Consider the following 115,343-nt stretch of genomic DNA (forward strand, 5'->3'; position numbering starts at 1 on the left):
ACGACGGTTTGCAGGTCTTTGCGCAGCAGGGTGGGGTCTAGCATGATTCTCTGGAAGACGGGGTTGCGGGGCCGGGCCGCCGTGCGGGGCCCTAGCGTTTGCCGGACTTGGCCTGGGCGTCCAAATCGCGCAGGAAGGCCAGCTTCTGCTGGATTTTAGCTTCCAGGCCGCGATCGGTCGGCTGATAGAAGGTGGGATTCAGGCCATCGGGGAAATAATGCTCGCCCGCCGAGTAGCCGTGCGGCTCGTCGTGGGAATAACGATAGGCGTGGCCATGCCCCAGTTGCTTCATCAGCTTGGTCGGGGCATTGCGCAGGTGCATGGGTACCGGCGCGCTGCCGTTTTCGGCAGCGTAGCGGCGCGCCGCGTTGTAGGCGTTGTAGACGGCGTTGGACTTGGCCGCGCAGGCCAGGTACACGACCGCCTGCGCCAAGGCCAGCTCGCCTTCGGGCGAACCCAGACGCTCGTAGATGTCGGCGCCGTTCAGCGCCAGCTCGGTGGCGCGCGGGTCGGCCAGGCCGACGTCCTCGATGGCCATGCGCACGATGCGGCGCGACAGGTAACGCGGGTCCGCGCCGCCGTCGATCATGCGGGCGAACCAGTAAAGCGCGGCGTCCGGGTCGGAACCCCGCACCGACTTGTGCAGGGCGCTGATCTGGTCGTAGAAGGCGTCGCCGCCCTTGTCGAAGCGCCGCAGGTTCTGCGACAGCGAGGTTTCCAGCCATTCGGCGTCGACCACGTCGCGGTGCGCCGTGCGAGCGGATTCGGCCACTACTTCCACCGCGTTGATCAGGCGACGCGCATCGCCGTCGGCCCAGCCGGCCAGTTGCTCCCGCGCGCTGTCGTCGAAGCGCATGGCTTCCGCCTCGGGTACGCCGGCATTCAGTTCGACCAGCGCGCGATCGATCAGCTGCATCAGCTCTTCCGCGGTCAGCGATTGCAGCACATAGACCCGGGCGCGCGACAGCAGGGCGGAATTGACCTCGAAGGAAGGGTTTTCCGTGGTCGCGCCAATGAAGGTGAACAGGCCGCTTTCGACGTAGGGCAGGAAGGCATCCTGCTGCGCCTTGTTGAAGCGATGCACCTCGTCGACGAACAGGATGGTACGGCGGCCCTGGCCCTGCGCGACCTGGGCGGACGTCACGGCCTCGCGGATGTCCTTGACGCCCCCCAGCACCGCCGAAATGGCGATGAAATGCGCGTCGAAGCCATCGGCCATCAGGCGCGCCAGGGTCGTCTTGCCCACCCCGGGCGGTCCCCAGAAGATCATCGAATGCGGGCGGCCGGACTGAAAAGCCACGCGCAGCGGCTTGCCCTCGCCCAGCAGGTGCGACTGGCCGACGACATCGTCCAGGGTGCGCGGGCGCAGGCGTTCGGCTAGCGGGATATGGGCCCGCTGCGCCGGGTCGGCGGCGAACAGGTCGTTGCTCATGGGATGGAAAGAGACCGAATCGAGAAGGTATTACACCAGATATGGAGGCGCCGACGCCTTTAGCCAAGTCGCGGACGGTCCTGCGACCGGTCCGCGCCTGGATAAAGCGTTGCGGCGATGCCTCCGGCCAGGCGGCATTGCGCGAGTTCCGGCACCCGCCTCAAAGGATCCTCAGAACCCGATTTCCCGGTGCAGCACCGCCATTGCGCTGCGCAGATAGCGCCAGCTTGGCACGGCCCATTTGCCGAATACCACGACCGTGCCCCGCCAGGCATGCTGGGTCGCGGTCGCGTCCGTGGAGAGCACTTTCATGCTCACGCGATAGATGGGGCGTTCCGGATAGAACTGGCCGTTCTTTTCCCGCGCCACCACGCTGCCGCCGAACAGGTTGGACAGCTCCGGCTCGGGCAAGGTCCGGCTAGTATCGCGATCGATGCCAGTGATCTCGATGCGGGCGACGGGCCCCTCGGGCGTGTCGGAGTAGAACTTCCCGGTATCGCCGACGGCAATCAGGTTCAGCTCATCCTCGTCCAGGTAGGCGATCGCCATCTGCCCCTGATTGGAAACCAGGCGGGCCAGCGGTTCCTGCCTGGCCATCCACACCCCTGGCCGGGCCTCCGGATTCACATCGGTAAGGACGCCCGCGAAAGGCGCCACCGGCACGTAGCGCGCGGCGTCCGCGTCCACCGCCGCGACTTCGGCTTCGGCCGCCCCCAGCTGTTCCCGCGATACCTGCAGTTGGCTGCGTTGCTGCTTGTCGAAGGACGCGGCGGAGGTTTGCCAGCGCAGGCTTTCGATACGGGCCAGGGCGCTTTGCCTGCGCGCGTCGAGATCGGGAGAAGACAGCCGCAGCAGAACCTCGCCAGGCTCCACGCGCTGTCCATCCGCCACCGGCATGGCCTGGACCCGCGCATGGGTGGGCGCATAGAGCACCAGTTGATCCGAGGGGCGCAGCAACGCGCTGACGGCGACACGGCTGGGCCAGGGCATGCACAGCAAGAGCGCGAGCCCCAGCGCGGCCATGGCGCTGTGGCGGGCCCGGCGGCGCGCCCGGATCGCCGGCCAGCGCCTGCGCCAGGCTTGCAGTTCGCGCAACAGCGGCAACAGCAGGAACCAGCCGATTTCCACGGCGAAAAGCAGGATGCCAACCGCCTTGATGAAGAAGGCATACACCAGGGCCGCGATACCCAGGAAAATCACCAGCCGATAGATCCAGGTCGCGTAGGCGAAGAGGATCAGGCCGGCCCGGCGGTGGCGGGGGAAATACTCCGGTGGCGGCTCGCCAAGGGCGAACAACCGTTCGCGCAGATCCCAGCGCGCCAGCGCGAACGCACGGGCATGCAGATTGGGCATTTCCAGCCAGTCCGATAGCAGGAAGTAGCCGTCGAAGCGCATGAACGGGCTTATGTTGATGGCGATGGTCGCAATCCAGGTGGTGGTGCAGAGCAGGAATGCCAGCGATTTGGCGGTGCCCTCAGGCAGCACTGCCCAGGCCCAGGTGGCCCAGGCGGCGACGATCAGTTCCGTCGCCACGCCGGCGCCCACCACGGCCAGCCGCTGGCGCCGTCGCGTCAGCCGCCAGACATCGTTGGTGTCGGTGTAAGCCACCGGCCACATGACGAGAAAAGCCACCCCCATGGCAGGGACCTTGCAGCCCAGTCGCTTGGCGGTCACCGCGTGGCCCAGTTCGTGCAGCGTTTTGACCGCTGCCAGCGTGACGGCGTAGCTGGCCAGCCCGGACCAGGAGATGGTATCTACGAGCGTGGCGGTGAAACGGTCCCACTGGCGATACACCTCGACCCATCCCCAGCCCAAGGCCGCCAGCGTGAGGCAAAGAAATGCGCGCGAATAGAAAAAGGACAGGCGCGGCGCCCATCGGGCCAGCCAGGCATCCGGCTTGAAGAGCGGTATGCGAAAGAACAGATAGTTATGCAGTAGCCAGGTCCCAAATCCGCCTCGACGCCGGCGCAACTGCCGCGCGTAGTCCGCGGCGGCGCCGGGTTGGGGCCTGAGCAACTCATTGTCGCGCAGGAAGGCGACGACGTCGGCGACGTCGTCGTGCCCAGCCTGCAAGGTGGTTTCGCGGCTGACGGCCGCCGCGAGCGCGGAAGGCTCGCCCAAGTGCCAGCGGCTCAGGATCTCGAATGTGGGCCAATCGATCTGGAAGAACCTGTTCCGCACCGGATCGTGCAGCGTATGGCTGGGCTGGCCGTCGGCCAGCACCGGACCCGGCATCAACGCGAGTTCCTCGCGCAGCAGGGGCAGGAGGTTCTTCATGGGGGCCGCCTCATAACCCGACGTGCTGCCGGATGGTGGCCAATGGGCGGCGCAACATCCAATAGACCAGCGGCACCCGGTCGCCGACCAGCTTGGCGGTGCCCTTCAGCCCCACTCGCTGGCCGGCGGCACCGTCGATGCGGGCCCGCACGCGGTAGGCGTAGCTACCGTCGGGACGAGGCACGGCGTCATGGGCGACGTAGCGCAAGCGCGCCGACACCGAGTCCAAGGGCGCGGAAGCAAGATAAAGCTCGACCATGGCCTCACTCTTCAGCGGGATCGCATCGCCGATGGGCAGCCACGCCTCGACTTCCACGTCGTCCGGCGCGGCGATGCGCATGATACGTTCGCCCGTCTGCACAGGCTTGCCTATCCATTCGCTGGGATCGTCGAAGAGCGCGATGCCGTCGCGCGGCGCGGTCACACGGGACCGCTCGAACTGACCGCGCGCGTAGTCGGCCTCGGCCTGCTTTTCTTCGATCTTGCCGCTCAGGATGGCCAACTGCGCCTTGGATTTGGAATCGGACAAGGCTTGCTGGGCGTATTGCCGGTATTCAGCCTGCGCCGCGGCCAGCGCCTGCCTGGCGACTTCCAGTCGTGTGGCGATGGGTGCTTCATCGAAGTTGAACAGCGCCTGGCCAGCCTTCACGAATTGATTGGGCTGGACCTGGAATTGTGCGACCACCCCGTCCACGGGAGCGCGGATAACCGCAGGATCCGCCGGCACCAGCTCACCCGGCGCGAGCACGGACAAGCGCACCGGACAGCACAGTATCGCCAGCAACAGCGCGGCAACCCAGGTACATCGCTGTCGCCACCAAGGTTTGCCGGGCTCGCGCTCGACCACGGCTTTGGCGGTAACCCTGGCGCGCTGCCAGGACCACCCCGCGGCGGCGCCCTGCCCGCGCCAGGCGTGATGCCAGGCGCTGACCCACTCCACCATCAAGGCAATGGCCTCGTCGGACCATGGAACGTCGGCCGCGAGAAACAAGCCGCCGCCCCCACCTTCGCGGGGGCGCCCACCGAAGGGCAGCCACAAGCCGTACGACGGCAGCCACTCCGTCCATTCGTCGGCCAGGGCGTCCGGCAAATCGGCGGCCGTGACCGGCATCGCGGACGCGGACCGGTCATGCAGGACGCGGCAAACCTTCGCCAGCCATTGTGCGTACGGGGCATTGGCTTCGGGCTCCACGACGCCGGACAGCGATTCCAGGCCCTTATCGGCCAGCCACAGCGCGCCTTGCCGGTACGGCGCCAGGGCATGGGAATCATTGACGATCATGAAGGCGAGCTCGATCGCGCTGTCCGCCGCGCGAGCGCGGCGGCACAAATCGAGCAGCACCAGCAGGGGATGTGCGACCGAAGGCGCCTGCGCCGCGACGGTCACGGCCCTTGCCTCCGAGAGGACGCGATCGACGTGGCTAGGGTCATGCGCCAGGCCCCTGCAGGGATCTGGCCAGCGCCGCCAGGCGATCGACGACGCCCGTGCCGCCGCGCTGCTGCGCCGCCTGATGCAGTTGATCGCTCAAGCCCGCGCGGCCCTCGTGGCCGGACAGCATGGACGCCTGCCGCGCGCCAACCCGGATATGGAACACCGTCTGCGCTTCGTTTCCCGCCGCATCGCGCGCGATCACGCGGACGGCGATTTCACCCGACATACCACTCGGTGCGTCGACGACGAACTTGCCAGCGCGGCTATCGAAACGCACCCAGGCCGGCAAGGGCTTGCCGTCCCGCAGTTGGGCGACGAGCTGGATCGCCGCATTGGGATCGGTATGGGCAAAGGCATCGGGCGGAATGCTGACTTCGACGCGGCTGGCTGGCGCCACGATCAGGTCGCCCATGCCGCGGTTCAACATCAGGCCCTGGTTTTCCGCCGAGGACGGCATTACGACCACCTGGAAACTGCTGCCGTGGGTAAGGGCTGACCTGTCCGGACGGCCCAGGTCTCTCAGGCCGTCGCTCGGGTAGGCGATACCCGTGCCCGCAAGCGACGGCATGACCGCGCTCAAATCGCCGGCCAGCCCCTCGGCCAGCAGGGACGATTGCAGGCGCGGCGGCAGGAACTCGATTGCGGGCTCCTGCAGCGTGATGACACCCGACAACGGCCGATCCGCCGCGCGATCGCGGTCGAATGGCAAGGGCGCCGTGACGGAAAATATAGGCGGTAGCGGCCGCGGCAGCGGCGGCGGGAGCGCCTGTTCCGGTGTGGCGGGCGGTGTGGCGGGCGGTGGGGAGTCCGGTGGCTGAGGCGGCTGGGGTGGCTGAGGCGACGCTGCCAGGCTCAGTACGCCGCTCGCGCTGCTGGCATTGCCCGCGACGTCGGTCACCGTGGCCGTCACGCCGTAGCTGGCGCCAGCCTCCAGCGTAATGCTGCCACTGGCCGGCGTGGCCGACGCCAGATCCAGGCTCCAGCGTCCGCCGACCGGCACGACGCGATATACGGCGTCGCCTACGCGCACCGTCAGCGATTCCCCGGCACCCAAGGCGGCATCGCCGACCAGGACCGGCGCCCCGCCGGCGCCCTGCACCGAAACCACAGTGGGCGTGGCAGGCGGCGTAGCGTCGACCTCGTACGCCTGTCCGTGGACCGGCCCGGTATTGCCGGCGGCATCGACGACCCGTAATTGCAGCGTTCCGCTGGCCGCCAACGTGACGCCATCCCAGGCCAGCGTCGTACCGGTTATCTTGCCGGTGATGTCGATCCAGGTCGCGCCGCCATCCAGGGACCCGTAGGCACGATCGCCGCTGTCCAGCGGGTGGCTCAGCGTGGCCCTGATGGTCTGGCCGGCCACGGCGGTGATGAAATCGCCTTGGGATGCGCCGGTATCGGCGGACAGCGCCAGGTCGGCGAACGCAGCCGACGGCGCCGTCGTATCGATCACGATGGCCTTGTTCGCGCCCAGGGAGCCTGCGCCGCCTGGCGCAGCCAGGTCCAGGCTCGCGTCCTGCATTCCGGCCGACTGCCGTATCGCGCCGCCGTTCAACAACAGCGCTCCGATGGCGGCATAGTCCAGATCGGCGGTATCCTGCCCCGCGCCGATGATGTAGGTAAAGACGAGCGTGGTGCTGCCCGAACCGCTGGTGTAGCGGGCGGTTCCGCCGTTGTTCAACGACAGCGTGGGCGTGCCGCCTGCCGTATCCACCGTGACTGCCCTACTGAAGGTTACCGTGACGGCCACCGTATCGCCCGCCTTGTACAGGCCATCGGGCGTCGTGGCCGCGACATCGGTAACGACTGTCCGCGTGCCATCCACATTGATCGCCGCCGTGCTGCCGACGTTGTTCAGCGTGAGCGTGGCATCGTTGCCGGCGAGGTCCGCGAGCGCACCGCCGTTGGCGTTCAGTCCGCCTATCGTGACGCCGTCGGCATCGTGGTCGGCATTCGTCACCGTATAGCGGAAGACCAGGTCGCTGGTGCCCGATCCAGATTGGTAAGTCGCATACACGGTGGTAGTGCCGATGGCCAGCGCGATACGCGGCGTGCCGCCCGTCGTATCCACCGTCACCGCTTCGGAGAAGTGAACCGTGAAATCGAGATTCTGGCCAGCGTAGTAGGTGCCGTTCGCCGGCACGGTGACCGTGCCGACCTCGGGCGCCGAGGTATCGAGCACGTAGGCGTGTGCAAAGACCGCGCCGCTATTGCCCGCGGCGTCCACGACGCGAACCTGCAGCGTACCGCTCGCGGCCAATGCGCCCAAGCAAGACCAGGTGTTAGCGCCTGCGGTGGCCGCGGCGACGATCCAGCTGTTGCCGCCGTCCAGCGACACCTCCACGCTTTCGCCGCTGCCCAGATTGGCGCTCAGCGTGCCGGAGATGGCTTGCACGGCGGTATTGGTGATGAAGTCGCCGGCGATACCGGAGTCCACCGAGAAGGCGGCCGTCGCGACCGTCGTGGTGGGCGCAGTGGTATCGATGGTCACGAGCAAGCCGGAGGAGGCGCCGCTGACGTTGCCGGCGGCGTCGGTGGCCTTGGCGGTGATCGTGTGCGAGCCGTCGGTCAAGGGCACGGAGGTGATCGACCACACGCCGCCGGCCACCGCCACCGAACCCAGCACGCTGCCGTCTCCGTCGTACAGCGTCACCGTCGACCCGTTCTCTCCCGTACCTGTGAAAACAGGCGTGTCGTTGCTGGTGATGTTGTCCGAATGGGACGTACCGCTATCGCTGCCACTCGTCATGACGGGCTGCGAAGGGACATCCGGGGCCAGCGTATCGAAGCTGAGCGCGGGCAAAAGCGCTCCCGCGCCGCTGTTACCGGCGACGTCGATATAGCTGGACGCGGTCACGCTGATGCTGGCGCTGCCCGCGTCCACGTTAGGCGTAGGGGTGAAGGTCGCCGTGCGCGTCGTTCCGGACCCGGAGAGCGGTCCCAGCGTGCCGCCGCTGACCACGATATCAGCCGACGTAAAGGTGGTGCCCGGGTCTTCGCTGAAGGTGAAGGTGATGGTCGCGGTCTCGCCCATCTTCAACGTCGCCACGTCGCTCGAAATGGTCAGCGCGGGCGCGGTGGTGTCGATGGTAACGTCCAGGCCTGCCGAGGCGGCGCTGACGTTGCCGGCGGGATCCGTGGCCTTGGCCGTCAGGGTGTGCGCGCCCGCGCTCAGCGCCAAGCTGGTAATCGACCAGTTGCCGGCCGTCGCGACGACCGATCCGAGCACGGTCGTGCCGTCGGTGTCGTAGAGCGTCACGGTGGAACCGGTCTCCGCCGTGCCGGTGAACGTAGGCGTCGTGTCCGAAGTGATGTTGTCCGAGTTTGACGTGCCGGCATCCGTGGCGCTGGTCATGTTCGGCGCCGAAGGGGCGGCCGGCGCGGTGTGATCCAGCGCATAGGTTTCGCCGGCGTTGTACCCCCCTTGGATAGCGATCCCGCCAGCATTCTCGATGCCGGTGCTCGCGCCGTTCAGATCCAGGCGCAGCATGCCGTCGCCGCCGAGCATATCCACTACGACGGTATAGGTGGAACCGCCACCGGAGACGGACGCGATCCGGCCCGAGGCGGTGCCGGTCGGGGTAAGCGTGAAGTCGCTCGCATCGACGCCCGTCACGGCTTCGCTGAATGTCACCGTATAGCTGACCGACGTGGCGGACGCGCCGACCTGCACGGACGCGCCGCCCGCACGCCCAATGGCGCTGACCGTTGGGATATCCGACACCGTGAACGTAAAGGCGCGGTAGCTGACATTGCCGGCGGTATCGGAGGCGGCGACGTAGATGTGGTACGAACCCATGCTGAGCGAAGCGCCACCGACCCGCAGCGCGTTGCCGACGATGGCGAAACTGCCGTTGTTCGCATCGTTGGTACCGTTACCCGCCGCCAGGCTGTAGCTGACCGCCAGCCCATCGGTGGACGACAATGTCGCGATCGACGATCCGGCGCTCGCGCTCACGCTCGTCACGGTCGTTGTGCTCAGGTCCAATCCGGTCGGCGCGGTGGTGTCGACGGTGAACGTCAGTCCCGGTGAGGCGCTCGCGGCATTGCCGGCGAGATCCGTCACCACGGCGGTGACGACATGGCTGCCCTCGGCCAGCGCGGGGGCCGTGAAGGACCATGTGCCACCGGCCGCCGTCGTGCTGCCGAGCAGCGTCGCGCCGTCATACAGCTCGACGGTGGTGCCGCTTTCCGCTGTCCCGGTGAATGTAGGCGTCGTATCCGACGTGATGTTGTCGGTGGCGGACGCTCCTGAATCGGTGCCGGCCGTCATATCGGGCGTCGAAGACGGCGCGGGGGCTGTCGTATCCAGCACGTAGGCTTGGGCGTAGACCGTACCGTCGTTGCCCGCCGCATCCGTGACCTTGAGCAGCAGCGTGTTGCTGCCGCTCAGTACCGCGCCGGTCCAGGTCAGCGAAGTGCCGGACACATGGGAGGTGAGATTGACCCAGCTCTGCCCGTTATCGAGCGATCCGTAAACGACATCGCCCGGATTCGGGGCGCTACTCAATGTCGCCGTGATGGTCTGGGAAGCGACGTTGGTGACGAAGTCGGTGGCGCTGTCGCCCGTATCGGCGGACAGGGAAGCATTGGACACCGCGCTGGTCGGCTTGACGTTGTCCACCGTGGCATTGCTGGTGTCCGACGTCGTGGTGGTATTGCCCGCGTTGTCGGTGACCTTGACGGAGACATTGCGATTGGCGACGCCGTCCAGCGCGCCGGCAACGATGGTATACGTGGCAGTCCAGACGCCGCCGGAGTTGGTGGCCGCCACCGCGGCGCCGCCGCCGAACTGGCTGAAATCGAACGTGACGCCGCTGAGGGTATCGACGTTGTTATCGCCTGCCGCCGTGTTGTTCCAGGTCGCCGTGACCGTGTCGCCGATGCGATAGGCGCCGCCGATCCCGGTGCCGCCGGTGATGCCGACGTTGCCGTCGGTCACGGTGGGTGCAACGTTGTCGATGGTGAGATTGCTCGTATCGGCCGCGGTTGTGATGTTGCCCGCGTTGTCCGTGACGGTGACCGTAACGTTGCGCGCGACGGCGTCAACCGCGCCGCTGGCGATGGTGTAGCTGGCGCTCCATATACCGCCTGTGTTGACGCCGACCACCGATGCGCCGCCGCCGAACTGGCTGAAATCGAATCTGACGCTGCCAAGGCTGTCGGAGTTGCTGTCGCCACCGGCGGTGTTGTCCCAAATGGCCGTGATGGTGTCGCCGATGCGATAAGTCCCACCGGGGCCGCTGCCGGCGCTGGTGATGCCGATCCGCGCATCGGTCACTATCGGGGCGACGATGTCCACGGACAAGTTGGTGGTATCGCCGGTGAAAGCAGTACCGGCATCGTTGAACGCGCTGACCCGGACATTGCGGTTGGTGGCGTCCACGGAGCCGGCCACGAGCGTATAGCTGGCCGTCCAGATCCCGCCGGAATTGGTGGCCGCGACAGTGGAGGGTCCGCCGAATTGCGAGAAGTCCATCGTCACGCCGTTCAACTCGGCATTGTTGTCGCCGGTCGCGGTGTTATCCCAGACCGCGGTGACGGTGTCGCCGATCCGATAGGCGCCGCCCACTCCGGAACCGGTCGAAGTGATGGAGATATTCGCGTCGGTGGCCACCGGAAAAGCCGGTATGGCCTTGACGTTCAAGATATCGAAATTCTGGAACAGGCCGAAATCGCTCGAGCTCAATACCACTTGGGTAACGTGGTTCAGCGGCGAGCTGAAGCTCGACAGCGTCTGCCAGGCGTTGACCAGCGAATTGATCGTAAAGTTGGCCGTGGAGCCGTTGGCGTACCGGACTTGCATCGCCAGGCTGCCCGACGCGACGCCGACCTGGAAAGACCCGACATCGAACTCATAACCGGCCTGGATCGAGATGGTCAGCTTGATATCGTTACCGCCGCCCGTACCTTCGTAGGCATACAAGCCGTCGCTGCCGTAGGAGAGATCATCTATTCCCATGCCACCAAAGCCGGTGCCGCCCGTGAAGCTGACCGTTGCGCCGCCCAGCTGTTTCTGTATCAACATGGAACTATAGTCGGCGTCGGAATCGGTGAAGGTAACGACCGTCAGCAGGCCATGGTAGTCGGCGATTTGCAGGGCGCGCGCGTCGATCTGCCCGGTATGCGCCTCCAGCGACCAGTCGCCGCCCCTGTCCGCCGCTCCCGTCGCGTCCGTCGACGCCGCCACATCGGCGCCGGTAAGCCGCGCCATATCGTCGATCAGGCGCTGCCCATCGCTGCCGGACGCGATATCGCAGCCGTAGAGCAGCAGGTCGCCGCCGGCATTGAGCGCGCGGCCGATCTCGGCGAGTTCGGCCTGCACCGTGGACGAGGACAGCGAGGCATCGGTCAGCACATCGGTACCCAGGTTCAGCTTGCCTTCCGACCCGTGCGACAGGATATGGATGGCGTCGTAGCCGCCATGACTCCGCGCCCAGCCGGCGATCTGTGCCAACCCCTCCTTGTTGCCGTCGAATTCGACGATGGCCACGCCCGCGCGTACGCCGGCCTCCAGCGTCCGGTAATCGGCGACCGATGTGTCGACGAAGACGACCTCCTTCCTGCCATTGTTGCGGCTGGCGTCGGCCTCGCGCACCTGGTGCGCGGCGGCCGCGGCCTCGGCCGCCTGCGCCGCGGCATGGGCATCCGGTTTCGCCTGCGTGTCATGCGCGGCCGTCGCCGCCGCCGCCCCATCGAACATGAAGCGGGGCTCCAGCGACAGCACCCGGGAGGCCCGACGCAGGTTCTGCCGCGGGGCGGCGCCAGCCTGCGACGCACGCGACTGGTGGATCAGGCGAAAGGGCAGGAAAAGGTCATTCATGATGGGTCAGGATCCGCTGGGAGGTGCCATCAGCACCTTGCCGCTCATGCCGGCCATGAGCTCGCTGAAACCGCCGTCGATGACCGCGGTCAGTTTGATGGATTGGCTTACCGGGTCCACCCGGGCGCCGATGCGCTGCACCTTGGCCGGATAGGTCTTGCCTGTTTCGTCGATCGCCACCTCAAAGCGCTGGTCGGGCTTGAGCCAGACCAACCATTTGCTCGGCACGATGAAGTCCAGTTCGAGCGCGGAATCGTCGAGTATTTCCAGCATGGGCTGGCCGGGCTGCACGTACTGCTGGGGCCGCACCCGCTGTTCCGCGACACGGCCGTCGAAGGGCGCGACGATGCGGCACTTGTCCAGCACGATGTCCGCCAACGAGACCTCGGCGCGCGCCTTGCCGGCTTCCGCCTCCGAAATCTCCAGCTCGACCTTGCCCACCGAATTGAGTTGCGCAAGGCGCTTGTTCGCGGCGTACGTATGTTCGGCGGCCGCCAGCGCCGCCCGGGCCTTGCGGGACTGCGCCTGCTGCAAGGCGCAGTCCAGCGACACCAGCGTCTGGCCCGCCTTGAAACGGCCGCCTTCCGGCACGTCGATACGGTTGATCTTGGCGCCTATTTCGGCGGAGACAGTGGTGTAGCGGCGTGGCACCAGCTCCGCGCGGATGTCTTGCCTTTCTATTGCCGTGGACGGCGCCGCGGGCGGCATTGTCTGGGCCGCCGCGCTGCCCGCCCCCAGCAGAAAGGCGGTCAGCAGCACCGCCCGCGAGTGGCGCGCGCGGCGGCGGAAATTCGTTCGGCGCATGCCATGTCTCCGTCAGTGCGCGGCGGCGGAAGCCGTCCAGGTGCCCGCCGCGGACACCTGTTTCGTCAGCGCCTCCAGCGACAGATCACCGACGCTGCCGATCGTGGGCTCCATGCCCAGTGTCGATTGCAGCCTGCCGCTGGCGCTCTGCAACTGCGACAAGGACTGATAGCGGCGCAACAGGCTGACGATGGCGACGGTGTCGTTGGAAACCTGTTCCAGCTTGCTTTGCGCCTGTGCGGCGGCGCGGTTCTTCACATACTCCGCGATCTGTGCATCCGCCCGCCAGATCTCATCGGCGCGCGTGTACTGCTGCAGCGCCGACTCGTACTGCAGGCGCGACAGGTAAACCTTGGCCAGCACCGCCATCTGCGTGGCGATGCGCCGTTGGTCGGCCAGCTTCACGCCCGCATCCGCCAGCTTCTTTTGCGAGGGCGCGGATAGCAGATTGAAAACATTCCAGGACAATTGCAGACCGGTCTCGTTCCAGGTCTTGTTGATCAGATAGCTGTCGGTATCGTGCCGCACGCCGTAGTTGAAGGAAAGGTTCGGGAACAGCTTCAACAGGGTGCGCCAGGTTTCCTCGGCTGCGATGCGGCTGGCGTAGTGCTGCTCGCGAATGTCGGCATTCTGGCTCAGGGCCAGTTCCTCCATGCGCTTGACCGGCATGTCGCGCAGAGCGCTATCGATAGGCTCGCGCGGCTCCAGCACGCGGAAGTCCTGATCGAATGGTGCGTTGATAAGCTGCGCAAGCTCGATATGGCCGGCGTCCAGCTCCATCTGGATGCTTTCCAGCAGATTGAGGTTTTCCAGCAACTGGCGTTGATAGCGCAATGCATCGATCGGCGATCTCAGGCGTTCGGCCTCGGCTTTTTGCGCATCCTGCAGCGCCTGTTCGGCGACGGCGATGGCCTGCCCCACCCGGTCGTGCAGCATCTGCGCGCTGACCGTGCGCCAAAAGGCGACCTGGACGTCCTGCACCAGTACGTGCATGGCCTTGCGGCGGCGCTCCGCGGCGATCAGCACGCGGTCCGCCTGCTGTTTGGCCTCGATGTAGCCAAGACCAAAGTCGAGCAGGTTCCACGTCAGGCCCAGATCGTAGGTCTTGTGCGTGCGGGCACTGGAGATGTAGGGATGGCTCAGCGACGGTTCGCCCGTGACCGAATCGACGCTGCGGGTGATCAGGTCATTATTGCGGTGGCTGTAGCCGGCCTGGGCCATCAGCTTGGGCAACATGTCCCAGCTCGCGGCGTCCAACTGGTCCAGCGCGAGCGCCTCTTCCATCATCTTGACGCGACGGTCCAGGTTGTACTTCAAGGCGCGCGCGATGGCCTCGTCCAGGGATAGCGGCCCCTTGATGGACTCCACGTCCTGGCTCGCGGCAGCCTTGTCGGCGGCCGTGCCGCGCGCCAACTCATCCGCCGTCAATGGGTGCAAGGCCACCGTGCCGCAACCGGCCAGTGCCAGCGCAGCGGCAAGGAAGACAAGGTGCCGAAGCGACGAAAACGGACGGCGCGGGTGAGGGGTCGTTATCTGGGTGGGGTCCATGGCGCTGCGTGGCACACAAAGCGCGGGCCCATGCCCCGGAATGGGACATCTTCAGCACCGCGACTGTTACAAAACGTGTAGGCCCATTTTAGGTTCGCCTATGGGATCGAAATGGAGAAGTAAGGTCGGTAATGCCCGCCAATCCTCGTAAGGGGACGCTTCTCCGGGAAAACCCGGCTGGCGCGCTGTAAATAATTTTCAGGATAATCCTGAAAACCGGATTTCCCGGTAAAAATTTTCAGATTGCGACAGCCGCCATGCCGGACTCCACGACTGCCTACCCTCCCCTCGACCCCGCCGGCAAAGGCCTGGGCGCCTTCCCCGCCGGCTGTACGCCGGCCCAGGCGGCGGGCCTGGGCTGGAACCTGCTGGCCGAGGATGTCAGCCTGCCCGCCGCCGTCCTGTACGAATCGCGCGTCCGCCACAACCTGGCGTGGATGCAGGAGTTCATGCGCGCCTATCAGGTCCAGCTGGCGCCCCACGGCAAGACGACGATGAGCCCCGCCCTGTTCCATCGGCAGCTGGAAGGCGGCGCCTGGGGGATCACGCTGGCGACGGCGCCGCAGGTGAATGCCGCCTACCGCTATGGCGTGCGCCGCATCCTGATGGCCAACCAGCTGGTGGGCCGCGCCAATATGGCATTGATCGCGGAACTGCTGCGCGACCCGGGTTTCGAATTCTGCTGCCTGGTCGATGACCCGGCCAATATCGCGCAACTGGGCAAGTACTTCGCCGAGCAGGGGCGCGTACTGCGGGTGCTGGTCGAATTGGGCGTGCCGGGCGGGCGTACCGGCGTGCGCGACGACGCGGCGTTGCAGCGCGTGACCGACGAAATCGCGCGCTGGCCCCAGTCGCTGGCGCTGGCGGGCATCGAGATCTACGAAGGCGTGCTGTCCGACGAAGGCAAGATACGCGACTTCCTGCGCCGCGCGGCCGATACGCTGCGCGCCCTGCAGGCCGCGGGCAAGCTGGCGCCCCAGGGCGCGGCCATCCTGACCGGCGCGGGTTCGGCCTGGTTCGACGTGGTGGCGCAGGAATTCTCCGGCCTGGATATCGGCCGCGCGCTGGACATCGTGCTGCGGCCTGGCTGCTATCTGAGCCACGACGTCGGGATCTATCGCGGCGCGGCCGAACGGATCGGCCGGGAAAACGACGTGGCACGCGGCATGGCGCCGGGCTTGATGCCCGCCTTGCAAGTCTGGGCCTATGTGCAATCGCTGCCCGAACCGGGCCGCGCGATCATCGGCATGGGCAAGCGCGACGCGGCCTTCGATGCCGGCCTGCCGGTACCGGCGCGCCATTACCGGCCCGGCGCCCAGGCGCCGGCCGCCGCCACGGCGGGATGGGAAGTCACCGCGATGATGGACCAGCACGCCTTCATGCGCATCGCCGACGGCGACGACATCCAGGTGGGCGACATGATCGGCTTTGATATTTCGCACCCCTGCCTGACTTTCGACAAATGGAAGCAGGTGCTGCTGGTGGACGACGACTACCGGGTCGTCGATATCGCGCAGACATTCTTCTGATCGAACGCGCGTCCACACCGAACGCATTTCCCTGTCGCACACGCAGTTTCCGTCCGGCGGCGACTCCGCCTAGAACTTCTGGAGCACACTCGATGAACGCAATGGTCTCCCGTCGCCGCGACGGGTTGAAAACGCTGCTGCTGGCCGCCGCGCTGGGCGTAGCGGCCCTGGGCGCGCCCGCCCATGCGGCGCCCGTCAAGGGCGGCACGATTTCCGTCGCCACCATCGGCGAACCGCCCACCCTGGACCCCATGGCCAGCACGGCGGACCTGGTCGGCATCATCAGCCAGCACATCTACGAAACGCTGTACACCTTCGACGCCAAGTGGAACGTGACGCCGCTGCTGGCGCAGGCGCTGCCCACCGTCAGCGCCGACGGCCTGACCGTGACCATCCCCATCCGCACCGACGTCAGCTTCCATGACGGCAGCAAGATGACGGTCGACGACGTGATCGCCTCGCTGCAGCGCTGGACCACGACGGCGTCGCGCGGCAAGGCGACCGCGCCGCTGCTCAAGGCCATCGAAGCGGCCGACGATCACACGGTGCGCATCACGCTGACCCAGCCTTACGCCCCGTTGACCGCCCTGCTGGCCATGAACAATGCCGCCGCGGCCATCATGCCCAAGAGCAAGATCGCGCCCACCATCACCGAATACATCGGCACCGGTCCCTATATGGTGAAGGCGCGCGTGCCCGATCAATACCTGCAACTGGTGCGCTTCCCCGGCTACAAGTCGCGCGGCGGCCAGCCGGACGGCTATGGCGGCGCGCGCGAGCAGAACCTGGACGAAATCCGCTTCGTGCCGGTGCCCAATGCCAATACGCGCCTGGAAAGCGCCGTGGCCGGCCAGTACGACTACGTCGACTCCATCGCCGTGGAATCGGCCGGCAAGCTGAAATCCGGGCAATCGCAGGCCGTGCTGCTCAAGCCTTTCGGCTGGCCGCGCCTGGTGATGAACACCAAGCAGGGCATCATGTCCAACCTCAAGATGCGCCAGGCCGTGCAGATGGCGCTGAACGAGGAAGACATGCTGGCCGCCGCCTTCGGCAGCACCGACTACTACACGGTGGACGGCGCCATGTATCCCAAGGGCTATCCCTGGTACACCGATCGCGGCACCCAGGCCTACAACAAGGGCGATGCCGAAGGCGCCAAGAAGCTGATCGCGGCCGCCGGCATCCCCGACCGCGCCATCCGCATCCTGACCAGCCAGCAGTACGAATTCCACTACAAGATGGCACTGGTCGCCGCCGAGTACCTGAAGCAGGCCGGCTTCAAGGTGGATATGCAGGTGGTCGACTGGGCCACGCTGACGCAGCGCCGCCAGGACCCCGCCCTGTGGGACATCTTCATCACGCACAGCCCCTTCCTGCCGGAGCCCGCGCTGATCGACTTCCCGTCGAAGAACTCCCCGGGATGGTGGGACACGCCGCGCCGCAACCAGGTGCTGGACGCCTTCAACCGCGCGACCTCGCAGGACGAACGCGTAAAGCTATGGGGCGACGTGCAGCAGGCGATTTTCGATGAAGTGCCCTTCATCAAGGTCGGCGACTTCAATGCGGTCGCCGCGAAGTCTCCTGCCCTGCAAGGCGTGACGCCGGCCCCCTGGCCCTACTTCTGGAATGCCTGGAAGGCACCGAAGTAAGCCACGCATCGAGGATTGCCTGTGTTGTCCTATCTTTTCAATCGCCTGCTCGGCCTCATCGCCGTGATGTTCCTGGTGGCCACGATCGTCTTCGTGATCATCCGGGTCACGCCCGGCGATCCGGCCGCGGTGATGCTCGGGCCGGAGGCCAGCCAGCAGGATATCGCCGCCCTGCGCACCCGCCTGGGCCTGGACCAGCCGCTGCCGGTGCAGTATGTGACGTGGCTGGGACAACTGGCGCGCGGCGATCTGGGCCAGTCCATATTCCTGAACAAGCCGGTGCTGTCGGCCCTGGCCGACCGCGCCGAGCCGACGTTCTGGCTGACGCTGATGTCGCTGATCATCGCCACCGTGATCGCGCTGCCGGTGGGGATACTGTCCGCCGTCAAGCGCGGAACCACGCTGGACCAGTCGGTGCTGAGTTTTTCCATGTTCACATCCAGCGTGCCCAGTTTCTGGCTGGGATTGCTGCTGATGCAGGTGTTCGCGGTGAAGCTGGGCTGGCTGCCGGTATCGGGCTATGGCGGACCGGACGCGTCCTTCGGCACGCGGCTGAGCCACCTGATCCTGCCAGCCGTGGTGCTGGGCCTGGTCAATTCGGCGCTGATCACGCGCTTCATCCGCGCCAGCATGCTGGACGTGCTGCGTGACGATTATGTGCGCACCGCGCGCGCCAAGGGCCTGCCCGAACGCAAGGTCATCATCAAGCATGCGGTGCGCAATGCCCTGATCCCGATCCTGACCGTGCTGGGCCTGACCACCGCGCTGCTGGTCAGCGGCGCCGTGGTGACGGAAACCGTGTTCGGCCTGCCCGGCGTCGGCAGCCTGGTGGTGTCGGCGGTCCTGCGCCGCGATTATCCGGTGATACAGGGCGCCCTGCTGGTGGTGGCCGCGATCTACGTGCTGATCAATCTTCTCATCGACCTGCTCTATCTGGCGGTCGACCCGCGGGTACGCTACTGATGTCCATGGTCCTTTCCTCGCATGCCGCCGGCGAACGCTGGCAGGTCCTGCGCCTGCTTGTCTCGCGCAAGACCGTGCTGCTGAGCCTGATCGTGCTGGTCGTGCTGGTTGGCGCGGCGCTGCTGGCGCCGCTGATCAGCCCCTACGACCCCTACAAACTGTCCATCGTCAACCGGCTCAAGCCGCCCAGCGGCGCGCACTGGTTCGGCACCGACGACTTCGGCCGCGACGTCTTCAGCCGTGTGGTCTATGGCGGCCGGCTGTCGCTGACGGTGGGATTCGCGGTGGTGATACTGTCCAGCGTGCTGGGCATCGCGCTGGGGTTGATCGCCGGCTTCTTCCGCCGCGCCGACAAGTTCGTGTCGCGGCTGATCGACGCGATGATGGCGTTTCCCGACATCCTGCTGGCCATTTCGCTGGTGGCGGCGCTGGGGCCGTCGGTGATCAACGTGGTCATCGCGCTGGGCATCGTCTACACCCCGCGCCTGGCGCGCATCGTGCGGGCATCCACCCTGGTGATCCGCGAACTGCCCTTCGTGGAAGCCGCGCGCGCCCTGGGCGTGCCGACGCGCCGCATCGTCGCCGTGCACGTGCTGCGGAACCTGGTGTCGCCCATCCTGGTGCAGGGCACCTTCATCTTCGCCTACGCCATCCTGGCCGAGGCGGGCCTGTCTTTCCTGGGGGTGGGCGTGTCGCCCGACATCCCGACCTGGGGCACGATGATCAACGCCGGCCAGCAGTACATGGGTTCGGCCGACTGGATCATGATTTTTCCGGGCATCGCCATCGTGCTGTCGGTGCTGTCCCTGCAATTGGTGGGCGATGGTCTGCGCGATGTGCTGGACCCGCGCCTGCGCAAGGAGTTGTGAGCGATGACGGCAAGCACACGCGACGTCGTTCTTTCGGTGGAAGGACTCAAAACCTGGTTTCACAGCCGCGACGGTATCGCCAAATCGGTGGACGGCGTGACCTTCGACCTGGCGCGCGGCGAGACGTTGGCCATCGTCGGCGAATCCGGATCGGGCAAATCGGTGACCAGCCTGTCCATCATGGGCCTGCTGCCCAAGCCGGCCGGGCGCATCGAAGCGGGCCACATCCGCTTCCGCGACCGCGCCGGCACGGAGCACGACCTGGCGACGGCATCGGCGGCGCGCATGCAGGATATCCGCGGCAAGGAGATCGCCATGATCTTCCAGGAGCCGATGACCAGCCTGAACCCGCTGTACACGGTGGGCGACCAGATCGCCGAAGCGGTGCTGCAGCATGAAGGCGGCTCGCGCGCCGCGGCCCTGCGGCGCGCCCGCGAAATGCTGGAACGCGTGGAAATCCCCGCCGCCGAGCGGCGTATCGGCGAATATCCGCACCAGATGTCGGGCGGCATGCGGCAGCGCGTGATGATCGCGCTGGCGCTGGCCTGCAACCCATCGGTGCTGATCGCCGACGAGCCCACCACGGCGCTGGACGTGACGGTGCAGGCGCAGATACTGGACCTGCTGCGGCGCCTGCAGGAAGAACTGGGCATGAGCATCCTGTTCATCACGCACAACCTTGGCGTGGTCGCCGAGATCGCCCATCGCGTCGCGGTGATGTACGCCGGCCGGGTGGTGGAAGACGCCGACGTCTACGACCTGTTCGAGCGGCCCAGCCATCCCTATACGCGCGGGCTGCTGTCCTGCATACCCACCGACGCGCTGCTGGCCAGCGGCGAACGCCTGCGCGCGATTCCCGGCAACGTGCCCAGCGTGCTCGCCCTGCCCCCCGGCTGTACCTATGCGCCGCGCTGCGAGCTGGCCAGCGAGGCCTGCACGCGCGCGGTGCCCGACCTGACCGATGTGCGCGGCGGCCACCGCGCGCGCTGCATCAAAGTGACTCCCGCATGATGGACGCCATGACCGACGCCCCGCCCCTGGCCGCCGCCGGCAATGCCGCGCCGGCGCTCGATGCCGGCCCCCTGCTCAGCGTGCAGGACCTGCGCGTGCATTTCCCGACCTCGTCGCGCCGCGGCGCGCCTGTCGTCAAGGCGGTCGACGGCGTCAGCTTCGACGTGCGGCGCAATTCCATCGTCGGCCTGGTCGGCGAATCCGGCTCCGGCAAGACGACGACCGGCCGCGCGCTGCTGCGCCTGGTGCCCGCCACCGGCGGCAAGGTGCTGTTCGACGGCGCCGACCTGAGCCGCCTGGACGAAGCCGCCATGCTGCCCTGGCGTCGCCGCATGCAGATAGTCTTCCAGGATCCGTACGCCAGCCTGAACCCGCGCATGACCGTGGCGGAGATCCTGGGCGAAGCCCTGGACACCCACAGGCTGGCGCGCGACCGCCGCCATGAACGCATCGCCGAACTGCTCACGCGCGTCGGCCTGAACGCCGACCACGCCCGCCGCTATCCGCATGAGTTTTCCGGCGGCCAGCGCCAACGCATAGGCATCGCCCGCGCCCTGGCGGTCGAACCCGACTTCATCGTCGCCGACGAACCGGTGTCGGCCCTGGACGTTTCCGTCCAGGCCCAGGTGCTGAACCTGCTGCAGGACCTGCAGCGCGATCTGGGCCTGGCCATGCTGTTCGTCGCCCACGACCTGGCGGTGGTGAACTACCTGTGCGACGAAGTGGTGGTAATGTACCTGGGCCGGGTCATGGAAAGCGGTCCCACGCGGCGCGTCTATGCCGCCCCGCGGCACCCGTATACTCGCGCCCTGCTGTCCGCCGCCCCGGTGCCCGACCCACGCGCGCCCCGCAATCGCATCCTGCTGAAGGGAGACATCCCCAGCCCCATGGATCCGCCTTCGGGCTGCGTCTTCCGCACGCGCTGCCCGCACGCCATCGATGCCTGTGCGCAGACCGTGCCGGCGCCGCAATCCGTCGGCGAAGGCCAGCTGGTGGCATGCCTGCGGGCGGCCGAACTGGCTTGAAAACGACGCAGCCCGGCCGCGCGGCCCGACCCGTTTCCCTGTTTGCAGAACCCGCCATGACCCAGATCCGCGACATCGTCTACCAGATACGCAGCTGCCGCGACACGCTGAGCGCGACCGAGCGCAAGGTTGCCGATGCCATCCTGGACGACATCGCGATGGCGGCTGGCGCCACGGTGGACCAGCTGGCGGGCAAGGCCGGCGTCAGCATCGCCACGATCTCGCGCTTCGCGCGCTCGGTGGGCTGCGACGACACGCGCGACCTGAAGATGAAGCTGGCCCAGGCCAGCGCCGTCGGCACGCGCTTCCTGGATCGCAACACCCCCGCCGAGGAAAGCACTTTCTATGCGCGCATCTACGCGGACATCGAAAGCACGCTGCGCGCGCACCTGCCCCTGTACACCGAGCCCTTGTTCGAACAGGCCATGGAAATCGTGCGCGGCGCGCGCATGACCTATGTCTTCGGCATGGGCGGCGCGTCGGCCGTGTTGGCGCAGGAAATGCAGTCGCGGATGGTGCGCCTGGGCTATCCCGTGGCGGCCTACAGCGACGCGGTGCTGCTGCGCATGGTCGCCGCCACCCTGGACGAGCGCGATGCGGTGATCATGCTGTCCGCGTCCGGGTTGACGCCTGAAATGCTGTCCGGCGCGCGCATCGTCAAGCAGTACCGTGCCCGCATCGTCGCGCTGACGGATGCCACCGCGCCGCTGGCCGAGCTGGCCGACGTGGTGATTCCGGTGCGCACCGACGAGACCGACTTCATCTACAAGCCATCGGCGTCGCGCTACGCGATGATGCTGGCCATCGACCTGCTGGCCACGGAGCTCGCCATGGCGCGGCAGGACGAAACCCGCGACCGCCTGCGCCGCATCAAGCTGGCGCTGGACGAATATCGCGGCGGGCCCAATCGCCTGCCGCTTGGAGATTGACACGATGTACGACACCCTGATCGGCCCTGTCCGCGTGCTGGATGGCAGCGGCGCCGCCGAATTCCAGGCCAACGTCGCCCTGCGCGAAGGCCGTATCGCCGCCATCGGCGTGGCCGACGACGCGCCGGCACGCACGCGCATCGATGGTCGCGGCCCCAACGGACGTCCGCGCGTGCTGTCGCCCGGCTTCATCGACGTGCACACGCACGACGACACCAACGTCATCCGCCAGCCCGACATGCTGCCCAAGCTGTCGCAGGGCGTGACCACCGTGGTCGTCGGCAATTGCGGCATCAGCGCGTCGCCGGTACGGCTGCGCGGCGACGTGCCCGATCCCATGAACCTGCTGGGCCAGGAAGCCGACTTCCAGTATCCGAGCTTCGCCGACTACACCGCCGCGGTCGATCGCGCGCGGCCCTCGGTGAACGTGGCGGCGCTGATCGGCCACACGGCGCTGCGCAACAACCACATGGATCGCCTGGACCGCGTGGCCACGGCGGCGGAAATCGAAGCCATGCGCGCGCAGCTGCGCGACGCCCTGGCGCACGGCGCCGTCGGCCTGAGCACCGGCCTGGCCTATGCGTCGGCCTACAACGCCAGCACGGAGGAAGTGCAGGCGCTGGCGCAGGTGCTGGATGAATACGGCGGCCTGTACACCACGCATCTGCGCTCCGAGTTCGCCGAAATCCTGGACGCCATGCAGGAAGCCTACGCGGTGGCGCACCATGCACGCGTGCCGGTGGTGATCTCGCACTTGAAGTGCGCCGGCGCCGGCAACTGGGGCCGCACCACCGAAGTGCTCGCCAGCCTGGAAAAGGCCGGACGCATGCAGCACGTGGGCTGCGACTGCTACCCGTATTCCGCCAGCTCGTCGACCCTGGACCTGAAGCAGGTCACCGCGGACTTCGATATCGACATCACCTGGTCCACGCCGCATCCCGAGCAGGCGGGACGCAAACTGGCCGACATCGCGCGCGACTGGAACCTGCCGCTGATGGATGCCGCGCGGCGCCTGCAGCCCGCCGGCGCCGTGTACCACGGCATGCACGAAGACGACGTGCGGCGCGTGCTGGCGCACAAGCTGACGATGATCGGCTCCGACGGCCTGCCCAACGACCCGCATCCGCATCCACGCCTGTGGGGCGCGTTCCCGCGCGTCCTGGGGCACTATAGCCGCGACGTCGGCCTGTTCCCGCTGGCCGAAGCGGTGCGCAAGATGACCGGGCTGTCGGCCGCGCGCTTCGGCCTGCGCGATCGCGGCCTGATACGCGAAGGCAATTGGGCGGACCTGGTGCTGTTCGACCCGGACACGGTCATGGACCGCGCGACCTTCGACACGCCGTTGCAGGCATCGGCAGGCATCGATGGCGTCTGGGTCAATGGCGAGCTTTCCTACTGGCATGGCGCGGCCACCGGCGACCGCGCCGGACGCTGGCTGCCGCGCCAGGGCGACCTGCGCGGCGGATTCGCGCTGTTGAATGGCTGAATCCCCGGCGGCGGGCGGCCGTAGAACCCGCGCCGCGCCTTCCGATCGTATCGTGGGGCGCCGGCACGGCGCCCTACCCTGAAACCAAGGAGTACACCATGAGCGACACCCCCAAACCCGATGCCAACGGCATCACCCGCTACGGCGCCGGCGGCAGCACCGGTGGCGGCGGCAGCCACATGCCTTTCGCGCGCGCGGTGGCCGCCGATGGCTGGCTGTACGTGTCCGGCCAGGTGCCCATGGATGACGGCGAAGTGACCGAAGGCGGCATCGTGCCGCAGTCGCACAAGGCCATCCAGCAGCTGCTGGCAATCCTGGCCGAAGCCGGCTATGGACCCGAGCACGTCGTGCGTTGCGGCGTCTGGCTGGACGACGCGCGGGATTTCGCGTCGTTCAACAAGGTGTTCAAGTCATACTTCGGCGAGCATCCGCCCGCGCGCGCCTGCGTCGAAACCCGCCTGGTGGTGGACGCGAAAGTCGAGATCGACTGCGTCGCGTACAAGAAGCCCTGACGACCGGGCCTGAGCGTCCGGCGGCGGTTCAGCCCGCCGCCGCGCCGAACTCATCCAGCAGGCGTTCGATCAGCGGATTGCGCGCATCGCGCCGCCACACGCCGTAGGCATCCGATCGGGCGCCCGCGCCCGCCAGCGGCTTGAACGCGGCGCCGCGCAAGGCGGAATGCCGCAGCGCCTGCGGCACCAGGGCCACGCCCAGCCCCTGCGACACCATCGACACGACCGCCAGCCAATGGCGGGCCTCATGCCGCACCTGCGGACGGAACCCGGCCTGCGCGCAGATGGAAAGGATGCGGTCGTGGTAATCCGGCGAAACGCCCTGGCCGAACAGCACGAAGGGCTGGTCGCGCAGGTCCGCCGGCCGCACGGCGGCCTTGCGCGCCAACGGATGCCGGGCCGGCAGGCAGCACACGAAGGGTTCGGTCACCAGCAGCCGGCTTTCCAGCGTATCCGGCATTCGGCTGGTATGGATGAAGCCCAGGTCCATGCCGTTGTGCATCAACTCCGTGATCTGCTCGCCTGAGTTCATTTCGGTGAGCTTGATACGCACCCCGGGATAGCGTTCCTGGAAGCCGCGCAGCGCCTCCGGCAGCCCGCGATACAGCATCGCGCCCACGAAGCCGATACGCAGATTGCCGATCAGGCCGGCGGCGGCATCACGTGCTTCCAGCGCCGCTTCTTCGGCCTGCGCCAGGATCTTGCGCGACGACAGCCGCATGGCGACGCCGGCGGCCGTCAGCCGGACCTCCTTGTTGTTGCGCTCGAACAGGCGCGCGCCGATGCTGTCCTCCAGCTGGCGTATCGCGACCGACAGCGGCGGCTGCGAAATCGCCAGCCGCGCGGCGGCCCGGCCGAAATGCAGCTCTTCGGCGAGCACGGAAAAATAGCGCAGGTGGCGTAGCTCCATTGGACGGTCCTGACGATACTTATTTCGAATCGTACAAGACATAATCAATATTGGATACCTATCGACCGCCTACCTAGAATCCTGTTCCAAGACCTATAAAAGGAGACATCGGCATGCAGCCAGCCGCCCAACACCCCGTGCCGGATCGCCGCGGCGACAACTTCTACGCCAGCGACGAAGCATTGCGCGCGCTGCTGCCGCTGTATCTGCCGGCGGATCTGCTGCGCCATATGACGCCGCATTTCCATCGCCTGGGCGAACTGGCCGGCGGACACCTGGACGAACTGGCCGCCATCGCCGACCACAACCCGCCCACCCTGCAGGTCCGCAGCCGCAGCGGCCTGGACGATCAGCGGATCGTCAAGCACCCCGCCTACGTGGAAATGGAAAGGCTGGCGCTCAGCGAATTCGGCCTGGGAGCGATGTCGCATCGCGCCGAGACCCTGGGATGGCAAGGCCCCATGCCACCCATCGTCAAGTACGTGCTGACCTTCCTGTTCGTGCAATCCGAATTCGGCCTGTGCTGCCCGGTGTCCATGACGGATTCCCTGACGCGCACGCTGCGTAAATTCGGCGATCCCGCCCTGGTGGAACGCTATCTGCCGCGGCTGACCTCGCTGGACTTCGACGAACTGGCGCAGGGCGCCATGTTCATGACCGAGCAGGGCGCGGGTTCGGATATCGCGGCCACCGCCACCGAGGCGCGCCGCGACCCCCAGGGGCAGTGGCGCCTGCATGGCGACAAGTGGTTCTGCTCCAATCCCGACGCCGACCTGGCGATGGTACTGGCCCGCGCGGAAGGGGCGCAGGATGGCTTGAAGGGCGTGTCGCTATTCCTGTTGCCGCGCCGCCTGGACGACGGCAGCGCCAATCACTACCGCATCATCCGCCTCAAGGACAAGCTGGGCACGCGGTCCATGGCCAGCGGTGAAATACGCCTGGAAGGCGCGGTCGCCTACCTGGTCGGCGAACCCGGGCGCGGCTTCGTGCAGATGGCCGACATGGTGAACAACTCGCGCTTGTCCAATGGGGTGCGCGCGGCCGGCCTGATGCGGCGCGCCGTCGCCGAAGCGGAATTCGTCGCCCGCGAGCGGCGCGCCTTCGGCCGTGCGCTGGACGAGATGCCGCTGATGCGGCGCCAGTTGGACAAGCTGCGCGTGCCGTCCGAGCAGGCACGCACCATGGTGTTCCAGACCGCCCAGGCCCTGGCGCGGTCGGATGCCGGCGAAACGGATGCATATGCCCTGCTGCGCATCCTGACGCCCTTGATCAAGTTCCGCGCCTGCCGCGACGCCCGCAAGGTCACGGGTGACGCCATGGAAGTGCGCGGCGGCTGCGGCTATATCGAGGAATGGAGCGACCCCCGCTTGCTGCGCGACGCGCACCTGGGATCGATATGGGAAGGCACCAGCAACATCGTCGCGCTGGACGTGATACGCGCCGTCAAGCGGGAAAACTCCCTGCCGGTGCTGAAGGCCCACAACCTGGCGCTGCTGGCGCGCGCGGACCTGGCGCCGGCCTATGCGGAAGCCCTGCGCCAGGCAATGGAAGGCGCCTGCGCGCTGGCGGAGACCGCGGCGCGCGAAGGCGGCGATGTCCTGGCGCGGCAAGCGGCGTCGGCGCTCTATCACTGCACCAGCGCGATCGCGATGAGCTGGGAGGCATCCGCCATCGGCTCGGCCGACCGCCTGCGCTGGGCCCAGCTGGCGCTGCGGCATCGCGTGCTGCCGCGCGATCCCCTGGCGCCCGATGAGATTCCGCCGGCTTGGCGACGCGCCGGCGCATGAACGGACGATCGTACGATCGTACGAACGGACGAACGGACGCTTGGACGGGCGTATCGCTCGCCCCAACACTAAAACACCCAGAACATCCAGAACGTTACGGAGACAAGACGTGCAAAAACCTTCCTGCCTGACCGTGCTTGCCGCGAGCTGCGCCGCCGTGGCCATCCTGGGCGCCGCGCCCGCCCGGGCCGCCGACACCTTCCCCGCCAAGCCGCTGACGCTGGTCATCCCCTACCCGCCCGGCGGCCCCACCGACGCCATGGGGCGTACCTTGGCCACCGAAATCTCGCACTACCTGCCGCAGCCCATGATCGTGGAGAACCGCGCCGGCGCCAATGGCAATATCGGCGCGGAATTCGTCGCGCGCGCGCAGCCGGACGGCTACACCCTGATGTTCGGCACGTCCGGCCCGTTGGCGATAAATTCCAGCCTGTACAGCCAGATCAACTACGACCCGGTCAAAAGCTACGCCCCCGTCATCCATGTCGGCTACCTGCCGAACATCCTGGTGGTGAATCCCAGCATCCCGGCCAAGACCGTGCCGGAACTGGTGGCGTATTCCAAGACGCGCCCCGGCAAGCTGGCCTTCGCATCGTCGGGCACCGGCGCGTCGTCGCACCTGGCCGGCGTGATGTTCAACTCCCTGGCCGGCACGGACTTCCTGCACATTCCGTACAAGGGCACCGGCCCGGCCTTGAACGACCTGCTGGGCGACCACGTCGCGATGAGCTTCACCGACGTGCTGACCGCCAAGCCTTTCGTGGAATCGGGCAAGCTGCGCGCGCTCGGGGTGACGACAGCCAAGCGTTCGCGCGCCTTGCCCGACGTGCCGACGGTGGCCGAACAGGGTTATCCGGGCTATGACGTCAGCGTGTTCTTCGGCATCGTCGCACCCGCCAACACGCCGGCGGACCGCATCGCGATCCTGAACAAGGCCTTCGTGCAGGCGTTGAACTCCGACAAGGTCAAAGCCCTGTTCGCCTCGCAGGGGCTGGAGGCCGCGCCCGACCACTCGCCGCAGGCGCTGGGCGCCTTCATCGCGGAAGAGAAAGCCAAATGGGCCAAGGTCATCCAGTCGTCGGGCATCCCCTTGAACTGACAACGGGCGCCTTGTTGCACAGCCCACTCCCGGAGCAGTCCGCATGACTTCCGTCCCCACCACCGGCGCGCTGGCCGGTATCCGCGTCCTGGATATTTCCCGCATCCTGGGCGGCCCCTACTGCGGCCAGATACTGGGCGACCACGGCGCCGACGTGCTGAAGATAGAGCCGCCGCAAGGCGACGACACCCGCACCTGGGGACCGCCGTTCAAGGATGGCGTGGCTTCGTACTACATGGGCCTGAACCGCAACAAGCGCGTCCAGCACCTGGACCTGTCCCAGCCCGCCGGACGCGAGCGCCTGCTGGAACTGCTCGAGCATGCCGACGTTCTGGTGGAGAACTTCAAGACCGGCACGATGGAACGCTGGGGCATGGGCTTCGACGCCTTGTCGCAACGATTTCCGCGCCTGGTCTGGTGCCGCGTGTCAGGCTTCGGCGCCGATGGTCCGCTGGGCGGACTGGCGGGCTACGATGCCGCGGTGCAGGCCATGAGCGGCATCATGAGCGTGAACGGCGAAGCGGGCGGCGAGCCCTTGCGCGTGGGCCTGCCGGTGGTGGACATGGTCACCGGCCTGAACGCCGTGATCGGCATACTGCTGGCCCTGCAGGAACGCCATCGCAGCGGCAAGGGCCAGTTCGTCGAAGCCACGCTGTACGACAGCGGACTTTCGCTGCTGCATCCGCATGCCGCCAACTGGTTCATGGACGAACGCAAGCCACGCCGCACCGGCAACGCGCATCCGAACATCTACCCTTACGACACCTTCCGCACCGGCACGGATCCGGTGTTCCTCGCCATCGGCAACGACCGTCAGTTCGCCACGCTCTGCGACATAGTGGGCCGCGGGGAGCTCGCCGCGGACGCGCGCTTCGCCACGCCGGGCGCGCGCTCCACACACCGGGTGGAATTGAAGGAATTGCTGGAGCAGGCGCTGGCCGGCTTCCAGGCGGCAAGCCTGGTCGACCGCCTGATGGCGGCCAACGTGCCGGCCGCGCCGGTACTGGACATGGATGCCGCGCTGAACCATCCCCACACCGCCCATCGCGAAATGGTGGTGGGCATCGGCCCGGACTATCGCGGCCTGGGTGCGCCGGTCAAACTGAGCCGGACGCCGGCAAGCTATCGTCATGCGCCGCTGACGCCGGGTACCGACTTCGAGAATATGGAGTAAAAAGGGCCGCCCGTGGCGGCCCTGCTGCGTTCAAGGCCCCGTGGCCGGATAGTTCGGTCCGGGACCCCAGCCTCGGTCGCTGGCCCACGGGTTGGCCGCGCCCGGATGCGGCGGGCCGGGATGGTCGAAGCGCCCGTCATTGGCGCAACCGCCCAGCAGCACGCCCAGCATGCAGGCGGCGGCCAGGTGGAAAAGCTTGCTGCGTATCTTCATGGTGACCTCGCAATCAGGCCGACCGGGCGGGATCGCCCCTGGAATGGCGTCGGCGCATTGCCAAGCAAGAATACTGCCTACATGTTCACCACATCCACACCCTTGGGCGGCGTGAAGGTGAAATCCTGCGCGTTGATCGCCGGGTTGGGCACGATGTTGGACAGGTCGACGCGGGTGGTCTGGCCAAACGCATCCAGCAGTTCGATGCGCACGGGGCGGTTGTCCTTGAAGCCGATATCCACGCGCGAGAACCCCGCGTCGGTGGTGCGCGGCTTGGCGCGCAGCCACTCCAGGCCATCCTTGGCCGGCAGCGCCGACACGTCGAAAGACTGCTCCAGCGAGCCGGAGCCGAACAGGATGGCGGCGGGCGAGGTACCGATGGCCTGGTCCACCTTGCGCACCGTGACCTGCGCCAGGTCCGGATCGTACTGATAGACCTGCTTGCCGTCGGCGACGATGAGCTGCTCGTAGGGCTTCTGCACCGCCCATTTGAATTTGCCGGGCCGCTGGAAGGAGAACGTGCCGCTTTGCGCCGGACGCGGTTGCGACTGCTGTCCGCCGGAAGTGGATTGGGTGAATGATCCGGTAGCCGCCGTCACCGACGACACAAAGGCGTGCAGTTGCTCCTGCGCCGTGGCGGCGAACGCCTGTACGGGCAGCAGCGCCGCCAGCGTGATCGCCGCGGTCGAAGCCAGCGCGGCCAGGCTGCGTGGTAATTGCATCATCAAGCTTCCTCCCGCGCGGCGGCGGGGACCAGGATTTCGCGGTTGCCGTTGGATTGCATGGCGGACACCATGCCCGACTGCTCCATCTGTTCGAGCAGGCGCGCCGCACGGTTGTAGCCGATGCGCAGGTGCCTTTGCACCAGCGAGATCGATGCGCGGCGATGCTTCAGCACCACTTCGCAGGCCTGGTCGTACATGGGATCGGACTCGCTATCGGTAAAGCCCGTCACGCTGCCGACGCCATCGCCGGTTTCACCTTCGACGCCGCCTTCCAGCAGGCCTTCGATATAGTTGGGCTCGCCCTGCGCCTTCAGATGCTCGACCACGCGATGCACCTCGTCATCGGACACGAAGGCCCCGTGCACGCGCACCGGCAAACCCGTGCCCGGCGGCATGTACAGCATGTCGCCCTGGCCCAGCAGGGTTTCCGCGCCCATCTGGTCGAGAATGGTGCGCGAATCGATCTTGGAAGACACCTGGAAAGCGATACGCGTGGGGATATTGGCCTTGATCAGGCCGGTAATGACGTCCACGCTGGGGCGCTGCGTGGCCAGGATCAGGTGGATGCCGGCGGCGCGCGCCTTCTGCGCCAGGCGCGCGATCAGTTCTTCGATCTTCTTGCCCACCACCATCATCAGGTCAGCCAGCTCGTCGATCACCACCACGATGGTGGGCAGCGGCTGCAGCGGCTCGGGCTGGTCGGGCGTCAGCGAGAACGGATTGGGGATGGGTTCTTCGCGCTTGATGGCGTCGCGTATCTTGGTATTGAAGCCGGCCAGGTTGCGCACGCCCATCTTGCTCATCAGGCGATAGCGCTTTTCCATTTCGGCCACGCACCAGTTCAGCGCGTTGGCTGCGTGGCGCATGTCGGTCACGACGGGCGCCAGCAAGTGCGGGATGCCCTCGTAGACGCTCATTTCCAGCATCTTGGGGTCGATCAGGATCAACCGCGTCTGCGCCGCGTCGGCCTTGTAGAGCAGCGACAGGATCATGGCATTGATACCCACCGACTTGCCCGACCCGGTGGTACCGGCGACCAGCAGGTGCGGCATCTTGGCCAGGTCGGCGACGACGGGATTGCCGGCGATGTCCTTGCCCAGGGCCATCGTCACGGTCGACGCGCTGGCGTGATACGTCTGCGAGCCGAGGATTTCGGACAGCTTCACCATCTGCCGGCGCGGATTGGGCAGCTCCAACCCCATGAGGTTCTTGCCGGGTATGGTTTCGACCACCCGGATGCTGACCAGGCTGAGCGCGCGCGCCAGATCCTTGGCCAGGTTCACCACCTGGCTGCCCTTCACGCCAGTGGCCGGTTCGATTTCATAACGCGTAATGACCGGGCCCGCCTGCGCGGCCACCACGACCACGCTGACGCCGAAATCGGCCAGCTTCTTCTCGATCAGGCGCGAGGTGAACTCGATGGTCTCGGCCGACACGGTTTCCTGCATGACCGGCGGCGGATCCAGCAGGCTGATCGTGGGCAGGTCGCCTTCGCCTTCCGGCGGCGCGAACAGCGTCTGCTGCTTTTCGCGCTGCACGCGGTCGGACTTGGGCACCACGGTAATCGCCGGCTCGATGCGCACCGGCTGCTCGTGCACCAGTTTTTCCTGCTTGGCCACGACCTGTTCGGTACGTTCCGCCTGCGCGACTTCGCCCAGCTTGCGGTCCTGGCGCGCATCGACGGAAGCGCGGGCGCGCCGCAGCAGTCCTTCGATGGAGCCGCCGACCCGTTCGGCGATGGCCAGCCATGAGAACGAGAAGAACAGGCTGAGCCCGATGGCGACCAGCACCAGGAAGACCAACGTTCCACCCGTAAAACCGATGGCGCCGGACAGTTGTTCCGCGAGCGTATGGCCGATCACGCCGCCAGCGCCACTGCCGCCGTCCGCGCTGCCGGGCAGATGCGTCCCCAACGTATACAGGCGCAGCGCTTCCAGCCCCATGGAGCCGATCAGCAGCATGCCGAAACCCACGCCCTGCTCCCAGCGCACGCGCGGCAGCGGTTCGGCGTTGCCGTTCGGGGTACGCAGATGGCCGGCCAGCCGGCGGTAGCCGGCGCGCACGCGGTGCAGCAGCAGGACCACCCACCACCAGGCGGAAAAACCGAAGAGGTAAAGCAGGATGTCAGCCAGGTAGGCACCCAGCGTGCCGCCCTTGTTGTGCACCACGCCGGCGGGCACGGAATGCGACCAGCCGGGATCGGCGGAGCTCCAGGTGGCCAGCACCAGGGTCAGCCACGCGGCCATGGCGGCGAAAAGTATCCACCGGGCCTCGCGCAGCAGGGAGGAAATGCGGGTCTGCAACGGCGACGGGCCATTGCGCGTGTTGCGCGAAGCGCGCGGAGAAGCGGTTGAAATACGCGGCATAGGCCTCATTATAATTGGGCATCAACTTTGCCTAGCGTGCCCGATGACTACTTCCAAACATGCCCAACTGCTGATTCTCGGCTCCGGTCCGGCCGGCTATACCGCGGCGGTCTACGCCGCGCGCGCCAACCTGAAGCCCGTCCTGGTCACCGGCCTGGCGCAGGGCGGCCAGCTGATGACGACCACCGAGGTCGACAATTGGCCCGCCGACGCGCAAGGGGTGCAGGGCCCGGAATTGATGCAGCGGTTCCAGCAGCACGCCGAACGTTTTAACACTGAAATCGTGTTCGACCACATCGCGAGCGTGGATTTGACGCAACGCCCCTTTACCCTGACGGGCGATACGGGCAACGTCTACACCTGCGATTCGCTGATCATCGCCACCGGCGCCTCCGCGAAATACCTGGGCCTGCCCAGCGAGCAATCCTTCATGGGCCGCGGCGTGTCCGGCTGCGCCACCTGCGACGGGTTCTTCTACAAGAACCAGGACGTGGTGGTGGTGGGCGGCGGCAACACCGCGGTCGAGGAAGCGCTGTACCTGTCGAATATCTGCCGCACCGTCACCATGATCCACCGCCGCGACAAGTTCCGCGCCGAGCCCATCCTGGTGGACCGCCTGATGGACAAGGTCGAAAACAGCAACATGAAGCTGAAGCTGTTTTCCGAGCTGGAAGAAGTGCTGGGCGACGACAGCGGCGTCACCGGCGTGCGCATCCGCGACAACAAGACCGGCCAGACGGAAGACCTGGCGGCGACCGGCGCCTTCATCGCCATCGGCCACCACCCGAATACCGACATCTTCCAGGGCAAGCTGGACATGAAGGACGGCTACATCGTCACCAAGAGCGGCCTGTCCGGCATGGCGACGATGACGTCGGTGCCGGGCGTGTTCGCCGCCGGGGACGTGCAGGACCATGTCTATCGCCAGGCGATCACCAGCGCGGCCACCGGTTGCATGGCGGCCCTGGACGCACAGCGGTGGCTGGAGAATGCGGGACAGTAAAGCGGGTTTCGGCGACCTGAAACGCCTGCACGAGCAGGCGCAGGCGCGGACGCTGCGGCGGCAGGCGGAGGCCGCGGCCGCGCAGGCGGCGCGCGCCGCCGCCGCGCGCGAATCTACGCAGGCGGCGGGTTCCGCGGCCACGCGTGAAGCCGCGCCGCCATCCGATCCCGCCGACGACCTGCGCGCCTTCCGCAAGGCCATGGGCGCGGTCACGCCGCTGCGCGCCGAAGCACGGGTGGTGCACACGCACCGACCGGCGCCCGACGACATCCCCGTCCAACGCCGCGCCGCCGCGCTGGGCGAAACGGCGAACCGCGCGGACGCCGGCGTTTCCGACGGCGGCGTCACGCATCTGCTCTCCGAAAACGGCACCGCCTACGTGCGCGCGGACGCCGCGCCGGATACCGCGCGCAAGCTGCGGCGCGGTGAATGGCAGGCCGGCGCGGAGCTGGACCTGCACGGCCTGCGCGTCGAGCAGGCGCGTCACGCGGTGCTTTCCTTCGTCGATGAATGCCTCGAGCACGGCATACGCTGCGTGCGCGTCGTGCATGGCAAGGGCTACGGTTCCGAAGGCCTGAATCCCGTGCTCAAGGACAAGGCGCGGACCTGGCTGGCGCAAAAGCCGGAAGTCATCGCCTTTTCCGAAGCCCCGCCGCGCGAAGGGGGCTCGGGCGCGCTGCTGGTGCTGCTGCGGCAGATGGAAGAAGCCCGGCGGTAAATCGCGCCGGCGATCCATCCGTCTAGCGGCAATCCGCCCGCGTTAAATCCTTCTTTACCGCCCCTCTTTACTGACCCCTGTTTCCGCGCCCGCGCGCTCCCGCACCCATGCGGTAGCCGCGCGTACGCCAGCACGCTCATTGATGCGTGACACGCAATGGTCATCCGGATATTTGCGCTTTACGGCACCGCCGCATGCCCCGCATCATGCGCGGGCCGCTCGCGACGGCGGCACCGACCGTATCCGGAAACGTCCCAAAGAGGAGACAGACATATGTTGCATACCGCCCTTTTCGGCGGCAGGCATGGCGCCCGCCTGCTCGTCCTGGCCGCCATCATGTTCACGGCACTGGGCCTGCGCCCCGCGGCCGCCGAGGACTGGAATCCCACCCGCCCCATCCGCCTGCTGGTGCCCTACGGCCCCGGCGGCAGTTCCGACGTCATCGCGCGCGCCGTGGCCATCGAAATGTCGCGCGACCTGGGCCAGCAGGTGGTCGTGGAAAACAAGGGCGGCGGCCAAGGCAGCATCGCCACGATGGAAGCCGCGCGCGCCCGTCCCGACGGCTACACCCTGATCCTGGGCCACGTCGGTACGCTGGCGGTCAATCCGGCGATGATGCGCAACCTGCCCTATGACCCGGTCAAGGATTTCTCGCCCATCATCCTGCTGGCCAAGCTGCCCATGGTCTTCGCCCTGAATGCTCGCGTGCCGGCCAACGACCTGCAATCCTTCGTGGCGCTGGCCAAGGCCAAGCCCGGCACGTTGAACTATGGCTCGGCCGGCAATGGCAGCGCGGGACACCTGGCCTTCGAGATGCTGAAGACCGCCACCGGCATCGACGTCGTGCACGTTCCCTACAAGGGCACGGGCGCGCAATTGCAGGATCTGCTCGCCGGCAATATCGATGCGGCATCGGCGGGCCTGCCGGGCTTGCTGCCGCAGGCCCAGAGCGGTCGGGTCAAGCTGATCGCGGTGGGTTCGGCGCGCCGCCTGGATGCCATCCCGGACGTACCCACGGTCGCGGAATCGGGCTATCCCGGCTTCGAAAGCTCGCAATGGTTCGGCCTGCTGGCGCCCGCCGGCACGCCCGCGCCAGTCATCGCCCGGCTGAACAAGGCCGGCCACGCCGCGCTGGCGGCGGAGTCGGTGCGCCAACGGCTGGAGCAGGATTCCAGCGAAATCTCCGGCGCCGGTCCCGAGGCCTTCGCGGCATTCATCGTGTCGGAGGAAAAGCGCTGGGGCGAGGTCGTGCGCAAGGCGAACGTACACGCCGAATAAGGCGCGCACGGCGCCGCGCGGGCGGCGGCCGCCCGCAAGGAACGGTTCAGGCACCATCGGGCGCGGCCGGCACAGGCATGGCCGGCACAGGCGCGGCCGGCACAGGCACGGCCGCGCCCAGGCGAGGCCCGGCCCAGGCATGGCCAGCTCAGGCGCGGCCGACCTCCCGCGTCTCGCCGGGCGGCGCCCGGCGTGGATCGCGCACATAGTCCACCAGGGCCTCCGTGGCGGGATCCGGGCGCGGCGTCAACAGGGACACCACGATGATCGCCAGGAACGCCGCGGGGGCACCGAAGATGCCGGCCGCCACGGGCTGTATGCCCCACCACAATTCGAGCGGCTGGGTCGGCGATATGCCGAACACCAGCTCGCGCAGCCACGGATGGCTGTGCGCCATGTAGCTGAAGGTCACCGCCAGCCCGACGGCCACGCCGGCCGTCGCCCCCCACTTGTTGGCCCGCTTCCAGAAAATGCCCATCACCAGCACGGGAAAAAAAGAGGACGCCGCCACCGAAAACGCCGCCGACACCATGATCAGGATGTCGGCCGGCCGCCTTGCCGCCACCCAGGCCGCGGCGAATGCCACCACCAGCAACAGGACCTTGGACACCATGACCCGGCGCGCCGCCGGCATGCGGGGCGAGACGACCCGGTAAAGCATGTCGTGCGACAGCGCATTGGACAGCGTCAGGAGCAGTCCGTCCGCTGTCGAGAGCGCCGCCGCCAGGCCGCCGGCCGCCACCAGCCCCGACACCACATAGGGCAGGCCGCCGATCTCCGGCAAGGCCAGCACCACCACGTCCGCACCCATGTGTATTTCACCCAGCTGCACCACGCCGTCGCCGTTCACGTCCACCACGCTCACCAGCGTGGGGCTGATGGCGCTCCATGCCGCCACCCAGTCCGGCAGCGCGCTGAACCGGGCGCCGACCAGGTGCGTGTAGATCACGTACTTCACCAGGATGGCCAGCGCGGGCGCGAGCAGGTACAGCAGCAGGATGAACAGCAAGGTCCAGCAGACGGACCGGCGCGCGGCGCCGACGGATGGCGTGGTGTAGGAGCGCATCAGGATGTGCGGCAGCCCCGCGGTCCCCAGCATCAGGCATAGCGCAAGGGCGATGAAGTTGGCGCGCTGCGGCTCCCAGCCTGCTGGTGCGCCGTCATCCTGCGCCTGGCCGGCAGTCATGTCCTGGGCGGCGCCGGGGTTGGCCTCCCGGATCACCGGGTCGCGCCCGGCCCCCGCGCCGGTAGCGGCAGGGCCGCCGCCCTCGGGCGGATGAGACTGCGCTGCCGTCGGATAAGGCTGCGCCGAGGGCACCGGCGGTCGCGCCCGCGCACGGAACTCCTGCCGATCGCGATACCAGCGCGTGCGGGCTTCTTCCACCGTGACCGGATACGCGTCCAGCTCGCGCTGCACCGAGCGTATTTCCAGCATCGGCGCGTCCGCCGCGTTCAGTTGCGCCAGGCGGTCGCGCAGGCGGGCTTTTTCGCTCACCCACGAACCCGGCAGGGTGCGCAGCAACTCATCCACCCGCTCCGCGCGGGCCTGCCACTCGCGGCGCACGGCGCGCTCGGCGTCGTCGTCCAGCAGCCGGCCTTCCTGTTGCACCACCTGTTCCAGCGCCACCCCTGCGGCCATGGGCGGCAGCGCCATGCCGGTGAACTTGATCGACAGCCACACGACCGGGATCACGTAGGCCATGATCAGGATGATGAACTGCCCGACCTGCGTCCACGTCACCGCGCGCATGCCGCCCAGGAAGGAACACACCAGCATGCCACCGAGTGCCAGGAAGATCCCCAGCTCGAACGAAATCCCCGTCATGCGCGTCGTGATGATGCCGACGCCATAGATCTGCGCGACCAGGTAGGTGAACGAGCACAGCACCGCGCAGGCCACGCCCACCAGGCGCGGCAGGTTGCCGCCATAGCGCGCGCCCATGAAATCCGGCAGGGTGTACTGGCCGAACTTGCGCAGATAGGGCGCAAGCAGCAGCGCGACCAGCACGTAGCCGCCGGTCCACCCCATCACATACGCCAGCCCCGCGTAGCCGCCGACGTAGAGCGTGCCGGCAACGCCGATGAAGGACGCCACCGACATCCAGTCGGCGGCCGTGGCCATGCCGTTGTAGAAGGCCGGCACCCGGCGGCCCGCGACGTAGTACTCGACGGGATCGGAGGTCCGGCAGACGATGCCGATGCCGGCGTACAGGCTGAACGTCACCAGCAGGAAGACATAGCCTATCCAGTTGCGCGGCATGCCCAGGACTTCGAGCAGGCCCAGCACCAGGATGAGCAGCGCGAAGCCGGCGGCGTAGAGCACATAGACCCGCGCCGCGGTCTCAGTCATCCCCGTCCGCGCCATTCATGATCCGTGCATACGCGACGATGATGGCCAGGTAAGCCAGGGGCGCGCCAAAGGCGGCCATCCAGTAGGCGAAAGGCCAGCCGGCGACAGGGAAGAGCAGCGAGCGCGCGAACCAGGCGGGAACGACGGTCAAGCCGGCCCACAGCACCAGCAGCAGCGCGATGAGCCGGACGTTGCGCCCCCACAATGGGGCACGCGCCCGGGAGGCGAGCAGATCGTCGACGGATTCAGCGTTTTGCGGAGTCGGCGTATGCGCCATGGCAGGGCCTACTGGAACGCCGGCCGCGCCTGGGGCGCAAAAACCGGACCCTGAATGCGACAACGGCTGGCACTGCCTGGTGCCAGCCGTTGTGCGTTTGCTTTTCTAGGTACAGCTTCTTTTATGTACCGGTGCCGCCCGGTTTTGAGCCCTCAGAGGGGCTTTTGTCTCCTCACCTGCATGGAACGGAATTCTGCACCATCTCCGGGAATGAAACACTAGGGGTATGCCCTAGGACGGCGCATTTACCAGGGGAAGGTTCGCACCAACTTGGTGCGTTGACCGATTTTTATATTCCATTTACTCCCGGCCGATCAAGCTTTATCCCGTTTTTACGGCGGCCTCCCTAACCTGCCGGTGTCCGCTGGCCCCGCTCCGTCGCGTGTGCCCGCCCCGGGATCCGGGACCTTACCCAGGAGTAAACATGGACACCATTTTCCTCGCCTCTTTCGTCGTGATGGCCGCGCTCACGCTGGCCCTGGTCGAGTTCTGCGACGCCCTGCAGAAGGGAGACCAATCATGAGCTGGCTGTACCTGATCAGCGGCGCCCTCGCCCTGTTCCTGTTCGTCTATCTGCTCATCGCCCTGTTCAAGCCGGAGAAATTCTGATGAACGCGCACTACCTGGGGCTGCTGGTCTTCTTCCTGGCGGTCCTTCTGCTGCTCGCCCCCTGGGTCGGGCGCTATATCCATGAAGTCATGGAAAACGGCCAGTCGCGCTGGTCGGCCTGGGGACGGCCGTTCGAGCGGCTGGTCTACAAGGCCGCCGGCGTGGATCCCACGGCCGAAATGGGATGGAAACGCTACGCCGTGGCCGTCCTCGTGTTCAGCATCCTTGGCTTCGTGGCGTCCTACGCGATCCAGCGCGCGCAGGGGCTGTTGCCGCTGAACCCCGCCAACATGGGCGCGGTGTCGGCCGACTCTTCGCTCAACACCGCCGTCAGCTTCGTCACCAACACGAACTGGCAAGGCTATGTCGGCGAAGGCACGATGAGCTACCTGACGCAGATGCTCGCGCTGACGGTGCAGAACTTCCTGTCGGCCGCCACCGGCATCGCCGTGCTCCTGGCACTGATACGCGGCTTCGCGCGGCACAGCGCGCAGACCGTGGGCAATTTCTGGGTGGACACGGTCCGCTGCTGCCTGTACGTGCTGCTGCCGATGTCGCTGATCCTGGCCGTCGTGCTGGTCGGCCAGGGCGTGATCCAGACTTTCAGCCCCTACCAGGACGCGCATCTGCTGGAACCGGTCGCGTACTCCGCGGCCAAGATGGACGACCATGGCCAGCCGGTGCTGGACGCCAAGGGGCAGCCGGTCACGGAATCGCTGACCGCCACCACGCAGTCCATCGCGCTGGGGCCGGTGGCGTCGCAGGAAGCCATCAAGATGCTCGGCACCAACGGCGGCGGCTTCTTCAACGCGAACTCGGCGCATCCCTACGAGAACCCCACGCCGCTGTCCAACTTCCTGCAGACACTGGCGATGCTGATGATTCCGGCGGCGCTCTGCTTTACCTTCGGCCGCATGGTGGGGGACCGACGCCAGGGCATCGCGGTGCTGGCCTCCATGGTAGTGCTGTTCGTCGCCTTCGCGCTGACCACCGGGTATTTCGAGTTCCAGGCCAATCCCATGCTGGCGCAGGCCGGCGTCGACAGCAGCACCACCGCGCTGTCGGCGGGCGGCAATATGGAAGGCAAGGAAGCGCGCTTCGGCATCGGGCCCACGGCCCTGTTCGCCACGGCGACCACCGCGGCCTCCTGCGGCGCGGTCGACGGCATGCATGACTCATTCACGCCCATGGGCGGCTTTTCGCCGATGCTGCTGATGCAGTTGAGCGAAGTGGTCTTCGGCGGCGTCGGTTCGGGCCTGTACAGCATGCTGGCCTTCGCCATCCTGGGCGTCTTCATCGCCGGGCTGATGATAGGCCGCACACCGGAATACCTGGGCAAGAAGATCGAGGCCTACGAGATGAAGATGACGTCCATCGTCATCCTGGCCGCGCCCCTGCTGGTGCTGGTGGGTACCGCGCTGGCGGTATCGATGACGGCCGGCAAGGCCGGCGTGCTCAATCCCGGCACGCACGGCTATTCCGAAATCCTCTATGCGCTGACCTCGGCCGCGAACAACAACGGCAGCGCCTTCGCCGGGCTGTCGGCCAACACGCCTTACTACAACAGCCTGCTGGCCATCGCGATGTGGTTCGGCCGCTTCGCCGTGATCATTCCGATCCTGGCGATGGCCGGCTCGCTGGCGAAGAAGCACCGCGTTCCCGCCGGTCCGGGCACCATGCCCACCACCGGCGCCTTATTCGTGATCCTGCTTATCGGTTCCGTCCTGCTGGTCGGCGCGCTTACCTATGTCCCCGCGCTGGCCCTGGGCCCCGTGGCGGAACATCTGCAACCTTGAACGGGCTGATACTCAACATGGCCAAGCAATCGAACAGCGACGCCTTGGCGGCCGTCGCTCCGCAACCCCTGCCGCAAGACGCGACGGGCTTGCCGCCGCCACGCAACTTCCAGTTCTTCTCGCGGGCGCTGATGGGGCCGGCCCTGGTCGACAGCCTGCGCAAGCTGGCGCCGTCGGCGCAGGTGAAGAACCCCGTGATGTTCGTCGTCTACGTGGGCAGCATCCTGACCACCTTCCTCTGGATCATGGCGCTGCGCGGCCAGGCCGAGGCCCCCGCCGGCTTCATCTTCGGCATCGCGGTATGGCTGTGGTTCACCGTACTGTTCGCCAATTTCGCCGAGGCGCTGGCCGAAGGTCGGGGCAAGCAGCAGGCCGCCGCGCTGCGCGGGCTGCGCACCACCGTCACCGCGCGCGTGCTGCGCGATTTCAAGGATGCCGATGTGGCGGGCGCGCATCCGGACGCCTATCGCGACCGTGGCGTGTCGCGCAATTCCGGCGACCTGCGCAAGGGCGACGTGGTGCTGGTCGAAGCCGGCGACATCATTCCCGGCGACGGCCTGATCATCGCCGGCGTGGCGTCGGTGGACGAAAGCGCCATTACCGGCGAATCGGCGCCGGTGATCCGCGAGTCGGGCGGCGACTTCTCGTCGGTGACCGGCGGCACGCGGGTGCTGTCGGACTGGCTGTTCGTGCGCATCGCCGCCAACCCCGGCGAAAGCTTCCTGGATCGCATGATTTCCATGGTGGAAGGCGCCAAGCGGCAGAAGACGCCCAACGAACTGGCGCTGACGATCCTGCTGGTGGGGCTGACCGTCGTGTTCCTGCTGGTCACCGTCACCCTGCTGCCGTTCTCACTGTTCTCCGTCGAGGTCGCCAAGGTGGGCCAGGTGGTCACGGTCACCGCGCTCGTGGCCCTGCTGGTCTGCCTGATCCCGACCACCATCGGCGGGCTGCTATCGGCCATCGGCGTGGCCGGCATGAGCCGCATGATGCAGGCCAACGTGCTGGCGATGTCGGGCCGCGCGGTCGAAGCGGCCGGCGACGTCGACGTGCTGCTGCTGGACAAGACCGGCACCATCACCTTCGGCAACCGCCAGGCTTCGGCCCTGCTGCCCGCCCCCGGCGTCACCCCGCGCGAACTGGCGGAAGCCGCGCGGCTGGCCTCGCTGGCCGATGAAACGCCGGAAGGCCGCAGCATCGTGCTGCTGGCCGACAAGGCCCTGCACGCGCCGGCCCGGCCCGCGGCCGACCTGGAGTTCGTGCCCTTCAGCGCGCATACCCGCATGAGCGGCGTCAACCAGGGCGCGCGCCAGGTGCGCAAGGGCGCCGTGGACGCCATCCGCCAGTGGCTGGCGGACCAGGGCGTCACCATGGATGCCGCCGTCACCCGCGCCGCCGACGACATCGCGCGCCGCGGCAGCACGCCGCTGGCGGTGGCCGACAGCGGCCGCGTCCTGGGCGTGGTGGAGCTGAAGGACATCGTCAAGCCCGCCATCAAGGAACGCTTCGCCGAGCTGCGCCGCATGGGCATCAAGACCGTCATGATCACGGGCGACAACAAGCTGACCGCCGCGTCGATCGCGGCGGAAGCCGGGGTCGACGACTATCTGGCGGAAGCCACGCCCGAGGCCAAGCTCAAGCTGATCCGCGCCTACCAGGGCGAAGGCCGGCTGGTGGCCATGACGGGCGACGGCACCAACGATGCGCCGGCGCTGGCGCAGGCCGACGTCGCGGTGGCGATGAATTCCGGCACGCAGGCGGCCAAGGAAGCCGGCAACATGGTGGACCTGGATTCCAATCCCACCAAGCTGATCGAGATCGTCGAGATCGGCAAGCAAATGCTGATGACGCGCGGCGCGCTGACCACCTTCAGCGTGGCCAATGACGTGGCCAAGTACTTCGCCATCATTCCGGCCGCCTTCGCCACGGTCTATCCGCAGCTGGGCGTGCTGAACGTGATGCGCCTGACCACGCCGGCGTCCTCCATCCTGTCGGCCGTCATCTTCAACGCGCTGATCATCGTCGTGCTGATCCCGCTGGCGCTCAAGGGCGTCCGGTACCGTCCGCTGGGCGCTGGCGTGCTGTTGCGGCGGAACCTGATCATCTATGGCCTGGGCGGCCTGCTGGTGCCCTTCGTCGGCATCAAGCTCGTCGACATGGTACTGGCGGCGCTGGGCTGGGCCTGAGCCGCCGCAATCGAGGAAATCGTCATGAACACTACGAATATGCAAAAGCAAACGCCCACGCGGGCCGGCGCCGGCGTCCTGCGCCCCGCGCTGGTCGTCTTCGCCATCCTGACCGTCGTCACCGGCCTGGCCTACCCCTACGCCACCACGGGAATTTCCCAGTTGGTGTTCCCCCACGAAGCCAACGGCTCGATGATCGAACGGAACGGCCAGGTGGTGGGGTCGACGCTGATCGGCCAGCAATTTTCCGCGCCCAAGTACTTCTGGGGCCGCCTGTCCGCCACCGCGCCCATGCCCTACAACGCGTCGGCGTCCGGCGGGTCCAACCTGGGGCCTCGCAACCAGGCCCTGGCCGACGCCGCCAAGGCGCGCGTCGACGCCCTGCGGGCGGCCGATCCGGGCAATACCAAGCCTATCCCGGTGGATCTGGTAAGCGCCTCGGGCAGCGGCCTGGATCCGGACATCAGCGTGGCCGCGGCCGATTACCAGATCGAACGCGTGGCCAGGGCGCGCGACATGAGCACCCTGGAAGTGGCCAAGCGGGTCGAAGCGCATACCCGGCGGCCGTTCTTCGGATTGCTGGGCGAGCCGGTGGTCAATGTGCTGGCGTTGAACCTGGACCTGGACGGCATGAAGGCGACGCGCTGATGCGACGGCGTATAGTGGCGCTGACCGATACGCTGACCATCAACAAGCGCCCCATTACGACCGAACGACGGCCGCACCATGCCTAGCCCGCATCCCGAACGCCCCGATCCCGACGCCCTGCTGCGGGACATCGATGGGGCGGCGCAGCGCGCCGCGCGAGGCCGGCTGCGCCTGTATTTCGGCGCATCGGCCGGCGTCGGCAAGACCTACGCCATGCTGGCCGCGGCGGCCGCCCAGCGGACCGCCGGCGTCGACGTGCTGGCCGGCGTCGTGGAAACCCACGACCGGCGGGAAACCGCCGCGCTGCTGGACGGCATCCCGTCGCTGCCGCGCGTCGACCACGCGTATCGCGGGCACGCGCTGCCGGAATTCGACCTGGACGGCGCGCTGGCGCGGCGGCCGGCCCTGATACTGGTCGACGAACTGGCGCATTCGAACGCGCCGGGCGCCCGCCATGCCAAGCGCTGGCAGGACGTGGAAGAACTGCTGGCCGCCGGCATCGACGTCTGGAGCACCCTGAACGCGCAACACCTGGACAGCCTGAACCAGGCGGTGCGCAGCATCACCGGCATCCCGGTCTGGGAAACCGTGCCCGACCGGCTGTTCGACGCCGCCGATGAAGTCGTGCTGGTCGACCTGCCGCCGGACGAGCTGCTGCGGCGGCTGCGGGATGGCAAGGTCTACATGCCGGAACAGGCCCGCCACGCCGCGCGCAATTTCTTCCGCAAGGGCAATCTGATCGCCCTGCGCGAACTGGCGCTGCGCCGCATGGCCGAACGGGTCGACGACGACGTCCAGGCCTACCGGCGCGATCGCGCGGTGGAAACCGTGTGGCGCACGCGCGAAGCCGTCGTGGCCTGCCTGGCGGCGGACGAGGAAGCCGAACACGTGGTGCGGGCCGCGCACCGCCTGGCGCAGCAGCTGGACGGCGAGCTCCATGTGGTCACGGTGGAAACGCCCGCCCTGGTCGAGCCATCCGCGGCGCAGCGGCTGGCGCTGCAAGGCGCCCTGGCGACGGCGCGCGACCTGGACGCGCGCGTCGAAACGCTGGGCGGGGCGGACATGGTGCGGGCCCTGGTGGGCTACGTGCGCCGGCACAACATCACCAAGGCCGTGATCGGCCGCACGCGGGCGGGACGCGGCCTGGGCACGCGCTGGCGTGCCTGGCTGGCCACGCTGCTATCGCCGGCGGGCCTGTTGCGGCGCCGCAGCTTCGCCGATCTGCTGGCCGCGGGCTGCCCCGAACTGGACGTCATGCGGCTGGCCGCGCCATCGCAGCCGGCCACCGCGCGCACCGGGTCGATGCGGCTGGGCGCACCGCCCGCCGTCGATGCGGGGCCCGCGGCCGCCGCGCCGGGCGGGCCGAGGCCGCCCGCGCGATACGGCGGCTACGCCTGGGCCTGCGTCTATTGCGCGATCGCCACCTTGATCGGACTGGCGGCCTTCCCCGCGCTGCACCAGACCAACATCGCCATGTGCTACCTGCTGGCGGTCATGGCCGTCGCGCTGCGGCATGGCCGCGGACCGGCGGCGCTGGCATCGGTCATCAGCGTGGCGGCCTTCGATTTCTTCTTCGTGTTGCCCCTGCGCTCTTTCGCCGTTTCGGACGTACAGTACCTGGTGACTTTCCTGGTGCTGCTGGCCGTGGGCCTGCTGGTCGGCCAGCTGACGGCCGGCCTGCGCCTGCTGGCATTGTCCTCGGCACGGCGCGAAAGCGTCGCGCGCGGCCTGTACGAATTCGCGCGCGAGCTGTCGTCGGCCCTGCTGCCGGAACAGATCGTCACGGCGGCATCGTCCTATGTGAATGCCGCCTTCGGCACGCCCTGCGCGCTGCTGCTGCTGGGCGGCGACGACCGCCTCTCGCTGAGCAACGCCGACACACCGCTCCAGGCGGCGCGCCCGGTCGAAACGGCCCTGGCGCAGTGGGTATTCGACCACGGGCAACCCGCCGGTTGCGGCACCAACACGTTGTCCAGCAGCCCGCTGCTGTACCTGCCGCTGAAGGCCCCCATGCGCACCCGTGGCGTGCTGGTGCTGGAACCGCCGGGCGGCGCGGCCTTCATGACCTCGCCGGACCGGCCGCAACTGGACGCCTACGCCACCCTGATCGCCATCGCCATCGAGCGCGTGCACTACGTGGACGTCGCGCAGCAGGCGCTGGTCAGCATGGCCTCGGAACAATTGCGCAGCTCGCTGCTGTCGGCGATTTCGCACGACCTGCGCACGCCGCTGACCAGCCTGGTGGGCATGACGGACACGCTGATGCGCGATCCGGATGCGCTGAGCCCGGCGCAACGCGAGATCGCGTTGGCCATGCGCGAACAGGCGCGCCGCATGCACGCCATGGTGGTCAATCTGCTGGACATGGCCCGGCTGCAGAACCGCGAGGTCACGCTGCGCAAGGAATGGCAGTCGGTGGAAGAGCTGGTCGGCGCCGCCATCGCCGAGATGCGCGAGCCGCTGCGCCAGCATACCGTCTCCGTGGCGCCCCTGTCCGACCTGCCGCTGGTGGAATGCGACGGCGTGCTGATGCAACGCGTGCTGTGCAATCTGCTGGAGAACGCCGCCAAATACACGCCGCCCGGCAGCCACGTGTACATCGACGCCATCGTGCGCGAAAGCGAGATCCTGGTGCGCGTCGCCGACGACGGACCGGGTGTGCCGGCGGGCCAGGAAACCGCCATCTTCGACAAATTCGTGCGCGGCGAGCGCGAATCGGCCACGCCGGGCGCCGGCCTGGGCCTGGCGGTCTGCCAGGCCATCGTGCAGGCGCACCAGGGCCGCATCCGCGTGGAGCCTGGCGAGCCTCCCTATGCCGGCGCGCGCTTCGTGGTCGAGCTGCCGCTGACGCGCGCGCCCGCCGTCGCGCCCGAACCGCCGGCAACATCCCTGCCCGGCGAAGCAACGGGCCGCGCCGCCCCCATCCACACGGAATGACAGACGGACGATGTTCGACTTCCAACCCACCGTATTGCTTATCGAAGACGATGCCAACATCCGGCGCTTCGTCCGCACCGCCCTGCAGGACGAAGGCTGCGCCGTATTCGAAGCCGAGACCGTGCAGCGCGGCCTGATCGAGGCCGGCACCCGGCAACCGGACGTGGTCATCCTGGACCTTGGCCTGCCCGACGGCGACGGCATGACGCTGATGGGCGAACTGCGCACCTGGACGGAAGTGCCGGTACTGGTGCTGTCCGCGCGGACCGCCGAAACCGACAAGATCGCGGCCCTGGATGCGGGCGCCGACGACTATCTGGTCAAGCCCTTCGGCGTGGGAGAACTGCTGGCGCGGCTGCGCGTGCTGCTGCGCCGCCATGGCCGCGGCGGCGCCGGCAATGCCGCCGAGATCGCCTTCGGCGACGTGCACGTCGACTTTTCCAAGCGCGTCGTGCAACGCAACGGCCAGCACGTCCATCTGACCGGCATGGAGTATCGCCTGCTCGCGGCGCTGATCGCGCATCGCGGCAAGGTGATGACGCATCGCGAGCTGCTGCGCGAGGTGTGGGGACCTTCGCATGTCGAAAGCAATCACTATCTGCGCATCTACATGGGCCACCTGCGGCAAAAGCTGGAGGCCGACCCGGCACAGCCGGCCTTCCTGCTGACCGAGATCGGCGTCGGCTACCGCTTCGCGGGCTAGCTTTATATCGCGCTTACGCCGCCACCCCGTCTTTTGAGCCGGCGTTTACGCGTTTCTCCCTATCGTTGCGCTTCTTTCGCAACGCGCAATACAGGAGAACCGCATGCGCTACGCCAGTCCCCGATCCGCCAGGCATATGCTATTCGCCACCACGGCGCTTGCCGTCGCCGCCGCATGGACGGGCCCCGCCGCGCGCGCGCAAAGCGCGGCCGGCGATCAGTCCGGTGGTGACCAGTCCGCCGCGCCATACAGCCTGACCGCCAACGTCACCCTGGCATCGCAGTACCGCTATCGCGGGCTCATGCAGACCGACAACAAGCCCGCCATCCAGGGCGGCTTCGACTTCAGCCACCAGAGCGGCTTCTACATCGGCAACTGGAACTCGAACATCAGCTGGCTTTCGGACAGCAACTCCGACGTCTCCGCGCCCGTCGAGATGGACTTCTACGGCGGCTATCGCGGCACCTTCACGCAGGACGTGCCGTTCGACTTCGGCGTGCTGAAGTACTATTACCCCGGCGACTATCCCAGCGGCTTCACCAACCCGGACACGACCGAACTGTACGGCAGCGTCGGCTACCGGACGACCACGCTCAAGTATTCGTACGCGGTATCCAACCTGTTCGGCTTCGCCAAGAGCAAGGGCAGCCAGTATTTCGACCTGAGCGGCAATTACGATGTGGGCGTGTGGGGCCTGACGCTGAACACGCACGTCGGCTACCAGTACGTGCGCAACGTCGACAACGCGTCCTACTACGACTGGAAGCTGGGACTGACCAAGGACCTGGGCCAGGGCCTGGGCGTATCGGTGGCTTACATCGACACCAACGCGCATCGCGACGTATATACCAACTCCCAGGACCGGTTCATGGGCCGCGGCACGGTGGTGGCTTCCATCACGAAGACGTTCTGACGGCGCAGGGTCACGGTCGGCTGAGCCGGTTGAGGAATGCCGCCGTGACCGCGCCCACCAGGCAGACCGCTACCAGGAAATAAAGCGGCGCCATGATGTCAACCGCCATCCACAGCGAGATCACGATCGGTGTCAGGCCACCAAAGATCGCATAGGCGAGGTTGTACGAAAAGGAAATTCCGGTGAACCGGATCTCAGGCGGAAAAACCCCGACCATGGCGGAAGGCACGACGCCGATAACGCCCAATGCGGTCCCCGTGATCGCATAAAGCGTCAACCAGGAAGTGGTGCTGGCATTCGGATCCGAGATGCCGCGATAGAAGGCATAGAACGTCATGGCGAGCAGGACGCATCCGACCTGCAGGACCCGGCGCTGGCCGAATCGGTCGGCCAGCATCCCCGCCACCGCGCAGGCGAGCGTCAGGCAAAAGGTCGCGATACTGCTGCCGACGAGGGCCGTTGTCGCGTCGACGTGAAAGCTCTTCTGCATCAGGATCGGCATCATCAGCACGATCACGATGATCGCGCCCGCCAGCAGGGACGTCAGCAACATCGAAACCGCTACCTGCGCACGGTACTGCCGCAGGACGGTCTTGACCGGCATCTCCTTTGCCAGCTGCTTATTGCGCTTGATCTCGTCGAATACGGGGGTCTCTTCCAGCCACCTGCGCAGGTACACGGAAACCAGGCCGAACACGCCGCCGATCAGGAAGGGGATGCGCCAACCGAAGTCCCGCACATCGGCCGGTGTGAAGTGGGCGTTGATCGCGGTGGCCACCAGCGAGCCCAGCAGGATGCCCGCCGTCAGGCCCCCGGTCAGCGTGCCGCAGGCCAGGCCCGTGCGGCCGCGAGATACATGTTCGGCCACGAACACCCAGGCGCCGGGCACTTCGCCACCGATGGCGGCGCCTTGCAACAGGCGCATCAGCAACAGCAGGATGGGCGCGGCGACGCCCAGCTCAGCGTAAGTGGGCAGGAGCCCGACCGCCATCGTCGGGATCGACATCAGCATGACGCTCAGGACAAACATCTTCTTCCGGCCCAGGATATCGCCGAAATGCGCGAGCACCAGTCCGCCCAGCGGACGGATCAGGTAGCCAGCCGCGAAGATGGCAAAGGTTTGCAGCTGGCGCAACCAACCGGGAATTCCGGGCGGAAAAAACAGGTCGCCCAGGACAGCGGTGAAGAACACGAAGATCACGAAGTCATAGAACTCCAGCGTGCCGCCCAGGGCGGACAAGGCAAGCGTCTTGTAGTCCCTCGCCTTCAGTGCTTGAGACGGGCGTGGCTGATCCAGCGCCACTGCGCTCGGGCTTTGCATGATTTTCCCCTTGAGAATGTTTGCCGGCTGACCGATGCCTGCCGGCTATTCAGCTACGTAGTTGTAGGCGCCTACGCCCTGCACGATGAGCATCTCGCACGGCCGCCCGGCCTCTCCCGACACGAAGTGGGCCACGCCCGGCGGCACGGTATGGCTATCGCCCGGGTCAAGCAGGACGATCCGGTCGGGCGCACGCGTCGCGATACGCAGGCGTCCCGACAGGCAGAAGAATGCGTCGCTGATGTTGTCGTGGGAATGCCACGGCACGCATTGCGACGGCCCATGCCCCTGGGCGATCAGGCGGATCGCCGGGGCCGTGAAAAGCACGTCCATACGGGAAAACCCCGCCGTGAACGCTTCGTAAGCTTCGGCGGCCGGCGCCTGCGCCACGCATACGTCCAGATCCATGCGGTCAAAACACACGTCCAGGGTAGCTGCGTCAGCGGGGTAGGCGGCGAGCGATTCGCCATACTCGAAAACGACGCATACGCTTGCCGCCCCCGATACCGAATACATCGTCATGGCGACGCCGGCGGGCACCGCGTAGCTTTGCCCTGGCCGGAGGATGCAGCGGAAGGGCGGCTTCTTGATCTGCACCGCGATACTGCCCGACGCGCAGAAAAACAGCGTGGAAGACGCGCGTTTCACATGCCATGGCACACCGGGCGCCTCGACCGCCGCGAGGCGGCGCGCCAGGAAGCCAGGCGTCTGCGCTATTACCGTGGCTCCAAAATAGGGATCGATGGCTGTGGTGGCGTTTTCCATATGTCTGCATGACCGGGAAAGGGACGAAACAGCATAGTCCCGCCGGGGCAGCGCAGCTTGTGCCCGCGCGCCATGCCACTATGCCCGGACTGCCAGAAGTTGGCGGCGCCATACAACATCGCTGGCGCTGCCAGACAACCGCTGCCCGGCGCACTTCGCTACGATACTTACGGTCGGTCGCGGCTGCTTCGGCCAATGTCATCCGGCAACCCGCGAAAGGGACCGGCACGGCCGACCCGGGCGCGCCCCGGGAGCCGACCGCATGCTCCCCCTGAATGACTCTCGCCAGGAGATCCTCCATGAGTGACAACGCCGTCCGCCAGCCCGAGGCCACGCCATCCGAACGGGCGCGAGCGCTATACAACGTGCTCAAAGACAAGAGCCTGATCCCCGAGAACTTCATCGAAGACTTCACCAGAAAGATGGAGCACGATTGGGATCCGGCCAACGGGGCCAAGGTAGTGGCCCGTGCCTGGGTCGATCCCGAATTCCGCGCCCTGCTCCTGCGCGATGGCACGGCGGCTTGCGAGCAGTTCGGCTACACCGGTCCGCAAGGCGAATATATCGTCGCGCTGGAAAATACCCCGACTCTGCAGAACGTCATCGTATGCAGCCTGTGCTCGTGTACGAACTGGCCGGTCCTGGGTCTGCCCCCGGAGTGGTACAAGAGCTTCGAGTATCGGGCCCGGCTGGTCCGCGAGGGGCGCACGGTGTTGCGCGAACTGGGCGAGGACCTGCCCGCCGATGTCACGGTACAGGTGTGGGACACGACGGCTGAAACGCGCTACATGGTACTGCCCGTGCGGCCCGCCGGAACGCAGCACATGAGCGAAGCCGAGCTGGCGAAACTCGTGACCAAGGACGTATTGATCGGCGTCGCACGGCCCGTCGCGCCCTGAACAACGGCACCGCCCCCCAACACACGCACAGCACAGGATTGATTATGGACGGCATCCATGACCTAGGCGGCAAGCAGGGATTCGGCAGAGTTCCTCATACCAACAACAGCCTCAGCTACAAGCCCGTTTTCCACGAAGACTGGGAACACCTCGCTTACAGCCTGCTGTTCCTGGCGGCCGACAGGCTCAAGAATTTCAGCGTCGACGAGTTGCGCCATGCGATCGAACGGATGGACGCGCGACATTATTTCGCATCGCCCTACTACGATCGCATCGTTATCGGCACCGCCACGCTGCTGGTCGAAAACGGCGTGATCACCCATGAAGAACTCGAGCGGTACCTGGGGAAGGAATTCAAGCTGGCACGTCCTTATTCTTCGGAGGGGCGCCAGACACGGCCGACCCGGAAACCGTTCGAGGTCGGGGACCGCGTGCAGGTTCGCGACGAGTACGTGCCGGGCCATATACGCATGCCAGGCTACGTGCGCGGCAAACAGGGCGTGATCCTGCACAGGACGACGCATAAGTGGCCGTTTCCGGACTCGATCGGGCACGGAAAAGAAGCGTTGATGGAACCGACCTATCACGTTCGGTTCAAGGTGACGGACCTGTGGGGCACGGCCGCGGACGACGGTTTCGTGGTGGTCGACCTGTTCGAGGGATATCTGGACAAGGTCCTCGGATCCGGCGCAACCACCTCTTGAATACGCCCATCAGACTTCCCGTGACGGTGTTTTCCGGCTTCCTTGGGGCCGGAAAGACGACCTTGCTCAATCATGTCCTGCGCAACCGCGAGAACATGAAGGTCGCCGTCATCGTCAACGACATGAGCGAGATCAATATCGATGGCGAAGCCGTGCAGCACGGCGTCACCCTGAACCGCGCCACGGAACGGCTCATTGAAATGAGCAACGGCTGCATATGCTGCACACTCCGGGCGGATCTGCTGGAGCAGATCGCCGAACTGGCCCGGCAGCAGCGCTTCGATTATCTGCTTATCGAATCGACAGGGATTTCCGAGCCGATGCCGGTGGCCGAAACTTTCGCTTTCCTGGATGCGAACGGCTTCAGCCTGGCCGAACTGGCGCGGCTCGATACGATGGTGACGGTCGTGGACGGCGCCAATTTCGAGGCAATGCTGGCCCACCATGGGAAAGTCGATCGTGGCGCGCACGCGGCGGCAGACGCGCAAGCGACCCGCAGCCTGTCGGACCTGTTGACCGAACAGGTCGAATACGCGGACGTCATACTCATCAGCAAGACGGACCTGATGCGTGACGCCGACCTGCGTAGCCTCGAAGCGGTCCTGCATGCGCTGAATCCGCGCGCGGAAATCCTGCCGGTCCGCCACGGAGAAGTTCCGCTCGGTTCGATATTGAACACGTCCCGATTCGATCTGGCCTCGCTGGCGGCCTCCCCCGGCTGGATGCGGCAACTGGATGCGCACGATGGGTCGTCGGAAGCCGACACCTATGGCGTTTCCTCATATGCCTATCGGAGCCGGTCGCCGTTCCACCCCGGGCGCCTGCATGGATTCCTGCACCGTAGCTGGACCAATGGCACGCTGCTGCGCTGCAAGGGCTACTTCTGGGTAGCCAATCGATATACGGAAATCGGTGTGCTGGCGCAGACGGGCGGCACCTTCCAGTGGGGATTTACGGGACGGTGGTGGAACTTCATCGCTCGGGACGGCTGGCCGCGCGACGCCTACCGGCGCGACGCCATCCTGCGGAAATGGGACGATTCCGTGGGCGACTGCCGGCAGGAGCTCGTCTTCATCGGAAAGGATATCGATACGGCGCGATTGCAGGCGGACCTGGACGCCTGCCTGCTCACACAGGCCGAAATCCTCCAAGGTCCGCCGTCCTGGCGCGCCCTGCCGGGCGCGGAGGCGCTCTCGGCGGGTGCGGCGAGCTGAAGCAGCCCGCCGCACCGTTCCCCTTATCTCCCCATATCCATCCAAACTTTCCCTGGGCTGTCGCCCCCTGGTCACCGTACTTACCCGGATTCTCTTGTCGACAATCCGCCAGTACGCTCCTTTCGTGCCATCGGCAGGCCGGCGGGGGCCAGGAGAATGAAGGCTGCATAACCCGCGAGATCGATGTCAGGGGAAAAAGATGCAATACGACATCTCCACAATGGATGTAACGCCAGAGCAAAGATTCGAATACTGGAAGGACGAGGTGTGCAGGCACTGCATTCCGGCCGCCAGCAACTCCGACCATCGCCAGCGGTTCGACGCGACCTTGTCAGGGCGCACCGTGGGTGCCCTGTCGATCAGCGAGATGAGCGCGCCCGAACACCGCTGGGACCGTGACGCCCATTACCTGCGGACCCGGCCCATCGACGATTACTGGCTCGCCTATATGGATTCGGGCTACGGGCACCTGACGCAGAACGGACGCAGCGTGGTGCAGCGGACAGGCGACATCGTCCTTTACGACGCGGCGCGCCCCTTCAGCTTCACGCTTACGCCGGATTCCGTCTTCATCATGAGTATTCCGCGCGCATTGCTGCTCCATCGCGTGCCCTATGCGGACAAACTGGTCGCCACCCGGCTTGGAGAAGGCCTGGACATCACGCGGGTGCTCGGCAGCATGATCAAGGAAATCGCCCGGTCCGACGCCTTGTCGCAACTGCCGCGAGCCGGAACCCGCGCGGTCAGTTCGCTGCTTGATCTGCTGGCGGCGACCGTGGATGTACAGACCAGTGGTACGACCAGGCCGTATACGGCCCAGTCCGCGCTGTACGAACGCGCGATTGCCTATGCCGAACAGCACTTGGGCGATCCTTCGCTGGACGTCGAAACACTCGCCAATTCACAACATGTTTCCACGCGCACGCTGGCCCGGGTCTTCGCCGCCCACGGCACCACGCCCATGCGCTGGGTCTGGCAGCGGCGCCTGGAGGCCAGCCATTGCGCGCTGGTGGAGGGCACCGCCCGCAACGTGACGGATGCCGCCATGAGCTACGGTTTCTGTGACCTTTCCCATTTCAGCAGGGCGTACAAGCGTATCTACGGCGTCTCTCCACAGACGATCATCCGGAAGTCCTGAACGCCCCGCGCCCCGGCCATGGCATTCGAACCTTGTCACGGCCAGCACAGTCATTGACGCTGCGAGACAAGCGCCCGCTTGCCGGCGTGCCTATCTTGTTGGTTCTGCCCCGTCAGGATCAACAATCATGGAATCTCCCTCCAAGCGTGGCTTGTCTTCCGTGGACAGGATCGTCATCCTCGCCGGTCAGGCCGGGCTGACGCTGGACGCGGAACGCGCGCAGGCCGTCGCCGCGGTGCTGGATGCATGGGTGCCGGCCGCGAATCGCCTGTCGGAACGCATGAGCAATGTCGGCCATGCCGCGCTGCAACCGGTAACGGCGTTCCTGCATGCCCATTCCCGCGAGGGAGACAGCAATGAGGGCTGACTTCCTTGATCTCGGCATCGCGGAGACAGCCCGGCTATTGCGCAAGGGCGAACTTTCGCCGGTCCGGATCGTCGAGGCTGCGCTGGAACGCATCGCGGCAGGCGATGCCGTCTTGAGGTCGTTCATCACCGTGTTCGACGAGCAGGCCATGGCCGTGGCCCGCGCGTCCGAGACGATGCTGCGCGCCGGCCACGATCTTGGGCCACTGCATGGAATACCGATCGCGCTGAAGGACAATATCGCGACCGCCGGCGGGCGCACGACCGCGGGCAGCAAGGTGCTCGCGGACTGGATACCGACCGAGGATGCGACCATCGTGCGCCGCCTGCGCCGGGCGGGCGCCATCGTGCTGGGCAAGACCAATATGCATGAATTCGCGTGGGGCGGCACCTCGGCCAACCCCCATTACGGAAACGTGCGCAACCCGTGGGATCCCGCCCGCTTTCCAGCAGGCTCCAGTGGCGGATCGGCCGTCGCCGTCGCGGCGCGGTTCTGCCATTGCGCCATCGGCACCGATACGGGAGGATCGATCCGCCTGCCGTCCGCCGTCAACGGCACGGTCGGCATCCGGCCGACCTATGGCCGGGTAAGCAACCACGGCATCGTGCCACTGGCCTGGTCGATGGATACCGCCGGCCCCATCACACGCACCGTCGAGGATTGTGAGCTGGTATTCGACGCGATCGCCGGCTTCGATCCGCGCGATCCCGCGTCCGTGCGACATCCCGTCAACCGGATGTCCAACAAGTCGGACGTCGATCTGCGCGGCCTGCGCGTGGGTATCGTGCCGGGTTACTTCTTCCATCACCTGCAGTCCGCGGTGGAGAACGCCGTGCGCGGCGCGCTGGACGTCCTGGTCAGCCTGGGAGCCACCATCGAGGACGTCGCGATTGCGAGCATCGAAGGAAATATATCCGCACAACTGACCATCGAGTCCGCCGAACCGAGCACCTATCATCAGCGCAACCTGCGCGAACGGCCCGGCGATTATGGCGACGATGTGCGCACGCTGCTGGAAGCGGGTGAGATGATGCTGGCCACGCATTACCTGCAAGCGCAACGCTATCGCGCGCTGCTGCGCGCCGAATTTCTCGAGGCGTTCGAGCGGGTCGACGTCTTCGTCTGCCCTACCCTGCCGTTCACGGCGACGAAGGTAGGAGAGACCCGCGTCGTCATTGACGATGGCGAGCCGGAAGACATGCTGTCCGCGATCATGCAATTCACCGGGATCGCCAGCCTGACGGGCTTCCCGTCCTTGAATGTTCCTTGTGGCTTCGACGGCGATGGCCTGCCGGTCGGCATGCAGATCATCGGGAGGCCGTTCAGCGAAGCGCATCTGTTCCGCGTTGGCCGCGCTTTCCAACAGGCCACGTCCCATCATGAGCGCTCACCGGACGAAACGCCATGGACGTAGGCGGGCATGCCGGACGGCGCTTTGCCCATGCCGGTGCCTGGGACGGCAGATAACCGGGCAGACGGCCGCCTGATGGCGTCGCCCCATGACGACAATGAGACATGACTAAACCGACGCCGCATTGGGCCATACCCGTCCATTTCAATATTGCCCAGGATGTCTGCGACAAGTGGGCGCAGGCCACGCCGGACGCCGTCGCCCTGATCTATCAGGACCCCGATGGGACGCCGCACCGCTATACCTTCCGCGACTTGCAACGGCTTTCGTGCCAGGCGGCCGCCCTTTTCGAAAGCCAGGGCGTGCAGCACGGCGACCGCATTGCCGTGCTGCTGCCACAGTGTCCGCAGACCGCCATCACGCACCTGGGCGCCTACAGGCTCGGCGCCATCGCCGTGCCGCTTTTCACGTTATTTGGTGACGACGCGCTGCTGCACCGGCTCGCCGACAGCGGCGCGAAACTGCTGGTCACGGACGCCGCAGGCGCTGAACGCGTCAATGCCATCCGCGCTCGGCTCCCGGATCTGGCCACGGTACTGGTGGTCGAGCATGGCGATCCGGCACGGGATTTCGACCGGCTGGTGGCCGCCATGCCGACCGGTTTCGCGACGCGAAACACCCTGGCGGAAACACCGGCGTTGATCATCTATACATCCGGCACGACGGGCAAGGCCAAGGGCGCGCTGCACGCCCATCGAACCCTGCTGGGGCATCTGCCGGGCGTCGAGTTGTCCCATGGGGGCCGCATCGCCGCTTCGGACGTCTTCTGGACACCGGCTGACTGGGCATGGATCGGCGGTCTGCTGGACGTCCTGCTGCCAGCCTGGCACTTCGGCGCCACGGTGGTCGCCTGCCGCTTCGCCAAGTTCGATGTGGTCGATACGTTCGACCTGATGCACCGCTACGGGGTAAATCGCGTGTTCCTGCCGCCGACCGCCTTGAGGCTGATGCGGTCCGCCACGCAAAGGGACCCCACCCTGCGCGCCCGGCTGGAATCGGTCGCCAGCGGAGGTGAATCCCTGGGCGCCGAGCTGCAGGCATGGGCGCGTGACGTCCTGGGCGTCACGATCAATGAGTTCTATGGCCAGACAGAGTGCAATATGGTGGTGTCCTCGTGCGCGGCCTTGTTCGAGACGAAACCCGGCTTCATGGGACGTCCCGTGCCGGGCCACGACGTGCGCATCATCGACGATCATGGCATCGAAGTGCCGCCGGGCACGCATGGCCATATCGCGGTCAGGACACCGGATCCCGTCATGTTCCTGCACTACTGGAACAATCCCGAAGCCACGGCCGCCAAATTCCTGAACGGATGGCTGCTGACCGGCGACCTGGGATTCCAGGATACCGAGCGCTACATCAAGTTCGTCGGGCGCGACGACGACGTCATCACCAGCGCGGGCTACCGTATCGGCCCAGGCCCCATCGAAGACTGCCTCGCCAGCCATCCCGCGGTGAAACTCGCAGCAGTGATCGGGACGCCCGACGAGACGCGCACCGAGATCGTCAAGGCATTCGTGGTGCTTGAAGACGGAATCGAACCGGATGCGGAATTGACACGCCAATTGCAGGACCACGTGCGCACGAAGGTCGGCGCTCACGAGTACCCGCGCGCGGTCGAATACCTGGACGCACTGCCCATGACCTCCACTGGAAAGATCATGCGAGCCAAGTTGCGCGATCGCCCTGTCCAAGGCTTGCCGAACGCGCGTTGATACCGCCTTTACGGGCGACAGGCGGTTTTTTGCGCCCGGTTTATACCGGCCCGCCTATAGTCAAAGCGTTATCAACGATGGCACGCACCGGCCGCAAGGCGGGACGTGCACGACACCATGCCGGAACGCCCCGTTCGCGAACATACTGCCCATACCATGCACTCGAGCCGGGAAGCCGGCCGCCCGGCCGGGGCCACGCCTGCCTGCGCCGATACCCCCTACAGCCTGACGCTGCGCGTGCGCGGCGACGACGGCGCCCAGGCACGTGCACGCCTGGAAGACCTGCTTGGCGACATGCCGGGCCTGCGCATCCTGACGGTCTGCCGTCACCGCGGCGTCGTCACGCTGGCGCTGCAGGCGCCACGCGAAGAACTGGACCCCATGCTGCATCGGATCATGATGAACGTCATGGACGCCGAGCTCGGTCCCATCCAGCCCGCCGCCCTGGCGGCCGTGCATTGATACCATGGACCTGGGGGACAACGCTATGTCCGCGACAGTTTCGGCAACCGCCACGCGTTTCGACGGTATCTGGCTACCCATGGTCACGCCGCTGCGGCAAGGACGGGTGGACCTTCGGGCGGCGCAGCGGCTGGCGAGCCGCTACCGCGAGGCCGGCGTATCCGGCCTGGTGCTATTCGGTTCGACCGGAGAAGGGAATCTCCTGACGCTGAGCGAGAAGATCGAGATGATCCACGCGATCCGCGACGATGCGCACGCGCTGCCCATCATGATCGGCGCCGGCGGCGTCGACACGAACGGCGTGGCCGCGGCCATCCGGCGCCTGGACACGACCCATCCGGCCGGCTACCTGGTGCCGCCGCCGTACTACTTGTGCCCGTCGCAGGCGGGCATCATGTGGCACTACCGCCAGATCGCCTGGGCGACCGACCGGCCCCTGGTGCTGTACAACATCCCCAAGCGCACGGGCGTGCAGATGACGGTGGAAACCATGGAAGCGCTCGCCAGCTGCCCCACCATCGTCGCCGTCAAGGAGTGCCATCCGGCGGTGTTGCAGACCCTGCGCCAGCGCGGCCGGATCGCCGCCTTGTGCGGGGAGGACAAGGCATTGCTGGCGCATTTCAGCGCCGGCGGCAGCGGCGCCATCCCGGCGTCCGCCCACGTCCGGCCCGACCTTTTCGTGCGCATGATGCGGCTGGCGCAGGCCGGCCATGCCGACGCGGCGCGCGAGCTCCATGACGCCTTGTCGCCCTTGATCCGCCTGTTGTTCGCCGAACCCAATCCGGCGCCGGTCAAGAAAGCGCTGGCCATGGAAGGGCTGATCGACGATGAATTGCGCATGCCGCTGACGCCGGCCAGCCGCGCGCTGGCGACCCGCCTGCAGCGGGTCATCGCACGGTTGCCGGCGCCCACGCGCAATACGGCATCGGCGGCGCGATCCGCGGACTACTCCGCCGCCGCGTCCTCGGTGAACATATAGCCCCAGCGGCGCACCGATCGCAGTGGCAGCGGCATGCCCGTCGCCTGCGCCTTGCGCCGCAGGCGGCTGACCATGACGTCCACGCCCCGCGGCGAGGTCGCCGATTTGTCGCCGGCGTCGCCGCGGCCCGCCGCCAGCGACCCCAGCTCATTGCGCGCCAGGCTGTGGTTGGGGGCGCTGAACAAGGCCAGCATGAAGAGCCTCTCCAGCGTGGTCAGCGCCAGGCGCTGGCCTTGGGGCGAGACCAGCGTCCAGCCGCCTTCGCGCAGGCGCCAGCCCGGGGCCATGGGCTCCGCGGCCATGGAAGGCCCCGGCAAGGCCGTGCGAGCGGCGGGCGCCACCCGCGCGACGTCATCCAGTTCGCCGGCACGGGACAGCCATGCGGACAGTTCCTGGACCGTGGACGTCAGCCTGCGCAAGTCGGCTTCAAGCTGGATAAGCGTGGCTTGCAATTCACGCTTGGGGAGAGTTAGGGAGGTCACAATCGGTTCTTACCTGAACGGTCAGATCCCATCCTCGAAAGGCGGACCTGGACGATCTCCAAGGACGTTTCATTCCCAGAGACGTTATGTATCACACAGATACATTATTACAAAGCTCTTGACTTTGTGGCACTATGAAACTCTTAGGGAGCCCCGGCACGAAATCGAAGACCATCGCCGGATCAGATAGGACGTTCCAATCCATGCTAACCAGCAGGTTAAAAGAGGCACGACTGCGCGCGGGCCTTTCCCAGGAAAGGCTGGGTACGCTTGCGGGATTGGATGAAATGTCGGCAAGCTCGCGCATGAACCAATACGAGCGCGGCAAGCATACGCCCGGCTTTTTCCTGATTGAGCGGCTGGCCCAGGCCTTGAACATGCCGGCGCCCTGGTTCTACACCCGCGACGACGACATGGCCGAACTGCTGGTGGCCTATCACACCCTGTCCGCCGAGCAGAAGGAAAAGGCGCTGGCCTACCTGCGGGAACTCGCCGGCGCGGAAAACGCGGCGGCGGCCCGGGGCGACAGCGGCGAAGGCACCGCGACCGGCGCCGTGGACGGCGTAGCGCTGCCGGATCAGCCCGGCGCGCCCGGGTCGGCCGACCTGGCCGAAGCCGTCACATATTCTCGATCATCACCCGGCCAAACCCGGAACAGGACACCTGCTCCGCGCCCTTCATCAGACGGGCGAAATCGAAAGTGACCTGCTTGGCCAGGATCGCCTTTTCCATGCTGACGATGATCAGGTCGGCGGCCTCGACCCAGCCCAGATGCCGCAGCATCATCGCGGCGGCCAGGATTTCCGAACCCGGGTTGACGTAGTCCTTGCCGGCGTACTTGGGCGCGGTGCCGTGCGTGGCTTCGAACATCGCCACCGAATCGGACATATTGGCGCCCGGCGTGATCCCGATGCCGCCCACCTGCGCCGCCACCGCCGCGGAAATATAGTCGCCGTTCAGATTCAGCGTGGCGATGACGTCGAATTCGCCGGGCCGCAGCATGGATTGCTGAAGGAAGGCATCCGCCATGATGTCCTTGGCGACGATCTCGCGCCCCGACTTCGGATTCTTGAAGCGGCACCACGGGCCGCCATCGATCTGCACCGCGTCGAATTCATCGCGCAGCAACTCGTAGCCCCAGTCGCGGAAGCCGCCCTCGGTGTACGTCATGATGTTGCCCTTGTGCACCAGCGTCAGGGTCGCGCGGTCATGATCGATGGCGTATTGGGCGGCCTTGCGCACCAGGCGCCGCGTCCCTTCGCGCGACACCGGCTTGATGCCGATGGCCGAGCTGTCGGGAAAGCGCAGATGGCGGGAATGCACGTGGTTCTGCAGGAAATCCACCAGTTCGCGCGCCTGGGGAGAGCCGGCGGGGAACTCGATGCCGGCGTAGATATCCTCGGAGTTCTCGCGGAAGATGACCATGTCGGTCTTTTCCGGTTCGCGCAGCGGCGCCGGCACGCCACGGAAATAGCGCGCGGGGCGCAGGCAGACGTACAGGTCCAGTTCCTGCCGCAGCGCGACATTCAGCGAACGCACGCCGCCGTCCATCCTGGCGGCCGCCAGCGGGCCCTTGATGGATACCACGTAGTCACGCACCGCCTGCAGGGTTTCTTCCGGCAGCCAGGCGTCCGGGCCGTAAACGCGGGTGGCCTTTTCGCCGGCGTAGACTTCCATCCAATGGATGCGCCGCCGTGCGCCGTAGCTTTTTTCCACCGCCGCGTCCACCACCGAGATCATGACGGGCGTGATGTCGACGCCGACCCCGTCCCCCTGGATATAGGGGATGATGGGCTGATCCGGCACGTTCAACGTGAAATCCGCATTGACCGTGATTTTCTGCCCCTCCGAGGGAGCCTGGATATGCTGGTACGACATGGATGCTCCGAAGCCTGCTGGCACGTGCCCGCCATTCTATATCCGCAAGCCGGCGGGCGCGGGAATGACAATTCGACGAGTAGGTAGAATAACGGGTTGCGCGGGCTCCGCCGCGCCCCGATGCCGTTCCGAAGCCGCCATGTTCAATCCGTCCCGCGACCAAGTGCGCGAATTTTTCATCGAAGCCTGGCGCAAGCACAGGGCCGGCGAGCTCGTCACGCCGCTGGAGTCGATGGCCGTGGACTGGATGACCGAGCACCCGGAATATCACCAGGACCTGGAAAGCCCCGAGGCGATGACGGCCGAGTATTCGGTGGAAAAAGGCCGCACCAATCCCTTTCTGCACCTGTCCATGCACCTCGCCATTGCCGAGCAGCTGTCGATCGATCACCCGCCCGGGATACGCGCCGCGTATCAGCGACTGGTGGCGCGCGGGGATGCGCACCATGCCGTGCACGAGATCATGGAATGCCTGGGCCAGGTGGTCTGGGAAGCCCAGCGCCTGGGCACGCCGATGGACAGCGATGCCTACATCGAGCTGATCCGGCAGCGCGCCGAAAGGTAGGAGGTAAGGGGCCCCCACGCCGCGCCTTCGGCTTGCTGCCCCCCGAGGGGGCGCTTTTCGCCTTGGGGCGGCCCGGCGGCGAAAGAGCCCCCACGCCGCGCCTCCGGCCTGCTAACCCAACCTTACTTGCGCGTGCCCAGATCGCTGGGCAGGCTGGACAGCCAGGCAGCCACGTTGACGATGTCGGCGTCGCTGAGCTGCGCGGCGAACGCGCCCATGATGGGATTCTTGCGGATATTGGCCGTGGACGGCGCGCCCGACTGGCCGCGGCGATAGGCCTTCAACGCGTGCGCCAGGTAGTCTTCATGCTGGCCGGCCAGGATCGGATACTGCGGATCCGTGGGCGTCTTGGCGTCGGCGCCATGGCACGACGCGCAATTGAACTTGTCGAACACCGCCTTGCCGGCGGCCAGATCGTCGGCGCGCGACGCGGTCGCGGCCATGCCCAGCAACACCCCGGCGAGGGTCACGATTATGCTTTTCATGGATGCCCCCGTCATTTGAGATTGGCGTAGTACGCAGCGATATCAGCGATGTCCTGGTCGGACAGGCTGCCCGCGACGGCGTCCATGGTGGGATGGCTGCGCTCGCCCTTCTTGTATGCGTTCAGCGCGTTTTCGATGTACTTGGCATTCTGCCCGGCGATCATCGGTACCCGGTAGACCTCGGGGAACGCCGTCTTGTAGTCCGCGATGCCGTGGCAGCCGATGCACATGGACACCTTGTCACGCCCGGCCTGGGCGTTGCCGCCCTGGGCGGCATCCGCGGCGTGCGCCGCGCCGGCGCCCGCACAGGACAGCAAAACGGCAAGCAGGCCCGCCTTACGCAATACAGTGGTTCGCAACTTCATGAATTGGCTCTTGATATGGCGACTTTGGTTGCTGGAACTTCTGGAACTGCCTAGCTGACATTCGCGGACCGGCCTCCCCCGGGCCGCAAACCGGACGATTGTACGATAATTAGCCCATCGCCAACGGCGGGACCGGTACTCGCACGGTACTTCCCGCGCCACACGAGGTCGCTCCCCTCATGCCCGCAGCTTCTTCCCCCGCCGCGCCGCGCTTCGAAGGCACGGAACGCTATGTCGCCACCGAAGACCTGAAACTGGCGGTGAACGCCGCCCTGGCGCTGCAGCGCCCGCTATTGATCAAGGGCGAGCCGGGCACCGGCAAGACCATGCTGGCCGAAGAAGTCGCGAGCGCCCTGGGGCGGCCCCTGCTGCAATGGCATATCAAGTCCACCACCAAGGCGCACCAGGGCCTGTACGAATACGACGCCGTGTCGCGCCTGCGCGATTCGCAGCTGGGCGATGAAAAGGTGCGGGACATCCGCAACTACATCGTGCAAGGCGTGCTCTGGCAGGCGTTCGAGGCGCCCGAGCCGGTCGTGCTGCTGATCGATGAAATCGACAAGGCCGACATCGAGTTTCCCAACGACCTGCTGCGCGAGCTGGACCGCATGGAATTCCATGTGTACGAAACGCGCCAGACCATCGCCGCGCGCCACCGCCCGCTGGTCATCATCACGTCCAACAACGAAAAGGACCTGCCGGACGCGTTCCTGCGCCGCTGCTTTTTTCACTACATCCGATTCCCCGACCGCGACATCATGCGCGATATCGTCGGCGTGCATTTCCCGACGCTGCGCGCCGACGTGCTGCGCGCGGCGCTGGATACCTTCTTCGCCTTGCGCGACGCGCCGGGGCTCAAGAAAAAACCTTCGACGTCGGAACTGCTGGACTGGCTGCACCTGCTGCTGGCCGAAGACGTTCCCGCCGGCCAGATCGAGGCCCACGCCGCCACCGCCGTGCCGCTGATGGCCGGCGCCCTGCTGAAGAACGAGCAGGACATGCAGTTGCTGGAACGCCTGGCCGCCATGACGCGAACCGGCCAGCGCCGCTAGCGACGAGTCCGGTTCCGGCGCCGCCATGCTGATCGACTTCTTCTACCACCTGCGCGCGCACCGGCTGCCGGTGTCGGTACAGGAATACCTGACCCTGCTGGAAGCGCTGCGCCAGCCGCTCATGCCGCCGACGCTGGACGAGTTCTATCATTTGTCGCGCATGACGCTGGTCAAGGACGAAACCCTGTTCGACCGCTACGACCAGGCCTTCGCGGCGTACTACCGCGGCATCGCCGCCAGCCTGCCGCCGGACAAGCAGATCCCGCTGGACTGGCTGATCAAGCAGCTCGAACGCACGCTCACGCCGGAAGAAAAGGCCGCCATCCAGGCCCATGGCTGGGACAAGCTGATGGAGTTGTTCAAGCAGAGGCTGCAGGAACAGACCGAACGCCATGCCGGCGGCAGCAAATGGATAGGCACCGGTGGCACGTCGCCTTTCGGCAATGGCGGCTACCACCCCGAAGGCATACGCGTGGGCGGGGAGTCGGGCGGCAATCGCAGCGCGGTCAAGGTCTGGGACATGCGCCAGTTCCGCGATTACGACGACACGCTCGAACTGGGCACCCGCAATTTCAAGGTGGCGCTGCGGCGGCTGCGCCGCTTCGCGCGCCAGGGCGCCGACCTGGAACTGGACCTGGACGACACCATCACCAGCACCGCCCGCAATGCGGGCCACCTGGATCTGCGCCTGGTCCCGGAACGACGCAATACCGTGAAAGTTCTGATGCTGCTCGACGTGGGCGGCAGCATGGACGACCACATCGCCCGGGTAGAGGAATTGTTTTCCGCGGCGCGCAGCGAATTCCGCCACCTGGACGTCTTCTACTTCCACAACTGTCCGTACGAGCGCCTGTGGCAAAGCAACCGGCGCCGCCAGAGCGACGGTTTCGACACCTGGGATGTGCTGCGCAAGTACAACGCGGACTGGCGGCTGATCATCGTCGGCGACGCCACGATGAGCCCCTACGAAATCCTGCAGCCGGGCGGCTCGGTCGAGCACATGAACAAGGAAGCCGGCGCGGTATGGATGCAGCGCCTGCTGGAAGCCTGGCCCAAGGCGGCCTGGCTGAATCCGGAGCCCACGGCGTCCTGGCCATATCGCCAGTCCATCGCGATCCTGAAGAACATCATGCACGACCGCATGTATCCCGTCACCGTCGCCGGCCTGGAGCAGGCGATGCGCATGCTGTCGAAGTGAATCAACCGTCGGCCGGCTCGTCCGGGGTTTCCAGCAGCATCTGATAGAACGCGACGTCCAGCCAGCGGCCGAACTTGAAGCCGGCCTGCCGCACCGTACCTGCGTGCGTGAACCCCAGCTTTTCATGCAGCGCGCAACTGGCCGTGTTGCTGGTATCGATGGCGCCCACCAGCACGTGGTATTGCTGGGCGCGGGCGCGCGCGATCAGCGCGCGCATCAGTGCCTGGCCCAGGCCGCGGCCGCGATGATCACGCGCGACGTACACGGAATGCTCGACCGAATACTTGAAGGCCGGAAAGGCGCGGAACGTGCCATAGCTGGCGAAGCCCATGAGCGTGCCGTCGCCGTCCTCGAAGCCGATCACCGGGAAGCCGCCCTTGCGCTTGGCCTCGAACCAGGCCTGCATGACGGCGTCCGTGCGCGGCTGGTATTCGTACAGCGCCGTGGACGTCAGGATGGCGTCGTTGAAGATCTCCAGCATGGCGCCCGCATGGCGCTCGTAGGTGCAATCGACGGGGATCATCGCGTGCTCATCCACGCCGGCCCTACTTGGGCGCGGCCATGACTTCGGAATCCAGCCGGGCGCGCGGGAAAGCGGCGTCCGGATTGCCGGGCACGAATTCCGTGATCATGCCGCGGTCGCGCTGGTACTGGAAATAGCGGGCGCTCTTCATGCCCGCCTGATGCACCACGCGCGCCAGCGCGCTGATGTCGTTCAGCGTCAACGTGGGGTCGACCAGCACCGCGACGGGGGTATCGGGGCCGCGTTTCTTGTCGCGGGCCACCGCCGTCAGCGCCATTCCCAGCTGCTTGCCGTCCAGCCGGCGGGCATCCGCGTCCACCGTGTATTGCGGCGTTTTCGCGCCCTTGGCCGGCGGGAAGGTGTCCACCACCACCGGCGAACGCGCCGCGGCGGCGCCGCACAGGCTCCAGGCGGCCAGCAGGAAAAGGATCTTTTGGAAAAGCTTCATCTTGAATTCGTTCCTTGTGATGCGGTGCGCGGTATGGCCGCGCGGGTAGGAATATACCTTGGCGGTCCGCCGCCGCCCAGGGCAAGGGGGGGTGCCGGGCCCGTGTAATGCCCCGCCGATTCGTCTCGGACCGCGGGGGATCCAGGGCGCCGCGATAGGAACCTATCGACCCGTATACACTCCAACAACTTCACCATCTCGCAGGGAAACCCGTCCATGCCCATTTCCACCCCCGCATTGTCGCGCCACCTGAAGACACTGATTTTTTCGTCCTTCCTGGCTTTCCAGGCCAGCGCGGCGACACTGCCGGAAGGCACGACGGAAGTCTCCTCCGTAGAGGGCATTACGGAATTCCGCCTGAGCAACGGGCTGCGCGTGCTGCTGGCGCCGGACGACTCCAAACCCACCACCACGGTCAACATGACCTATCTGGTGGGTTCGCGCAATGAAAACTATGGCCAGACGGGCATGGCGCACCTGCTGGAGCACATGCTGTTCAAGGGCACGCCCACCACCCGCAACGCGATGGGCGAGTTCTCGCGCCGCGGCCTGGCCGCCAACGGCAGCACCAGCAGCGACCGCACCAACTATTTCGCCAGCTTCGCCGCCAACCCGGAAACGCTGGACTGGTACCTGGGCTGGCAGGCCGACGCCATGGTCAATTCGCTGATTGCGCGGGAAGACCTGGATACGGAAATGACCGTGGTCCGCAACGAGATGGAAAACGGCGAAAACAGCCCCTTCCGCATCCTGATGCAGAAGATGGAAGCCGCGGCCTTCCAGTGGCACAACTACGGCAAGGACACCATAGGCGCGCGCTCGGACGTCGAAAACGTCGATATCGGCCAGTTGCAGGCGTTCTACCACCAGTATTACCAGCCCGACAACGCCGTGCTCATCGTCGCGGGCAAGTTCAATCCCCAGGATACGCTGGACACGATCAGCAAGACGCTGGGCAAGGTGCCGCGCCCGAGCCGTCCGCTGCCGCCCGAATACACGGTCGAACCGGTGCAGGACGGCGAACGCGAAGTCACGCTGCGGCGCGCCGGCGGCACGCCGCTGGTGGCGGCGATGTACCACATCCCCGCCGCGGGCAGCCCCGACTACGTACCGATGGACCTGGCCACCGTCATGCTGTCGGACACGCCGTCCGGCCGGCTGTACCGCAATATGGTGCAGCGCAAGCTGGCGTCGGACGTCTTCGGCTTCACGATGGAACAGCGCGATCCCGGCGTGGTGATGTTCGGCGCCCAGCTGGAGCCCACCATGGACCAGGACGCATCCCTGAAGGCGCTGACCAGCACGCTGGAATCGGTGGGCCGCACGCCTTTCACGCAGGAAGAGCTGGACCGCGCGCGCAGCAAGTGGCTGCGCGATTGGGAGCAGACCTATAGCGACCCGCAACGGATCGGCGTCGCCCTGTCCGAAGCCATCGCCAGCGGCGACTGGCGCCTGTTCTTCCTGCAACGCGATCGCGTGCGCGAGGCCAAGCTGGCCGACGTACAGCGTGTCGCCGCCGCCTACCTGGTGCCCAGCAACCGCACGGCGGGCCGCTATATCCCGACGGCCAAGCCGGTGCGCGCGCCGGCCAACAGCCGCGTCGACCTGACCGCGGCGCTGAAGGACTACAAGGGCGATCCGGGCTATACGCAGGCCGCGGCCTTCGATCCGACCCCGGCCAATATCGACAAGCTGACGGTCCGCCGCACGCTGGACCTGCCCAACGGCAAGGTGGACGTCGCCCTGCTGTCCAAGCCCACGCGCGGGCACCGCGTGCGCGCGCGCCTGCTCCTGCAGTTCGGCAACGCGGACACCTTGCGCGGCCAGCGCGACGTCGCCGACGCCGTGGCCGATATGCTCGAGCGCGGCACCAGCAAGCTGTCGCGCCAGGCCATCCAGGACCGCTTCGACCAACTGAAGGCAGACGTCAACTTCAGCGGTTCAGGCACCAACCTGTCCGTTTCCATCTCCACCACGCGCGACAACCTGCCCGCGGTCGTCGCCACGGTGATGGACATCATCCGCAACGCCAACTTCCCGCAGGCCCAGCTGGACGAATACAAGGCGCAGGCCATCACCGCCATCCAGAACGCCATGAACGAACCGTCGGCCCTGGCCATGCGAGCCCTGGCGCGTCAGGACAATCCGTGGCCCAAGGACGATATCCGCTACGTGCCGACCTTCGAGGAATCGCTGGCCAGCGTGCGGACCCTGTCGCATGACGTGCTGGCGCGCTTCCACAACCGGTTCTACGGCGCCGGAACGATCGCGTTCTCCGCCGTGGGCGATTTCGACGCGGACGCCACCGAAACGGCGCTGAAGAAAGGCCTGGCGGGCTGGAAGCGCGGCGCGCCCTACACCCGGGTGCCCGAGCCCTACCGCGCCATCCCGGCGCAGAAGTTCGACATTCCCACGCCGGACAAGGCGAACGCCTTCTACGCCAGCCGCATGCCGCTGGCGCTGCAGGACACGTCCAAGGACTACGCGGCCTTGTACATGGCCAACTACCTGCTGGGCACCTCGGAAACCTCGCGCCTGTGGAACCGGGTCCGCGAAAAGGACGGCCTGTCATACAACGTGCGCAGCACGCTGTCGGCGTCGTCGTTCGAGCCGCGCGGCAGCTGGGTGGTCTATGCGATCTACGCGCCGGAAAACCGCCAGCGCCTGGAGCAGGCCATTTCGGAAGAACTCGCGCGCGTCCACAAGGACGGCTTTTCGGAAGCGGAAATCCGCGATGGGATCGCCTCGCTGCTGAACTATCGGCGTCTGAGCCGGGCACAGGACGACGTCCTGGCCAGCACGTGGATAGACTACATCCGCCGCGGCCGTACCTTTGCCTGGTCGGCCGACATGGACAAGCAGATTGCCGCGCTGACGCCGGCCGCCGTGAACGAAGCACTGCGCACCTACCTGAAGCCGCAGGACTTCAGCACCGCGGTGGCGGGTGACTTCACCAAGAAGAAGTAAACCCTGCCACCCATGGAAAAAAGGCGCGGCCCGGGGCCGCGCCTTTTTTTTGCCCCGTGGCGGGTCGCGGCGCGGTGGCGGTAGCCGCACGCCTGCCGTCACGGCCCTCCGCCGCCATGCGGCGGGCCGGATCCTACGCGTGCGGATAATCCTTCAGCCGCGGACCCGCGGCCAGCGGCGTGCTGCGCAGGCGCATGCCGGTGGCGTCGGCGATGGCGTTGGCCACGCAGGCCGACGCCGGTCCTTGCGACGCCTCGCCGGCGCCCAGGAAAGGCGCGCCGGGACGGTCTATCAGGTGCACTTCTATCTTGTCCGGCACGTTGGAAAAACGCAGGATGGGATAGGTGCTCCAGTCGAAGGTGGTGACCCGCCGCTTGTCGAAATGCAGCTGCTCGTACAGCGTCCAGCTGGTGGACTGGATGATGCCGCCCTCCACCTGGTTGCGCACGCCGTCCGGGTTGACGATCTGCCCTGTATCAATGGCGGCGACCGCGCGATGGATGTGCACCTCGCCCGTATCGCGATCCACCGTCAGCTCCATGCCGATGGCCAGGTAGGCCATCAGGTTCTTGTACATGGCGAAGGAAAAGCCGAAGCCGCGGCCGGGCTCGCGCTTGCGCTTGGGATCCCAGCCGAAGCGCTGGGCCGCCAGCTGGATCACGTCGCGGGCGCGCGGGTCCTTGATGTGCCGCAGGCGATATTCCACCGGATCGGCCTGGGCCGCCGCCGCCAGCTCGTCCATGAAGCTTTCGATGGCGAAGATGTTCATGTAGGCGCCCAGCGACCGCATCGCCGACACGCGCAAGGGCATCTCGGGAATGAAGTGATGCAGCACCTTGGTGTTGGGAAAGGCGTAAAGCGGGATGCTGTTGCGGTCGCCGCCGCCCTCCGGCATGGGAATCGGCACGGGCGGCGCGGGCGTGAAGGGCTGCGCCAGCGCCCACGTCGGAATCATGCGGCCGGCGTTGTCGATGCGCTGGTTATGGCTGTTGCTCCATATCTCGTATTGCCAATCCACCACATTGCCCTGGGCGTCCAGCGATGCCTGCACCTCGGTCACCATGGGTGGACCGGCGGGCTCCCAGGTATGTTCCTGGTCACGCATCCACTGCACGCGCACCGGGCGCCCCGGCACCGCGCGGGCGACCAGCGCCGCGTCGGCGGCCACGTCATCCGCACCGTTGTGGCCGTAGCAGCCCGAGCCTTCCACGTGAATGCAGCGCACCTTGTCCTGCGGCAGCGACAGCATTTCCGCCAGGCCCTTGCGCAACGGGAAAACGCCTTGCGTATGCGTCCATACCGTCATCGCGCCATTATCGAAATGCCCGATGGCGCAGGAGGGTCCGATGGAGCCGTGCGTCAGATACGGCTTCGAATAGCGCGCCTTCAGGGTTCGAACGCCGGGCGCGGCGGGGCCCTTGCGATCGATCACGTCGATCTCCCGCGAAGGCAGCGACTTCAGGTAATCATGGATGCCGGACTCGTCGGGCAGCACATAGGTTTCTTCCCACTGCGCCGATTGCGCCAGGGCGCGCATGGCGACGATGGCCTGCCATTCGTCCTGGGCAACCACGGCCAGGTAGTTGCCGTCGCGGACGACCTTGATCACGCCTGGCATGGCCTGCACGCCATCGAAGTCGGCCTTGATCAACCTGGCGCCATAGGATGGCTGGCGCACCACGCGCGCGTGCACCATGCCGGGCAGGCGCATGTCCTGGACATAGCTGGCGCCGCCGGTCACCTTGCCCGGGATGTCCACGCGCTGCATGGGCTGGCCCAGCACCGTGTGGGTCCGAGGATCCTTCAGCGGCGATTCGGGCTGCGCGGCGCGATGCAGGTCCAGCCCGGCAACCGCCTCTCCATACGTCAGGCGCCGGCCGTCGGGCGCCTGGATCACGCCCTTGGCGACGGTCAGCGTATCGACGGCCACCTTCAGGCGGTCCGCCGCGGCTTGCACCAGCAGCCCGCGCACCTGCGCGGCGGCGTTCAGGATGGCGGTGCCGCTGTCGGCCACCGAATGGCTGCCGGCGGTATAGCCTTCGTTGGGGGTGCGCGCCGTGTCGGCCGTGACCAGATGCACGGCTTCCGGCGCGACGTCCAGCTCTTCCGCCGCGATCTGGATGAACGCCGTGCGCACGCCGGTGCCGAGCTCGGCCTTGCCGGTGAAGACGGTGAGCTTGCCGGTTTCGTCCAGCCTGACCCAGGCGTCCAGCATGGGCGTGGTGTTCAGGTTGCCGGGCAGTTTCGGACCCTTGGAGGCGGCTTCCTGCGCCATGGCGGGCATATGGGGCAGCAGCGAAAAGCCCACGGTGATGGCGCCGGCGGCCAGGAAGCGGCGGCGCGTCGGGTCTTGGGGCAGTTCGGGCGAGGCGCCCGATGAATGTCGAGGGGCGCTTGGTCGCGTGATCCGGCTTGCGCTCATTTGGCGGCTCCCGTGGCGGCGACCGTCTCGCCATTGGTCGCGCCGGCGGCGCGCATGGCGGTCGCCGCGTCCGCGATCGCGGCCAGGATGCGCATGTGGGTGCCGCAGCGGCACAGATTGGGCTGCATGTGCGCGCGGATCTCCTCTTCGCTGGGCGAGCTGTTGCGATCCAGCAGGGCCTGCGCGCGCATCACCATCCCGGCGATGCAGTAGCCGCACTGCGCGGCCTGCTTGTCGATGAAGGCCTTCTGCAGCGGACCGGGATGTTCGGCCGTGCCCAGGCCTTCGATCGTCCTTACCTTGCGGCCCTGGGCGGCCGCGGCGGGAAACTGGCAGGAGAACACCGGCTCCTGGTCGACGATGACGGTACAGGCGCCGCACTGGCCCATGCCGCAGCCGAACTTGGCGCCGTTCAATTCCAGGTGGTTGCGCAGCGCGTACAGCAGGGGCATCGAGGGATCGATGTCCAGGTCATGCGGCGTGCCGTTGACGGTCAAGGTAATCATTTGGACGTGTTCTCCTTGCGGATCTTCGCGACCGCGTCATCCAGTCCGGTCCAGGCGGGACGCTGCGCGATGCTCACGCGGGTAAAGGCCAGGATGTCGGCAATCTGCTGATCGTTCAAGGTGTGCGCGAAAGAAGGCATGTAATGGGATGCGGCGGAGCCCCTCAGGGGGATGCCTTGCAGGATCAGGTTGACGGCGTTGCGCGGGCTGTCGGCGTTGACGACGGAGCTGAGCGCCAGCGACGGACGCTCGCCTATGGTCGTCATCGGGGCCGATGCGGCGTGGCAGGCGGCGCAGGTGGAGGCGAACAGCGCCGCGCCGCGTTGGAGGCGCTCGGCATCGGGCTGGCTGCCTGCCTGGGCGGGTGCGGTTGCGGGCGTGGATGGGGGTGCGGATGCGGGTCCGGATGCGGGTGCGGGTGCGGCCGGCGCCGAGGCATCCAGCGAGAGCAGATACACCGCCATGGCGCGCACGTCGCTTTCCGAAACCAAGCCCAACTGGCGCGTGACCGGCTCCATCGGGCCCGCGGCCGCGCCGTGCTGGCTGGCCAGGCCGGTGCGCAGATAGGAGGTCAGCTGGTCGACCGTCCAGGCAGGCTGCTTGTGTCCCAGCGCATTCAGCGGCGGCACGTCCCAGCCATCGATGCTGCCGCCGGCGAACGGCTTGCCGCCGTCTTCGGCGCCCAGGGCCGTCATGGGAGTATGGCAGGCGGCGCAGTGCCCCGGTCCTTCGACCAGGTAACGGCCGCGCAGCCATTCGGCACTGTGCGAGGCATCGTCCGGCAGCGGACCGGGATGCAGGTAAAGCAGATTCCATCCCGCGATCAGCGGCCGGAAGCCCAGGGGAAAGGTCAGCTGGTTGTCGCGCGCGGGGGCGTGAACGGGCGTGCGCGTCATCATGTACGCGTACAGGTCCTTGACGTCGGCATCCGACATCCGCGTGAAATGCGGATACGGGAAGGCCGGATACAGCAGGTGGCCGTCGCGCGACACGCCTTCGCGCATCGCCCGCGTGAACGCGGCCAGCGACCAGTTGCCGATACCGGTCTGCGGATCCGGCGTGATGTTGGTGCTGTAGAGCGTACCGAAAGGGGTATCCAGCGGCATGCCGCCGGCATAGGATTTCCCGCCGGCGACGGTATGGCAGGACACACAATCCCCGACGGCCGCCAGTTGCGCGCCGCGCGCGATCGATTGCGCATCGAACGACGTCGCCGCGGGCGGGTCGATGGGGTCGATGGCGTTGCGGTACGCGAACGAACAGGCGGCCACGCCGCCGACTACCACGATCGCAAGCACGCCTGCCGCGATGGATCTGCCTTTCATCCGAACCCCTTCAATGCGTAAACGCCGTTGGGGCGGACTGTAGCGCCCGACCCTGACATCCGATTGAAATGCGACGAAGTTTCCACGATCTGGATATTTACCCCCGTCAGCCCGGCGGACGCCAGCGGAAAGCGTACTTCCACATGCTGAAAGCGGCAGCCCGGAGCAAGCGCGCCGGGCCGCGCTGTCAGCATCCTTAAATCCCTATGCCGCCGCCGATATGACACGACGCCGCCCGCACGGCGTGTAACATCGCCGAGCTTGGGGCCCCGCCCCTCCTTCATTCCGGAGCGACTGCCTTGAAATACCGCAAACTCGGCCGTACCGATATCGACGTCAGCCTGATCGGCCTGGGCACCATGACCTTCGGCGAGCAGAATTCCGAAGCCGATGCACACCAGCAGCTGGACTATGCGCTGGAGCATGGCATCAATCTGGTCGATACCGCCGAAATGTATCCCGTCCCGCCCAAGGCGGAGACCCAGGGCCGCACCGAAACCTATATCGGCACCTGGATCGCCAAGAGCAAGCGGCGCCAGGACATCGTGCTGGCCAGCAAGATCGCCGGTCCCGTACGCGACCCCAAACGGCCCGGCCACATCCGCGAAGGCAAGACCTTCCACGATCGCAAGAACCTGACCGCGGCGCTGGACGCCAGCCTCAAGCGCCTGCAGACCGATTACCTGGACCTGTACCAACTGCACTGGCCCGACCGCACCACCATGACCTTCGGCCAGAACGGCTATCCGTGGGTCAAGGACGACCACACCATTCCCATCGCGGAAACGCTGTCGGTGCTGCAGGATTTCATCAAGCAGGGCAAGGTGCGCCATATCGGCGTGTCGAACGAAACGCCATGGGGCGTGGCCCAGTTCATCCGCCATGCGGAAGTCGATGGCCTGCCCCGCATCGCTTCCATCCAGAATGCCTACAACCTCCTCAATCGGCTGTTCGAGCAGGGACTGTCGGAATTCGCCCATCATGACGACGTCGGCCTGCTGGCCTATTCGCCGTTGGCCATGGGCATGCTGACGGGCAAGTACGAAAACGGCGCGCGGCCGGCGGGCTCGCGCCTGGCGGTGTTTTCGCGCTTCACGCGCTACAACAGCCCGGAAGCCGAAGCGGCCAGCAGCGCCTACGTGGCGCTGGCCAGGCAGCATGGCCTGACGCCGACCCAGCTGGCGCTCGCTTTCATCAACCAGCAGCCCTTCGTCACCAGCAACCTGATCGGCGCCACGAACCTGGCGCAGTTGAAGGAAAACATCGAAAGCGTGAACGTCACGCTCGATACGGGCGTCCTCGCGGAAATCGAGGCCATCCATCGCCGCCTGCCCAATCCCGCGCCCTGAGCCGTCGCGCCCGATACGGCGCCCAGCCCCGCACCGCGGTGGCCTTCGAAGCCTGGCTTCGAAGGCCTTTTTTTTGTGCGGCGCGACGTGGCCGAGGCCTGGCAAATGGACGGTCATATTGATTTGAAATCAAGATTGACCCATGTGTATCCACGGCGATAGGCTGTTCCAGGCGGTGGCGTGCGACGCCTGCCGATATCAACAGCCTGCGAGGGATACGATGAGCGCCAGCGACGAGAACCCCGACCTTTCCAGCCGAGTCGCGGCCGCGCTGCCCACGCGGCGCGCGCTGTACTACGGCGGGCGCTGGCATGAGCCGCTATCCGGCGCGCAGGCGCGCAGCCTCAATCCCGCCACGCAGGAAGACCTGGGCCCCTATGCCGTCGCGGACGCGGCCGACGTCGACGCCGCGGTGCGCGCGGCCGACGCGGCCGCCGGCGCCTGGCGCGCGACGCCGCCGCTGGAACGCGCGGCCCTGCTGCGGCGCGCCGCCGCCATCGTGCGCGAACACGCCTGGGACCTGGCGCTGATCGACGCCGCCGATTGCGGCAATCCCGTGCGGCAGATGCGCGACGATGCCGTGATCGCCGCGACCCAGCTGGAGTACTTCGCCGGCCTGGTGCTGGAGCTGAAAGGCGAAACCATCCCCACCCAGAACGGCTCGCTGGACTACACCGTGCGCGAACCGCTGGGCGTGGTGGCGCGCATCATTCCGTTCAACCACCCCTTCATGTTCGCCGCCGGCAAGATCGCCGCGCCGCTGGCCGCGGGCAATACCGTCATCGTCAAGCCGCCGGAGCAGGCTCCGTTGTCCAGCCTGCGGCTGTTCGAGCTGATTGGCGATATCTTCCCGCCCGGCGTGCTGAACTGCCTGACGGGCGACCGCGCCACCGGCGCCGCGCTATCCGCGCACGATGGCGTCGCGGCGGTGGCGCTGATCGGCAGCGTCAACGCCGGCAAGGCCGTCATGCGCACCGCCGCCGACGGGCTGAAGAAGGTATTGCTGGAGCTGGGCGGCAAGAACGCCATGCTGGTGTACCCGGACGCCGATCCCGAAAAAACGGCCCTGGGTGCTGTGCGCGGCATGAACTTCACCTGGTGCGGGCAATCCTGCGGCTCCACCAGCCGCCTGTTCCTGCACGAGTCCGTCCACGACAGCGTGCTGTCCCGCATCGTCGCGCTGACGGCGGACATGCATCGGCCCGGCCTGCCTACCGATACGCGAACGACCATGGGGGCGCTGGTCTCGCGCGACCAGATGGAAAAGAGCCTGTCGTACATCACGTCCGCCACCGCCGAAGGCGCCCGCATCGCCCACGGCGGCCGCCGTTGCGAAGACACGGCCTTGCGCAACGGCTATTTCGTCGAACCCACCATCCTGGCCGGGGTCACGCCGGCGATGCGCGTGGCGCGCGAGGAAATCTTCGGACCGGTACTCGCCGTCATCAAGTGGTCGGACGAGGACGCCCTGTTCGCCGCCGTCAACGGCGTCGAATACGGCCTGACAGCCTCCATCTGGACGCGCGACCTGGCCACCGCTCATCGCGCCGCCGCACGCGTGCAGGCCGGGTACGTCTGGATCAACGGCTCATCCAACCACTTCATCGGCGCTCCTTTCGGCGGCTACAAGCAGTCCGGCATCGGGCGGGAGGAATGCAAGGAAGAGCTGCTGGAGTTCACGCAGGTCAAGAACATCAACGTCACGCTGGACTGAGGTCCGCGCCTTCCTGGATGCCCATGCAAAACAATCCACCCGCCCCGCGCTGGGGCAGCGACTACCTGGCCAGCCTCATGCGCCATATCGGCCTGGAATACGTCGCGCTGAATCCCGGCGCCAGTTTTCGCGGCCTGCACGATAGCCTGGTCAACTACCTGGGCGACGAAGCGCCGCGCATGTTGACCGTGCTGCACGAGGAACATGCGGTGGCCATCGCCCATGGCTATGCCAAGGTGACGGGCCGCCCCATGGGCGCGATCCTGCACGCCAACGTCGGGCTGATGCACGGTTCCATGGCGATCTTCGATGCCTATTGCGATCGCGTGCCGGTCCTGGTGTTCGGCGCGACCGGTCCCGTGGACACGGCGCGCCGCCGGCCCTGGATCGATTGGCTGCACACGTCCAAGGATCAGGGCGCGCTGGTGCGCAGCTTCGTCAAATGGGACGCCGAACCGGCGTCGCTGGAAGCCGCGCGCGATGCCGTACTGCGCGCGCGGCAGATCGCCACCACCCTGCCGCAGGGTCCGGCCTATGTCTGCTTCGACAGTGCACTGCAGGAAGCGCCCTGCCCCGACGCACCGACGCTTCCCGTCCTGGAACGCTACCAGCCGCCACGTCCGCCAGGCATATCTGACCAGCTCGCGCGCGAGACCGCGCGCATCCTGTACCAGGCACGACGGCCGGTCATCCTGGCGGGCCGCGTGTCGCGCGACGAACAGGATTGGCGGCGCCGCGTCGCGCTGGCGGAGCATTGCGGCGCGACGGTATTGACCGACTTCAAGGTCGGCGCCGCCTTTCCCACGCGCCATCCCCTGCACGGCGCCACGCCGGGATATTTCATGGGACCGGACGGCCTGGCGGTGCTGCGCGAGGCGGACGTGATACTGAGCCTGGACTGGGTGGACCTGGCGGGCACGCTGCGGACGGCCTTCGGCACCGACACCGCGCCGGCGCATGTGATCCAGGCGTCGCTGGACCAGACGCTGCACAACGGATTCGGTGGCGAGCATCAGGGACTGACGGGCATCGACACCTATCTGATGTGCGACCCGGATGCCTACACCGCCCAGGCGCTGGCCGCGCTGCCGGCGTTGGGCGCGCCGCGCTGGACGCCGCGTGACATCCCGACGACCGCGCCGGCCCCGCGCGACGACGCGGATGGACCGGACGGCATACCGCTGACGGTCTTCGCCCGCGCCATCAGCGCATACCTGCGGCGCAATGCGCCGGCCTGCCTGGTGCGCGCCAACCTGGGATGGCCCGGCGACGCGCACCCCTTCGAACATCCGCTGGACTATCTGGGATACGACGGCGGCGCCGGCGTGGGCTCGGGTCCCGGCATGTCGGTGGGTTCGGCGCTCGCCTTGAAAGGCACGGACCGCCTGCCCGTGGCGGTGCTGGGCGATGGCGATTTCCTGATGGGCGTCACGGCCTTCTGGACGGCCGTCCGCTACGGCATCCCGCTGCTGGCGATCATCGCCAACAACCGGTCTTTCTTCAACGATGAAGTGCACCAGGAGAAAGTCGCGATGGTGCGCGACCGGCCGGTTGAAAACAAATGGATAGGACAGCGCCTGGAGACACCGGAAGTCGATATCGCGGCGATGGCCCGCGCGCAGGGCGCGCAGGCCTGGGGAGGTATCGATACGCTTGCCGGGCTGGAGCGCGTGCTCGACGCAGCCATCGCCGAGGTCCGCGCCGGGAAAGTCGCGGTCATCGACGTACGCGTCGGACGGGAATACGCGCCGGCCATGGCCAATGCCTTGAAGCGCGGCGATTAGGACGCGCGCGACGGGTCGGACCGAGCCAGGCCAGCGCGGCTCGGCCCCGCCGGTCCGGCGTCGCACCGGTCGGATCGTCAGGAAGGCCCGATATACCGCGCGCGTGGCCGCACCAGGAAACCGGCCAGCCGCTGCTCCAGCGCATGCGCCACCCAACCGGCGGCGCGTCCCACCGACATCAGCGCGCCCGGCGCGCCGGCCGGCGTGGCCAATACCGCGCACAGCACGGCCAGGGCCATCGGCAGGTTCGGCTTCAGGCCCAGCTCTTCATGCGCGCGGTCCACGCACTTCAGCGCCGTCTTTCCGCGCGCCCCGGCGGGCCCGATCTCGCGCGCAAGTTCCAGCAGCAGCGTCGCGCGCGGGTCGCCTTCGGGATAGAGCGGATGCCCGTAGCCGGGCACCGGGCTCTTGCGCGACAGCAGTCCCTTCAGATGATCGAGGTAGGCGTCGGCGGTCTTCGCCTGGGCCAGCGCGACCTCGGCCTGCTCGCAGCCCAGCCCGGTCAGCATGCCCTCGAAGGCGCCGAGCGCCGTCGTCACGCAGGAAAACAGATCCGCGCCCGCCGATGCCGCGATACGCGCGGCGAAAGTGGCCGGGGCAAGCTCGTTGTCCGCGCTCAGGATCAAGGCGGCGTCCAGTATGCGCAGCTGCGCCGGTGTGGCCTTGATGCCCAGATTGTCGGCCAGCACACCCGCGATCGACCGCGGTGCATCGTGCAGGCCGAAAGCCGGCTTGGCCGCCAGCAAGCCGGTCGCGGCCGCCATCGCCTGGGTCAGCTGCCGCGCCGCGAGCGTGGGCGCGCCCAACGTGAGCTCCGGATTGCGGCCCAGGCTGGCGGCGTAGGCCTCCACCGCCACCGACAGCAGGCGGCGCGACTGATTGCGCGCCGCCACCTGGGTGATGCCGTCGGCAAGTGCCTGGAAGCCCGCCCCCGGACGCGCGGGCTGCCACACGACCGGCGCGTCCGGCAGTATCCCGTTCCACAGCAATTCCGTGCAGTCTTCGAAGCTGCGGTGCGCGCGCACCAGATCCGCCGCCGATTTGCCGCGATAACGCGGACCGTCGGGACCGATGGCGGTGATCGAGGTCTGCATCACCGCGTTGCCGCCCCAGCGGATCATCCGCTCCCCGCCCGCCCCGGTCGTCGACCGCGTGCGGCCGCGCGCGCCCAGCGCTTCCAGGTCTTCCACGTAATACAGGTTGCCTTTGCCGCCCACCGCCGGCACCACGCGTATCCAGCCGCGGCTGACATAGGCATACAGCGTCTGCATCTTGATACCCAGGCGTTCGATCGCCGCACGGGCGTCCACCAGCGTGCCGGCCGCCTGGCTGGGCGCGTCATCGCGCTCCGCCGGCATGGCGATTTTCCTGCGTGAATTTTCCATCCGGGGTTCCCATGCACCGTGACTCACACAGCGAGGCTACAGGTTGATTGATTGTAAATCAATCTATACATACATTGATTTGAATCCTACGATGACATCGCCCATCCATAAAACCAAGAACCCCGGAGACAAGCATGTACGACCGCCCCGCCCCCTTGCCCAAACCGCCCGCCATCCGCGCGATCCGCGCGTCGATGGCACGCTGGGCGACAGGTCCCCGGCGCGCCGCGCTGGCATTGCTGCCGGCCGTCATGCTGGCCGGCGCCTGCCAGGCCGCCTATCCCGAACATCCCGTCACCCTGGTGTCCGCCTTCCCGCCAGGCGGCAGCACGGACGTGATCGGCCGCATGCTGTCGCCCAAGCTGGGCGAGATCTTCAAGCAGACCTTCATCGTGGAGAACCGCGCGGGCGCATCGGGCAACATCGCCAGCGAATACGTGGTCCGCTCCGCAGGCGACGGCGAAGTCATCCTGATCGGCAACAACACCATGACCGTCAACGCGGCCCTGGGCGTCAAACAGAACTTCGACCTGCGGAAGGACCTGACCCCCATCATCGCCATTGCGGAAACGCCGGTGGCGCTGGCCGTCAGCAGCAAACTGCCGGTGAATTCCGTGCAGGAACTGATTGCCTATGGCAAGGCGCATCCCGGCACGCTGAGCTTCTCGTCCTGCGGCACCGGCACCGCGCAGCATTTCGCGGGCGTCGAGTTCGCCCACCGCGCCGGCATCGATATGGTCCACGTTCCCTACAAGGGCTGCGCGCCGGCCCTGACCGATGGCCTGGGCGGCCAGGTGCCGGTCATGTTCAACGCCATCTCGAACATCGATCCGCAGCTCAAGAGCGGCAAGATCAAGCTGCTGGCGGTCGCCACCAAGCACCGCGTCCCCTTCCATCCCGACGTGCCGGCGCTGGCCGAAATGCCCGGCTTCCAGGACTACGACTTCGCCGTGTGGCTGGGATTCTTCGTCACCGCGAAGACCCCGCAGCCCCTGGTCGACAAGCTGCGCAAGGAATTCCTCGCGCTGGCGCGTGAAAAGGAAACCCGCGACGCGCTCACGCAGCGCCTGTTCGTGCCCCTGGACATGGATGGACCGCAACTGCAACAGCAGATCGCCACCGAACTGGTGAAATGGAAGAAGCTTGCCGATGAATACCACATCACCATCGATTGACGGCGGCCACCGCGCCGCGCCTTCCCATCCGCACGGATCCGGGGCCGTCGCATGAGCCACGCCATCCCCCGCCTCCGGCTCGAGGACATGCGGCCGGACCTGGCCGAATACCTGGCTCCGCGCGTGCGGCGGCTGAACTACCTGGGCGAACTCTTCCAGGTCAGCGGCCATGCGCCTGGCGTACTGCTTACCTTCATGCAGTTTACCGAGGCGCTGAAGGATGCCCTGCCCGATCGCCTGGCGGAAACCGCGGTGCTGACCACGGCCACGCTGATGGAAAACGCCTACGAACGCAATCAGCACGAACGGCTGTGCGTGCGCCTGGGCTGCGGCCGCGACTGGATCGGCGAGGTCGAACGGATGGAGCCCGATCGCGCCACGCTGATGACGGACGCGGAACGCGCGGTGCAGGCCTATGTGATCGCCGCGGTGGCCACGCGCGGCCTGCGGGCGCAGCATGAATTCGAACGCGTGGCGGCGCTGCTCCCGGCCGATCAGGCCGTGGCGGTGGCCATGCTGGTGGGGCGCTACGTCACGCACGCGCTGATCGTCAACACCTTCCAGCTATCGCCGCCCGTGCCTTCGATCTGGGAAGACGGCTTCGGCCTGCCGCAAGACGCGGCCGCCGCGCACACCAACAAGCCATGACAGGAACCATGATGAACGCAGACCCCGTCTGGATCACCGAATCGCAGGTCACGTCCCTGCTGACGCTGTCGGAAGCCATACCCGCGCTGGAACAGGGCCTGCGGCTGCAGGCACAGGGCCAGGCGGAAAGCATGCCCAAGACCATGCTGCAATTCGGCCGCAACAACCTGCACGCGCTGGGCGCGCGCCTGGGCGACTACGTCGGCACCAAGACCTGGGCACATACCGAAGGCGGCACCAGCCCGCTGCTGCTGCTGTGGAATGCCGGCGACGGCCAGCTGGCGGCGGTGATCGAAGCCTTCGCGCTGGGCAACCTGCGCACCGGTGGCACGACCGGCCTGGCCACCGATTGGCTGGCGCGCGCGGACGCGCGGACGCTGGCCATGGCGGGCACGGGCAAGCAGGCGCTGTCCCAGGTTGCCGCGGTCCTGGCGGTGCGCGACATCCGCGAGGTGCGGGTCTACAGCCCCACCGCCGCCAGGCGCGAGGACTTCGCCGCCCGTATCGCCGACGAGTTCGGCGACCGCCAGGTACAAGCACGCGCCTGCACCAGCATGGCCACCGCCTGCGATGGCGCCGATATCGTGACGCTGGCGACACGCGCACGCGAACCCTTCCTGTCGTCCGCCATGGTAGCGGGCGGCACCCACATCAATGCCATCGGGGCGATCGCGCCGGACCGCGAGGAATTCGAGCAGGGCGTGTTCGACCGCGCCGCCGCCGTCGTGGTCGACGACCTGTCCAGCGTCCGCGCGCTTTCGCGGGAATTCCGCACGCGCCATGGCGACGACTGGAGCGGCGTGCAAACCCTGGCCGAGCGCATCCAGCACCAGGACCGGCGGCCGGCGCAGGCCGACCTGACCCTGTTCAAGGCCATGGGCATGGGGATTTCCGACGTCGCGCTGGGCACCGAAATCCTGCGGCGTGCGCGCCAGCACGGCGTCGGGCGCGCCATGCCGGCGCCGGTCAAGAGCAAACCTCGGTTTTTCGCGACGGCGCCAGCCGTCCAGGCCGGCTGATACCGAATCCATACCGATACACGGAGACCTTCATGAGCGAATACCACCGCGATTTTGCGCGCGTCAATGGCAGCTTCCTCGACTGTGGCGGCCAGCCGCCCGAATCCCGCAACACGCAATGGGCGCCCATCGTGGTGACCAAGGAAGAAATCGACGCGGAGGTCGAACGGCTGGCATCGTCGCCCCTGCCCTCATCGGGCCGCCGCGAATCGCTGATCGTGCATCCTTCGGCACGCGAGTTCGCGCCGGGCATGGCGCCTGGCATCCAGGTGCGCCTGTCCGTGCTGAAACCGGGCGAACGCACCGAGCCTTTCCGGCACAACGCCACCGAGGTCAACTTCTGCATCCGTGGCCAGGGCGTGACCGAGGTGGCCGGCCAGCGCATCGCGTTCAAGCAGTACGACGTGTGGAACCACCCGAGCTATTCCCACTACAGCCACCACAATGACGGCCAGGACCTGCAGGTGCGCCTGACCTACTCCAACGTGCCGCTGCTGCAGTTCATGGACATCTACGTGACCGACGTCACGGCGCCGGGGGGTGCCGCGCCCGCCGCCGCGCCCGCCCACGCGGCCGACGATCCGCGCCGCCGCAATCCCTACGGCATGTTCCCCATCACCGACGACGGCGGGCTGCTGATGCCCTATGAAACGCTGATCAATCCCACGGCGGTGGAGTCGCGTCCGCTGCATTTCGCCTGGGACAAGGTCAAGCCCCAGCTCGACAAGCTGGAAGCGCTGGGCAAGGAATACATCGGCCGCCGGCTGTACATGTACTACAACCCCGCCACCGGCCGCTTCAACGGCATCACGCCGAACTTCTTCGCCACCATGACGATACGGCCGCCGAAAATCATCGACCGCCCGCACCGCCATGTGTCCGCCGCGATCAACTACTACTTTTCCGGCAGCGGCTACAGCAGCGTGGCGGGCAACCGCTACGAATGGAAGGCCGGCGACCTGATGCTCTCCGCGCCGGGCTGGGCCGTGCACAACCATGCGTCCTACGACGACTACGTGTACGAGCTGACCGTGCAGGACCAGCCGCTGAACATCTACATGGAATCGCTGCTGTGGCAGGAAGACCTGCATCACCCCGCCGTGGTGCTGGGCAAGCAGGAGGGATTCATGACCAACCGCAAGGCCGCCTGAACACGCTGGAGCACGGAATGATCAATCTGCAGAAGGACGCCCTGCGCGGCTCCATTCCCCCCATCGTGACGCCGTTCAAGGACGGCAAGGTGGACTACGACCGCCTGGCCGGGCTGATCGATTTCCAGGCCAGGAACGGTACGCACGGGGTGCTGATCAACGGGACGACGTCGGAACCTTCCACCCTGACGGTGGAGGAACGCAACCAGGCGGTCACCGTCGCGGTGGAGGCCGCGCGCGGCCGTCTGCAGGTCGTGGCGGCCACCGGTTCGCAATCGCATGCCGAAAGCGCGGTGCTCAGCGAACATGCGGCCAGGGCCGGCGCCGATGCGCTGCTGCTGGTGACGCCGTACTACATCCGCCCGCCGCAGCGGGGCGTGGCCGCGTACTTCATCGATATCGGCCGGCGCGTCGACATTCCGCTGATGATGTATCACATCCCCGGCCGCACCGCCTTCAAGACCGACCTGCGCACCCTGGAAGAGATCGCCGACGCCCTGCCGCACTTCGTCGGCATCAAGCACGCGGTCGACGACCATTCCTTCGTGACGGAGATGCTGCACCGCTTCGGACCGGAGTTCCGCGTCTTCGTGGGCCTGGAGGAATTCACCTTTCCCATGATGTGCCTGGGTGCCGGCGGCACCATGAACGCGGTGGCCAACGTCGCGCCGCGCGAGGTGGCCGAGCTGTGCAACCTGGTGCGGGCGGGCAGTCTGGAAGAAGCGCGCGCCCTGCACTACCGGCTGTTCGAACTGATGAAGATGGTCTTCTGGGATACCAACCCGATTCCGCTGAAGTACCTGATGAAGCGGCTCGGCCTGCTGGAGCGCAACGAGCACCGGCTGCCGATGATGCCGGCCACGCCGGAGCTGGAGCGGCGTATCGACGAACTGGCCGACAGGCTGGCGCTGACGGCGCGCTAGCAGCCGGCGCCCCGCGGATTACCGGCCGTGGCGCCGCGCCGAGGCGACGGCCACCGCCCGTGGCTCACCGGGCGGTGGCACCGAGCCGCGCCACCTCGCCGGCGTCCGGCATCGCCGCCACCTTCCAGCACGCGTCCGCCAGGCGCTGCGCCTGGTCCCGCTGCATGACCTCGGACGCCAGGCCATGGAATTTCTCTTCCAGGTCGGCGTCGGACATCGGGCGTGCCAGGGTGCCGAGCGCCTCGGGCACATGGCGGTCCAGCTCGCGGCCGTCCTTCAGCACGATGCGCACGCGCCCTTCCAGCTTGCGCATATGCGGATCCAGCGTGGTGGTCACGCGCTGGCGCAACGCCACCACGGCCGGATCCAGCACCGACTGCGTGCTGAACTGGGCTTCGCCGGCGGCGCCATAGACCAGCGCGGCGGCAAGCGCGTGATAAACGCTGAACTTGCCTTCCAGTCCGGTCCTGGGTTCCGTCTTGGCGGTAAGCTCCATGACCAGCGGCCCCACGGTCGCGTGCACGGCTTCGATCTGGTCGGGCCGCAACCCGTATTCCTTGCGCAGTTGCAGGCAACCGTCGATCACCGCGTGCTGCACCAGGCCACAGGCAAAAGGCTTGTACATATTGCGCATCAGTTCGTACTGGCCGCCCAGGTTGCCGGTGATGACCTCCGGGTCGAAGCGATCGGACATCACGCGGCCAAAGCCACGCTTCGCCTCCAGCGCACGCGTCGAACTCGTATAGCCGTGCTGCGCCATCAGGGCCGCGCCCAGGCCGTTCTGCGCCGCCTTGCCGGGATGCAGGCTCTTGCACATGCTGCCGAACATTTCGCGCAGGCCAGCCGACTGGGTCGCCGCGATGCCCAGCGCCCAGGCCATCCGCTCCTCGTCCAGGCCCAGCAGCTTGCCTGCCGCGGCGGCGGCGCCGAACACGCCGGCGGTGCCGGTGATATGCCAGCCCCGGTCGTAGTGCTCGGGGAACACGGACAGCCCGATGCGGATCTCGGCTTCGACGCCCAGCACATAGGCATGCACCAGGTCGCGCCCGCTGAACCTGCGCCATTCGCACAGCGCCAGCACCGCGGGCAGTACCGGCGCGCTGGGGTGCACCGCGCGATAGTGGGTATCGTCGAAGTCGAGCACGTGCGAGCTGATGCCATTGAGCAGGGCCGCGTGCAGGATATCCGCGCGGTCGGGCCGCCCGACGATTTGCGCCTGCGCCGCGCCGAAGAAAGGCTGATAGGCGTCCAGGGCCGCCTGCACGGTCGCATGGCGGGACGCGCCGAGCGCGCAGCCGTACCAGTTGAGCAGGCCGCGCGATGCTTCGTGGACGACTTCCGCGGGCAGGTCTTCGTAGCGCGAGCCCACCAGGAAGCGCGCCAGGATGCGGGTGACTTCCTGCTGGTCGGGGGTGAGCGTGGATGTGGTCATGATCAATCGATGTGTATGTTCGCGGCCTGGATGATCTTGGCGAACTTGTCGATTTCGCCATGGATGTAGCTGTCGGCCTGCGCCGGCGTACCCGACTGCACGGACGCGCCCTGCTGGCGCAGCGCCTGCTGCACGTCGGCCGAACCCAGGACGGCGTTCAGCGCGCCGTTCAGCCTGGCGATGACGTCATCCGGCGTGTGGGCCGGCGCCAGCAGCGAAAACCAGGTGCCGGTGTCGAAGTCCTTCACGCCGCTGGCCTGCATCGTCGGCACATCGGGCAGGTCGGGATCCGGACGCGCGCTGGTGATGGCCAGCGCGCGCAACCGCCCGCTCTTGACCTGTGGAATCACCGACAACGCGTTGGCGAACATCATGTCGACTTCGCCGGACATCAGGTCGGTCATCGCCGGCGCGGTGCCGCGGTACGGCACGTGGCGCAGTTGCAGCCCGGCGTCGTGGGCATACATCTCCGCCGTCAGGTGCGGCGAACTGCCGTTGCCGGTGGACGCGAACGTCAGATTGTTGGGCTTGCCGCGGGCCAGCGCCGTGAGCTCCGCCACCGTCCTTGCCGGAACCTTGGTATTGACCACCAGCAGGAAAGGCACGGACGCCATCATCCCCACGGCACGGAAGTCCTTCTCCACCTGGAAAGGCAGGTTCGGATACAGCGACTGGCTGACCGCGATCGAGGACGGCGCGGCCAGCAGGGTGTAACCGTCCGGCGCGGCGCGCGCCACCGCCGCGGCGCCGACGTTGCCGCCCGCGCCGGAACGGTTTTCGACGATCAACTGCTGGCCCAGGGAGGTCGACAGTTTCGACGCCACCAGGCGGGTGACGATGTCCACGCCGGCCCCCGGCGGGAACGGCACGATGACATGGATGGGCTGGGTGGGATAGTCGGCGGCCTGCGCGCCGGCGCCGGCGGCCAGCACGGCCGTGCACAGGGCGGCGCGCAGCAGCGCCGTGATACGGGGGGTCATGATGGTCTCCTCGCTCGCCCCGCTCGGAGGGCGTCGGGCAAGGATTACAGCAGCGCACCCCGGTGCGGACAATGGGCAAGTTCGTTTGAATTCATAGGTACAGCTTATGAATCGGGCGGCCCTGACCACCGCCCACGGCGCCTAGGCCACCGCGGCCAGCGGGATTTCCTGGAGCATCTGGCGGAAACGCCCGGCGGCCGGCGACAAGGCGTGATCCACGTGCCGGCACAGGCATATTTCGCGCATGGGCCGCGGACCGCGCAAAGGCCGGTGGACCAGCCCGCGCAGATTGAGCTCGGGCAGCGCGATCGCCGGGACGATGGTCGCGCCGAACCCGGCGCGCACCATGCTCAGGGCGGTGACGGTATTCAGGACTTCGTGCTCCGGCCGCTTGTCGATGCCGTTTTCGACGAAGCCCGCGCGGATCAGGTCCGCCTGCGCCTGCAGTCCGATCAAGGGATCGCCGGCCAGGTGCCGCCATTGCAGGGCGCGGCGCGGCGACAAGGCGTGGCCGCGCGGCAGCACGGCCACCAGTTCGTCGTCGAAGAGCCTTTCCATGACCAGCGACTCATGCGGCTCCAGGCGCGAGCACACCGCCAGGTCGACCTCGTAGTTCAGGAGCAGTTCGGCGATATGCGGAGTACGCGCCTCGCGCAATCGCACCTGCACTTCAGGGTAGCTGTCGTGGAAGGCCGCCAGGGTGTCGTTGACCAGGCCCAGCGCCAGCGACGGCAGCACGGCCAGGGACAGCTGGCCCTGCTTGAGCCGGGTGATCGCGCGGGCGTTGTTGCAGGCGTTGTCGATCTCCAGCAAGCCCCGGCGCATCTGGTCGCGCAGCTGCAGGCCCACGTCCGTGATGCGCACGCGCCGCGTGCTGCGGTCGAACAGCTTGACGTCCAGCGCCGCTTCCAGGTCGCGGATCAATTGCGAAAACGCCGGCTGCGTCATGCCTATCCGTTCCGCCGCACGCGAAAAGGACAGGGAATCGGCCGCCGCCAGGAATCCTTCCACCTGCCGCAGCTTGATGCGCATCGAGACCTCCCCAAGGATGGAAGCGGCCGTCAAAGGTGCAATATGGTCGCGCCCCGGCGCCGCATCAACAGGAATACCGCCAACGACAGCGCGCAGAACACCGCCATGCTTCCGGTCACCGCGACCACGCCCATCGAAGGAAAGAAGCGGCTGACCATGGCGCTGGCGAAGGCGCCGACGCCCATCATCAGCGCGTTCATCATCGCCGACGCCGCGCCCGCGATCGACCCCAGCGGCTGCAAGGCGCCCTGTTGCGTGCTGGGCGTGATCAGGCCGTAGCAGAAGGTGTTCACGATAAGGAAGGGCATCAGGTTCCAGGGCGTCAGCAGGCCCGTCAACGTCAGCCCCAGCATGATCAAGGCGGAACAGAGGGCGACCGACAGGCCGATGCGGATCAGGGTATCGCCGGCGACGTGGCCGGCCAGCCTGCCGCTGAGGAACGACGCCAGCATGATCCCGGCCGCGGTCATGGCGAACAGCAGGCCGAACAATTGCGGCGACACGCCCAGCGCTTCCATCAGCACCAGCGAAGCGCCCGTTACGTAGGCGAAATGGCTGCCGAACTTGAGCGCGCAGATCATCATGTAGCCCAGCGACGCGGGCTTGCGCAGCAGCGCCAGGTAGGCGCCGGCCACCGGCGCGGCGGGCGGGCGCTGCGCCTTGGGATGGCGGAGGCGCGGCGCGGATTCGTCCAGGCCCAGCCAGACCACCGCCAGCATCGCGAAGCCGGCGATGGTCATCATGGCGTAGATCCAGCGCCAGTTGCCGATGTTCAGCAGCGCGGCGCCCACGGACGGCGCCACCATCGGGGCGATGACGCGGATGATGGCGATGTGAGACAGCAATTCGCGCACGCGCGTGCCTTCGAAATGATCGCGCACCAGGCTGATGGCCAGCACCCCCGCGGCGCCGGCGCCGGCGCCCTGCACCAGCCGCCAGGACAGGAAGGTGGAAATGGTTTCGGAGAACGTGCAGCCTGCCCCGCCCAGCGCGTACAGGGCCAGCCCGAACAACAGTAGCGGCCGCCGGCCGAGCCGGTCGGACAAAGGTCCGTACACCAGGGGCGCGGCGGCGAAGCCGACGAAAAAGATGCTCAGGCTCATCGCCACCCGGGCGGGGTCCGTGCCCAGGTCGCGCGCCACGGCGCCGAAGGCCGGCAGGCCGACGTCGATGGACAGCGACGCAAAAGCCGTCAACACGCCGCAGAACAGGATGAATGTGAAGGAATGGGGGGAAATGCGCAGTCGCGGGGTCATCGGATGTGAAGGCGCCCCGGCTGATGGGGCGCTGGCATTATTTCACAGCCGGGCGCGACCTTACATCTGCGCCCCTATCATCCAGGGCACGAACTCCTCGTCGCCCACGCCCAGCGCCTCGCTCTTGCTGGGCGTGCCCGATGCCACGTCGACGATGGCGCGGAAGATTTCCTCGCCCTTGCGCTGCACGGTGGCATGCCCTTCCATGATGTCGCCGCAGTTGATATCCATGTCGTCCATCATGCGCCGGTACATCTGCGTATTGGTGGCCACCTTGATCGACGGCGCCGGCTTGGCGCCGAAACAGGAGCCGCGCCCGGTGGTGAACACCACCAGGTTGGCGCCGCTGGCGATCTGCCCGGTGGCGCCCATGGGGTCGTAGCCGGGCGCGTCCATGAAGACCAGGCCGTGCGTATCCACCGGCTCCGCGTACCGGTACACGCCCATCAGCGGCGTCGATCCGCTCTTGGCCACGGCGCCCAGGGATTTCTCCAGGATGGTGGTCAAGCCGCCAGCCTTGTTGCCTGGCGTGGGATTGTTGTCGATGCTGCCTTTTTCGCGCTCGGCATAGGATTCCCACCAGTGGATGCGTTCGACGATCTTCTCACCGACCTCGCGCGAGATCGCCCGGCGCGTCAGCAGGTGCTCGGCACCGTAGATTTCCGGCGTTTCGGAAAGAATCGCCGTCCCGCCGTGCCGCACCAGCAGATCCACGGCAGCGCCCAGGGCCGGGTTGGCGGTGATGCCCGAGTAGCCGTCCGAACCGCCGCATTGCAGCGCCACCGTCAGGTGCGACAGCGGCAGGGGCTCGCGCCGGACTGCGTTGGCGGCCGGCAGCATCTGTCCGATGGCCGCGATGGCGGCCTCCACCGTTTTCATCGTGCCGCCCAGTTCCTGCATCACCAGCGGCACCATCATCGGGCCGGGCTCGATACCGCCCGTCATGAACATCGCGCCCATCTGGTTGGCTTCGCAGCCCAGCCCGATCACCAGCACGCCTGCGAAGTTCGCATGCTTGGCGAAACCGCCTATGGTCCGGCGCAGCTGCTGTATGCCTTCGCCGTTGTGATCGATACAACAGCCGAAGCTGTGCGTCAGCGGCACCACGCCATCCACATTGGGATAGGCGTCCAGGCGGCCCGGCGCCGCGAAGTGCTGCGCCACTTTCTTGCTGACCGTCGCCGAGCAATTCACCGTGCTGATGATGCCGATGTAATTGCGCGTGGCCACGCGGCCGTCCGCGCGCCGTATGCCCTGGAAGGTCAGCGGTGCGGCGGCCGGCACCACCGGTCGCACGTCCTGACCGTAGGCATAGTCGCGTTCGAACTCGCCGATCGACACGTTGTGGGTATGGACGTGATCGCCCGGCGCGATATCGCGCGTCGCGAAGCCGATGATCTGGCCGTAGCGGTGCACCGGCTGTCCGGCAGCCACGGCGCGCAGCGCCACCTTGTGGGCGGCGGGCACGTCGGCGCGCACCACCAGGCCACCAGCCTGCGGCAGCTCGACGCCAGCGGCCAGGGCGCGGCGGGCGATCGCGACGTCATCGCGCTCGTGCAGCAGGATGATGGGGGACAGGCTGTCCATGGCGGTCTCCTCGATATGGGCATGCGGTCGCGGCGCAGCCGCGGGCGACGCCATCATGGGATAATCGCCATAGCCCGCGCAAATTGGTTGGACCACCTCAGGAATCCCCTTTCAGGAACCCCGATGCCGCGCCTCACGTCCACATCGAGCGCCTTGCAGCACGCCATGCAGTCCTTGGAACGCCTCGTCCTGGAACATGGCCTGGACGGGCGTCCACGGTTGCCGCCGGAACGCGAACTGGCGCAACGCTTCCAGGTGTCGCGCACGACGGTACGCGCGGCGATCCAGCGGCTGGTATCGCGCGGAATGCTGGAAACGCGCCAAGGCAGCGGCGTGTTCATTGCCAGCGACCGGCCCATGAGCCCGGCCACGCCATGGCCGGCCGCGCCCTGGCTGGGGCTGGTCGACGCGCAGCCGGCGCTGCGGGCGGATACCCTGGAATTCCGCATGGTGTTCGAATGCGCGGCCGCGCGCTTTGCCGCGCAGCGCGCCGATACGCAGGAACGCCGTCAACTCGCCGCGACGGTGGACACCATGCAAAAGGCGGTGCGCGACGGCGACGTGGCCAGCGAAGCCGCCGCCGACGCCACCTTCCATGCGCAGCTGGCCAGCGCGTCGCACAACATGATGCTGGGCCGCTTCTACGCCAACGCCATCGCATCGTTGCGCGCGCACATCACGCGCAACACCTACGATGCGGGCCGCGATGCCGCGCTGGCCACGCGCCGTTCGCAGGAAAGGCTGCGCCAGCACGTCGCCATCTGCGACGCGATCCTGCGCCAATCGCCGGACGACGCCGCGCTGGCGATGCGCCAGCACATCGAATTCGTGGGCCGGCAGTTCGAGCTGCGGGGCTGAGGCCTCGCGCCCGCTATTGCCGGATGCCTTCCGCCTGGATATGCAGGGTGGTCTTCATGAAGAAGCCATAGTCCTTGCCGAACGACACGCCATAGGCGTCGCGGTCGAAGGCCGCCGTGGCCTCGGTGCCGCACACTTGCTTCTTGACGATGGGATTCTCGTAGCACTTGAACGAGAGCAGCGTCAGCTTGAGCGGATGCGACACGCCATGCAGGGTGAAGGTGCCGTCCACCTCCACCGGCTTGCCGTCCTTGAAATGGACCTTGCTGCCTTTGTAGGTCGCCGTCGGGAACTGCTGGACATCGAAGAACTTCTTGCCGCGCAACTCGTTGTCCAGCGCCGCGTTGCCTGTGTTGACCGAGGCCAGGTCGATGGTCACGTCCACCGTGCCGGTGCCCGCCTTGGCGTCCAGCACCACCGTGCCGCTGGTCTTGTCGAACTTGCCGCGCCAGATCGAGGCCCCGGCGAAATGATCCGCCTCGAAGCTGGGATAGGTATGGTCGGGGTCCAGCTGATACGTCACGGGTTCGGCCGGGGCGGCGAAGGGCAGCACGCAAGCGGCAATGGCCGCACGAGACGGAGTCAGGAAGCGCATGGGTAACCTCGGATCGTTGAGTGGACTGTGAAACGCCCGTTTATTTCCGCACGGCATGTCGATCCTCTGCCTTATCCTTTGTGGAAAAATGGCGAGCCTGCTAGAGTGCGAATCAGACATATCTTACCCGTCCCTGTTTGATCCGTCCGTTGCCGATCGCATTACGACGAATGGCCGTCCCCCCCGGCCCGGGCACGAGGCGGCGCCACCGGCCGCATGGGCCTCTCGACAGGGGCCTCTCGATAAATGGAGACCGCGATGAAGCGTATTCTTTTCGCCCTGCTTGCCGGGCTGTTCAGCCTGGCCGGCGCCACGCTGGCGCATGCCGAAGACGACCTGGCCCGCATCAAGTCGGCCGGCACGATCAAGATCGGCACGGAAGGCACGTATGCGCCCTTTTCCTATCACGACGCTTCCGGCCTGACCGGCTTCGACGTGGAGATCGGCCGCGCCATCGCGCAGCGCCTGGGAGTCAAGCCCGAATTCGTCGAAGGCAAATGGGATGGCCTGATCGCGGGCCTGGACGTGCGGCGCTACGACGCCGTCATCAACCAGGTCGGCATCAACGACACGCGCAAGGCCAAGTACGATTTCTCCACGCCCTACATCGCGTCGCAGGCGGTGCTGATCGTCCGCGACAACAACACCGCGATCAAGTCCTTCGACGACCTGAAGGGCAAGCGCTCGGCCAATACCTTGACCAGCAACTTCGGCAAGCTGGCGCAGAAGTACGGCGCCGAAGTCGTGCCCGTACAGGGCTTCAACGACGCCATCGAACTGTTGCTGTCCGGCCGCGTGGATGCCACCATCAACGACAACCTGTCCTTCCTTGACTTCAAGAAGCACAAGCCGGACGCCAGGGTGAAAGCCGTGGCCAGCGACAAGTCGGCCGAATACAGCGAGTCGGGGGTGCTGATGCGCAAGGGCAATCCCGAGCTGGTGGCCGCCGTGAACAAGGCGCTGGCCGATATCAAGGCGGACGGTACCTACAAGAAGATATCGGTCAAGTATTTCGGCATGGACCTTTCGGCGCAATAGGGACGCAACGCCGTGCCGGCCTGGCTGCAATTGATGGCGGATTCGTTCTGGCCCCTGCTCAAGGCGGGGCTGCAGTTCACGGTTCCGCTGACGCTGATTTCCTTTTTCGCCGGACTGCTGCTGGCCTTCGCCGTCGCGCTGATACGCCTGTTCGGGCCGGCGCCGGCCGTGGCCGTGGTGCGCTTCTACGTCTGGCTGATCCGCGGCACGCCGCTCCTGGTGCAGCTGTTCGTGATCTTCTACGGCCTGCCCAATATCGGCATCGTGCTCGATCCGCTACCCGCGGCGCTGATCGGCTTCACGCTGAACGTCGGCGCCTATAACTCCGAGGTCATACGGGGCGTCATCGAATCGATCCCCAAGGGGCAGTGGGAAGCCGCCTACTCGCTCAGCATGACGCGCTGGCAGGCGATACGCCGGACCATCCTGCCGCAGGCGGCGCGGGTATCGGTGCCGCCGCTGTCCAACGCCTTCATCGCACTGGTCAAGGATACGTCGCTGGCCGCCGTGCTGACCGTCCCGGAAATCTTCCAGGCCGCCCAGCGCATCGCCGCGGTCACCTACGAACCGCTGGTCCTGTACACCGAAGCGGCGCTCATCTATCTGGTGTTCAGCACGGTGCTGTCGTCGGCGCAGGTACGCCTGGAAAAGCGCTTCGGCAAGCATGCGGCCTTCGCGGGGACGTCGCAATGATCCGCCTGGCGCATATCCAGAAGCATTTCGGCCAGGTGCATGTGCTGAGGGACGTCGGCATCGACGTCCCGGAAGGCAGCGTCACGGCCCTGATCGGCCCGTCCGGCAGCGGCAAGAGCACCTTGCTGCGCTGCGTGAACCTGCTCGAAGTCCCCGAATCCGGCCGGCTCGAACTGGGCGAGGCCAGCATCGATTTCCAGCCCGGCGCGCGCACGCCGTTCGCCGCCGTGCAGCGCGTGCGCAAGCAGACCGGCATGGTGTTCCAGAACTTCCAGCTGTTTCCGCACCAGACGGTGCTGGAAAACGTCATGGAAGGGCTGGTGACCGTGCAGCGCTGGCCGCGCGAACGCGCCGCCTCGCGCGCACGCGAACTGCTCGACAAGGTGGGCATGCTGGAAAAGGCGGAAGCCTGGCCGGCCACCCTTTCGGGCGGCCAGCAGCAGCGCGTGGCCATCGCCCGCGCACTGGCGCCCGCGCCGCGCGTCCTGCTGTGCGATGAACCGACGTCCGCGCTCGACCCCGGGCTGGCCAAGGAAGTCGTCGACGTACTGCGCCAACTGGCCGCCGAAGGCATGACCATGCTGATGGCCACCCACGACCTGCGCCTGGCCGCCAGCATCGCCCAACAAGTGATATTCCTGGAAAACGGCGCCGTCATCGAAACCGGCTCGGCGCAAGCCGTCTTCACCCATCCCACGCACACCCGCACCCGCGAGTTCGTCGCCACCCTGACCGAAGGCCTGCCGCAGGCCTGGGCAGCGGCGTAGGCGGCAGGCGCTACCACCAGAGGCCCCCGCAGCTGCGGGATTTCGTCCGTAAATTCAGTACCTCCTGCTTATTGTGGCGATGATTTCTTCAGCGCGGTGACTTAACACACCTCTAAATTATAGGTTTAGCTATAATAAACCTATACCGCCACCTGCAGATGTACACAATCAACTGGACAAAAAAAGCGGTCAAACAGTTGCTCAGGATTGCCCCCAGAGAACGTAGCCGTATCGCCACGGCGGTCAACGCATTGATCGATCCGGCGAATGTGCCGAACGTGCTGCCGCTGTCGAATCATCAGTACGGATACCGCCTCCGTGTCGGCGATTACCGGGTTCTCTTCGACGTAGCACTAAGCGTGCGGCATCGTGGAGATCCAGCAAGTGAAGAAACGTGACGACAATACTTATTAAGGAGCGGACCATGGAACTGCATCCAACGGTACTGGAAGCTTGCGGCAAGCCCGCCTTCGTCGTTTTGCCATACAAAGAATACCTACACTTGGTAGGCAGCAACCTGCATCCATCGCCTCGCATACCGGCTGATGGCACGATTCCCAACGAAGTGGTGCAACTGATGGTGGGCAGTTCCTGCAGCATCATCCGGGCCTGGCGCGAGCATCTCGGCATCACGCAATCCGAAATGGCAAATCGGTTGGGAATCCGCCAGCCGACATATGTGGGCATGGAAGCCTCTGGCGCGCGCCCGCGAAAATCCACGCGCCAGCGTATTGCGACGGCAATGGGGCTTCATCCGGACCAACTCGACGTATAGCCCGCGCGGAATCAGGCGGCGGGCGGATAGTTCGAAGGAAACAGGGCGCGTTTCGCTTCTTCGTCCCGGGCGGTCTTGAAGTCGAAGTCGGTCCCGACCTTGCGCGCCCGCGCGACGGCGGGGCGCGCGTCGATGGCCGCGAACCAGCGGGCGATGTTGGGGTACGGCGCCAGCGGCTCCGCCGCCCCTTTCAGGACACGCGACGCGCGGTCCAGCCAGCCCCAGGCCGAGATATCCGCGATCGTATATTCCTTGCCGACGATGAACTCGCGGCCCGCCAGCCTGCCGTCCAGTACCTGGTAGTGGCGTTCGGCTTCGCGCCGGTAGCGGTTGACGGCATAGTCCAGGCCTTCCGGCGCGGCATGTTGGAAATGCACAGCCTGCCCGGAAAACGGCCCCAGGCCCGACGCGATGAAAAACAGCCATGACAGCAGGTCGGCCCGGTCGCCCGGCTGCCCCAGCAGCTTGCTGCTCTTTTCCGCCAGATACAGCAGGATCGCGGTGGAGTCGAACACGGTTGCCGGCACGCCGCCGGGCCCTTCGGTATCCACGATGGCCGGCACCTTGCCGTTGGGGTTGATGGCCCGGAACGCCGGGTCGTGCTGCTGCCCCTTGCTGGTATCCACCGGGATCACCTCGTAAGGCAGGCCGATCTCTTCGAGCATCAGCGCCACCTTGGCGGGATTGGGCGTGGGGTGGAAGTAAAACCGTATCATCGAATCTCCCTGTGCGTTGCGACGACGCGCGAACGCCACGCCGTCCGTATGCGTACCGTCGCCATCGATGGATGGCGCACCTGGGCATACCGCCTGGTCTTTTAAAGCACTTGCTCTAAAATCGTCAACCACGGCCGCCGAAGCAACAGCGTGCCCCACCGCGCCGGGAATCAGATCCATGGGTCGACCAAGACAATTCGATGAAGCGCAGACGCTGGACCTGGCGCTGCGGTATTTCTGGCAGCATGGCTACGAAGCCACATCGGTCAGGGACCTGGCCGACGCCATGGCGCTGACCGGGGCCAGCGTGTACAACGCCTATGGCGACAAGCTGGCGCTCTATCGCCGCGCGCTGGAACGCTACATCGACACCAGCATCGCCGATCGCATCAACCGCCTGCAGTCCAGGAAACCGCTGCAGGCCATCGAAGGCTTCTACGCCGAGATGATCGACCGTTCGCTGGACGACCCCGATACGAAGGGCTGCATGCTGGTCAATGCCGCCCTCGAAATGGCGCCGCGCGATCCGGATCTGCGGGCGCTGATCGCCGACGTCCTGCGCCGGATCGAAACCTTTTTCCGCCGCAGCGTGCAAGCCGGGCAGCGGGACGGGACCATCACCCGGTCGCAGTCCGCGGCGGACCTGGCGCGCATGCTGCTGGGCGTGCAACTGGGCATGCGCGTGCTCGCGCGCGCGCGGCCCGAACCGGCTTTGCTGCGCGGCATGGTGCGCGCGGCCCTCGCGTCGCTTCAACCCGGCGTCGAAGAACCCTGATCCGTGCGCGCCTGGCGCCGCCATTCGCCGGGCGTCATCCCCATCCACTGCGCGAAGCCGCGCCGGAACGCGGCCACGGATTGATAACCGACGGCTTCGGCGACGGCCTCGGCGGTGGCCGTCGGCCGTTTCAGTTCATTCGACGCCAGGCTCATCCGCACGTCGGTCAGCAGGTCGTAGGCGGTGCGCCCCAGCTTGTCCTGGAAGTGCCGCATGAAGGTCGCGCGCGACATGCTGCACAACGCGGCAAGCTCGGGCAGCGTCCATGCCCGGGCGGGTTCGTTGAAGATGGCCGACAAGGCTGGCGCCAGGCGCGGATGGCCCGCCAGGGCCAGCAGCCCCCGCGGCGCCTGCCGCCCCTCGCCCGCCACGCGCAAGGCCAGGGTGAAAAGCGCGGCGGACAGCGCATTGAGCATCGCGCGTCCGCCCAGCGTGTCCGCCATGGCCTCGGCCCGCATCATTCCCACCAGGGCCGCGAGCTGGCCCGCGGGCCCCGCGTCGCCGCGGTCCGCCTGCACCACCAGCGTGGTCGGCAGGTAGCCGCGCATCAACCGGTCATGCGGGGGAGCGATGAAGAAGCGCCCGCACAGCATGTCCAGCACCGGTTCGCCACCGCCGTTTTCGCTGACCGTCAGATTCGCCGTCCGCCGCGACGATGCCGGCAGCGGCGCACGCCCGCTGCCGTCGTGCAGGACATGCGCCGATCCGTGTGGCAGCATCAGGATGTCGCCGGGACCGAGTTCGCGCATCGTCTTGTCCCCCGGATCTTCCAGGATGGCGACGCCCTTCAGCACCACGTGATAGGGAATTTCGCGAGCGGCCGATCGCGCCTCCACGATGCGCCACGGCGCGCCATAGGCGCAGCGTATTTCGAGCTGGCCGGTCACGGTGATCATTTCCAGCAGGCGGCTGAGCCAGTCAGGCGTGGCGGACATGTGCATTTTCCCAGGCGGGTTCCTCGCGGCCCCAAGCCTCGCAATCCCAACTTATGATCCTATTGAGCATTCTATTGAGCATCTAGAAGCTCGGCAAGATCATTCCACCGGCCTAAAGTGGGGGCTCCTGATCACCAAACGTCTTCACTAGGAGCCACACCATGAGCCGCATCGCCATCCCCGCCGTCGAATCCGCCACCGGCGCCACCGCCGAACTCTACGCCCAGATCAAGAAGGCCAACGGCAAGTTGCCGAACCTGTACGCGACGCTGGGACACCTGACACCCGCTTCCCTGTCCGCCTACCTGGCGGCTGAAGCCGTGCTGGCACGCGCCAGCCTGCCCCGCCAGGACGTGGAAACCATCAAGGTGCTGGTCAGCGAACTGAGCGGTTGCGACTACTGCCTGGCCGCGCACATGATGCTGGGCAAGATGGCCGGCCTCGACGCCGGCACCCTGCACAACATCCGCGCCGGCGAGCCGACCGGCGACGCCAAGCGCGACGCGCTGGTGCGCTTCGTGCGGGTCATCCAGCAAACCAGCGGGACCCTGCCCGCCGCCGAAGTCGACGCGATCCGCGCCGCCGGCTACACCGATGCGCAACTGGCGGACATTGCCTACGCCTACGCGATGATCACGTATACCAACACGTTCAATCGCATCAACGACACCGACGTCGACTTCCCGCCGGTGAAGTGAACCGCATCGGACCAGGGACAGGGGGCAATTTGCATCGGGCAATCTGTACCGGGCGAGCCGCTGCCAGGTTGGCCCTGTCAGCCGCCAGCACCGCGCAGCTTGCGCCACAGCGTCGTGCGGCTGATCCCCAATTCGCGCGCGGCGGCGGCCTGATTGCCGCCGTGCGCCGCCAGCACTTCCCGGATGTGCAGGTGTTCGCTGGCCCGCTGCACGGCATCCAGCCGGCGGACGCCAGGCCGGCCGGGGCCGCCCGATGCGCCAGGCGCGGCGGCCGAGTCCGGCCCCGGCGGATCGAGCACGCCCCTGAGCGTGCCGACCGACGGCACGGCATCGGCCAGCAGGCACTCCAGCGCCATGCGCTCGACGACGTTCTCGAGTTCGCGGACATTGCCCGGCCAGTCATGCGCCAACAGCAGCGGCAAGGCGACCCGCAACACGTCGCGCGCCACTTCGCGCGCGCCGATGCGTTCCAGGGCCGCGGGCAGGAGCTCGGCCGCCAGCGCGGCGATATCCTCCGGACGCTCGCGCAGCGGCGGTACCCGGATCTGCAGGATGTGCAGCCGGTAGAACAGATCGTGCCGGAACGATCCCTGCCGCGCCATGGCCGCCAGGTCCCGATGGGTCGCGGCGATGATGCGCACGTCGACAGGTATCGCGTCGATGCCGCCCACCCGCGTGATCTCCTTTTCCTGCAGGGCGCGCAGCAAACGTGTCTGCAAGGGCAAGGGCATCTCCCCCACTTCGTCCAGCAATAGCGTGCCGCCGTCCGCGGCTTCGAACAGGCCCGCCTTGCCCTGGCGCCGCGCGCCGGTGAATGCGCCCTCCTCGTAGCCGAACAGCTCGCTTTCGAGCAGTTGTTCGGGAAAGGCGCCGCAGTTGATCGCCACGAAGGGACGCGCGTGGCGGCGGCTCGCGCGGTGAATGCCCTGCGCCACCACTTCCTTGCCCGAGCCGCTTTCCCCCTGGATCAGCACCGACGCATCGCTGCTACGCGCCAGCACCTCGCAGCGATGGACCAGCTCGCGCATGGCCGCCGACACCGCGACCATGCCATTCAAGGTGTAGCGGGCCGAACGCGAACGCCGGTGGCTGTGCGCGCGCAAGCGGCCCACCGCATGCTCCAGCGGCTGCGAGGAATGCAGGGTCAGCACGGCGCCCGTCTGCGTGCCGGCCTCGAACAGCGGCACGGCATCCACCACCAGCGGCTGGCCGCGCACGTCCTCCACGCGGCCCAGTTCGGGCGTTCCGCGCGTCAGCGCGGGGCCGGCGGTCAGACCGGCGGCCGTCTCGGCCAGCGGACGGCCCGCCGCCTGGGATGCGGCGGTGCCCAGGATGCGCGCCGCGGCAGGATTCATCGTCGTGACGTGCCCGTGCATGTCGACCGCCACCACGCCGTCGTTCAAATGCCGCAGCACCAGGTCCAGCCGGTCGCGCCGCGCCCGCTCTTCGTATTGCGCCTGGGCGATGGCCAACGCCGTTTCCATGGCGGCGCGCACCGAGTCGGCGGAATACAGCAGCACCGCCGTCAAGCCGGCCTTGCGGCCAAAATCGGTGACCATCCCGGCCCCCACGACGACCTCCACGCCCTGCGCGGCCAGCTCGCGGATGCAACGCGCGGCATCGTCGGGCGTATCGTAGGCCCGCAGCTCCACGTCCAGGCCGAAGACGCGCATGAAGCGCCGCAGCGCTGCAGTGACTTCATGATGCAGCACCACCGCCACGCGTGGCGACAGTTCGCGGGCCTGCGCCAACGCGGCCATCAGGTCATAACCGCCGATCTGGACCAGCACCACCGGCACTGCCAGCTTCGCGCGCAGGAAAGCGCCATTGCTGCCCGAGGCCACCACCACGTCGCAGCGACCCTGCGCAATCGCGTGGTTCAACGGCGCCAGCGCGGCATCGAACGCATCATGCAGTAGCTCCACCCTGGCCCGGGCGGCGAATTCGGGCGCCAGTTGCCGCAGGCTTTCGAACAGGCCGTAGCCGGTGACGGCATACAGGCTGGGCAACGCGGACGGCCCGCGCGCCCCGGGTGGCGTGCGGTCGCCGATGAAATCGGCCGGTGCGGGAAAGACAGCCATCGTTGCAAGCCTGTGATGCGTTCGTGAAACGCATATTTTCTCTCATGAAACACCTGAACGGAAGTCATGTGGCTGCCAGAAGGGCTCTCCCTCTGGACGGGAGGCCGCCGCGGAATTGGCACCGGTTTTGCGTTTATCCGTCCAGCTCTGGCGTGCAGACCAGGGAACAGGAGACAAATCGTGAGCTTTTCCCCACTTCGACGCGCGGTCGCCGCGCTGGCGGCGGCCTGTGCCCTGCCCCTGGCCAGCGGCGCCGCCCTGGCAGCCGATGACGCCTTCCCCAGCCGGCCGATCCGCCTGCTGGTCGGCTTCGCGGCCGGCGGCAGCTCCGATACCGTCGCCCGCATCATGGCGCCCGTGCTGTCGAAGAACCTGAAGCAGAACATCATCATCGACAACCGCCCCGGCGCCGGCGGCAACATCGCCTCCGACGCGCTGGTGAAGGCGGCGCCGGACGGCTACACCATCATGCTGGGCACGATAGGCTCGCTGGCCGTCAACCAGCACCTGAGCAAACTGACGTACGACCCGGTCAAGGACATGGAGCCGATTTCGCTGGCGGTGTCCTTTTCCAACGTCCTGGTGGTGAACGCCAACAGCAAGATCAAGACCTTCGCGGACTACGTCAAGGCCGCCAGCGCCCAGCATTCCGATATGTCCTTCGGCTCTTCCGGCATCGGCAGCAGCGGCCACCTGGCTGGCGAACTGCTCAAATCGGTCGCGGGCCTGCAGAACCAGCATGTCGCCTATCGCGGCGGCGCGCCGGCCATGAACGACCTGCTGGGCGGCACGCTGGCTTCCATCTTCGCCAGTCCCACCGATGCCGTGCAGTTCATCGCGGCCGGCAAGCTGCGGCCCATCGCCACGACGGGGCTGCGCCGCCTGGATGTCCTGCCCGACGTGCCGACCATCGCCGAGTCCGGCTATCCGGGCTTCGAGGCCAACAATTGGTACGCCTTCACCGCCCCGGCGCATACGCCCAAGGCCGTCGTCGACGTGCTGAACAAAGCTATTGTGGCCACGCTGAAAGACCCTGACGTCGACGCCAAGCTCAAGAAGCTGGGGCTGGACCCCGCGCCCACCACCCCGGCCGAAACCGACCGCTACATCCGGGCCGAGAGCAAGAAGTGGGGCGACCTGGTCAAGAAGATCAACATCAACGCGGTGTGAGCCCGGCCGCGCCGTCCCCACGAACGACAACCGCCGCCTATCGAACGCATCTGATCCGTAACCATCATGCCTTCCACCATTGCTGAAAAAATCCTTGCCCGGCATGCCGGGATAGAAACGGTCCAGCCCGGCGACATCGTGATCGCCGACGTGGATTTCGCCATGGTCCACGACGCCCGCGCGCCCAACGCCATCCGCATGGTCGACAAGATGGGCGCGGAAAAACTGCCCTTCGCGTCGCGCACGGCCTGGGTACTGGATCACTACTCGCCGCCGCCCAACCTGGCCGCCGCGCAAACCCATACCGCCATGCGCCGCTTCGCCGACGACCACGGCAGTCCGCTGTACGACATCGGCGACGGCATCTGCCATCAGGTGCTGCCCGAAGGCGGACACCTGACCTGCGGCGACCTTGTGGTCGGCACGGACACGCACTCCGTGACCTACGGCGCGTTCAATGCCTTCGGCACCGGCGTCGAAGGCAGCGACGTGACCGCCGTGATGAAGACCGGCAAGGTCTGGCTGCGCGTGCCGGAATCGGCGCGCATCGAGCTGTCGGGCCGCCTGCAGCCCGGCGTCTGGGCCAAGGACATCACCCTGCACATGCTGGGCCGCTTCGGCGCGGAAGGCTTGAACTACCTGGCCATCGAATACGTCGGCTCGGCCGTCTCGGCCATGGAGATCGACGACCGCATGACGCTGGCCAACCACGCCGCCGAGCTCGGCGCCAAGGCCGCGCTGCTGGAAGCCGACGACAAGACCCTGGCCTGGCTGGCCGCGCACGGCGCCCGCCCGCCCCGCCCGGTATCGGCCGACGCCGATGCCCGATACGCACATCGCGTCGCCATCGATGCGTCGGCATTGGCGCCGCAGGTGGCTCGGCGCCACGAGGTCGACGACGTGGTGGGCATAGACCAGATCGACCGGCAGAAGATCAATTTCGCGCTGATCGGCACGTGCACCAACGGCCGCCTGGACGACATCCGCCAGGCGGCAGCCATCCTCAAGGGCCGCAAGCTGGCGCGCGGCGTCCGCATGATCGTCACGCCGGCGTCGCGCAAGATCTACCTGGACGCGGCGCGCGAAGGCCTTATCGAGATCCTGACCGCGGCGGGCGCGTCGTTCGAGGCGGCGGGCTGCGGCACCTGCGTGGGCATCACCAACCACCTGATTCCCGGTAACCAGGAAGTCGCGATATCCAGCGCGAACCGCAATTTCCGCGGCCGCCTGGGCAACCACGAGGCCGAGATCTGGCTGGGCTCGGCGGCCACCGTCGCGGCGTCGGCACTGACCGGCTATATCACCGACCCACGCACCGTCGAAGGTGGCGAATGGAGGCCCAGCCATGGCTGATACCACGCAGGATGTCATTACCGGTCCGGTCTACAAGCTGGGCGACGACGTCAACACCGATACGCAGTGCTCGGGCAAATACCTGCCGGGCAAGGATGAAGCCTATATCGCGGCGCAGGCCTTCGAGGGCGTGGCGCCGGGCTTCGCGGCCCGCTTCAAACCCGGCGGCATCATCGCCGCCGGCACGCACTTCGGCATCAACTCCTCGCGCGAGCAGGCGGTGCACATCCTGCATCGCCTGGGCGTCGCCGCCATCATCGCGCCGTCCTTCGGCCGGCAGTTTTTCCGCAATGCCATCAACAACGGACTGCTGTTGATCGAGTACGACACCAATGGCCTGGCTGAAGGCGACGAGGTCACCATCGACCTGGGCCACAGCGAACTTCGAGCGCCCGCCCGCGGGCTGCGGCAGGCGCTGCGCCCCCTGCCGCCGCAGATCCGCGCCATCCTGCGCGAAGGGGGCCTGATCCCGTTCCTGCGCAAACATCCCGACTGGAGCATCACAGCATGAGCGCCGCGGCACAGCCCGACTGGAACAAACCCGCCCGCCTGCGCCAGGCCTTGCGCGAGCGCCTCTCGCGCGCGGGCCGCGGCCAACCCACGCTGGTCGCGCCGGGCGTCTACGACGCCTACGGCGCGCGCATGGTGCAGCACGCCGGCTTCGAAGCCGTCTACATGACGGGCAACGGCGTTTCCGCCAGCCTGCTGGGCAAGCCCGACGTCGGGCTGGTGGACCTGACCATGATCACCAGCCACGCGCGTCGCGTGGCGGCATGCGTGGACCTGCCGCTGATCTGCGACGCCGATACGGGCTATGGCGCCGCCGCCGCCATCCGACGCACCGTGGAAGAGTTCGAAGCGGCCGGCGTCGCGGCGATCCACATCGAAGACCAGCAATCCCCCAAGCGCTGCGCGCAATTCCCCGGCGCCCGCGCGGTATTGCCCTTCGACGTGGCGGTGTCCCGCATTGCCGCCGCAGCCGCGGCGCGCGCGCCCACCGGACTGCTCATCGTGGGCCGCACGGACTGCGCCGCGTCGATGGGCCTGGACGAGGCCATCCGCCGCGCGCAGGCTTTCGCGGATGCGGGCGCGGACGCCGTTTTCGTCGAACTCAAGGCGCACGACCAGGTCCTGCGGGACATTCGCACGGTAACGGAACGGATCCGCATCCCCTGCATGATCAACCTGGACTCGGGCGGTCCGCTGGCTGCGCTGCGCTTTCCGGACTTGGCCGAGCTGGGCATCGCGCTGGCCATTTATCCGGGGATGTTGCGCAATGCCCTGGGCTACACCATGCGTGAAGCGCTCGGCCACCTGCGCGACGACGGCGGCACCATGGCCATGCGCGACCGCATGCTGACCGGCGCGGAATACAGCGCCTACCTGGGACTGCCGGACGTGGAGGAATGGGAGAACCGCTTCCCCGCCTGATGTCAGCCGGCGACGGCCGGCAGCGAGAAAAACGCCGCCAGTTTTTCTTCCGCCGCCTGGCGCGCCCGCGCGAGCGCGTCCGCCCCCAAGGCCGTGCCCTGCACGGAAAAATAGTGGATATCGAACAGACCGACGGTGTTGAGGATGGCGGTCAGGTATGGCGTCAGGAAATCCGGTTGCCGCGCCCTCTCGCCGTCGAAGCGGCTGCCGGAAGCGATCGCCACGTAGACCGGCCGGTCCGCCAGCGTGCCCACCTTGCCGTTCGGACCCGGCGTGAAGCTGCGATGTATCCGCACGATGTGGTCCAGCCATGCCTTCAGCGCCGACGGCACGGTGTAGTTGTGCATGGGCGTGGCGATGACCAGGCAGTCGGCGGCTTCCAGCTCCTGGATCAGGCGTTCCGAATGCGCCATGGTGTCGGCGTCCATGGACGCCTCGACATGCCCGCCCAACACGTCCGCATAGCCTTCGTCGACATGCGCGATCGCGCTCGTACCCAGGCCACGATCGACAAGCCGGGCGTCGGGGTGGCGTTGCCGCAGCAGGCCGACCAGCCTGTCCGCCAGCCGATAGCTCTCCGCCCGCACGCCGCGCGGGCTGCAATGGACACGCAGTATTCTCATGCCGCGTCCTTGGACAAATCCATGCTGAAACGCATGGCACCCGTCAGCAAGCCCACGCGGAAGTAAAAGCGTTGCGCCAGGGCGTTGCCCAGCGCGGTGTCCAGCACCAGTTTCCGGCACCCCGCGCGCCGGGCGATGGTGGCCACTTCGCGCAGCAGGCCAGCGCCCCAGTTGCCGCCGCGACGCCCCTCCTTGACGACCAGGTCGTCCACGTACACGAAAGCCCCGTAGATCAGGTTTTCCTGCAGCCGATAGCCGGCCAACGCGACCGGTTCGCCCTCGCTCCAGCCGGCCAGCAGGCGATAGCCGTCGCCGTGCATCCGCTGCACGCGCGAGGCGAAATCATCCTCGTCACGCAGATGCGGACGCAGTTCGCGCATCACGGCGTAGCAGGCCCGCAGCTCGTCCGGCCTTTCCACATGGCGCAGGTCCTGGCCTCCCATTCCCTGGCCGACCGCTCCGACATTCCCGCTCCGCCCATCGTTGTCCCGCATCGCCCCGCTCCTTGTCGCATATGGCATCAGGATCGGGATCGTAGAAGCCGGATGCCATAATTCACAGAGCCATAAATCGACAGGCGGACTAGGCCATGATTCCCGTGTACCGGCAGATATACGAGCGCTTCCGCGGCGCCATCGCCAGTGGCGTGCTCAAGCCCGGCGATCGCATGCCTTCGATGCGCGCCCTCACGAAGGAACTCGGCGTGGCGCGCGGCACGGTCGAAGCCGCCTATGGCCTGCTGTCCGCGGAAGGCTATATCCAGGCGCGAGGGCAAGCCGGCACCGTCGTCACGCCTGATCTCGCCTTGCCCGCCGCCCAATCCGGCCGACCGACGGCGGCGCACGCCGGCGCGAGCCCCGGTTCCCGTACGGCCTTGGGCGAAAAATGGGGTCAGATAAACCCCTTCCAGATGGGCCTGCCCGCCCTGGACGCCTTCCCGCGCAAGATCTGGGCAAGGCTGGGCGCGCGATGCGTGCGGGCGATGCAAGCGGCCGACATGGCCTATCCGTGCTCCGACGGCATCCCGCCCCTGCGCACGGCCATCGCCGCCTACCTGCAGGTTTCCCGCGGCATCGCCTGCTCGCCGGCCCAGGTCTTCGTCACCACGGGCTATCGCCACACGCTGTCGCTCATCGTCCGTGCCCTGCTGGCGCGCGGCGACGAGGTCTGGCTGGAAGACCCCGGCTACCCGCCCACCCGCGAGCTCATCGCCGAGGCGCAGTTGCGCGGCGTGCCCGTACCGGTGGACGCTGAAGGCCTGGACGTCGCCCAGGGACTGAAGCTGGCGCCGGGCGCCAGGGCCGCCGTGGTCACGCCATCCCATCAAAGTCCGCTCTGCCTGACGCTGACGCTGCCGCGACGCCTGGCGCTGCTGGACTGGGCCAGCCGCGCCCAGGCCTGGATCATCGAAGACGATTACGACGGCGAGTACCGCTATGCCAGCCAGCCCCTGCCCGCCCTGAAAAGCGTGGACCGCGACGGCCGCGTCCTCTACGCCGGCACCTTCAGCAAGGTGCTGTTTCCCGGCGTGCGGCTGGCCTATCTGGTCGTTCCGGAAGACCAGGTGGCGCGTTTCACGCAAACCAGCCAGACTTTTTCGGGCGGCGCGCCCAACCTGATGCAATCGCTGGTCACCGCCTTCATGGCCGAAGGCCATTTCGCCCGCCACATCCAGCGCATGCGCAGGCTCTACAAGGAACGCCGGGAGATCGCCGCCGATGGCCTGGCCGGCGTCCTGGACCGCCATCTCCGGATCGACCCCCAGCCCGGCGGCATGCACCTGGTGCTGCGCCTGCGCGACGGGCTGCCTGACGCGCCGCTGGCCCGGCGCCTGCGCGAGCACGACATGGCCGCCCATGCCCTCACCCAGTGGGGCATCGCGCGCGACCCGGGCGCGGCGCTGCTGCTGAACTTCACCAATATCGACTCGCGCGAAACCGCGCGGCGCCTGGGCGGCCGGATCCTGGAACTGCTCTGAACCGGAGCGCCCCCCGGCAGCCCGGCGACGGTGTTGCCCCGGGCCGCCCCCCCGCCGCAACGGCCCCGACGGTGACCCCCAAGGCACAGCCCAATGCACAGCCCTTAATAATTCCGAGCCGCCGCCGTTAACGGAAGAGCGGGATGGCCCGCGGCCTTGTTTCGCACGATCGAAAGAACAGACCATGCAAAGTTTGCTGCCCCTGGGCGCCGCATCCGCGTCCGTCACCGCGCTGGCGTCGACGACGGCCACGCCGGCCGATCAGAAAAGCGCCACCCAGGGCACCGCGACGCCGGGCGTCGCCACGCCGGCCAGCTCGGCGACCGTCACCCTGACGGATGCGGAAACCGCCCGCTTGAACCAGATTTACGACGACACCGGCGCGCTGTCCGTGTCCACGCCTGTCTGGGAAAAGGATTCCAGCGACGCCATCAGCGCGCTGATGTCGAAGAATTACGACGCGACCGCCGTGGGCGACCGCTTCCACGGGCTGGGCGCGGCCTTGCTGGACCGTTTCCAGCTGGGTGGCGGCGATTATTCGCAGTCGGTGATCCTGCGCACGACCGACTCGGGTAGCGCGGGGGCGACATCCAGGCTCGACCAGATCCGGCAGACCCAGTTGCACACCGTGGCCGACAACCAGATCACCCTGGACGTCAAGACGGCCGGTGGCGCGACCGTCCACCTGTCGCTGACCAGCCAGGCCGGCGGCCTGGGCGTGCAGGTCGAAGTCACCGGCGGCACCCTGTCCACCGCCGAGCGCAACGCCCTGTCCGGCCTGGCCGACGCCTTCCAGGGGGCGATCGACGGCCTGACCAGCGTGCCGCCCAAGCTGTCCCTGGACGGCCTGACGAAGTTCGATCCCAATGTGCTGAGCTCGGTCAGCCTGCAGGCCAGCTTCAAGATGCCGGACGGCAGCGTGCAAAGCCTGGACTTCCAGGCCGACAGCCAGCATCGCAGCGTCGACTTCACGGGGGCCGCGGGCAAGATCAGCGTCAACGTGGACCTGTCCAATCCTTCCCTGATCGGCAGCGCCGACCAGCAGGCGCACGCCCTGGCCAGCTATATGCAGCAGTTCGACCAGGCCCAGAGCCGGGGCCAGGGCGATGCCGCGCTGATGACCATGTTCAAGGACGCCTTCGGTGCCCTGAACAGCAACTACAGCGTGGACCAGAAGCACCTGGCCATGGGCCCCGTCATCCCCTTGAGCGACGCCGACCATGCCATGCTGTCGGGCCTGGCCGATTTCAGCGCATCGGTGCAGGCGGCTGACACATCGCCCAATCCCATGCGGCCGGAGGAGCACGATTCCTTCTCCTACCAGGTATCGCAGCAGACCAAGATCCAGGGCAGCGGCGCCAACGATCGCGCCATCGAACAGAACCAGCAATCGCACCTGAGCGCCAGCTACCATCAGTCGCTGTATCCGGACACGCCCCTGAACCTGACCGGCGACAAGTCTTCTCAGAATTACTACTACTACAAGATCGACGACACGGCCAGCAGCGTGGCCAGCATCGCCTACACCGACGGCCGCCTGACGAAGGCGTCGCTGACGCAAACCGCCAGCCAGAACATGGACATCAGGAAGTACGTGGGTGGCGAAATGCAGGAGCGCCTGAATACGCCGTCGTCGGTGTCGCGCAGCTGGGACATGCTGCACCTGATCCAGGCCAGCATGCCCAAGGACGATGGCTCGGCCACCGAGCAGGACCGCGCCAACTGGCGCAATACCCTGTCCAACATCAACAACCTGGTCCTGCTGAAGTCCGATCCGTCGCAACTGCGCGACGCCCAGCTGGCCGGCGCCAAGGAAACCGCCCGCTGAAACCCCGGGGTCCCGCCCCGACCCACGCGAGGGACAACCGCGCGGTCGATGTGACCCACCCGATGCTCGCCTTCAAACCGCCGCATCGGACCGCGCAATGGACTCTCACCGAAGCAATAATTTCGACGCTTTACGCATCGCCCTGGCCCTGATCGTGATGGGCGCACATCTCGCCGGGATCACCGGACTACCGGAATTCCAGGCCTTCCTGCCTTTCCTCGATTCCGATTTCGCCGTCAAGGCCTTCTTTGTCGCCAGCGGCTTCCTGGTCATGCGCAGCTACCAGTCCAGTCGCTCCCTGCGGGATTTCGCCGCGAAGCGGGTGCGACGCATCTATCCCGCGTACGCGTGCGCCATCCTGCTGTGCCTGGCCATAGGCGCATGCATGACCGAGCTTGCGCCTGCCGAATTCTGGCGCTCGCCCGCGACCTGGACCTATCTCGCGGCCAATGCGTTCTTCCTGAACTTCCTCCAGCCCACCTTGCCCGGCGTATTCGCCGCCAACCCGATGCCCGCCATGGATGGCGCGCTGTGGACGTTGAAAATCGAGCTCGCGTTGTATTTTTGCGTGCCGGTAATCTGCTGGCTGTTCAGGCGCTTTCGCGCCTTGCCCGTAGCCCTCGTGCTGACCGCGGCCAGCATCGCATGGGTATATGTTTTCCTGAGCCTGGTCGGTTCGCCGGTGATCGCGCGCCAGTTCCCGGGGCAGTTGTCGTTCTTCGTCCTGGGATCGTTGTTCGCCAGCGACGCACGCCTCCTCGCCAGGTCCGTCTATCTTGCGCCAATTTCGGCCGTCGCCTGGTGGGCCGCCCGCGGGACCAGATTCGAGTTGCTCATGCAGCCGTTCTTCTATGCGAGCCTGACCATACTCCTGGCACATGGCGGCCGCCTCCATTTGCCCGCGGGCCGATGCGGCGACCCGTCGTACGGGATCTATCTCTACCATTTCCCCATCATCCAGGCACTGCTGGCGCTGGGTTTGTTCGACCATCCCTGGTGGGGCTTTACGGCTAGCGTGGCCTTGACGGTATCGGCCGCGTACCTGTCCTGGCACCTGCTGGAGCGCCCTCTCCTGGCGCAACCGGTGCTCATCCGCGCGAATATAACGCTTGACGGCCAGGGGCGCTGCCCTCATAGTGCCCGCAGATCCTCAAGTGCCCTCGATTCCGTTCGGTAGTGTGCGAGCCTAGTAGTGCGCCATCATTGTCCATGTCCTGCCTTGATCATCTGCCCCCTGGACTCATGTCCATCATTAATCAAGGAATCTCATGGAAACCGGTATCGTCAAGTGGTTCAACTCCGAAAAAGGCTTTGGCTTCATCATGCCTGACTCGGGCGGCAAGGATCTGTTCGCGCACTTCTCCGAAATCCAGGGCACGGGCCACCGTAACCTGCAGGAAAACCAGCGCGTGAGCTTCATCTCGGGCCAGGGCGCCAAGGGCCCCCAAGCCACCAAGATCACCCCGCTGTAAGCAGTCCGCCCCGCCGCTCGAGCGGGGTCGCCTTCCCTTAAGGCTTTCCTTAAGGTTGGCCGCAAGCGAATAGCCCCGTCATGGGGCTATTCGTGTTTGGCCGCACCCGCCGCTACCTGACCGCAGGGCAAATGGCCGTGTCGCATCCACGCCACTCAGCGGCAGCCCGACCCGCTGCGGGCTTCGACGGCCGGCGGGACTTCATGCGTATTGCCAGCGAACCGGCGTATCTTCTGCGCCACATCCGCCGTCGGCGGCTCGTAGGCATAGCAATACGGCGGCGCGGGCACATCCTCGGGACGGTAGTCCTCCAGCACCGGCTTGGCGTCGCCCAGGTACAGATTGTCCTTCACGCGCAGGAAGGCCTTGAAATCCCGCTCATAACCGAAGGCGGCCTTCGACTTCTCGAAATTGCGGCGATCGGATCCCCCGTTGGGCAGGGCGCTTCTCTGCGGCGCGGTCGGGATGTACTTGCAGTAGTTCACCTTGACGCCTTCGACCGTGGGGAAGAATTCCGGCTCCATGCACTTGCGCTGCGCCACGTTGCTGAACATATTTCCCTCGACCAGCGCGCGGGCTTCCAGGCTGAAGCTCATCCCGTAGAAATCCCAGTTTTCCACCAGGTTGTTGAACAGGTGGAACGTGCCGAATTGCGCCCGGGGATTGCGCTGCACGGTGTTGAAGAAGTAATTGTGGTGCAGCGTCACCCGCGCGATCTTGTCACGCTCGTAGTTCCGGTACAGATCCTTCGAGGTAATGTTATTGAGCAACATGACCTTGTCCGAGTCGTGAAACTTCGTCCATGACACCGTGACGTCGGTCGAACCGTTCTTCACGTTCAACAGCCGGTCCGACATGCGCGACAGATCCATGTGGTCCACCCACACGTCCTGGCTGCCATTGGCCACATTCACCGCCTGCGTCAGCCGGCTGAAACGGCCGTCTATCGTCAGGTGCGTCAGGATCACGTTCCGGCTGCCATAGACGCCCAATCCGTCATCGATCAAGGTGACCTGCCGGCCACGCCCGTCGATCGTCACGTTGGCGGGCACGCGCAGCTGCGACGCCAGCACGATGGTCATGTCCGAGGCGAAGCGTATCCACGTGGCGCCCTTGGCGTGCTGCAAGGCCGCGCGCAGGGTTCCGGGGCCCGCATCCTTGTCCGACGTCACCTCGACGAATTTCCCGCCCAGGCCACCCGTGGCATTGCGTCCATAGCCTTGCCGCTGCTGCAATAGCGACGCTACCGCGGGGCAGTGCTCATCGGGAATACGGCAGGTGTCCTCCGCAGCGGCGATGCCGCCATACGACACAACGAAAACGGCAACGAAAGCAAGCAGCCAGCGCATCATCCTGTTCTCCTTCATGCGTACGCCTGGGCGGTCAGGAAGCCGACATACCAGGGCAGCGCCTGCACCATCCCGCGCCGCAGGTCGACCAGCGGGACGTAGCCGATGCCCGCTTGCGCCTTGGACACGTCGGCCTGCGAATGGCGCACGTCGCCGGCACGGAAGGGGCGGTACTCGGGCGCAAGTCCATACTCGAAGCCACGCGACGCCAGCCCGTCACGGATGATGCCGAACAGATCGTTGAGCGTCGTGCGGCCGCCGACCGCGACGTTGTACACCTCGCTTGCCTCGGCGGCCTGCCGCAATGCCGCGCGCAGATTGGCCTGCACGACATTTCCGATGAAGCAGAAATCACGGCTCGTTTCGCCGTCGCCGTTGATCTGCACGGGCTGGCGCTGGATCATGGACGCAATCCATTTCGGGATCACCGCCGCGTACGCACCGTCCGGATCCTGCCGCGGGCCGAACACGTTGAAGTAGCGCAGGCCCGTCGACGCATAACCATAGGTCCGTGCATACACGTCCGCATAGATCTCGTCCATGAGCTTGGTCGCCGCATAAGGCGACAATGGCTTGCCGATCCTGTCTTCGCGCTTCGGCAGGTTGGGCTCGTCGCCGTAGGTCGAACTGGACGCGGCATAGACGAAACCCCGGATCGATGCGCGCCGAGCGGCGTCCAGCATGTTCAGGAAACCCGAGACGTTCACCTCGTGAGACGTCAGCGGATCCTTCACGGAGCGCGGTACGGAGCCCAGGGCGGCCTGGTGCAGCACGTAGTCGACGCCGGCCACGGCGCGCTCGCAGGCGCCGATGTCGCGGATGTCCGCCTCATGCAGCGCGAAGCGCACCCAGCGATCCTCGCCGACATTCCTGCGAACCTCGTCAAGGTTGCGCCGGTGCCCCGTCGAAAAATTGTCCAGTCCGCGCACGTCCTGGCCGAGCAGCAGCAAGGTTTCCACCAGATTGGAGCCGATGAATCCGGCCGCGCCGGTCACCAGCCAGCAGCGCCGCCGCGCCAGCAGCGCATCGCGCAGGTCGCGCTGGGTATCGTCGAGCAGCCATGGCGGCAGTGTCGTATCGCCTTGCAAGCCGGTTGTGTTCGTCATGTCATCGAGTCCTGTTGGTCCGCGGAACGATCGGGCGTCTTGACGTGGCGCCAGATTCCGCCGCTCAGGCGCAGGTTCTCCGGCGCGCCCGCCAGATGTTCCCTGAGCCGTTCGAAATATGCCTGCCGCCACCGCAGCGCGTACGCCTCGGCATCCTCGCCGGCCGCGGCTTCAGGCAGCATTTCCAAGGTGAAAGCCACCCGTCCGTTTTCCCAGCGTGGCGCGTAGAACACCGAAGGCACGCGCAGCCGATGCGCCATATGGGATGCGAAAGCCGAGTAGGTCACCTCCTGGCCTTCGAAGATCGTGCGCGGCGCCGCCGGGTTCGCGGCGCCGTCGATGGCGATGCACAGCACATACCCCGACCCGAGCGCCCGCATGCAGGCCTTGGCCACCTGCGCTTCGCTCTGGTCGGCGGTGGAGATCAAGGCCTCCGCATAGCTGGTCCGCGCGATATTGGGCGCGGTCGCCAGCCAGCGCGACGGGATGCCCACCAGTTCCAGCGCCATGAGGCCGGCATACATGGGTCCCACGTGCGCGGTGGCGACCACGACGCCGCGTCCGGCCGCCAGCAAGGGCGCGAAGAAGCGTTCGCCGCTGTCCAGTTCGCCGAGCAGCGCCATGGCCTCTTCCACCCGTTCTTCGCGGCACTCGATCCAGTCGAACAGCAGATGGTCAACGAGATGGCCCCAGCGCGCCGCGCGTTCCCATTGCGGCCGGTCCACGTCCGCCCGGCCGCGCAGGGACCAGGCCCAGTCCAGCCGGGCCTGGGGTATCGGCGCGCTGTCGATGCGGTCCTGCAAGCCGTCCAGCGCTTCCTGGAAGCTGTCGGGCAGCCGCTCGCCACGCCGTGACACGTATTGCCGGAACAGGTCCTCGGCCTCCTGCGTGCGGCCGGCCTGCGAAAGCGCCGCGATCGCCGAACGCTGCCAGAGCAGGTTGTCCGGGGACTTCCGGTGCACGCTCAGGAACTGCTCGGCTGCCTCCGCGTACTGCATCGAATACCGCAGCGCGCGCGCATGGAGCACCCGCGTCTGGTCCAGGTCCGGCGCCAGTTCCACCGCCTGCCGGAGCGGTTCCACCGCCGCCTTGTAGCGTCCGGCCCGCAGCAATGTCTCGCCGTACAGAGACAGCAGCCTGACGTCGCGCGGTGCGGCGCGCAGGCCGGCCTCGAAGTGGCCGGCCGCATGCACCTTGCGATCTTCGTCCGATCCGCGCCGGACATAGGCAAGCCCGAGATAGGTGCGCAGTGCCGGGCTGTCGTGGCCAGCGCCCAGCGCTGCCTCGCCGAAGCTGATGGCAGCCTCCGTCCTGCGATCCTCATACAAGGCTCGCACCGCCATCGCCGCCACACGTTCGTTGGGCAGACTGGCCGCATGCAGAAGTCCGGCCATGCGCGCCGCGGCCGCCATGTCGCCATCGCGCATGCAGGCCAGCATCCAGAAATGCGCCTCACCCGGCTCGTTCGCCACGGTGTCCTCGGTGGCGCGCGCGACCTCGGCCGCGTCGGCCACGCGCCCCGCCTGCAGGCGCAGCTGGATGCGCGCGGCATGCAGCGATGCGCTTTCGGGCTGGATGCCGGCGGCCGCATCGGCCTCGGCGATCGCCCGTTCCCATTGCTCCGTCCGTCCCAGCAGGCTGGCGAGCAGGCGCCGCTCGTCAACCTGCGACGGATACGCGGCGACCAGCACATCGAGCGCGGCGATCGCGGCCGCGAAGGCGCCCTCGCGCACATAAGGCGATACCAGCAGGCGCCGTACATCGCGCCGGCCGTCCGCGGCCCGCACCAGGGCCGGGTCCAGCGCCTGTATCGCGGCGACGGGTTCAGCCGACGCGCGAATCTGCCTGATGGCATCGACCAGCCGGGATGCATCGCCGGATGCCGTGTCACGCCTTTCCGCATCTCGATCAGCCAGGATATCAACCATGACGCAACCCCCTCAGCAAAGCCAGAGCTATACGGGTGATGAACATCAGCACGAAGCCGACCGCCAGGGCTTCCAGCAACAGGATCGGCATGCGCGGACTGCTGGGACGGTCCGTGGGCACGGGCTGCGCGATGATGGACAGATAGCGCTGCAAGCGCAGGGCATCCACCATGGCCTGCTGGTAGGACTGCTGCGCCAGGGTCAGGTTCGAATCGGCGAACACCTGCGCATTGCGCAATCCTTCGTACGACTTCAGTTGCCGCGCCTCGGTATTGCCCTGGCCGCTCAGGCGATGGCGTAGCGCGACCAGCCGCTTCTGCAAGGCGGCGACCTGCAACTCGGCCGGCGCGAGCATGGGATGGTCCTTGTTGCCCAGCGCGCGGATCTTGTCCAGGTTGATCTGCGCGTTGCTCAACTCGCCTTCGAGCTGGCCGGACAGGTTCAGCAGCATCGCCACCGACGCCGTCGGATCGATATTGCCGTGCGCGGTCCGCCAGGCCGTCAGGGCGTCCCGGGCCTCCAGCGCCTTCTGCTCCGCGCGCCTGACGGACTCCAGGCTGACCTTCA

100 protein-coding genes (2 of these 100 running past the window's edge) are annotated in these 115,343 nt (G+C 66.9%); 60 read left to right on the plus strand and 40 right to left on the minus strand.

Annotated elements, in window-relative coordinates; translation table 11 throughout:
* From serS to CAL12_RS21465, 7 genes are all read right to left on the minus strand, one after another.
* Positions 1-44, minus strand: the 5' end (the start) of a protein-coding gene (gene serS / locus CAL12_RS21435; protein WP_086066468.1) for a serine--tRNA ligase. It extends 1,303 nt beyond the left edge of the window; only the first 44 of its 1,347 coding nucleotides appear in the window; its start codon is at positions 42-44; the stop codon falls past the left edge of the window.
* Positions 45-91: 47 nt separating this feature from the next.
* A complete protein-coding gene (locus CAL12_RS21440) occupies positions 92-1,432 on the minus strand; it encodes a replication-associated recombination protein A (protein WP_086066469.1) in 1,341 nt (446 codons plus the stop codon).
* 171 nt (positions 1,433-1,603) lie between these two features.
* On the minus strand, positions 1,604-3,709 hold the full coding sequence (locus CAL12_RS21445; RefSeq protein ID WP_086066470.1) for a site-2 protease family protein: 2,106 nt from the start codon (positions 3,707-3,709) through the stop codon (positions 1,604-1,606).
* 10 nt (positions 3,710-3,719) lie between these two features.
* The gene (locus CAL12_RS21450) at positions 3,720-5,096 is read right to left on the minus strand and encodes an efflux RND transporter periplasmic adaptor subunit (protein WP_232464590.1); all 1,377 of its coding nucleotides are present in this window, start codon (positions 5,094-5,096) and stop codon (positions 3,720-3,722) included.
* A 40-nt stretch (positions 5,097-5,136) separates the two neighbouring features.
* A complete protein-coding gene (locus CAL12_RS21455) occupies positions 5,137-11,964 on the minus strand; it encodes an Ig-like domain-containing protein (RefSeq protein ID WP_086066471.1) in 6,828 nt (2,275 codons plus the stop codon).
* Between the two features lie 6 nt (positions 11,965-11,970).
* The gene (locus CAL12_RS21460; RefSeq protein ID WP_086066472.1) at positions 11,971-12,768 is read right to left on the minus strand and encodes an efflux RND transporter periplasmic adaptor subunit; all 798 of its coding nucleotides are present in this window, start codon (positions 12,766-12,768) and stop codon (positions 11,971-11,973) included.
* A gap of 12 nt (positions 12,769-12,780) precedes the next feature.
* Complete coding sequence (locus CAL12_RS21465; RefSeq protein WP_086066473.1) at positions 12,781-14,316, minus strand: TolC family protein; 1,536 nt, start codon at positions 14,314-14,316, stop codon at positions 12,781-12,783.
* 257 nt (positions 14,317-14,573) lie between these two features.
* Here CAL12_RS21465 and CAL12_RS21470 point away from each other — a divergent pair, with 257 nt between their 5' ends.
* The 9 genes from CAL12_RS21470 (at position 14,574) to CAL12_RS21510 (ending at position 24,289) form a co-directional block, all read left to right on the plus strand.
* Positions 14,574-15,845, plus strand: a complete 1,272-nt coding sequence (locus CAL12_RS21470; RefSeq protein WP_086066474.1) for an amino acid deaminase — start codon at positions 14,574-14,576, stop codon at positions 15,843-15,845.
* 92 nt (positions 15,846-15,937) lie between these two features.
* Positions 15,938-17,494, plus strand: coding sequence for an ABC transporter substrate-binding protein (locus CAL12_RS21475; protein ID WP_086066475.1), 1,557 nt, complete (start codon positions 15,938-15,940; stop codon positions 17,492-17,494).
* A gap of 21 nt (positions 17,495-17,515) precedes the next feature.
* Positions 17,516-18,457, plus strand: coding sequence for an ABC transporter permease (locus tag CAL12_RS21480; protein ID WP_086066476.1), 942 nt, complete (start codon positions 17,516-17,518; stop codon positions 18,455-18,457).
* Complete coding sequence (locus tag CAL12_RS21485; RefSeq protein WP_086066477.1) at positions 18,457-19,326, plus strand: ABC transporter permease; 870 nt, start codon at positions 18,457-18,459, stop codon at positions 19,324-19,326. Before CAL12_RS21480 ends, CAL12_RS21485 begins: the two co-directional genes overlap by 1 nt.
* A gap of 3 nt (positions 19,327-19,329) precedes the next feature.
* The gene (locus tag CAL12_RS21490) at positions 19,330-20,337 is read left to right on the plus strand and encodes an ABC transporter ATP-binding protein (protein ID WP_086066478.1); all 1,008 of its coding nucleotides are present in this window, start codon (positions 19,330-19,332) and stop codon (positions 20,335-20,337) included.
* An 8-nt stretch (positions 20,338-20,345) separates the two neighbouring features.
* Positions 20,346-21,362 carry an ABC transporter ATP-binding protein gene (locus CAL12_RS21495; RefSeq protein WP_086068034.1) on the plus strand — a complete coding sequence of 339 codons (1,017 nt, stop codon included), beginning with the start codon at positions 20,346-20,348 and terminating at the stop codon, positions 21,360-21,362.
* Positions 21,363-21,418: 56 nt separating this feature from the next.
* Positions 21,419-22,291, plus strand: a complete 873-nt coding sequence (locus CAL12_RS21500; protein ID WP_086066479.1) for a MurR/RpiR family transcriptional regulator — start codon at positions 21,419-21,421, stop codon at positions 22,289-22,291.
* 4 nt (positions 22,292-22,295) lie between these two features.
* Positions 22,296-23,777, plus strand: a complete 1,482-nt coding sequence (locus tag CAL12_RS21505; protein ID WP_086066480.1) for an N-acyl-D-amino-acid deacylase family protein — start codon at positions 22,296-22,298, stop codon at positions 23,775-23,777.
* Positions 23,778-23,875: 98 nt separating this feature from the next.
* Positions 23,876-24,289 carry a RidA family protein gene (locus tag CAL12_RS21510; protein ID WP_086066481.1) on the plus strand — a complete coding sequence of 138 codons (414 nt, stop codon included), beginning with the start codon at positions 23,876-23,878 and terminating at the stop codon, positions 24,287-24,289.
* A gap of 28 nt (positions 24,290-24,317) precedes the next feature.
* Here CAL12_RS21510 and CAL12_RS21515 read toward each other — a convergent pair whose 3' ends face one another.
* On the minus strand, positions 24,318-25,199 hold the full coding sequence (locus tag CAL12_RS21515) for a LysR substrate-binding domain-containing protein (protein WP_086066482.1): 882 nt from the start codon (positions 25,197-25,199) through the stop codon (positions 24,318-24,320).
* Positions 25,200-25,312: 113 nt separating this feature from the next.
* On the opposite strand from CAL12_RS21515, the gene CAL12_RS21520 reads away from it, so the two are divergent.
* The 3 genes from CAL12_RS21520 (at position 25,313) to CAL12_RS21530 (ending at position 29,259) form a co-directional block, all read left to right on the plus strand.
* Positions 25,313-26,986, plus strand: a complete 1,674-nt coding sequence (locus CAL12_RS21520) for an acyl-CoA dehydrogenase family protein (protein ID WP_086066483.1) — start codon at positions 25,313-25,315, stop codon at positions 26,984-26,986.
* A 109-nt stretch (positions 26,987-27,095) separates the two neighbouring features.
* The gene (locus CAL12_RS21525) at positions 27,096-28,085 is read left to right on the plus strand and encodes a Bug family tripartite tricarboxylate transporter substrate binding protein (protein ID WP_420042735.1); all 990 of its coding nucleotides are present in this window, start codon (positions 27,096-27,098) and stop codon (positions 28,083-28,085) included.
* A gap of 43 nt (positions 28,086-28,128) precedes the next feature.
* Positions 28,129-29,259, plus strand: coding sequence for a CaiB/BaiF CoA transferase family protein (locus CAL12_RS21530; protein WP_086066485.1), 1,131 nt, complete (start codon positions 28,129-28,131; stop codon positions 29,257-29,259).
* Between the two features lie 30 nt (positions 29,260-29,289).
* Here CAL12_RS21530 and CAL12_RS21535 read toward each other — a convergent pair whose 3' ends face one another.
* From CAL12_RS21535 to CAL12_RS21545, 3 genes are all read right to left on the minus strand, one after another.
* Positions 29,290-29,472 (minus strand): hypothetical protein, encoded by a 183-nt coding sequence (locus tag CAL12_RS21535; protein ID WP_086066486.1) that lies wholly within the window; start codon positions 29,470-29,472, stop codon positions 29,290-29,292.
* Positions 29,473-29,549: 77 nt separating this feature from the next.
* Positions 29,550-30,197, minus strand: a complete 648-nt coding sequence (gene lolA / locus CAL12_RS21540) for an outer membrane lipoprotein chaperone LolA (RefSeq protein ID WP_086066487.1) — start codon at positions 30,195-30,197, stop codon at positions 29,550-29,552.
* The gene (locus CAL12_RS21545; RefSeq protein WP_086066488.1) at positions 30,197-32,563 is read right to left on the minus strand and encodes a DNA translocase FtsK; all 2,367 of its coding nucleotides are present in this window, start codon (positions 32,561-32,563) and stop codon (positions 30,197-30,199) included. The genes lolA and CAL12_RS21545 overlap by 1 nt, the downstream gene beginning before the upstream one ends.
* A 43-nt stretch (positions 32,564-32,606) precedes the next feature.
* On the opposite strand from CAL12_RS21545, the gene trxB reads away from it, so the two are divergent.
* From trxB to CAL12_RS21560, 3 genes are all read left to right on the plus strand, one after another.
* Positions 32,607-33,566: a thioredoxin-disulfide reductase gene (gene trxB / locus CAL12_RS21550; RefSeq protein WP_086066489.1), complete on the plus strand. Its 960-nt coding sequence runs from the start codon at positions 32,607-32,609 to the stop codon at positions 33,564-33,566.
* Positions 33,553-34,284, plus strand: a complete 732-nt coding sequence (locus CAL12_RS21555; protein WP_086066490.1) for a Smr/MutS family protein — start codon at positions 33,553-33,555, stop codon at positions 34,282-34,284. Before trxB ends, CAL12_RS21555 begins: the two co-directional genes overlap by 14 nt.
* Positions 34,285-34,557: 273 nt before the next feature.
* Positions 34,558-35,562, plus strand: a complete 1,005-nt coding sequence (locus CAL12_RS21560) for a Bug family tripartite tricarboxylate transporter substrate binding protein (protein ID WP_198298290.1) — start codon at positions 34,558-34,560, stop codon at positions 35,560-35,562.
* A gap of 148 nt (positions 35,563-35,710) precedes the next feature.
* Here CAL12_RS21560 and CAL12_RS21565 read toward each other — a convergent pair whose 3' ends face one another.
* Complete coding sequence (locus CAL12_RS21565; protein ID WP_157793072.1) at positions 35,711-37,912, minus strand: VC_2705 family sodium/solute symporter; 2,202 nt, start codon at positions 37,910-37,912, stop codon at positions 35,711-35,713.
* Positions 37,905-38,189: a DUF4212 domain-containing protein gene (locus CAL12_RS21570; protein ID WP_086066492.1), complete on the minus strand. Its 285-nt coding sequence runs from the start codon at positions 38,187-38,189 to the stop codon at positions 37,905-37,907. The genes CAL12_RS21565 and CAL12_RS21570 overlap by 8 nt, the downstream gene beginning before the upstream one ends.
* Before the next feature lie 519 nt (positions 38,190-38,708).
* Here CAL12_RS21570 and kdpF point away from each other — a divergent pair.
* The 7 genes from kdpF (at position 38,709) to CAL12_RS21605 (ending at position 47,981) form a co-directional block, all read left to right on the plus strand.
* On the plus strand, positions 38,709-38,798 hold the full coding sequence (gene kdpF / locus CAL12_RS21575; protein ID WP_066353881.1) for a K(+)-transporting ATPase subunit F: 90 nt from the start codon (positions 38,709-38,711) through the stop codon (positions 38,796-38,798).
* Positions 38,798-40,594, plus strand: coding sequence for a potassium-transporting ATPase subunit KdpA (kdpA, locus tag CAL12_RS21580; protein ID WP_086066493.1), 1,797 nt, complete (start codon positions 38,798-38,800; stop codon positions 40,592-40,594). Before kdpF ends, kdpA begins: the two co-directional genes overlap by 1 nt.
* A gap of 17 nt (positions 40,595-40,611) precedes the next feature.
* On the plus strand, positions 40,612-42,780 hold the full coding sequence (kdpB, locus tag CAL12_RS21585) for a potassium-transporting ATPase subunit KdpB (protein ID WP_086068036.1): 2,169 nt from the start codon (positions 40,612-40,614) through the stop codon (positions 42,778-42,780).
* 24 nt (positions 42,781-42,804) lie between these two features.
* The gene (kdpC, locus tag CAL12_RS21590; protein WP_232464591.1) at positions 42,805-43,428 is read left to right on the plus strand and encodes a potassium-transporting ATPase subunit KdpC; all 624 of its coding nucleotides are present in this window, start codon (positions 42,805-42,807) and stop codon (positions 43,426-43,428) included.
* A 78-nt stretch (positions 43,429-43,506) separates the two neighbouring features.
* Entirely contained in the window at positions 43,507-46,365 is a 2,859-nt protein-coding gene (locus CAL12_RS21595; RefSeq protein WP_086066494.1) for a sensor histidine kinase, read from the plus strand.
* Positions 46,366-46,375: 10 nt separating this feature from the next.
* Positions 46,376-47,068 carry a two-component system response regulator KdpE gene (gene kdpE / locus CAL12_RS21600; protein ID WP_086066495.1) on the plus strand — a complete coding sequence of 231 codons (693 nt, stop codon included), beginning with the start codon at positions 46,376-46,378 and terminating at the stop codon, positions 47,066-47,068.
* 103 nt (positions 47,069-47,171) lie between these two features.
* Positions 47,172-47,981 carry a TorF family putative porin gene (locus CAL12_RS21605; protein WP_232464592.1) on the plus strand — a complete coding sequence of 270 codons (810 nt, stop codon included), beginning with the start codon at positions 47,172-47,174 and terminating at the stop codon, positions 47,979-47,981.
* A 10-nt stretch (positions 47,982-47,991) separates the two neighbouring features.
* Here the strand turns inward: CAL12_RS21605 and CAL12_RS21610 are convergent, their stop codons facing one another.
* Together CAL12_RS21610 and CAL12_RS28155 are read right to left on the minus strand one after the other, a co-directional pair.
* Complete coding sequence (locus tag CAL12_RS21610) at positions 47,992-49,302, minus strand: MFS transporter (protein WP_086066496.1); 1,311 nt, start codon at positions 49,300-49,302, stop codon at positions 47,992-47,994.
* Positions 49,303-49,347: 45 nt separating this feature from the next.
* Positions 49,348-50,067: a cupin domain-containing protein gene (locus tag CAL12_RS28155; RefSeq protein ID WP_157793073.1), complete on the minus strand. Its 720-nt coding sequence runs from the start codon at positions 50,065-50,067 to the stop codon at positions 49,348-49,350.
* Positions 50,068-50,366: 299 nt separating this feature from the next.
* On the opposite strand from CAL12_RS28155, the gene nthA reads away from it, so the two are divergent.
* The 9 genes from nthA (at position 50,367) to dapA (CAL12_RS21660) (ending at position 58,956) form a co-directional block, all read left to right on the plus strand.
* Positions 50,367-50,966, plus strand: coding sequence for a nitrile hydratase subunit alpha (nthA, locus tag CAL12_RS21620; RefSeq protein ID WP_086066497.1), 600 nt, complete (start codon positions 50,367-50,369; stop codon positions 50,964-50,966).
* A gap of 44 nt (positions 50,967-51,010) precedes the next feature.
* Complete coding sequence (gene nthB, locus CAL12_RS21625) at positions 51,011-51,670, plus strand: nitrile hydratase subunit beta (RefSeq protein ID WP_086066498.1); 660 nt, start codon at positions 51,011-51,013, stop codon at positions 51,668-51,670.
* Positions 51,667-52,884, plus strand: coding sequence for a GTP-binding protein (locus CAL12_RS21630; protein ID WP_232464593.1), 1,218 nt, complete (start codon positions 51,667-51,669; stop codon positions 52,882-52,884). The genes nthB and CAL12_RS21630 overlap by 4 nt, the downstream gene beginning before the upstream one ends.
* Before the next feature lie 220 nt (positions 52,885-53,104).
* On the plus strand, positions 53,105-54,022 hold the full coding sequence (locus CAL12_RS21635; RefSeq protein WP_198298291.1) for a helix-turn-helix domain-containing protein: 918 nt from the start codon (positions 53,105-53,107) through the stop codon (positions 54,020-54,022).
* A gap of 127 nt (positions 54,023-54,149) precedes the next feature.
* Complete coding sequence (locus CAL12_RS21640) at positions 54,150-54,389, plus strand: hypothetical protein (RefSeq protein ID WP_086066500.1); 240 nt, start codon at positions 54,150-54,152, stop codon at positions 54,387-54,389.
* The gene (locus tag CAL12_RS21645) at positions 54,379-55,803 is read left to right on the plus strand and encodes an amidase (RefSeq protein ID WP_086066501.1); all 1,425 of its coding nucleotides are present in this window, start codon (positions 54,379-54,381) and stop codon (positions 55,801-55,803) included. Before CAL12_RS21640 ends, CAL12_RS21645 begins: the two co-directional genes overlap by 11 nt.
* A gap of 101 nt (positions 55,804-55,904) precedes the next feature.
* A complete protein-coding gene (locus CAL12_RS21650) occupies positions 55,905-57,515 on the plus strand; it encodes an AMP-binding protein (RefSeq protein WP_086066502.1) in 1,611 nt (536 codons plus the stop codon).
* 156 nt (positions 57,516-57,671) lie between these two features.
* Positions 57,672-57,977: a hypothetical protein gene (locus CAL12_RS21655; RefSeq protein WP_157793074.1), complete on the plus strand. Its 306-nt coding sequence runs from the start codon at positions 57,672-57,674 to the stop codon at positions 57,975-57,977.
* Positions 57,978-58,002: 25 nt separating this feature from the next.
* Positions 58,003-58,956, plus strand: a complete 954-nt coding sequence (gene dapA, locus CAL12_RS21660) for a 4-hydroxy-tetrahydrodipicolinate synthase (protein WP_086068041.1) — start codon at positions 58,003-58,005, stop codon at positions 58,954-58,956.
* Here the strand turns inward: dapA (CAL12_RS21660) and CAL12_RS21665 are convergent.
* Entirely contained in the window at positions 58,923-59,438 is a 516-nt protein-coding gene (locus CAL12_RS21665) for a helix-turn-helix domain-containing protein (RefSeq protein ID WP_157793075.1), read from the minus strand. The two genes, dapA (CAL12_RS21660) and CAL12_RS21665, sit on opposite strands and share 34 nt — an antisense overlap.
* A gap of 134 nt (positions 59,439-59,572) precedes the next feature.
* Here CAL12_RS21665 and CAL12_RS21670 point away from each other — a divergent pair, with 134 nt between their 5' ends.
* Positions 59,573-60,142, plus strand: a complete 570-nt coding sequence (locus CAL12_RS21670; protein ID WP_232464594.1) for a helix-turn-helix domain-containing protein — start codon at positions 59,573-59,575, stop codon at positions 60,140-60,142.
* Here CAL12_RS21670 and icd read toward each other — a convergent pair.
* Positions 60,057-61,316, minus strand: coding sequence for an NADP-dependent isocitrate dehydrogenase (icd, locus tag CAL12_RS21675; RefSeq protein ID WP_086066506.1), 1,260 nt, complete (start codon positions 61,314-61,316; stop codon positions 60,057-60,059). The two genes, CAL12_RS21670 and icd, sit on opposite strands and share 86 nt — an antisense overlap.
* 139 nt (positions 61,317-61,455) lie before the next feature.
* Between icd and CAL12_RS21680 the strand changes: the two genes are divergently transcribed.
* The gene (locus CAL12_RS21680; RefSeq protein ID WP_086066507.1) at positions 61,456-61,881 is read left to right on the plus strand and encodes a DUF1841 family protein; all 426 of its coding nucleotides are present in this window, start codon (positions 61,456-61,458) and stop codon (positions 61,879-61,881) included.
* A gap of 122 nt (positions 61,882-62,003) precedes the next feature.
* Here the strand turns inward: CAL12_RS21680 and CAL12_RS21685 are convergent, their stop codons facing one another.
* Positions 62,004-62,366, minus strand: coding sequence for a c-type cytochrome (locus tag CAL12_RS21685; RefSeq protein ID WP_086068042.1), 363 nt, complete (start codon positions 62,364-62,366; stop codon positions 62,004-62,006).
* A gap of 11 nt (positions 62,367-62,377) precedes the next feature.
* Entirely contained in the window at positions 62,378-62,731 is a 354-nt protein-coding gene (locus CAL12_RS21690) for a c-type cytochrome (protein ID WP_086066508.1), read from the minus strand.
* Positions 62,732-62,910: 179 nt separating this feature from the next.
* On the opposite strand from CAL12_RS21690, the gene CAL12_RS21695 reads away from it, so the two are divergent.
* On the plus strand, positions 62,911-63,783 hold the full coding sequence (locus CAL12_RS21695) for an AAA family ATPase (RefSeq protein WP_086066509.1): 873 nt from the start codon (positions 62,911-62,913) through the stop codon (positions 63,781-63,783).
* Positions 63,784-63,808: 25 nt separating this feature from the next.
* Positions 63,809-64,981, plus strand: a complete 1,173-nt coding sequence (locus CAL12_RS21700) for a vWA domain-containing protein (RefSeq protein WP_086066510.1) — start codon at positions 63,809-63,811, stop codon at positions 64,979-64,981.
* Between the two features lies 1 nt (position 64,982).
* Here CAL12_RS21700 and CAL12_RS21705 read toward each other — a convergent pair whose 3' ends face one another.
* Both CAL12_RS21705 and CAL12_RS21710 read right to left on the minus strand, forming a co-directional pair.
* Positions 64,983-65,504: a GNAT family N-acetyltransferase gene (locus tag CAL12_RS21705; RefSeq protein ID WP_086066511.1), complete on the minus strand. Its 522-nt coding sequence runs from the start codon at positions 65,502-65,504 to the stop codon at positions 64,983-64,985.
* Positions 65,505-65,526: 22 nt separating this feature from the next.
* Positions 65,527-65,952, minus strand: a complete 426-nt coding sequence (locus CAL12_RS21710; protein WP_086066512.1) for a hypothetical protein — start codon at positions 65,950-65,952, stop codon at positions 65,527-65,529.
* 222 nt (positions 65,953-66,174) lie between these two features.
* Between CAL12_RS21710 and CAL12_RS21715 the strand changes: the two genes are divergently transcribed.
* A complete protein-coding gene (locus CAL12_RS21715; RefSeq protein ID WP_086068043.1) occupies positions 66,175-68,919 on the plus strand; it encodes a M16 family metallopeptidase in 2,745 nt (914 codons plus the stop codon).
* A 133-nt stretch (positions 68,920-69,052) separates the two neighbouring features.
* On the opposite strand, the gene CAL12_RS21720 is transcribed toward CAL12_RS21715, so the two are convergent.
* Genes CAL12_RS21720 through CAL12_RS21730 form a run of 3 tightly spaced genes read right to left on the minus strand, consistent with a single transcriptional unit; the run spans position 69,053 to position 73,172 of the window.
* Positions 69,053-71,341, minus strand: a complete 2,289-nt coding sequence (locus CAL12_RS21720; RefSeq protein WP_086066513.1) for a xanthine dehydrogenase family protein molybdopterin-binding subunit — start codon at positions 71,339-71,341, stop codon at positions 69,053-69,055.
* On the minus strand, positions 71,338-71,847 hold the full coding sequence (locus CAL12_RS21725) for a (2Fe-2S)-binding protein (RefSeq protein WP_086066514.1): 510 nt from the start codon (positions 71,845-71,847) through the stop codon (positions 71,338-71,340). Before CAL12_RS21725 ends, CAL12_RS21720 begins: the two co-directional genes overlap by 4 nt.
* Positions 71,844-73,172, minus strand: a complete 1,329-nt coding sequence (locus CAL12_RS21730) for a cytochrome c (protein WP_086066515.1) — start codon at positions 73,170-73,172, stop codon at positions 71,844-71,846. Before CAL12_RS21730 ends, CAL12_RS21725 begins: the two co-directional genes overlap by 4 nt.
* Before the next feature lie 299 nt (positions 73,173-73,471).
* Here CAL12_RS21730 and CAL12_RS21735 point away from each other — a divergent pair, with 299 nt between their 5' ends.
* The 3 genes from CAL12_RS21735 to CAL12_RS21745 all read left to right on the plus strand — a co-directional run bounded on the left by CAL12_RS21735 (position 73,472) and on the right by CAL12_RS21745 (position 78,019).
* Positions 73,472-74,521, plus strand: a complete 1,050-nt coding sequence (locus tag CAL12_RS21735; protein ID WP_086066516.1) for an NADP(H)-dependent aldo-keto reductase — start codon at positions 73,472-73,474, stop codon at positions 74,519-74,521.
* 220 nt (positions 74,522-74,741) lie between these two features.
* Entirely contained in the window at positions 74,742-76,235 is a 1,494-nt protein-coding gene (locus CAL12_RS21740; RefSeq protein WP_086066517.1) for an aldehyde dehydrogenase family protein, read from the plus strand.
* Positions 76,236-76,258: 23 nt separating this feature from the next.
* Positions 76,259-78,019, plus strand: a complete 1,761-nt coding sequence (locus CAL12_RS21745) for a thiamine pyrophosphate-binding protein (protein ID WP_232464595.1) — start codon at positions 76,259-76,261, stop codon at positions 78,017-78,019.
* Positions 78,020-78,096: 77 nt separating this feature from the next.
* Here CAL12_RS21745 and CAL12_RS21750 read toward each other — a convergent pair whose 3' ends face one another.
* Complete coding sequence (locus CAL12_RS21750; protein ID WP_086066519.1) at positions 78,097-79,404, minus strand: citrate/2-methylcitrate synthase; 1,308 nt, start codon at positions 79,402-79,404, stop codon at positions 78,097-78,099.
* Between the two features lie 134 nt (positions 79,405-79,538).
* On the opposite strand from CAL12_RS21750, the gene CAL12_RS21755 reads away from it, so the two are divergent.
* The 5 genes from CAL12_RS21755 to dapA (CAL12_RS21775) are packed head-to-tail and all read left to right on the plus strand — an operon-like array spanning position 79,539 to position 84,320.
* Positions 79,539-80,579: a Bug family tripartite tricarboxylate transporter substrate binding protein gene (locus tag CAL12_RS21755; RefSeq protein ID WP_086066520.1), complete on the plus strand. Its 1,041-nt coding sequence runs from the start codon at positions 79,539-79,541 to the stop codon at positions 80,577-80,579.
* Positions 80,580-80,630: 51 nt separating this feature from the next.
* Positions 80,631-81,227, plus strand: a complete 597-nt coding sequence (locus CAL12_RS21760) for a hypothetical protein (protein WP_086066521.1) — start codon at positions 80,631-80,633, stop codon at positions 81,225-81,227.
* An 8-nt stretch (positions 81,228-81,235) separates the two neighbouring features.
* On the plus strand, positions 81,236-82,246 hold the full coding sequence (locus CAL12_RS21765) for an ornithine cyclodeaminase family protein (RefSeq protein ID WP_198298292.1): 1,011 nt from the start codon (positions 81,236-81,238) through the stop codon (positions 82,244-82,246).
* Positions 82,247-82,278: 32 nt separating this feature from the next.
* The gene (locus tag CAL12_RS21770; RefSeq protein WP_086066523.1) at positions 82,279-83,397 is read left to right on the plus strand and encodes a cupin domain-containing protein; all 1,119 of its coding nucleotides are present in this window, start codon (positions 82,279-82,281) and stop codon (positions 83,395-83,397) included.
* Positions 83,398-83,414: 17 nt separating this feature from the next.
* A complete protein-coding gene (gene dapA, locus CAL12_RS21775) occupies positions 83,415-84,320 on the plus strand; it encodes a 4-hydroxy-tetrahydrodipicolinate synthase (RefSeq protein WP_086066524.1) in 906 nt (301 codons plus the stop codon).
* A gap of 64 nt (positions 84,321-84,384) precedes the next feature.
* Here dapA (CAL12_RS21775) and CAL12_RS21780 read toward each other — a convergent pair whose 3' ends face one another.
* The 5 genes from CAL12_RS21780 to CAL12_RS21800 all read right to left on the minus strand — a co-directional run bounded on the left by CAL12_RS21780 (position 84,385) and on the right by CAL12_RS21800 (position 90,607).
* Positions 84,385-85,752 carry an MmgE/PrpD family protein gene (locus tag CAL12_RS21780; protein WP_086066525.1) on the minus strand — a complete coding sequence of 456 codons (1,368 nt, stop codon included), beginning with the start codon at positions 85,750-85,752 and terminating at the stop codon, positions 84,385-84,387.
* Between the two features lie 2 nt (positions 85,753-85,754).
* Entirely contained in the window at positions 85,755-86,732 is a 978-nt protein-coding gene (locus CAL12_RS21785; RefSeq protein ID WP_086066526.1) for a tripartite tricarboxylate transporter substrate binding protein, read from the minus strand.
* A 141-nt stretch (positions 86,733-86,873) separates the two neighbouring features.
* Entirely contained in the window at positions 86,874-87,764 is an 891-nt protein-coding gene (locus tag CAL12_RS21790; protein ID WP_086066527.1) for a LysR family transcriptional regulator, read from the minus strand.
* Positions 87,765-87,793: 29 nt separating this feature from the next.
* Positions 87,794-89,020, minus strand: coding sequence for a multidrug effflux MFS transporter (locus CAL12_RS21795; RefSeq protein ID WP_086066528.1), 1,227 nt, complete (start codon positions 89,018-89,020; stop codon positions 87,794-87,796).
* A gap of 60 nt (positions 89,021-89,080) precedes the next feature.
* On the minus strand, positions 89,081-90,607 hold the full coding sequence (locus CAL12_RS21800; RefSeq protein ID WP_086068044.1) for a UxaA family hydrolase: 1,527 nt from the start codon (positions 90,605-90,607) through the stop codon (positions 89,081-89,083).
* A 123-nt stretch (positions 90,608-90,730) separates the two neighbouring features.
* On the opposite strand from CAL12_RS21800, the gene CAL12_RS21805 reads away from it, so the two are divergent.
* A complete protein-coding gene (locus CAL12_RS21805) occupies positions 90,731-91,465 on the plus strand; it encodes a FadR/GntR family transcriptional regulator (protein WP_086066529.1) in 735 nt (244 codons plus the stop codon).
* Positions 91,466-91,478: 13 nt separating this feature from the next.
* Here CAL12_RS21805 and CAL12_RS21810 read toward each other — a convergent pair whose 3' ends face one another.
* The gene (locus tag CAL12_RS21810) at positions 91,479-92,060 is read right to left on the minus strand and encodes a YceI family protein (protein ID WP_086066530.1); all 582 of its coding nucleotides are present in this window, start codon (positions 92,058-92,060) and stop codon (positions 91,479-91,481) included.
* A gap of 258 nt (positions 92,061-92,318) precedes the next feature.
* Here CAL12_RS21810 and CAL12_RS21815 point away from each other — a divergent pair, with 258 nt between their 5' ends.
* The 5 genes from CAL12_RS21815 (at position 92,319) to CAL12_RS21835 (ending at position 95,333) form a co-directional block, all read left to right on the plus strand.
* Positions 92,319-93,098: an amino acid ABC transporter substrate-binding protein gene (locus CAL12_RS21815; protein WP_420042736.1), complete on the plus strand. Its 780-nt coding sequence runs from the start codon at positions 92,319-92,321 to the stop codon at positions 93,096-93,098.
* A gap of 12 nt (positions 93,099-93,110) precedes the next feature.
* Positions 93,111-93,791: an ABC transporter permease subunit gene (locus tag CAL12_RS21820; protein WP_086066532.1), complete on the plus strand. Its 681-nt coding sequence runs from the start codon at positions 93,111-93,113 to the stop codon at positions 93,789-93,791.
* Positions 93,788-94,558: an amino acid ABC transporter ATP-binding protein gene (locus CAL12_RS21825; protein WP_086066533.1), complete on the plus strand. Its 771-nt coding sequence runs from the start codon at positions 93,788-93,790 to the stop codon at positions 94,556-94,558. The genes CAL12_RS21820 and CAL12_RS21825 overlap by 4 nt, the downstream gene beginning before the upstream one ends.
* Positions 94,559-94,716: 158 nt before the next feature.
* Entirely contained in the window at positions 94,717-94,956 is a 240-nt protein-coding gene (locus CAL12_RS21830; RefSeq protein WP_232464596.1) for a type II toxin-antitoxin system RelE family toxin, read from the plus strand.
* Between the two features lie 26 nt (positions 94,957-94,982).
* Positions 94,983-95,333: a helix-turn-helix domain-containing protein gene (locus CAL12_RS21835; RefSeq protein WP_086066534.1), complete on the plus strand. Its 351-nt coding sequence runs from the start codon at positions 94,983-94,985 to the stop codon at positions 95,331-95,333.
* Between the two features lie 11 nt (positions 95,334-95,344).
* Here the strand turns inward: CAL12_RS21835 and CAL12_RS21840 are convergent, their stop codons facing one another.
* Positions 95,345-96,049: a glutathione S-transferase family protein gene (locus CAL12_RS21840; RefSeq protein WP_086066535.1), complete on the minus strand. Its 705-nt coding sequence runs from the start codon at positions 96,047-96,049 to the stop codon at positions 95,345-95,347.
* Between the two features lie 178 nt (positions 96,050-96,227).
* Here CAL12_RS21840 and CAL12_RS21845 point away from each other — a divergent pair, with 178 nt between their 5' ends.
* Entirely contained in the window at positions 96,228-96,824 is a 597-nt protein-coding gene (locus CAL12_RS21845) for a TetR/AcrR family transcriptional regulator (RefSeq protein WP_086066536.1), read from the plus strand.
* Here CAL12_RS21845 and CAL12_RS21850 read toward each other — a convergent pair.
* Complete coding sequence (locus CAL12_RS21850; protein WP_086068045.1) at positions 96,800-97,759, minus strand: AraC family transcriptional regulator; 960 nt, start codon at positions 97,757-97,759, stop codon at positions 96,800-96,802. The genes CAL12_RS21845 and CAL12_RS21850 overlap by 25 nt on opposite strands.
* A gap of 161 nt (positions 97,760-97,920) precedes the next feature.
* On the opposite strand from CAL12_RS21850, the gene CAL12_RS21855 reads away from it, so the two are divergent.
* Positions 97,921-98,457 (plus strand): carboxymuconolactone decarboxylase family protein, encoded by a 537-nt coding sequence (locus CAL12_RS21855; protein WP_086066537.1) that lies wholly within the window; start codon positions 97,921-97,923, stop codon positions 98,455-98,457.
* Positions 98,458-98,534: 77 nt separating this feature from the next.
* Here the strand turns inward: CAL12_RS21855 and prpR are convergent, their stop codons facing one another.
* Entirely contained in the window at positions 98,535-100,538 is a 2,004-nt protein-coding gene (gene prpR, locus CAL12_RS21860; protein WP_086066538.1) for a propionate catabolism operon regulatory protein PrpR, read from the minus strand.
* A gap of 180 nt (positions 100,539-100,718) precedes the next feature.
* On the opposite strand from prpR, the gene CAL12_RS21865 reads away from it, so the two are divergent.
* The 4 genes from CAL12_RS21865 to CAL12_RS21880 all read left to right on the plus strand — a co-directional run bounded on the left by CAL12_RS21865 (position 100,719) and on the right by CAL12_RS21880 (position 104,492).
* Positions 100,719-101,708, plus strand: coding sequence for a Bug family tripartite tricarboxylate transporter substrate binding protein (locus tag CAL12_RS21865; RefSeq protein ID WP_157793076.1), 990 nt, complete (start codon positions 100,719-100,721; stop codon positions 101,706-101,708).
* A 66-nt stretch (positions 101,709-101,774) separates the two neighbouring features.
* On the plus strand, positions 101,775-103,061 hold the full coding sequence (locus tag CAL12_RS21870; protein ID WP_086066540.1) for a 3-isopropylmalate dehydratase large subunit: 1,287 nt from the start codon (positions 101,775-101,777) through the stop codon (positions 103,059-103,061).
* On the plus strand, positions 103,054-103,572 hold the full coding sequence (locus tag CAL12_RS21875; protein ID WP_086066541.1) for a LeuD/DmdB family oxidoreductase small subunit: 519 nt from the start codon (positions 103,054-103,056) through the stop codon (positions 103,570-103,572). The genes CAL12_RS21870 and CAL12_RS21875 overlap by 8 nt, the downstream gene beginning before the upstream one ends.
* Positions 103,569-104,492: an isocitrate lyase/PEP mutase family protein gene (locus CAL12_RS21880; RefSeq protein ID WP_086066542.1), complete on the plus strand. Its 924-nt coding sequence runs from the start codon at positions 103,569-103,571 to the stop codon at positions 104,490-104,492. The genes CAL12_RS21875 and CAL12_RS21880 overlap by 4 nt, the downstream gene beginning before the upstream one ends.
* Positions 104,493-104,494: 2 nt before the next feature.
* On the opposite strand, the gene CAL12_RS21885 is transcribed toward CAL12_RS21880, so the two are convergent.
* Both CAL12_RS21885 and CAL12_RS21890 read right to left on the minus strand, forming a co-directional pair.
* Positions 104,495-105,115: an FMN-dependent NADH-azoreductase gene (locus CAL12_RS21885; protein WP_086066543.1), complete on the minus strand. Its 621-nt coding sequence runs from the start codon at positions 105,113-105,115 to the stop codon at positions 104,495-104,497.
* Complete coding sequence (locus CAL12_RS21890) at positions 105,112-105,558, minus strand: GNAT family N-acetyltransferase (RefSeq protein WP_086066544.1); 447 nt, start codon at positions 105,556-105,558, stop codon at positions 105,112-105,114. The genes CAL12_RS21885 and CAL12_RS21890 overlap by 4 nt, the downstream gene beginning before the upstream one ends.
* 146 nt (positions 105,559-105,704) lie before the next feature.
* Between CAL12_RS21890 and pdxR the strand changes: the two genes are divergently transcribed.
* The 4 genes from pdxR to CAL12_RS21910 all read left to right on the plus strand — a co-directional run bounded on the left by pdxR (position 105,705) and on the right by CAL12_RS21910 (position 110,393).
* Entirely contained in the window at positions 105,705-107,093 is a 1,389-nt protein-coding gene (pdxR, locus tag CAL12_RS21895) for a MocR-like pyridoxine biosynthesis transcription factor PdxR (protein ID WP_086066545.1), read from the plus strand.
* Positions 107,094-107,277: 184 nt separating this feature from the next.
* Positions 107,278-108,921 carry a hypothetical protein gene (locus CAL12_RS21900; protein ID WP_086066546.1) on the plus strand — a complete coding sequence of 548 codons (1,644 nt, stop codon included), beginning with the start codon at positions 107,278-107,280 and terminating at the stop codon, positions 108,919-108,921.
* A gap of 97 nt (positions 108,922-109,018) precedes the next feature.
* Positions 109,019-110,098: an acyltransferase family protein gene (locus CAL12_RS21905; RefSeq protein ID WP_086066547.1), complete on the plus strand. Its 1,080-nt coding sequence runs from the start codon at positions 109,019-109,021 to the stop codon at positions 110,096-110,098.
* A 91-nt stretch (positions 110,099-110,189) separates the two neighbouring features.
* The gene (locus CAL12_RS21910) at positions 110,190-110,393 is read left to right on the plus strand and encodes a cold-shock protein (protein ID WP_086066548.1); all 204 of its coding nucleotides are present in this window, start codon (positions 110,190-110,192) and stop codon (positions 110,391-110,393) included.
* Between the two features lie 155 nt (positions 110,394-110,548).
* Here CAL12_RS21910 and CAL12_RS21915 read toward each other — a convergent pair whose 3' ends face one another.
* The 4 genes in view from CAL12_RS21915 to CAL12_RS21930 are tightly spaced (each overlapping or abutting the next) and all read right to left on the minus strand, a layout consistent with a single transcriptional unit that may run on beyond the window.
* A complete protein-coding gene (locus tag CAL12_RS21915) occupies positions 110,549-111,760 on the minus strand; it encodes a pectate lyase family protein (protein WP_086066549.1) in 1,212 nt (403 codons plus the stop codon).
* Complete coding sequence (locus CAL12_RS21920; protein WP_086066550.1) at positions 111,757-112,848, minus strand: SDR family oxidoreductase; 1,092 nt, start codon at positions 112,846-112,848, stop codon at positions 111,757-111,759. The genes CAL12_RS21915 and CAL12_RS21920 overlap by 4 nt, the downstream gene beginning before the upstream one ends.
* Complete coding sequence (locus CAL12_RS21925; RefSeq protein WP_086066551.1) at positions 112,845-114,776, minus strand: tetratricopeptide repeat protein; 1,932 nt, start codon at positions 114,774-114,776, stop codon at positions 112,845-112,847. Before CAL12_RS21925 ends, CAL12_RS21920 begins: the two co-directional genes overlap by 4 nt.
* Positions 114,769-115,343: the 3' portion of a sugar ABC transporter gene (locus CAL12_RS21930; protein ID WP_086068046.1), read on the minus strand. Its footprint extends 457 nt past the window's final position; 575 of the gene's 1,032 nt are visible here — the last part of the coding sequence; its start codon lies off the right edge, out of view; its stop codon occupies positions 114,769-114,771. The genes CAL12_RS21925 and CAL12_RS21930 overlap by 8 nt, the downstream gene beginning before the upstream one ends.

It is taken from the genome of Bordetella genomosp. 8 (assembly GCF_002119685.1).
Lineage (GTDB): Bacteria > Pseudomonadota > Gammaproteobacteria > Burkholderiales > Burkholderiaceae_B > Bordetella_C.

Excerpts from the sequence above, each read along its gene's own strand:
- nthA (WP_086066497.1), top strand. The coding sequence starts at position 50,367 with ATGAGTGACAACGCCGTCCGCCAGCCCGAGGCCACGCCATCCGAACGG.
- kdpF (WP_066353881.1), top strand. The coding sequence starts at position 38,709 with ATGAGCTGGCTGTACCTGATCAGCGGCGCCCTCGCCCTGTTCCTGTTC.
- CAL12_RS21780 (WP_086066525.1), bottom strand. The coding sequence starts at position 85,752 with ATGACCACATCCACGCTCACCCCCGACCAGCAGGAAGTCACCCGCATC.
- CAL12_RS21745 (WP_232464595.1), top strand. The coding sequence starts at position 76,259 with ATGCAAAACAATCCACCCGCCCCGCGCTGGGGCAGCGACTACCTGGCC.
- CAL12_RS21460 (WP_086066472.1), bottom strand. The coding sequence starts at position 12,768 with ATGCGCCGAACGAATTTCCGCCGCCGCGCGCGCCACTCGCGGGCGGTG.
- CAL12_RS21650 (WP_086066502.1), top strand. The coding sequence starts at position 55,905 with ATGACTAAACCGACGCCGCATTGGGCCATACCCGTCCATTTCAATATT.
- CAL12_RS21760 (WP_086066521.1), top strand. The coding sequence starts at position 80,631 with ATGAGCCACGCCATCCCCCGCCTCCGGCTCGAGGACATGCGGCCGGAC.
- CAL12_RS21505 (WP_086066480.1), top strand. The coding sequence starts at position 22,296 with ATGTACGACACCCTGATCGGCCCTGTCCGCGTGCTGGATGGCAGCGGC.
- CAL12_RS21560 (WP_198298290.1), top strand. The coding sequence starts at position 34,558 with ATGTTGCATACCGCCCTTTTCGGCGGCAGGCATGGCGCCCGCCTGCTC.
- CAL12_RS21835 (WP_086066534.1), top strand. The coding sequence starts at position 94,983 with ATGGAACTGCATCCAACGGTACTGGAAGCTTGCGGCAAGCCCGCCTTC.
- CAL12_RS21720 (WP_086066513.1), bottom strand. The coding sequence starts at position 71,341 with ATGAGCGCAAGCCGGATCACGCGACCAAGCGCCCCTCGACATTCATCG.
- kdpA (WP_086066493.1), top strand. The coding sequence starts at position 38,798 with ATGAACGCGCACTACCTGGGGCTGCTGGTCTTCTTCCTGGCGGTCCTT.
- CAL12_RS21495 (WP_086068034.1), top strand. The coding sequence starts at position 20,346 with ATGACCGACGCCCCGCCCCTGGCCGCCGCCGGCAATGCCGCGCCGGCG.
- CAL12_RS21825 (WP_086066533.1), top strand. The coding sequence starts at position 93,788 with ATGATCCGCCTGGCGCATATCCAGAAGCATTTCGGCCAGGTGCATGTG.
- icd (WP_086066506.1), bottom strand. The coding sequence starts at position 61,316 with ATGTCGTACCAGCATATCCAGGCTCCCTCGGAGGGGCAGAAAATCACG.
- CAL12_RS21510 (WP_086066481.1), top strand. The coding sequence starts at position 23,876 with ATGAGCGACACCCCCAAACCCGATGCCAACGGCATCACCCGCTACGGC.
- CAL12_RS21710 (WP_086066512.1), bottom strand. The coding sequence starts at position 65,952 with ATGAAGCTTTTCCAAAAGATCCTTTTCCTGCTGGCCGCCTGGAGCCTG.
- CAL12_RS21880 (WP_086066542.1), top strand. The coding sequence starts at position 103,569 with ATGAGCGCCGCGGCACAGCCCGACTGGAACAAACCCGCCCGCCTGCGC.
- CAL12_RS21910 (WP_086066548.1), top strand. The coding sequence starts at position 110,190 with ATGGAAACCGGTATCGTCAAGTGGTTCAACTCCGAAAAAGGCTTTGGC.
- CAL12_RS21475 (WP_086066475.1), top strand. The coding sequence starts at position 15,938 with ATGAACGCAATGGTCTCCCGTCGCCGCGACGGGTTGAAAACGCTGCTG.
- CAL12_RS21610 (WP_086066496.1), bottom strand. The coding sequence starts at position 49,302 with ATGCAAAGCCCGAGCGCAGTGGCGCTGGATCAGCCACGCCCGTCTCAA.
- CAL12_RS21500 (WP_086066479.1), top strand. The coding sequence starts at position 21,419 with ATGACCCAGATCCGCGACATCGTCTACCAGATACGCAGCTGCCGCGAC.
- CAL12_RS21690 (WP_086066508.1), bottom strand. The coding sequence starts at position 62,731 with ATGAAGTTGCGAACCACTGTATTGCGTAAGGCGGGCCTGCTTGCCGTT.
- CAL12_RS21795 (WP_086066528.1), bottom strand. The coding sequence starts at position 89,020 with ATGACCCCGCGACTGCGCATTTCCCCCCATTCCTTCACATTCATCCTG.
- lolA (WP_086066487.1), bottom strand. The coding sequence starts at position 30,197 with ATGATGCAATTACCACGCAGCCTGGCCGCGCTGGCTTCGACCGCGGCG.
- CAL12_RS21900 (WP_086066546.1), top strand. The coding sequence starts at position 107,278 with ATGCAAAGTTTGCTGCCCCTGGGCGCCGCATCCGCGTCCGTCACCGCG.
- CAL12_RS21640 (WP_086066500.1), top strand. The coding sequence starts at position 54,150 with ATGGAATCTCCCTCCAAGCGTGGCTTGTCTTCCGTGGACAGGATCGTC.
- CAL12_RS21570 (WP_086066492.1), bottom strand. The coding sequence starts at position 38,189 with ATGGCGCATACGCCGACTCCGCAAAACGCTGAATCCGTCGACGATCTG.
- CAL12_RS21890 (WP_086066544.1), bottom strand. The coding sequence starts at position 105,558 with ATGGGAGGCCAGGACCTGCGCCATGTGGAAAGGCCGGACGAGCTGCGG.
- CAL12_RS21700 (WP_086066510.1), top strand. The coding sequence starts at position 63,809 with ATGCTGATCGACTTCTTCTACCACCTGCGCGCGCACCGGCTGCCGGTG.
- CAL12_RS21685 (WP_086068042.1), bottom strand. The coding sequence starts at position 62,366 with ATGAAAAGCATAATCGTGACCCTCGCCGGGGTGTTGCTGGGCATGGCC.
- CAL12_RS21770 (WP_086066523.1), top strand. The coding sequence starts at position 82,279 with ATGAGCGAATACCACCGCGATTTTGCGCGCGTCAATGGCAGCTTCCTC.
- CAL12_RS21670 (WP_232464594.1), top strand. The coding sequence starts at position 59,573 with ATGAAACTCTTAGGGAGCCCCGGCACGAAATCGAAGACCATCGCCGGA.
- CAL12_RS21815 (WP_420042736.1), top strand. The coding sequence starts at position 92,319 with ATGAAGCGTATTCTTTTCGCCCTGCTTGCCGGGCTGTTCAGCCTGGCC.
- CAL12_RS21535 (WP_086066486.1), bottom strand. The coding sequence starts at position 29,472 with ATGAAGATACGCAGCAAGCTTTTCCACCTGGCCGCCGCCTGCATGCTG.
- kdpB (WP_086068036.1), top strand. The coding sequence starts at position 40,612 with ATGGCCAAGCAATCGAACAGCGACGCCTTGGCGGCCGTCGCTCCGCAA.
- CAL12_RS21515 (WP_086066482.1), bottom strand. The coding sequence starts at position 25,199 with ATGGAGCTACGCCACCTGCGCTATTTTTCCGTGCTCGCCGAAGAGCTG.
- CAL12_RS21705 (WP_086066511.1), bottom strand. The coding sequence starts at position 65,504 with ATGATCCCCGTCGATTGCACCTACGAGCGCCATGCGGGCGCCATGCTG.
- CAL12_RS28155 (WP_157793073.1), bottom strand. The coding sequence starts at position 50,067 with ATGGAAAACGCCACCACAGCCATCGATCCCTATTTTGGAGCCACGGTA.
- CAL12_RS21755 (WP_086066520.1), top strand. The coding sequence starts at position 79,539 with ATGTACGACCGCCCCGCCCCCTTGCCCAAACCGCCCGCCATCCGCGCG.
- CAL12_RS21440 (WP_086066469.1), bottom strand. The coding sequence starts at position 1,432 with ATGAGCAACGACCTGTTCGCCGCCGACCCGGCGCAGCGGGCCCATATC.
- CAL12_RS21765 (WP_198298292.1), top strand. The coding sequence starts at position 81,236 with ATGATGAACGCAGACCCCGTCTGGATCACCGAATCGCAGGTCACGTCC.
- CAL12_RS21520 (WP_086066483.1), top strand. The coding sequence starts at position 25,313 with ATGCAGCCAGCCGCCCAACACCCCGTGCCGGATCGCCGCGGCGACAAC.
- CAL12_RS21565 (WP_157793072.1), bottom strand. The coding sequence starts at position 37,912 with ATGACTGAGACCGCGGCGCGGGTCTATGTGCTCTACGCCGCCGGCTTC.
- CAL12_RS21855 (WP_086066537.1), top strand. The coding sequence starts at position 97,921 with ATGAGCCGCATCGCCATCCCCGCCGTCGAATCCGCCACCGGCGCCACC.
- CAL12_RS21830 (WP_232464596.1), top strand. The coding sequence starts at position 94,717 with ATGTACACAATCAACTGGACAAAAAAAGCGGTCAAACAGTTGCTCAGG.
- CAL12_RS21915 (WP_086066549.1), bottom strand. The coding sequence starts at position 111,760 with ATGAAGGAGAACAGGATGATGCGCTGGCTGCTTGCTTTCGTTGCCGTT.
- trxB (WP_086066489.1), top strand. The coding sequence starts at position 32,607 with ATGACTACTTCCAAACATGCCCAACTGCTGATTCTCGGCTCCGGTCCG.
- CAL12_RS21605 (WP_232464592.1), top strand. The coding sequence starts at position 47,172 with ATGCGCTACGCCAGTCCCCGATCCGCCAGGCATATGCTATTCGCCACC.
- CAL12_RS21845 (WP_086066536.1), top strand. The coding sequence starts at position 96,228 with ATGGGTCGACCAAGACAATTCGATGAAGCGCAGACGCTGGACCTGGCG.
- CAL12_RS21695 (WP_086066509.1), top strand. The coding sequence starts at position 62,911 with ATGCCCGCAGCTTCTTCCCCCGCCGCGCCGCGCTTCGAAGGCACGGAA.
- CAL12_RS21485 (WP_086066477.1), top strand. The coding sequence starts at position 18,457 with ATGTCCATGGTCCTTTCCTCGCATGCCGCCGGCGAACGCTGGCAGGTC.
- pdxR (WP_086066545.1), top strand. The coding sequence starts at position 105,705 with ATGATTCCCGTGTACCGGCAGATATACGAGCGCTTCCGCGGCGCCATC.
- CAL12_RS21645 (WP_086066501.1), top strand. The coding sequence starts at position 54,379 with ATGAGGGCTGACTTCCTTGATCTCGGCATCGCGGAGACAGCCCGGCTA.
- CAL12_RS21850 (WP_086068045.1), bottom strand. The coding sequence starts at position 97,759 with ATGTCCGCCACGCCTGACTGGCTCAGCCGCCTGCTGGAAATGATCACC.
- CAL12_RS21785 (WP_086066526.1), bottom strand. The coding sequence starts at position 86,732 with ATGACCCCCCGTATCACGGCGCTGCTGCGCGCCGCCCTGTGCACGGCC.
- CAL12_RS21530 (WP_086066485.1), top strand. The coding sequence starts at position 28,129 with ATGACTTCCGTCCCCACCACCGGCGCGCTGGCCGGTATCCGCGTCCTG.
- CAL12_RS21595 (WP_086066494.1), top strand. The coding sequence starts at position 43,507 with ATGCCTAGCCCGCATCCCGAACGCCCCGATCCCGACGCCCTGCTGCGG.
- CAL12_RS21655 (WP_157793074.1), top strand. The coding sequence starts at position 57,672 with ATGCACTCGAGCCGGGAAGCCGGCCGCCCGGCCGGGGCCACGCCTGCC.
- dapA (WP_086068041.1), top strand. The coding sequence starts at position 58,003 with ATGTCCGCGACAGTTTCGGCAACCGCCACGCGTTTCGACGGTATCTGG.
- CAL12_RS21905 (WP_086066547.1), top strand. The coding sequence starts at position 109,019 with ATGGACTCTCACCGAAGCAATAATTTCGACGCTTTACGCATCGCCCTG.
- CAL12_RS21465 (WP_086066473.1), bottom strand. The coding sequence starts at position 14,316 with ATGGACCCCACCCAGATAACGACCCCTCACCCGCGCCGTCCGTTTTCG.
- CAL12_RS21455 (WP_086066471.1), bottom strand. The coding sequence starts at position 11,964 with ATGAATGACCTTTTCCTGCCCTTTCGCCTGATCCACCAGTCGCGTGCG.
- CAL12_RS21885 (WP_086066543.1), bottom strand. The coding sequence starts at position 105,115 with ATGAGAATACTGCGTGTCCATTGCAGCCCGCGCGGCGTGCGGGCGGAG.
- CAL12_RS21470 (WP_086066474.1), top strand. The coding sequence starts at position 14,574 with ATGCCGGACTCCACGACTGCCTACCCTCCCCTCGACCCCGCCGGCAAA.
- nthB (WP_086066498.1), top strand. The coding sequence starts at position 51,011 with ATGGACGGCATCCATGACCTAGGCGGCAAGCAGGGATTCGGCAGAGTT.
- CAL12_RS21555 (WP_086066490.1), top strand. The coding sequence starts at position 33,553 with ATGCGGGACAGTAAAGCGGGTTTCGGCGACCTGAAACGCCTGCACGAG.
- CAL12_RS21545 (WP_086066488.1), bottom strand. The coding sequence starts at position 32,563 with ATGCCGCGTATTTCAACCGCTTCTCCGCGCGCTTCGCGCAACACGCGC.
- CAL12_RS21635 (WP_198298291.1), top strand. The coding sequence starts at position 53,105 with ATGGATGTAACGCCAGAGCAAAGATTCGAATACTGGAAGGACGAGGTG.
- CAL12_RS21840 (WP_086066535.1), bottom strand. The coding sequence starts at position 96,049 with ATGATACGGTTTTACTTCCACCCCACGCCCAATCCCGCCAAGGTGGCG.
- CAL12_RS21875 (WP_086066541.1), top strand. The coding sequence starts at position 103,054 with ATGGCTGATACCACGCAGGATGTCATTACCGGTCCGGTCTACAAGCTG.
- CAL12_RS21805 (WP_086066529.1), top strand. The coding sequence starts at position 90,731 with ATGCCGCGCCTCACGTCCACATCGAGCGCCTTGCAGCACGCCATGCAG.
- CAL12_RS21490 (WP_086066478.1), top strand. The coding sequence starts at position 19,330 with ATGACGGCAAGCACACGCGACGTCGTTCTTTCGGTGGAAGGACTCAAA.
- dapA (WP_086066524.1), top strand. The coding sequence starts at position 83,415 with ATGATCAATCTGCAGAAGGACGCCCTGCGCGGCTCCATTCCCCCCATC.
- CAL12_RS21730 (WP_086066515.1), bottom strand. The coding sequence starts at position 73,172 with ATGAAAGGCAGATCCATCGCGGCAGGCGTGCTTGCGATCGTGGTAGTC.
- kdpE (WP_086066495.1), top strand. The coding sequence starts at position 46,376 with ATGTTCGACTTCCAACCCACCGTATTGCTTATCGAAGACGATGCCAAC.
- CAL12_RS21870 (WP_086066540.1), top strand. The coding sequence starts at position 101,775 with ATGCCTTCCACCATTGCTGAAAAAATCCTTGCCCGGCATGCCGGGATA.
- CAL12_RS21680 (WP_086066507.1), top strand. The coding sequence starts at position 61,456 with ATGTTCAATCCGTCCCGCGACCAAGTGCGCGAATTTTTCATCGAAGCC.
- CAL12_RS21920 (WP_086066550.1), bottom strand. The coding sequence starts at position 112,848 with ATGACGAACACAACCGGCTTGCAAGGCGATACGACACTGCCGCCATGG.
- CAL12_RS21725 (WP_086066514.1), bottom strand. The coding sequence starts at position 71,847 with ATGATTACCTTGACCGTCAACGGCACGCCGCATGACCTGGACATCGAT.
- CAL12_RS21790 (WP_086066527.1), bottom strand. The coding sequence starts at position 87,764 with ATGCGCATCAAGCTGCGGCAGGTGGAAGGATTCCTGGCGGCGGCCGAT.
- CAL12_RS21445 (WP_086066470.1), bottom strand. The coding sequence starts at position 3,709 with ATGAAGAACCTCCTGCCCCTGCTGCGCGAGGAACTCGCGTTGATGCCG.
- CAL12_RS21800 (WP_086068044.1), bottom strand. The coding sequence starts at position 90,607 with ATGGACAGCCTGTCCCCCATCATCCTGCTGCACGAGCGCGATGACGTC.
- CAL12_RS21740 (WP_086066517.1), top strand. The coding sequence starts at position 74,742 with ATGAGCGCCAGCGACGAGAACCCCGACCTTTCCAGCCGAGTCGCGGCC.
- CAL12_RS21925 (WP_086066551.1), bottom strand. The coding sequence starts at position 114,776 with ATGGTTGATATCCTGGCTGATCGAGATGCGGAAAGGCGTGACACGGCA.
- kdpC (WP_232464591.1), top strand. The coding sequence starts at position 42,805 with ATGAACACTACGAATATGCAAAAGCAAACGCCCACGCGGGCCGGCGCC.
- CAL12_RS21810 (WP_086066530.1), bottom strand. The coding sequence starts at position 92,060 with ATGCGCTTCCTGACTCCGTCTCGTGCGGCCATTGCCGCTTGCGTGCTG.
- CAL12_RS21750 (WP_086066519.1), bottom strand. The coding sequence starts at position 79,404 with ATGGAAAATTCACGCAGGAAAATCGCCATGCCGGCGGAGCGCGATGAC.
- prpR (WP_086066538.1), bottom strand. The coding sequence starts at position 100,538 with ATGGCTGTCTTTCCCGCACCGGCCGATTTCATCGGCGACCGCACGCCA.